This is a genomic window from Dendrosporobacter quercicolus (assembly GCF_900104455.1).
Taxonomy (GTDB): domain Bacteria; phylum Bacillota; class Negativicutes; order DSM-1736; family Dendrosporobacteraceae; genus Dendrosporobacter; species Dendrosporobacter quercicolus.
Window position 1 is genome coordinate 1 of the sequence record NZ_FNHB01000011.1, and the last position, 115343, is coordinate 115343.

At 47.6% G+C, this 115343-nt stretch carries 102 protein-coding genes and 1 riboswitch (1 of these 103 running past the window's edge); of the genes, 27 read left to right on the plus strand and 75 right to left on the minus strand.

Annotated features, from left to right (window positions below):
• Positions 1 to 525, plus strand: a 525-nt coding sequence (locus BLR06_RS19600) for a collagen-like triple helix repeat-containing protein (RefSeq protein WP_175455990.1), incomplete at its 5' end; no start/stop codon positions are given.
• A 713-nt stretch (positions 526 to 1238) separates the two neighbouring features.
• Positions 1239 to 2642, plus strand: a complete 1404-nt coding sequence (locus BLR06_RS15965; protein ID WP_092074598.1) for a phytoene desaturase family protein — start codon at positions 1239 to 1241, stop codon at positions 2640 to 2642.
• A gap of 672 nt (positions 2643 to 3314) precedes the next feature.
• Here the strand turns inward: BLR06_RS15965 and BLR06_RS15975 are convergent.
• The 6 genes from BLR06_RS15975 to tsaD all read right to left on the minus strand — a co-directional run bounded on the left by BLR06_RS15975 (position 3315) and on the right by tsaD (position 10186).
• Positions 3315 to 4325, minus strand: coding sequence for a Bug family tripartite tricarboxylate transporter substrate binding protein (locus BLR06_RS15975; protein WP_245698200.1), 1011 nt, complete (start codon positions 4323 to 4325; stop codon positions 3315 to 3317).
• A gap of 306 nt (positions 4326 to 4631) precedes the next feature.
• Positions 4632 to 6275 (minus strand): chaperonin GroEL, encoded by a 1644-nt coding sequence (gene groL / locus BLR06_RS15980; RefSeq protein WP_092074600.1) that lies wholly within the window; start codon positions 6273 to 6275, stop codon positions 4632 to 4634.
• 38 nt (positions 6276 to 6313) lie between these two features.
• Positions 6314 to 6598: a co-chaperone GroES gene (groES, locus tag BLR06_RS15985; protein ID WP_092074601.1), complete on the minus strand. Its 285-nt coding sequence runs from the start codon at positions 6596 to 6598 to the stop codon at positions 6314 to 6316.
• Between the two features lie 310 nt (positions 6599 to 6908).
• Positions 6909 to 7499: an ANTAR domain-containing response regulator gene (locus tag BLR06_RS15990; RefSeq protein WP_092074602.1), complete on the minus strand. Its 591-nt coding sequence runs from the start codon at positions 7497 to 7499 to the stop codon at positions 6909 to 6911.
• 1 nt (position 7500) lies between these two features.
• Positions 7501 to 8922 carry a histidine kinase N-terminal domain-containing protein gene (locus BLR06_RS15995; protein ID WP_092074603.1) on the minus strand — a complete coding sequence of 474 codons (1422 nt, stop codon included), beginning with the start codon at positions 8920 to 8922 and terminating at the stop codon, positions 7501 to 7503.
• Positions 8923 to 9154: 232 nt separating this feature from the next.
• On the minus strand, positions 9155 to 10186 hold the full coding sequence (tsaD, locus tag BLR06_RS16000; RefSeq protein ID WP_245698189.1) for a tRNA (adenosine(37)-N6)-threonylcarbamoyltransferase complex transferase subunit TsaD: 1032 nt from the start codon (positions 10184 to 10186) through the stop codon (positions 9155 to 9157).
• Between the two features lie 106 nt (positions 10187 to 10292).
• Between tsaD and BLR06_RS16005 the strand changes: the two genes are divergently transcribed.
• Complete coding sequence (locus BLR06_RS16005) at positions 10293 to 10493, plus strand: alpha/beta-type small acid-soluble spore protein (RefSeq protein ID WP_092074605.1); 201 nt, start codon at positions 10293 to 10295, stop codon at positions 10491 to 10493.
• Between the two features lie 184 nt (positions 10494 to 10677).
• On the opposite strand, the gene rimI is transcribed toward BLR06_RS16005, so the two are convergent.
• The 22 genes from rimI to pdxR form a co-directional block, all read right to left on the minus strand.
• The gene (rimI, locus tag BLR06_RS16010) at positions 10678 to 11160 is read right to left on the minus strand and encodes a ribosomal protein S18-alanine N-acetyltransferase (protein WP_217636916.1); all 483 of its coding nucleotides are present in this window, start codon (positions 11158 to 11160) and stop codon (positions 10678 to 10680) included.
• On the minus strand, positions 11157 to 11864 hold the full coding sequence (gene tsaB / locus BLR06_RS16015) for a tRNA (adenosine(37)-N6)-threonylcarbamoyltransferase complex dimerization subunit type 1 TsaB (RefSeq protein WP_092074607.1): 708 nt from the start codon (positions 11862 to 11864) through the stop codon (positions 11157 to 11159). Before tsaB ends, rimI begins: the two co-directional genes overlap by 4 nt.
• A complete protein-coding gene (gene tsaE, locus BLR06_RS16020) occupies positions 11824 to 12321 on the minus strand; it encodes a tRNA (adenosine(37)-N6)-threonylcarbamoyltransferase complex ATPase subunit type 1 TsaE (RefSeq protein WP_092074608.1) in 498 nt (165 codons plus the stop codon). Before tsaE ends, tsaB begins: the two co-directional genes overlap by 41 nt.
• A 14-nt stretch (positions 12322 to 12335) precedes the next feature.
• Positions 12336 to 13328, minus strand: coding sequence for a thiamine-phosphate kinase (gene thiL, locus BLR06_RS16025; RefSeq protein WP_092074609.1), 993 nt, complete (start codon positions 13326 to 13328; stop codon positions 12336 to 12338).
• A gap of 281 nt (positions 13329 to 13609) precedes the next feature.
• Positions 13610 to 14188, minus strand: coding sequence for a GerMN domain-containing protein (locus BLR06_RS16030; RefSeq protein WP_092074610.1), 579 nt, complete (start codon positions 14186 to 14188; stop codon positions 13610 to 13612).
• Entirely contained in the window at positions 14188 to 15666 is a 1479-nt protein-coding gene (locus BLR06_RS16035) for an N-acetylmuramoyl-L-alanine amidase family protein (protein ID WP_245698190.1), read from the minus strand. The genes BLR06_RS16030 and BLR06_RS16035 overlap by 1 nt, the downstream gene beginning before the upstream one ends.
• 150 nt (positions 15667 to 15816) lie before the next feature.
• A complete protein-coding gene (locus tag BLR06_RS16040) occupies positions 15817 to 16038 on the minus strand; it encodes a DUF3006 domain-containing protein (protein WP_092074611.1) in 222 nt (73 codons plus the stop codon).
• Between the two features lie 4 nt (positions 16039 to 16042).
• Positions 16043 to 16924 (minus strand): ComEC/Rec2 family competence protein, encoded by an 882-nt coding sequence (locus BLR06_RS16045; protein ID WP_092074612.1) that lies wholly within the window; start codon positions 16922 to 16924, stop codon positions 16043 to 16045.
• Positions 16925 to 16986: 62 nt separating this feature from the next.
• Positions 16987 to 17337 (minus strand): type II toxin-antitoxin system PemK/MazF family toxin, encoded by a 351-nt coding sequence (locus BLR06_RS16050; protein WP_092074613.1) that lies wholly within the window; start codon positions 17335 to 17337, stop codon positions 16987 to 16989.
• A 3-nt stretch (positions 17338 to 17340) separates the two neighbouring features.
• Entirely contained in the window at positions 17341 to 17613 is a 273-nt protein-coding gene (locus BLR06_RS16055) for a CopG family ribbon-helix-helix protein (protein WP_245698191.1), read from the minus strand.
• Positions 17614 to 17712: 99 nt separating this feature from the next.
• Complete coding sequence (locus BLR06_RS16060; protein WP_092074614.1) at positions 17713 to 19263, minus strand: NAD(P)H-hydrate dehydratase; 1551 nt, start codon at positions 19261 to 19263, stop codon at positions 17713 to 17715.
• Entirely contained in the window at positions 19260 to 19640 is a 381-nt protein-coding gene (gene acpS, locus BLR06_RS16065; protein ID WP_092074615.1) for a holo-ACP synthase, read from the minus strand. The genes BLR06_RS16060 and acpS overlap by 4 nt, the downstream gene beginning before the upstream one ends.
• A 131-nt stretch (positions 19641 to 19771) precedes the next feature.
• Entirely contained in the window at positions 19772 to 21835 is a 2064-nt protein-coding gene (locus BLR06_RS16070) for a PAS domain S-box protein (protein ID WP_217636917.1), read from the minus strand.
• A 163-nt stretch (positions 21836 to 21998) separates the two neighbouring features.
• Positions 21999 to 22874, minus strand: coding sequence for a CheR family methyltransferase (locus tag BLR06_RS16075; protein WP_092074616.1), 876 nt, complete (start codon positions 22872 to 22874; stop codon positions 21999 to 22001).
• Positions 22871 to 25576, minus strand: a complete 2706-nt coding sequence (locus BLR06_RS16080) for a response regulator (protein ID WP_092074617.1) — start codon at positions 25574 to 25576, stop codon at positions 22871 to 22873. Before BLR06_RS16080 ends, BLR06_RS16075 begins: the two co-directional genes overlap by 4 nt.
• A gap of 141 nt (positions 25577 to 25717) precedes the next feature.
• Positions 25718 to 26461, minus strand: coding sequence for a flagellar motor protein MotB (locus tag BLR06_RS16085; protein ID WP_092074618.1), 744 nt, complete (start codon positions 26459 to 26461; stop codon positions 25718 to 25720).
• A 3-nt stretch (positions 26462 to 26464) separates the two neighbouring features.
• On the minus strand, positions 26465 to 27250 hold the full coding sequence (motA, locus tag BLR06_RS16090) for a flagellar motor stator protein MotA (protein ID WP_092074619.1): 786 nt from the start codon (positions 27248 to 27250) through the stop codon (positions 26465 to 26467).
• Between the two features lie 238 nt (positions 27251 to 27488).
• On the minus strand, positions 27489 to 28514 hold the full coding sequence (gene splB / locus BLR06_RS16095; RefSeq protein WP_092074620.1) for a spore photoproduct lyase: 1026 nt from the start codon (positions 28512 to 28514) through the stop codon (positions 27489 to 27491).
• A 57-nt stretch (positions 28515 to 28571) separates the two neighbouring features.
• A complete protein-coding gene (gene hydE, locus BLR06_RS16100) occupies positions 28572 to 29627 on the minus strand; it encodes a [FeFe] hydrogenase H-cluster radical SAM maturase HydE (protein WP_092074621.1) in 1056 nt (351 codons plus the stop codon).
• A gap of 321 nt (positions 29628 to 29948) precedes the next feature.
• Positions 29949 to 31322 (minus strand): FAD-dependent oxidoreductase, encoded by a 1374-nt coding sequence (locus tag BLR06_RS16105; protein WP_092074622.1) that lies wholly within the window; start codon positions 31320 to 31322, stop codon positions 29949 to 29951.
• A gap of 255 nt (positions 31323 to 31577) precedes the next feature.
• Positions 31578 to 32552 carry a D-2-hydroxyacid dehydrogenase gene (locus BLR06_RS16110; RefSeq protein ID WP_092074623.1) on the minus strand — a complete coding sequence of 325 codons (975 nt, stop codon included), beginning with the start codon at positions 32550 to 32552 and terminating at the stop codon, positions 31578 to 31580.
• Positions 32553 to 32732: 180 nt separating this feature from the next.
• Positions 32733 to 34133: a MocR-like pyridoxine biosynthesis transcription factor PdxR gene (gene pdxR, locus BLR06_RS16115; RefSeq protein WP_092074624.1), complete on the minus strand. Its 1401-nt coding sequence runs from the start codon at positions 34131 to 34133 to the stop codon at positions 32733 to 32735.
• A 163-nt stretch (positions 34134 to 34296) separates the two neighbouring features.
• Here pdxR and pdxK point away from each other — a divergent pair, with 163 nt between their 5' ends.
• On the plus strand, positions 34297 to 35103 hold the full coding sequence (pdxK, locus tag BLR06_RS16120) for a pyridoxine/pyridoxal/pyridoxamine kinase (protein ID WP_092074625.1): 807 nt from the start codon (positions 34297 to 34299) through the stop codon (positions 35101 to 35103).
• Positions 35104 to 35174: 71 nt separating this feature from the next.
• Here the strand turns inward: pdxK and nifU are convergent, their stop codons facing one another.
• The 5 genes from nifU to BLR06_RS16145 all read right to left on the minus strand — a co-directional run bounded on the left by nifU (position 35175) and on the right by BLR06_RS16145 (position 43236).
• Positions 35175 to 35603 carry a Fe-S cluster assembly scaffold protein NifU gene (nifU, locus tag BLR06_RS16125; RefSeq protein ID WP_092074626.1) on the minus strand — a complete coding sequence of 143 codons (429 nt, stop codon included), beginning with the start codon at positions 35601 to 35603 and terminating at the stop codon, positions 35175 to 35177.
• Positions 35593 to 36801, minus strand: coding sequence for a cysteine desulfurase NifS (nifS, locus tag BLR06_RS16130; RefSeq protein WP_422699819.1), 1209 nt, complete (start codon positions 36799 to 36801; stop codon positions 35593 to 35595). Before nifS ends, nifU begins: the two co-directional genes overlap by 11 nt.
• Positions 36791 to 37231 carry an RrF2 family transcriptional regulator gene (locus BLR06_RS16135; RefSeq protein WP_092074627.1) on the minus strand — a complete coding sequence of 147 codons (441 nt, stop codon included), beginning with the start codon at positions 37229 to 37231 and terminating at the stop codon, positions 36791 to 36793. The genes nifS and BLR06_RS16135 overlap by 11 nt, the downstream gene beginning before the upstream one ends.
• Before the next feature lie 186 nt (positions 37232 to 37417).
• Positions 37418 to 40720: a UvrD-helicase domain-containing protein gene (locus BLR06_RS16140; RefSeq protein ID WP_245698192.1), complete on the minus strand. Its 3303-nt coding sequence runs from the start codon at positions 40718 to 40720 to the stop codon at positions 37418 to 37420.
• Between the two features lie 305 nt (positions 40721 to 41025).
• Entirely contained in the window at positions 41026 to 43236 is a 2211-nt protein-coding gene (locus tag BLR06_RS16145; RefSeq protein WP_092074629.1) for a TonB-dependent receptor, read from the minus strand.
• Between the two features lie 250 nt (positions 43237 to 43486).
• Here BLR06_RS16145 and BLR06_RS16150 point away from each other — a divergent pair, with 250 nt between their 5' ends.
• Positions 43487 to 44311 carry a helix-turn-helix domain-containing protein gene (locus BLR06_RS16150; protein ID WP_217636918.1) on the plus strand — a complete coding sequence of 275 codons (825 nt, stop codon included), beginning with the start codon at positions 43487 to 43489 and terminating at the stop codon, positions 44309 to 44311.
• A 226-nt stretch (positions 44312 to 44537) separates the two neighbouring features.
• Positions 44538 to 46250: an ABC transporter ATP-binding protein gene (locus BLR06_RS16155; RefSeq protein ID WP_092074631.1), complete on the plus strand. Its 1713-nt coding sequence runs from the start codon at positions 44538 to 44540 to the stop codon at positions 46248 to 46250.
• Positions 46251 to 46338: 88 nt separating this feature from the next.
• Here the strand turns inward: BLR06_RS16155 and BLR06_RS16160 are convergent, their stop codons facing one another.
• The 7 genes from BLR06_RS16160 to phnC form a co-directional block, all read right to left on the minus strand.
• Positions 46339 to 46533 carry a hypothetical protein gene (locus BLR06_RS16160; RefSeq protein ID WP_092074632.1) on the minus strand — a complete coding sequence of 65 codons (195 nt, stop codon included), beginning with the start codon at positions 46531 to 46533 and terminating at the stop codon, positions 46339 to 46341.
• A 134-nt stretch (positions 46534 to 46667) separates the two neighbouring features.
• Positions 46668 to 47159: a ferritin gene (locus BLR06_RS16165; protein ID WP_092074633.1), complete on the minus strand. Its 492-nt coding sequence runs from the start codon at positions 47157 to 47159 to the stop codon at positions 46668 to 46670.
• Positions 47160 to 47326: 167 nt separating this feature from the next.
• Positions 47327 to 48139, minus strand: coding sequence for an amidohydrolase family protein (locus tag BLR06_RS16170; protein WP_092074634.1), 813 nt, complete (start codon positions 48137 to 48139; stop codon positions 47327 to 47329).
• A 300-nt stretch (positions 48140 to 48439) separates the two neighbouring features.
• A complete protein-coding gene (locus BLR06_RS16175; RefSeq protein ID WP_092074635.1) occupies positions 48440 to 49444 on the minus strand; it encodes a 2-hydroxyacid dehydrogenase in 1005 nt (334 codons plus the stop codon).
• Positions 49441 to 50238 (minus strand): phosphonate ABC transporter, permease protein PhnE, encoded by a 798-nt coding sequence (gene phnE / locus BLR06_RS16180; protein ID WP_092074636.1) that lies wholly within the window; start codon positions 50236 to 50238, stop codon positions 49441 to 49443. The genes BLR06_RS16175 and phnE overlap by 4 nt, the downstream gene beginning before the upstream one ends.
• Positions 50239 to 50240: 2 nt before the next feature.
• Positions 50241 to 51125, minus strand: a complete 885-nt coding sequence (phnD, locus tag BLR06_RS16185) for a phosphate/phosphite/phosphonate ABC transporter substrate-binding protein (protein ID WP_217636919.1) — start codon at positions 51123 to 51125, stop codon at positions 50241 to 50243.
• A 27-nt stretch (positions 51126 to 51152) separates the two neighbouring features.
• A complete protein-coding gene (gene phnC, locus BLR06_RS16190) occupies positions 51153 to 51917 on the minus strand; it encodes a phosphonate ABC transporter ATP-binding protein (protein WP_092074637.1) in 765 nt (254 codons plus the stop codon).
• Positions 51918 to 52245: 328 nt separating this feature from the next.
• Here phnC and BLR06_RS16195 point away from each other — a divergent pair, with 328 nt between their 5' ends.
• Positions 52246 to 53166: a LysR family transcriptional regulator gene (locus tag BLR06_RS16195; protein WP_092074638.1), complete on the plus strand. Its 921-nt coding sequence runs from the start codon at positions 52246 to 52248 to the stop codon at positions 53164 to 53166.
• Entirely contained in the window at positions 53153 to 54160 is a 1008-nt protein-coding gene (locus BLR06_RS16200; protein WP_173812684.1) for an NAD(P)-dependent oxidoreductase, read from the plus strand. The genes BLR06_RS16195 and BLR06_RS16200 overlap by 14 nt, the downstream gene beginning before the upstream one ends.
• A gap of 147 nt (positions 54161 to 54307) precedes the next feature.
• On the opposite strand, the gene BLR06_RS20400 is transcribed toward BLR06_RS16200, so the two are convergent.
• The 8 genes from BLR06_RS20400 to BLR06_RS16240 all read right to left on the minus strand — a co-directional run bounded on the left by BLR06_RS20400 (position 54308) and on the right by BLR06_RS16240 (position 63142).
• On the minus strand, positions 54308 to 54418 hold the full coding sequence (locus tag BLR06_RS20400) for an SDR family oxidoreductase (protein WP_217636920.1): 111 nt from the start codon (positions 54416 to 54418) through the stop codon (positions 54308 to 54310).
• A 163-nt stretch (positions 54419 to 54581) separates the two neighbouring features.
• Entirely contained in the window at positions 54582 to 55013 is a 432-nt protein-coding gene (locus BLR06_RS16210) for an EamA family transporter (protein WP_092074640.1), read from the minus strand.
• Positions 55014 to 55173: 160 nt separating this feature from the next.
• A complete protein-coding gene (locus BLR06_RS16215) occupies positions 55174 to 56127 on the minus strand; it encodes a siderophore ABC transporter substrate-binding protein (RefSeq protein ID WP_092074641.1) in 954 nt (317 codons plus the stop codon).
• A gap of 53 nt (positions 56128 to 56180) precedes the next feature.
• On the minus strand, positions 56181 to 56939 hold the full coding sequence (locus BLR06_RS16220) for an iron ABC transporter ATP-binding protein (RefSeq protein ID WP_092074642.1): 759 nt from the start codon (positions 56937 to 56939) through the stop codon (positions 56181 to 56183).
• The gene (locus tag BLR06_RS16225) at positions 56936 to 57940 is read right to left on the minus strand and encodes an iron chelate uptake ABC transporter family permease subunit (RefSeq protein WP_092074643.1); all 1005 of its coding nucleotides are present in this window, start codon (positions 57938 to 57940) and stop codon (positions 56936 to 56938) included. The genes BLR06_RS16220 and BLR06_RS16225 overlap by 4 nt, the downstream gene beginning before the upstream one ends.
• Positions 57930 to 58892: an ABC transporter permease gene (locus BLR06_RS16230; protein ID WP_245698193.1), complete on the minus strand. Its 963-nt coding sequence runs from the start codon at positions 58890 to 58892 to the stop codon at positions 57930 to 57932. The genes BLR06_RS16225 and BLR06_RS16230 overlap by 11 nt, the downstream gene beginning before the upstream one ends.
• A gap of 441 nt (positions 58893 to 59333) precedes the next feature.
• Positions 59334 to 60680, minus strand: a complete 1347-nt coding sequence (locus tag BLR06_RS16235; RefSeq protein ID WP_245698194.1) for a PepSY-associated TM helix domain-containing protein — start codon at positions 60678 to 60680, stop codon at positions 59334 to 59336.
• 368 nt (positions 60681 to 61048) lie between these two features.
• Positions 61049 to 63142 (minus strand): TonB-dependent receptor domain-containing protein, encoded by a 2094-nt coding sequence (locus BLR06_RS16240; protein ID WP_217636921.1) that lies wholly within the window; start codon positions 63140 to 63142, stop codon positions 61049 to 61051.
• Between the two features lie 434 nt (positions 63143 to 63576).
• On the opposite strand from BLR06_RS16240, the gene BLR06_RS16245 reads away from it, so the two are divergent.
• Together BLR06_RS16245 and BLR06_RS16250 are read left to right on the plus strand one after the other, a co-directional pair.
• Positions 63577 to 64488 (plus strand): LysR family transcriptional regulator, encoded by a 912-nt coding sequence (locus BLR06_RS16245; RefSeq protein WP_092074644.1) that lies wholly within the window; start codon positions 63577 to 63579, stop codon positions 64486 to 64488.
• A 117-nt stretch (positions 64489 to 64605) separates the two neighbouring features.
• Positions 64606 to 67308, plus strand: coding sequence for a cation-translocating P-type ATPase (locus BLR06_RS16250; RefSeq protein WP_092074645.1), 2703 nt, complete (start codon positions 64606 to 64608; stop codon positions 67306 to 67308).
• 93 nt (positions 67309 to 67401) lie between these two features.
• Here the strand turns inward: BLR06_RS16250 and BLR06_RS16255 are convergent, their stop codons facing one another.
• The 7 genes from BLR06_RS16255 to BLR06_RS20280 all read right to left on the minus strand — a co-directional run bounded on the left by BLR06_RS16255 (position 67402) and on the right by BLR06_RS20280 (position 72310).
• Positions 67402 to 68874, minus strand: coding sequence for a protein adenylyltransferase SelO (locus BLR06_RS16255; protein WP_092074646.1), 1473 nt, complete (start codon positions 68872 to 68874; stop codon positions 67402 to 67404).
• Between the two features lie 114 nt (positions 68875 to 68988).
• A complete protein-coding gene (locus BLR06_RS16260; protein ID WP_092074647.1) occupies positions 68989 to 69402 on the minus strand; it encodes a YybH family protein in 414 nt (137 codons plus the stop codon).
• 218 nt (positions 69403 to 69620) lie between these two features.
• Positions 69621 to 70118 carry a hypothetical protein gene (locus tag BLR06_RS16265; RefSeq protein ID WP_092074648.1) on the minus strand — a complete coding sequence of 166 codons (498 nt, stop codon included), beginning with the start codon at positions 70116 to 70118 and terminating at the stop codon, positions 69621 to 69623.
• A gap of 235 nt (positions 70119 to 70353) precedes the next feature.
• The gene (locus BLR06_RS16270) at positions 70354 to 70920 is read right to left on the minus strand and encodes a TetR/AcrR family transcriptional regulator (protein WP_092074649.1); all 567 of its coding nucleotides are present in this window, start codon (positions 70918 to 70920) and stop codon (positions 70354 to 70356) included.
• A 301-nt stretch (positions 70921 to 71221) separates the two neighbouring features.
• On the minus strand, positions 71222 to 71644 hold the full coding sequence (locus tag BLR06_RS16275; RefSeq protein ID WP_092074650.1) for a C-GCAxxG-C-C family protein: 423 nt from the start codon (positions 71642 to 71644) through the stop codon (positions 71222 to 71224).
• Between the two features lie 319 nt (positions 71645 to 71963).
• Positions 71964 to 72086 (minus strand): hypothetical protein, encoded by a 123-nt coding sequence (locus BLR06_RS20405; RefSeq protein ID WP_173812686.1) that lies wholly within the window; start codon positions 72084 to 72086, stop codon positions 71964 to 71966.
• 2 nt (positions 72087 to 72088) lie between these two features.
• On the minus strand, positions 72089 to 72310 hold the full coding sequence (locus BLR06_RS20280; RefSeq protein ID WP_281242293.1) for a hypothetical protein: 222 nt from the start codon (positions 72308 to 72310) through the stop codon (positions 72089 to 72091).
• A gap of 326 nt (positions 72311 to 72636) precedes the next feature.
• Between BLR06_RS20280 and BLR06_RS16295 the strand changes: the two genes are divergently transcribed.
• The 4 genes from BLR06_RS16295 (at position 72637) to BLR06_RS20105 (ending at position 78142) form a co-directional block, all read left to right on the plus strand.
• Complete coding sequence (locus tag BLR06_RS16295) at positions 72637 to 74301, plus strand: ATP-binding protein (protein WP_092074653.1); 1665 nt, start codon at positions 72637 to 72639, stop codon at positions 74299 to 74301.
• A gap of 220 nt (positions 74302 to 74521) precedes the next feature.
• The gene (locus BLR06_RS16300) at positions 74522 to 75658 is read left to right on the plus strand and encodes a GNAT family N-acyltransferase (protein ID WP_092074654.1); all 1137 of its coding nucleotides are present in this window, start codon (positions 74522 to 74524) and stop codon (positions 75656 to 75658) included.
• 244 nt (positions 75659 to 75902) lie between these two features.
• Complete coding sequence (locus tag BLR06_RS16305; RefSeq protein ID WP_422699820.1) at positions 75903 to 77600, plus strand: PAS domain-containing sensor histidine kinase; 1698 nt, start codon at positions 75903 to 75905, stop codon at positions 77598 to 77600.
• Between the two features lie 257 nt (positions 77601 to 77857).
• Positions 77858 to 78142 (plus strand): ATP-binding protein, encoded by a 285-nt coding sequence (locus tag BLR06_RS20105; RefSeq protein ID WP_245698196.1) that lies wholly within the window; start codon positions 77858 to 77860, stop codon positions 78140 to 78142.
• 132 nt (positions 78143 to 78274) lie between these two features.
• On the opposite strand, the gene BLR06_RS16315 is transcribed toward BLR06_RS20105, so the two are convergent.
• The gene (locus tag BLR06_RS16315; protein ID WP_092074655.1) at positions 78275 to 81937 is read right to left on the minus strand and encodes a dynamin family protein; all 3663 of its coding nucleotides are present in this window, start codon (positions 81935 to 81937) and stop codon (positions 78275 to 78277) included.
• Between the two features lie 218 nt (positions 81938 to 82155).
• A complete protein-coding gene (locus BLR06_RS16325; RefSeq protein WP_092074657.1) occupies positions 82156 to 83358 on the minus strand; it encodes an acyltransferase in 1203 nt (400 codons plus the stop codon).
• A 234-nt stretch (positions 83359 to 83592) separates the two neighbouring features.
• Here BLR06_RS16325 and BLR06_RS16330 point away from each other — a divergent pair, with 234 nt between their 5' ends.
• Positions 83593 to 84264: a response regulator transcription factor gene (locus tag BLR06_RS16330; RefSeq protein WP_092074658.1), complete on the plus strand. Its 672-nt coding sequence runs from the start codon at positions 83593 to 83595 to the stop codon at positions 84262 to 84264.
• Positions 84261 to 85760 carry a sensor histidine kinase gene (locus BLR06_RS16335; RefSeq protein ID WP_173812690.1) on the plus strand — a complete coding sequence of 500 codons (1500 nt, stop codon included), beginning with the start codon at positions 84261 to 84263 and terminating at the stop codon, positions 85758 to 85760. The genes BLR06_RS16330 and BLR06_RS16335 overlap by 4 nt, the downstream gene beginning before the upstream one ends.
• Before the next feature lie 711 nt (positions 85761 to 86471).
• Here the strand turns inward: BLR06_RS16335 and BLR06_RS16340 are convergent.
• Positions 86472 to 86996, minus strand: a complete 525-nt coding sequence (locus BLR06_RS16340) for a hypothetical protein (protein ID WP_092074660.1) — start codon at positions 86994 to 86996, stop codon at positions 86472 to 86474.
• A gap of 242 nt (positions 86997 to 87238) precedes the next feature.
• On the minus strand, positions 87239 to 88429 hold the full coding sequence (locus BLR06_RS20110; protein ID WP_245698197.1) for a hypothetical protein: 1191 nt from the start codon (positions 88427 to 88429) through the stop codon (positions 87239 to 87241).
• Positions 88430 to 89413: 984 nt separating this feature from the next.
• Between BLR06_RS20110 and BLR06_RS16355 the strand changes: the two genes are divergently transcribed.
• A complete protein-coding gene (locus BLR06_RS16355; RefSeq protein WP_092074661.1) occupies positions 89414 to 89977 on the plus strand; it encodes an acyloxyacyl hydrolase in 564 nt (187 codons plus the stop codon).
• 62 nt (positions 89978 to 90039) lie between these two features.
• On the opposite strand, the gene BLR06_RS16360 is transcribed toward BLR06_RS16355, so the two are convergent.
• Complete coding sequence (locus BLR06_RS16360; protein WP_092074662.1) at positions 90040 to 90681, minus strand: hypothetical protein; 642 nt, start codon at positions 90679 to 90681, stop codon at positions 90040 to 90042.
• Positions 90682 to 91068: 387 nt separating this feature from the next.
• Here BLR06_RS16360 and BLR06_RS19815 point away from each other — a divergent pair, with 387 nt between their 5' ends.
• Positions 91069 to 91299 carry a PAS domain-containing protein gene (locus BLR06_RS19815; protein ID WP_217636922.1) on the plus strand — a complete coding sequence of 77 codons (231 nt, stop codon included), beginning with the start codon at positions 91069 to 91071 and terminating at the stop codon, positions 91297 to 91299.
• A 114-nt stretch (positions 91300 to 91413) separates the two neighbouring features.
• On the plus strand, positions 91414 to 91521 hold the full coding sequence (locus tag BLR06_RS19825) for a helix-turn-helix domain-containing protein (RefSeq protein WP_217636925.1): 108 nt from the start codon (positions 91414 to 91416) through the stop codon (positions 91519 to 91521).
• 32 nt (positions 91522 to 91553) lie between these two features.
• Here the strand turns inward: BLR06_RS19825 and BLR06_RS16370 are convergent, their stop codons facing one another.
• The 3 genes from BLR06_RS16370 to BLR06_RS16380 all read right to left on the minus strand — a co-directional run bounded on the left by BLR06_RS16370 (position 91554) and on the right by BLR06_RS16380 (position 94213).
• Positions 91554 to 92207 (minus strand): helix-turn-helix transcriptional regulator, encoded by a 654-nt coding sequence (locus BLR06_RS16370; RefSeq protein ID WP_217636923.1) that lies wholly within the window; start codon positions 92205 to 92207, stop codon positions 91554 to 91556.
• A 79-nt stretch (positions 92208 to 92286) separates the two neighbouring features.
• Positions 92287 to 93594 carry an amidohydrolase family protein gene (locus BLR06_RS16375; RefSeq protein WP_092074701.1) on the minus strand — a complete coding sequence of 436 codons (1308 nt, stop codon included), beginning with the start codon at positions 93592 to 93594 and terminating at the stop codon, positions 92287 to 92289.
• A gap of 235 nt (positions 93595 to 93829) precedes the next feature.
• Positions 93830 to 94213: a RidA family protein gene (locus tag BLR06_RS16380; RefSeq protein ID WP_092074663.1), complete on the minus strand. Its 384-nt coding sequence runs from the start codon at positions 94211 to 94213 to the stop codon at positions 93830 to 93832.
• A 522-nt stretch (positions 94214 to 94735) separates the two neighbouring features.
• Here BLR06_RS16380 and BLR06_RS16385 point away from each other — a divergent pair.
• The 3 genes from BLR06_RS16385 to BLR06_RS16390 all read left to right on the plus strand — a co-directional run bounded on the left by BLR06_RS16385 (position 94736) and on the right by BLR06_RS16390 (position 96956).
• Complete coding sequence (locus BLR06_RS16385; protein ID WP_092074664.1) at positions 94736 to 95371, plus strand: nucleotidyltransferase family protein; 636 nt, start codon at positions 94736 to 94738, stop codon at positions 95369 to 95371.
• A 33-nt stretch (positions 95372 to 95404) separates the two neighbouring features.
• On the plus strand, positions 95405 to 95572 hold the full coding sequence (locus tag BLR06_RS19605) for a hypothetical protein (protein WP_173812692.1): 168 nt from the start codon (positions 95405 to 95407) through the stop codon (positions 95570 to 95572).
• 202 nt (positions 95573 to 95774) lie between these two features.
• Positions 95775 to 96956 carry a pyridoxal phosphate-dependent aminotransferase gene (locus BLR06_RS16390; RefSeq protein WP_092074665.1) on the plus strand — a complete coding sequence of 394 codons (1182 nt, stop codon included), beginning with the start codon at positions 95775 to 95777 and terminating at the stop codon, positions 96954 to 96956.
• A gap of 241 nt (positions 96957 to 97197) precedes the next feature.
• Here the strand turns inward: BLR06_RS16390 and BLR06_RS16395 are convergent, their stop codons facing one another.
• Positions 97198 to 97788: a nitroreductase family protein gene (locus BLR06_RS16395; RefSeq protein WP_092074666.1), complete on the minus strand. Its 591-nt coding sequence runs from the start codon at positions 97786 to 97788 to the stop codon at positions 97198 to 97200.
• A 122-nt stretch (positions 97789 to 97910) separates the two neighbouring features.
• Here BLR06_RS16395 and BLR06_RS16400 point away from each other — a divergent pair, with 122 nt between their 5' ends.
• Positions 97911 to 98243 (plus strand): winged helix-turn-helix transcriptional regulator, encoded by a 333-nt coding sequence (locus BLR06_RS16400; protein ID WP_092074667.1) that lies wholly within the window; start codon positions 97911 to 97913, stop codon positions 98241 to 98243.
• A 112-nt stretch (positions 98244 to 98355) separates the two neighbouring features.
• Here the strand turns inward: BLR06_RS16400 and BLR06_RS16405 are convergent, their stop codons facing one another.
• Together BLR06_RS16405 and BLR06_RS16410 are read right to left on the minus strand one after the other, a co-directional pair.
• On the minus strand, positions 98356 to 99945 hold the full coding sequence (locus BLR06_RS16405; RefSeq protein ID WP_092074668.1) for a nitrite/sulfite reductase: 1590 nt from the start codon (positions 99943 to 99945) through the stop codon (positions 98356 to 98358).
• Positions 99946 to 100197: 252 nt separating this feature from the next.
• Positions 100198 to 101010, minus strand: a complete 813-nt coding sequence (locus tag BLR06_RS16410) for an alpha/beta fold hydrolase (protein WP_092074669.1) — start codon at positions 101008 to 101010, stop codon at positions 100198 to 100200.
• A gap of 278 nt (positions 101011 to 101288) precedes the next feature.
• Here BLR06_RS16410 and BLR06_RS16415 point away from each other — a divergent pair, with 278 nt between their 5' ends.
• Complete coding sequence (locus BLR06_RS16415; protein ID WP_092074670.1) at positions 101289 to 101780, plus strand: GNAT family N-acetyltransferase; 492 nt, start codon at positions 101289 to 101291, stop codon at positions 101778 to 101780.
• Positions 101781 to 102006: 226 nt separating this feature from the next.
• Here BLR06_RS16415 and BLR06_RS16420 read toward each other — a convergent pair whose 3' ends face one another.
• The 3 genes from BLR06_RS16420 to BLR06_RS16430 form a co-directional block, all read right to left on the minus strand.
• Positions 102007 to 102519 (minus strand): flavin reductase family protein, encoded by a 513-nt coding sequence (locus BLR06_RS16420; RefSeq protein ID WP_092074671.1) that lies wholly within the window; start codon positions 102517 to 102519, stop codon positions 102007 to 102009.
• Between the two features lie 156 nt (positions 102520 to 102675).
• Entirely contained in the window at positions 102676 to 104103 is a 1428-nt protein-coding gene (locus tag BLR06_RS16425) for an amino acid permease (RefSeq protein ID WP_245698198.1), read from the minus strand.
• Positions 104104 to 104208: 105 nt separating this feature from the next.
• Positions 104209 to 104386, minus strand: a riboswitch (Lysine riboswitch).
• Positions 104387 to 104489: 103 nt separating this feature from the next.
• The gene (locus BLR06_RS16430; RefSeq protein WP_092074673.1) at positions 104490 to 104894 is read right to left on the minus strand and encodes a TIGR02328 family protein; all 405 of its coding nucleotides are present in this window, start codon (positions 104892 to 104894) and stop codon (positions 104490 to 104492) included.
• A 234-nt stretch (positions 104895 to 105128) separates the two neighbouring features.
• Between BLR06_RS16430 and BLR06_RS19315 the strand changes: the two genes are divergently transcribed.
• The gene (locus tag BLR06_RS19315; protein ID WP_139164522.1) at positions 105129 to 107777 is read left to right on the plus strand and encodes an ATP-binding protein; all 2649 of its coding nucleotides are present in this window, start codon (positions 105129 to 105131) and stop codon (positions 107775 to 107777) included.
• A 193-nt stretch (positions 107778 to 107970) separates the two neighbouring features.
• On the opposite strand, the gene BLR06_RS16440 is transcribed toward BLR06_RS19315, so the two are convergent.
• The 4 genes from BLR06_RS16440 to BLR06_RS16455 form a co-directional block, all read right to left on the minus strand.
• Complete coding sequence (locus BLR06_RS16440; RefSeq protein WP_092074674.1) at positions 107971 to 109119, minus strand: 5-methyltetrahydropteroyltriglutamate--homocysteine S-methyltransferase; 1149 nt, start codon at positions 109117 to 109119, stop codon at positions 107971 to 107973.
• Positions 109120 to 109262: 143 nt separating this feature from the next.
• Positions 109263 to 110381: a 5-methyltetrahydropteroyltriglutamate--homocysteine S-methyltransferase gene (locus BLR06_RS16445; protein WP_092074675.1), complete on the minus strand. Its 1119-nt coding sequence runs from the start codon at positions 110379 to 110381 to the stop codon at positions 109263 to 109265.
• 15 nt (positions 110382 to 110396) lie between these two features.
• Positions 110397 to 111329, minus strand: coding sequence for a LysR family transcriptional regulator (locus BLR06_RS16450; protein ID WP_092074676.1), 933 nt, complete (start codon positions 111327 to 111329; stop codon positions 110397 to 110399).
• A 183-nt stretch (positions 111330 to 111512) separates the two neighbouring features.
• A complete protein-coding gene (locus BLR06_RS16455) occupies positions 111513 to 112013 on the minus strand; it encodes a ferritin-like domain-containing protein (protein ID WP_092074677.1) in 501 nt (166 codons plus the stop codon).
• Between the two features lie 239 nt (positions 112014 to 112252).
• On the opposite strand from BLR06_RS16455, the gene BLR06_RS16460 reads away from it, so the two are divergent.
• Positions 112253 to 113353 carry an aldo/keto reductase gene (locus BLR06_RS16460; RefSeq protein ID WP_173812761.1) on the plus strand — a complete coding sequence of 367 codons (1101 nt, stop codon included), beginning with the start codon at positions 112253 to 112255 and terminating at the stop codon, positions 113351 to 113353.
• A 136-nt stretch (positions 113354 to 113489) separates the two neighbouring features.
• Here the strand turns inward: BLR06_RS16460 and BLR06_RS16465 are convergent, their stop codons facing one another.
• Both BLR06_RS16465 and BLR06_RS16470 read right to left on the minus strand, forming a co-directional pair.
• Positions 113490 to 113843 carry a winged helix-turn-helix transcriptional regulator gene (locus BLR06_RS16465; protein ID WP_092074679.1) on the minus strand — a complete coding sequence of 118 codons (354 nt, stop codon included), beginning with the start codon at positions 113841 to 113843 and terminating at the stop codon, positions 113490 to 113492.
• A gap of 191 nt (positions 113844 to 114034) precedes the next feature.
• On the minus strand, positions 114035 to 114754 hold the full coding sequence (locus BLR06_RS16470; RefSeq protein WP_092074680.1) for an AAA family ATPase: 720 nt from the start codon (positions 114752 to 114754) through the stop codon (positions 114035 to 114037).
• 277 nt (positions 114755 to 115031) lie between these two features.
• On the opposite strand from BLR06_RS16470, the gene BLR06_RS16475 reads away from it, so the two are divergent.
• Positions 115032 to 115343: the 5' portion of a CDP-glycerol glycerophosphotransferase family protein gene (locus BLR06_RS16475; protein ID WP_092074681.1), read on the plus strand. The gene runs 969 nt beyond the window's last position; 312 of the gene's 1281 nt are visible here — the first part of the coding sequence; its start codon is at positions 115032 to 115034; the stop codon falls past the right edge of the window.

The following is a 115343-nucleotide window of genomic DNA, read 5'->3' on the forward strand; positions in this document are numbered from 1 at the left end:
ACCGGCTCCACTGGCGCTCAGGGCGATATTGGGCCTACTGGGCCTCAGGGCGACACCGGCTCCACTGGCGCTCAGGGCGATATTGGGCCTACTGGAGCCAGCGGAATTGCCCCCATTGCAGTATACAATACCAATTTATCTGCATCCGGAAGTTCTTTCGATGTACCTGTCGGAAATATTAGCTATCAACTGCAATATAGTACTTCGTCATCACTAAGTCTGTCGGTAAGCGCTCTTGTCAGCTCAATTACGGTTGATATCAAACGTTCAAGCCAATATGACTCAGCGGTTGAAGGAACCAGCTTGAATGGCGTTACCCTTACGCCAACAAGCGTACAATTAGACAGTCTTATCTATAGCAACTCAAATGAAATGCACCGAACCTGGATTCGCCAGCAGGACCCCGACACCAGTTTATGGTCCCTGTATGAAATAGATCTTTTCGCTTCCGTTGCAGGAGCAAGAACCAGCATCTGGGTTTACCTCATTTACGAAAATGCTGATTTCACCGTGCCAGGAGTCTGATGCTTTTAAGTTCAAACCGAACCGGCAGGACAATTGGGGACGCCAGGCTGTGCGAAAACCCTCATCATTATCCCTAAATTAGATCGAATTGAACAATAAATAAAATAGCGGTACTTCTCGCAACAGGAAGTACTGCTATCCTTTTAATCGCCTCTATTAATTTTTCTGTTCCCAGTAAGTTGAGCACCCGTTTTAGGTTATACATTAAACAATACATACTCGCTCGCCTCGCCTGTTGCTTTTTCAATTCTCCCTCAACCAAAAGTATGTATAGCCAAAAGTACGCTTAATTGTACCAAAGGGGGTGGAATCTAATATGATACTTCCCGGCTTAACAATTGAACAAGCTGCTCCATCAAAAGTACTGGTTTGCCGGTCAAATGAAGCATCTCCAAACAATGTATCGCACCCCAATCAACAGGTCGCGATTACTAGATATTAACTGAATATGTTGAATTATTGGATGAATAATAATATTGTAATCGATTGGAAAGGAAGGAGTACTCTTGACGCAATTAAGTCAAGACTGAGCTTCAGCATTTACAGCACCCTGATTGCGGCTAAGAGAAATGGTCACTAACAGAACATAGTTAGTCATACCGCACATAGGTGTATCCGCCGTCACTAGTTTATCTTGACCTTCCTGGAAAAATTACATGCCCAGGATATCGTTGAAATGTAGAAACGGACTTCAAAATAATGGAGGTATATAAATGTACACACATGATGAATTCGATGTTGCGGTAATCGGGGCAGGCCCCGGCGGTTCTATCGCAGCAGCGTACTTGGCCAAAGCGGGATTACGTACTGTTATTTTTGAAAAGGGAGAAGAAGGCGGCACCAGATACGACGTCCCAATCGTACGGGATGGGTTTAAACTTGATAAGCATCTGCATGTAATTCTTTGGTGCACAACCCTGAATGAGGGTCAGGGCAATTGGGTACAAGCCGCGCGGGAAACCGGAACAAATCTTCGTTGGGAAGTTTTACCTCAAAACGCGATCTACGCCGATAAAGAGGTATTCCTGCCTTTCTGTTCCAATGGCGAAGGGGTCATAGAGTTCCTGCACGATATAGGTATGGATTTGCCGGAACACAGCAAATATGAAATGATCAAGGTCATAGATGCAGGACTCGCCTGTACGCTGGAAGAACTGTGGTCCCAAGAGTTCGACGAAAAACCGGCGTTAGGCTGGCTGAAGCAGATCACCGATGATCCGCATGTCGAGGCAGTGCTTCGAAGTTTCGTAGCGGCAAACAGTGTTTTGGCCGACGCCGTGGCTTTGGAGCAGGGTTCCATAAACACTCTGGTTACCTTGCTCATAAACGGCAACTTTGGCGGCCGTCATGCGATCGTCAAAATGACCGGAGAGCCGGCGCATGCTCTTCCAGTGGCCTTTTTGACTACTGTAAAAAAGAACGGCGGCACGGTTCTTGTTCATCATACGGTTAAGAATGTGATTGTCGAAAACGGCAAGTCAAAAGGAGTCACCGTCATCAACCCGGATGGGGCTGAAGAAATATATAGAACCAAGTATGTTGTCAACACCGCCACCTATCCGGACCTTCGGAAACTACTGGGAACTAACATTCCAAAACACATTGATGAAATCGTCACAGATCTTTATAAATCCAACACTGTGGCGCTTGATGTTCATCTGGCATTAAAAAAGAAAGTGCTGCATCATCTATCAGCTCAGCTGATGCTGCTGACACCGGACGGGAAATACGATGGTGTCATTGCGACATTTTCAAACCTGGATCCTTCGTGGGCGCCGCCCGGCAAGCAGGCCATCAACGTAGAACTGTTTCTCAGTCCCGCAGACTTTCAAAAGAAAACCAAAGAGGAGTGGTTCGCTCACATGGCCGAGGGAGTATACAGCCGCTGGCCTGAAGTAAGAGAAAATGTTGAATGGACGGAGGAATGCATTGTTCTATCCGCACCGGTGCATCACGGCTGCAACGCCGTAAGAAAATTACCTCTCGAATCCGGGATTGAAGGATTATATTTCGCAGGTGACTGCACCGTTGGCGTGGGCTATTTCACGGAGCGGGCCGCCGACTCGGGAACAAAGGCAGCTAAAATAATCATTGACCGACATGCGAAAAACTTATAGGCTGCGGTTTTTTAAATGGTATAAAACAGCCAGGGACATTCCTTATTGTCAGCTTTATGTTAAAAAAGAAACGTCTCCAACTGTCACCACTAGTCAGGTTTGTTGTTAATAACGAGCCTTACCGCTTGCCTAATATCTCCAAGGAATCCCCATAATAATGTGATATGAAATCAAGGTTAAGTTTTATTAGCAGAAAATGAGAAAATCATACAGCGGTTTAGGACATAGGTGACACATTAGGAAACTGCATTTGTATGTAACCGGAAGACACGAAATAGAGGCTGCCCGCAAGTTTGATTAACGCATGGACAACCTCCAACTTCTAGCTTATTACGGTACTAATTTATTGCCTGTCTGTTCGTACTTTTTTATTGGATCTTGCGTTTTCTGTGCCCAGGTAGATCCACCAGATGAGTAAGGCGGGTCTGTTATTACGGCATCGGCAACGTTACTCGGTATTTTGTGTAAGCCCCTTATGACATATTGTGGTATGGTTTTGTAAATAGGAAAATTTCGGCTGACTATGCTGGATTTAGGCAACGAAATTTATTATAATGTAAAAAAACTCCCTACTTCCGTTTTTATTGGCTCTGTTCAGTACGGAAGTAGGAAGTTTTATGCTTAAAGACAGACTACATTGCCAGCCCGTATTCACACCATGCTAAATTCATCTTATTTTTTCTGCTCTGCTATTTTTTCAGCAATACCGGATTCTTTTATTATTTTCGTAAGTATTCTTGTTTCTTTAAGCCACTTTTGAAAAAATTCTTCATGCCCTAAGTAGTTAACTTCCATGCCTAGCTTTCTCATGTTTTCTATGTACTCAGGATCATTCACTGTTTTTTCAAGTCCAGCTAACAGCTTAGCTTTTATTTCCGGCGGCATACCTTTATGAGCGCCAATTCCCCAAAAGATACTTAATACCACATCTACTCCTTGTTCCTGTAAAGTAGGAACATTGCTGAATACCGGATCATTCATCCTTTTCATTGACGTAACTCCAAGTGCCTTAATCGTGCCACTTTTTATGTGTTCCTGTAGCATAGGTGGAGAGGAAAACTGTACCTGAATATGCCCTCCCAATAAAGCTGCTAATGCTTCCGAATCCCCTTTAAATGGCACCTGGCTTAAGTTAACCCCGACTTTTTTAGCTGTCATTTCTCCCACAACATGAGTTACACCACCTAACCCACCATGTCCATATTTTACAGCACCGGGATGCTGCCTGGCGTAATTAATTAAATCATTAATATTGTTCCAGTCTGAATCGGAGCGAACAACTATAACTGATGGTAATTCCATAATCTGCACTAAGGGATCTATCGCAGAAGGATAGTGGTAGCCGGTTGTCCCATACGCCGACTGCAATAATGCACTTGTAGTCACTGTTCCCAATGTATAGCCGTCCTCCCCTGATTCAACCAACTCATTCCAGCCTAAAATCCCGCCCGCGCCAGGCACATTTTTTATGATGATATTCTGTCCCAGATGCTGATATGCAACTTTACCCATCGCTCTCGCCATCATGTCATTGGCGCCACCCGCCGTATAAGGCACAATCAACGTGATCGCCTTATCCGGATACTTTTCGGCAACGGCGGCCGGCGTTTCTTTCGTTCCGCAACCAGCAACCATCCCCATCGAACATAACAGCATTAAGGACAACGCAACCGATTTTCTCATTTTCACAGCATATCTCCCCTTAATTCGTTTTAATTCGATTTTATACCTGATTACATAAAAAACATTGTCATATTTTGTCATGAAAAAAAATAAAACCGGTCAGCAGTGGAGCGGCTTGGCCACAGCGATGATAAAACCACCAAAAAATCTATCTGCACATTACAAAAAGATATGAAAAAAGAGGCTACCCAAAAGTTTAGTAAACTAATGAGTAACCTCTAATTTGAAATTTACGTGGTATGAATGCGGTAAAATAATGTTATGTTAACCAACGCATCAAACCACATAAGGGGCTAGGGGCTCTGATTACATCATGCCGCCCATGCCGCCCATTCCACCCATGCCGCCCATTGCAGCAGCGGCGGCAGCGCCGTTATCTTTTTCCGGTTTATCGGCAACCAGGGTTTCAGTTGTTAATACCATTGCAGCGATGCTTGCTGCATTCTGCAGCGCGGAACGGGTAACCTTGGCAGGATCCACAATACCGGCGGCAATCATGTCGATATATTCTTCTGTAAGTGCATTGAAGCCAATGCCCTTACCGGCTTTTTTCACATTCTCAACAACTACTGATCCTTCCAGACCGGCATTGTCGGCAATTTGACGAACTGGCTCTTCAATTGCACGTTTTACAATTTGAACGCCGGTTTTTTCGTCGCCTGATGCAGATACGGAATCAAGAACAGGCAGAATATCAATGAATGTAGTACCGCCCCCGGCGACAATACCTTCCTCAACAGCAGCGCGGGTAGCATTCAGAGCATCTTCAATGCGCAGTTTCTTTTCTTTCAGTTCAACTTCAGTTGCAGCGCCAACCTGAATAACAGCTACGCCGCCGGATAACTTAGCCAGACGCTCCTGCAGTTTTTCGCGGTCAAAATCCGAAGTTGTTTCTTCGATTTGTGATTTAATTTGAGCAACCCGGCCTTTGATGGCGTCGCCGGCGCCGGCGCCGTCAACAACGGTTGTTTCTTCTTTCGACACCCGGATTTGACGAGCCCGGCCAAGATCGGCCAGTTCCACACTGTCCAGTTTGCGGCCAAGTTCTTCGGTAATTACATTAGCGCCGGTTAAAATTGCAATATCTTCCAGCATGGCCTTGCGGCGATCACCAAATCCAGGAGCTTTAACAGCCACAGCCCGGAAAGTGCCGCGCAGCTTGTTGACAACTAAAGTAGCCAGTGCTTCGCCTTCAACATCTTCAGCAATAATCAGCAGCTCTTTGCCTTGTTGAACCACTTTTTCCAGCACAGGCAGCATATCGGCAATTGCCCCGATTTTACGGTCTGTAATCAGGATATAGGGATCATTTAAGACAGCTTCCATTTTGTCGGTATCGGTTACCATATAAGGGGAAATATAGCCACGGTCAAACTGCATGCCTTCAACGACATCAAGGCTTGTACCCATGCCTTTGGATTCTTCTACAGTGATTACGCCATCTTTACCCACTTTTTCCATTGCTTCAGCAATCAACTGGCCGATTTCATCGTCAGCCGCTGAAATTGAAGCAACCTGGGCAATCGCGTCTTTGGCTTCCACTTTCTTGGAATTTTTCTTAATTTCTTCAACCAGGGCGATGACCGCTTTTTCAATTCCTTTTTTAATGATCATCGGATTAGCGCCGGCGGCTACATTGCGCATACCTTCACGAATCATGGCCTGAGCCAGTAAGGTTGCTGTAGTCGTACCGTCACCGGCTACATCATTCGTTTTGGTCGCTACTTCCTTAACCAGTTGGGCGCCCATGTTTTCAAACGGATCTTCCAGTTCAATATCACGGGCAATGGTTACGCCGTCGTTCGTAATGGTAGGCGCACCGAATTTTTTATCAAGAACGACATTGCGGCCTTTAGGTCCTAAAGTTACTTTAACAGCATTAGCTAAAGCATTTACGCCTTTTTCCAGCGCACGACGTGCTTCTTCATTGAATATCACTTGTTTTGCCATTATATGTATGCCTCCCTAATTAAACTTAACCTTTTTAATTACTGAACAATTGCCAGAATATCTCTTTCACTTACAATCAGATATTCCTGACCATCAACTTTAACCTCTGTTCCGGCGTACTTGGAGAAAATAATTTTGTCGCCTTCCTTAACATCAAGGGCTACGCGTTGACCATTGTCCAGCAGTTTACCGGTACCAACGGCTACGATCTGGCCTTCCTGGGGTTTCTCTTTGGCTGTATCAGGCAATACGATACCACTCTTTGTTTTTAATTCCCCTTCTAACACTTGAATGACTACTCTGTCGCCTAGTGGCTTAATCATTGAAGCAACCTCCTTTTATGATATCTTAATAGAATTAGTGTATTTGTTAGCACTCACTAAAAGCGAGTGCTAATTCCATAAATTATCATATATAATTAATTGCCAAAAAGCAAGAGCTATAAACGAAAATTTAGGCTTATACCAATTTTTTTTTAAAATTTATCCTAAAAAAGCGTTGGTTTTCGCTTGATTTCTTCATTTTACACAATAATGTAATTAAAGCTTGTCAGATAATGTCTGCAACAAAAAAAACAGTTGGCCTGAACTACCGTTTTCTTGCAAAAAAACCCGCAGTTCAGACCAACTTATTTTATTTCCCCTTTTTCTTGGTGATAACGGAATCAACAATGGCCTGAGCAACATCGCGAATCGATTTGCGTTTGCTCATGCTATACTGCTGAATCCTGCGGTAAGCCTCACTTTCATTCAAATTGTAGGCGTCCATAAGAATGCCTTTCGCCCGGTCCAGAACTTTACGGGTTTCCAGTGAATTTTTTACATCTTCCAGTTCTTGTTCCAGCTCGGCGAATTCATGAAAACGCGACAAAGCAATTTCAATCGCCGGGAACAAATTGGTTTCCTTGACCGGTTTGACCAGGTAGGCCAATACGCCTGAGTCTTTCGCCTTATCGACAATCTCTTTCTGGCTGAATGCCGTCAATAAGAGTACCGGAGCAATTTTTTCATGAGAAATTGTCTTAGCGGCAGTAATACCATCCATTTCAGGCATTTTGATGTCCATAATAACCAGATCAGGACGATGCCTGCGCGTAAGTTCAATGGCTTTCAGCCCATCCGTTGCCTCTCCGACAACCGTATGACCAGCTTCTTCCAGTATTTCTTTCAAATCCATTCTGATAATCGATTCATTGTCAGCAATAACTACACGCAATGGTTGCATACTATTTTCCTCCCTCTATGCTCCGGGGAATTGTGATACGGGCATGGGTGCCTTGATCCGCGTATAATTCAAAGGTACCGCCCAGATCGTCTTCAATCAAGGTTCTTACAATCTGCAGTCCCAGGCTTTTTGATACCTGTGAGCTGAAGTTTGCCGGCAAACCAATCCCGTTATCATAAATATCAATCCGGTAAGCTTCGGGATTGGTGGCAATATCCACGCCAATCAGACCTTCCGGCCGGCCGATAAAGCCGTGCTCAATGGAATTCTGAATAAGCTCATTGATGACTAAGGCCAGACTGCTCGCCTGCTCTGACGGCAGGATAACCGTTTCACCGTTAAAAATAGTTTGCAAATTAAAGTCAGGCTCCAGCATATTTTGGATAACCAGATCCAATATATTTTTGGCAACTTCAGCTACGTCAATAAATTCGGCATCCTGCTGCGACAAAAACTCGTGAACAACCGAAATGCTCAATATCCTGTTGACGCTTTCCCGCAACGCTGCTTTTACTTGCAGTGAATCGGTTCGCCGGGACTGCAGCCGGAGCAGGCTGGCGATTGTCTGTAAATTATTTTTTACACGGTGGTGAATTTCCTGAATAACCGCTGACTTAATCAATAACTCTTTTTCTTTTTTCTTTAGTTCGGTAACATCAGCAACGATGATTACCGTCCGGATAACCTGCCCGGCCTGGATAATCGGGATGGTTCGCTGCACCAAAATTAAATTGCCGGCCTCCAGTTCGGTTTCATAGGGCATCTGACTGGTAGTCGTTTTTTTGGTAATCCGCATGTTGATCTGCCGGTCATAAATATGCCGGCCGACAATCCGGCCAATCCCTAAAACTTTATAAATGCTGCCCGCTGCAGCATTAGCAAAAGTTATTTTTCCCCGTTCATCGGTAACAATAATACCATCACTGGCCGATAACGGCCGGTATAGCTTGACATCAAACGGAGACCTGGCGTTAATCAGCAGCATATAGGCAGTTTCCAATAAAATGCTGTACCCTTCCGTCCGTATTTCATCAGGACTTGTTTCAAAGCTGACAACTGCAATAATATTGCCGTCATAATCATGCACCGGATAAGTTTGCATTTCCATCAGCATGCCCAGCGCCCATTCACGCTGACCACAAATAGGCTGGCCCGTCGACATGGTGCGCCATATCAGCGGTTCTTCGGCGGCGTATACTGTCGTTCCCAGCAAATTAGGCTTATATTGGCTGAAACTGGTATTGGGCTTAATCTGTGCGGCAATGACCAGTAAATTTTCATCACTGGCTTTCGTATACACCGTTAACTGCGCATGGGCCAAATCACATACCAATGGGAAAATACCGCTAAGCTTATCCAGCATTTCAATCTGCGCCGGCACCAAGGTTGTTATTTTACGGCACACATCTCCGATGATTCCCATATTATTTTCCCCAACCCTCCAGGCATATTTAAATTAATTTTTATTCAACTCTTTCAATAAAAATTCCTGTTATAAAATGGTTTTTTTTAAAAATTTGTTGAAATACCGGCCAGGAAAAACGTTACCAACAAGTTATCCACAGTTTCCACAACGTTATTAACAATTGATGTGGCTATTTTCAAATGGGTTTCCCCATTTATCCACATTACCCACAAATCAGGTTTGCCACCGCTCAACAACCAATTTTCAACGATGGTACGGCATTTAAATATAAGTCAGAGACTTTACCGCTGCAAAACTGATAATAAGCCCGGCAGGCAATCATGGCGGCATTATCGGTACACAATACCGCTCCCGGATAATACAACCTGATATCTTGTTCAGTACAAGCGCCTGTCAGCTTAGCTTGCAGCATACTGTTGGCGGCAACGCCGCCGGCTAAAACCAGACGGTCGACAGAATAGAACCGGGCAGCCTGCACAGCTTTGGAAACCAATACATCAACCACGGCAGCCTGGAAACTGGCCGCCACATCGGCCTGGCTGACCCGCTGCCCACGCTGTTCGGCCTGGTTTAGATAATTGAGCACAGCCGATTTCAAGCCGCTGAAGCTGAATTCAAAGCTGCTTTTCCCGGTCAAAGCCCGCGGAAAATCGATCGCTGCCGGATTCCCGGCCGCAGCCAGCCGGTCAATCTGCGGTCCGCCCGGATAAGGCAGCCCCATGACCCGCGCTACTTTATCAAAAGCCTCGCCAGCCGCGTCATCACGGGTTTGGCCGATTAATGCAAATTGGTTATAGTCCTGTACGGACACCAGTGAAGTATGTCCGCCGGAAACTACCAGTGCGACAAAAGGCGGCTCAAGTTCAGCGTGGGCCAGAAAGTTGGCGAAAATATGTCCTTCAAGATGATTGACGCCCACCAGGGGAATACCGGTTGCAAAAGCCAGCGCTTTGGCGGCCGCAACGCCAACCAGCAGCGCTCCGACCAAACCAGGTCCGTATGTAACTCCAATGGCCGAAATCTGCGCTAAGGCCACTCCGGCCTGCTGCAGCGCCTCATCTACTACAGGAATGACATTTTCAATATGTTTCCGGGAAGCAATTTCCGGCACTACCCCGCCAAATTTTTGGTGAACCGGCACCTGTGATGATATAATATTTGATAATATCTGCCGGCCGCCGGCGACAACAGCGGCCGAGGTTTCATCACAACTGGTCTCAATTGCTAACGTAAGACAAGCGTTATCTGTTGTTTTTTCCAAGGCAAATGCCTCCATTTTTCTGCTACTAATTGCATGTATGATAAATCTTCGAAAAACGTAAATTAACATTGGGCGAAAACAAGAACGCCCGAAAGGAGGGATATAGATGGCACGCTCGAATAAACCTGTAAATCCTACCAGCGAAAACGCGCTGGACCGTATGAAGTTTGAAGTGGCTTCTGAATTAGGAATTGCTGAGCGCGTTCGTTCCTCAGGTTGGTCTACAATGACTTCGGCCGATTGCGGCCGGGTTGGCGGACAAATGGTTCGCCGGATGATTGAGCAGTATGAATCAACCCTTAAATAGCCTGGAGGGCGGTTTAGCCGCCCTTTTTACTTAACAGGGGCCGGGAGCCTCTCCAAACCGCTTTTATTCACACTGACGCCGCAGGATTTAGTCACTGGTAACACTTTTACATCCGGCTGCATATTGTATAAAACCAATCACCCTTAGCCGCGCAAGCGGCTTTTTTTTATGCAATCAGAAACGCTTACGCCTTTGCCAAAGGATCAGCCCCGTCCGTGTCCAAGCCATCCCGCCACATAATGATGGCGTCTTCCTTGGTGTCACTGTAATATTGACGCCTGATGCCGCGGTTTTCAAACCCCAGTTTGCGATACAGCACTTGTGCAGCCGTGTTGCTGGGCCTGACTTCCAGCGTCATGCTTACCGCTCCCAGCTGTCTGGCCTGCCCGATTAAGGCCAGCAGCAGCCTTTCACCCAGCCCTTGCCGGCGATACCCGGAGATGACGGCAATATTGGTGACATGAGCCTCATCCAGAATCATCCACATGCCCGCATAGCCAATAATCCGGTCACCAGCTTCAAGCACCAGATAGTGCGCCAGATCGTTATCATTGATTTCGTTTTCAAAGGCCACTCTTGACCAGGGAACAGCAAAACAATTTAGTTCAACCTGCAAAACACCATCAATATCGGTTGGCAGCATCGTTCTGATCCGAGCCCCGTTCATCCGCATACTCCGTGGCGGCGGTCCCATAAATCCTCGGCTTCCGACCGCCGGATATAAAGCGGCTCCAGCGTCATCACGTCATGGCTTATACCGTCATTGAGCATTTTACAGCCCAAAAGTCCGACACTGGCTGCACGGGGCATAATCAAATGGGGCGGCGCTAAAATGATATCCGGGCCGGCTTGTTTAAGCTGCTCCTGATGCATAACCGCCGCCTCCCCCATAACCACAGCCGGCGCGCCCAGCGCCCGGAGCTGCCCGAGCAGTTCAGTAAACGGTTTGACGGCAGCCGGCCGGTATTCGCTCATTTTTCCCTGCTGCCAGCAGTACAAAGAAGTATATACATTTCCTTTCTGGGCATCCAATACCGGCGCCAGATACACCTGGGGCAACGGACAGTTATAAGCCAGAGCAGCCAGGGTGGATACCCCGACCAGCGGGATATTAAGCGCATAAGCCAGCGCTTTAGCGCTGGCCAGCCCGATACGCAGGCCGGTAAAAGAACCGGGTCCGATGCTTACCGCCACAGCCCTGAGCTCACTTTTCCGCACTCTGGCCGCAGCCAGTAGCTGTGAAATGTGCGGCATCAGCAATTCGGAATGGGTCAATTTGGTTTGAATGGTCAATTCGGCCACCAACGCGCCTGGTGTAACGATCGCCACACTAGACACAAGGGTAGCCGTATCTAAAGCAAGAACCGGCAATATTTTTCAGCTCCTCACAAACAGATTGATACTTCAAGCCTTCGGCTTTAGCCACGATCAGCCTTTCGGTCGTTGAATCCCCCGGTTTTAATTCCAGCCACAGAAATTCATCAGGCAATTCAGCGGTAAATTTATCCGGCCATTCGATCACTGCAATGCCGCCGGCGTCAATATATTCGTAAAAGCCGATGTCAAATAACTCTTCTGCCTGCTCCAAACGATACAAATCAAAATGATAAACCGGCGGCTCAGCCGGATATACATTTAAAATGGTAAATGTCGGACTTGTCACCGCATCGCCAATGCCGAGACCGGCCGCTATTCCCTGCACCAACAACGTTTTACCGGCGCCGAGATCGCCCTGCAGGCAGACGACAAACCCCGGCTTAAGCCATTGCGCCAGTTGCCGGCCAAAATCAAAGGTTTGTTCCGGTGACGCAGTCTTAAAAATCAACATGAACAGTGCTCCCTTTAACCAAAATGATTATAACCCTTGGGGGCCAGTCCCCTGGCTGCCCCGTCCGCCGCAACAAGCTCCACGCCGGCCGGTCCCCTGACGATTTCACCAATCACCGTCAGCTGCGCCGTTATTTCGTTCGCCGGCAATACCCGGAGCTTTTCCGGTTCAATGGTAAACAACAATTGATAATCCTCACCACCGTACAATGCGTAGTCCAAGGCCGCGTTCCCCAAAACTGCACTTGCTGCCGTAAGCTCGGCTGACAGAGGAATTTGCTGCTCAAACAAGCGGACAGCCACCTGGCTGGCAGCGGCAATTTCATTAGCTTCACTGGCCAGCCCGTCACTGATATCGTTCATGCTGTTGGCAAAAGCGGCAAGCAGCAAACCGGCTTGCACCTGCGGCTGGGGCGTCAGATGACAGGTAACCAATTGCCGGGCAAAAACAAATTCCTGCCAATGCCCCCGGCGGAGCAAATCCAGCCCGGCCGCCGAGTTGCCCAGCTCGCCGGTGACAACCACAAGATCACCGGGTTTGGCTCCCGAGCGGCGCTGCAAACGAGCCGGCTCAACCTCACCGGTCACGGCCACATTGAGCACAAGCCCCTGCGGGCTGGAAACAGTATCGCCGCCAACAATGTTAACGGTAAAACGGCGGCATATTTCCTTCATACCTTGATATAAATCCCGGACGAAGTCTACCTGTACATTGCGGGGCAAAGCCAAAGATACCACGCAATGTTTTGGAACTCCGCCCATAGCGGCTATATCGCTAAGATTGACGGCAATCGCTTTATAGCCAAGCTGCCAGGGCGTCGTCGTTGTCAGGTCAAAATGAACCGATTCAATGAGCATATCTGTTGCCAGCAATTGCAGCTGCCGCGGTGAGGGTAGCAGCGCTGCGGCATCATCGCCAATTCCGACAATTACGCTGGCCGGATCGACGATGGTATTTTCCTTAATAAGATCAATTAAGCCAAACTCACCAAGCTGTTTTAGTTCCATATGACACCACCCCGCTCTTTCAACGTACAGCCAGCCTAGTACCTAATTCAGTGAATACTGACGGTCTATTTTCCGCAATTTATGGCAGTACTATTATCCAGACTGCCATGTTACTATATTTTTCTTGCTTATCCTACTATTTCCTGCCTTGCACCGCGGCGGCAAACCTAAATTTATCAAGTGCGACGCCGATGTACGGATTTAGTATACCACCGAACGGAAAAAATAACAGCAGCCGCCGGCTTATGCGCCAGGGCTGCTTGTCACCTAAATCGGGACAATTATTTTTTAATCAGGTTTTCCGAGCGGCTTAAAGGTTCACTGGTATCAAGATGGCCGGAAATTGTGCTGATTTTTTTCCCTTCAACCAATAACTGCACTTTCTGAACCTCAGGAAACTCGGTAAGCGTATTGACAATTGCGCCCACCAATAATATTTCGCCGGCCGAACCCCCGCTGTTGTTTTTAATCAGTTTATCGTCAAAATCAATATAAGCAATATGATCCTTGATCCAAATGCCGCGTAAATGAGTTCCCGGCGGCATCACAGGCATCAACTCAGGCTTCTTGGTTCCGGCGATCAGCAATTCAGCGGCTACTTTCAGCGGATGAGTGCTGACAGGAACAACATGATCCTCAGGCACCAGGTGCGTTGCCGTTTTATCGGCATGATAGATGACAATTCGCATCGTGCCGGCTTTGGCCGGATCACTGCCCGGCTGTACTGCCGTATTGCCCTGTTGCTCCTGCGCCTGATCTGGCGTAAGCGATTCCGGCGTTTGCTTATTCTGGTCACAACCAGCGATCAACAAAGCCAGCGCAACCAGGATGAGCAATAGGTATTTCCATTTGGCGGTCATTACTGCCCACCTCCTTTTTTCGCTGCCTGGAGAAAGAACTGGTCCAAACCATCGACAATTCCTTGGGCTAATTGTTGCTGAAATTTCGGAGAATTGAGCAGCTTTTCCTCGTCGGGATTGGAAATAAACGCCGTTTCAATCAATGCAGCCGGCATAAGCGTACGCTTGACGACATAGAAATTGGCGGTTTGTGCGCCGCGATCATTCAACCCGACGGCGCTTACCAGGCTGGCTTGTAAGTTTTCGGCCAGCATCCGGTCATAACGGGACTTCAGATAGTAATGCGTAGACGTCCCGCCAACACTCCTGTTGCCAAAGGCATTGGCGTGAATACTTAGGAAAATATCGGCTTTAATGCTATTGGCAACTTTGGTCCGAGCGTCCAGTTCCTCCACTGCGGTAGCTCTCGTACCAAATACATCACGGTCATCCTGCCTGGTCATAATCACCTTAGCGCCGGCTTTTTCCAACGCCGCCTTGACTTTTTGGGAAACAGCCAGCGTTACCGCCTTTTCCTGGGTGCTGCCCGGTCCGATGGCGCCGGGATCGCTGCCGCCGTGGCCGGGATCAATCACAATTACCTTGCCTTTAAGCCCTGGTGTAAAGTTGAACTCTACCGGCGCCAGTTGTTTTGTAATATCAACGACAACCCGGAACGGCCGGTTGGCCTCCCGGTCACTGGGCAGGACAAATACGCGGTAATCACTTTTGTCCAGCATTGCCGGCAAATTGATAAGCATCTGGCTGTTATTGTCGTCAGTTCGCACAAAATTAACTGAATTGGCAATTGTACCATCCAGCTTCATCGCCTGCTGCAAGCGCCCAATCGACGCCCCTTTGACATTGACGATCAGTTGCGGCTCCGGCGATGAAACGAAATTAGCGGCAGTCTCGACTTGCCCGGAAGTCTCAACCACCAGCCTGAGTTTCTGCTCACCGGTGACTGCGTCTGTGTGGACGGCAAAGTTTGCCTGGGTCAGCTCAGCCTTGGCGGCGGACTGCTTGGGCTGTTTCTCCGGCTTCGGGGCGGCCGCTTGGGCTGCCGACGGCTGTTGAATATCAACAACTACCCGGAACGGCCGGTTGGCTTCGGCATCGCTGGGCAGCGTAAACACGCGGTAATTGGAATCCGCCGGCATTACCGGCAATTTAATAGCAATCTGACTGCTGGAAGCGTCAAGCCGTGAAAACTTGGCCACTCGCGCAATTTTACCGTCCAGCGGCAGTGTCCTTAAGCGGCCCGCCGAAGCGCCTTTAACGGTGACAATAAGCTCCGGCCCGGCGGTGCTCACGCTGGCCGAGGTCTGTACTGCTCCGGTAACGTCAATGACCATTCTGAGTTTTTGTTCCCCTGTGTTTTCGTCTTTATGAACAGCAAAATTTGCTTTGGTCATAACCCCGGGCTGAGCAGCCCAAACCAATTGGGGAACAATCATCGCCAACATCAGGAACAGACCAAGGATTTTCTTTCTTATCAAGCTTGCCACCTCCTGCTTGCAGCGTGGAATAGTTATATTACGACTTAATTCTATAAAGTTCGAGTTTAACTAAAAAATTCCTGCAAGCAGACCTGTGAAAAAATTGTCAGTTTTATACCGCTGTACCTTTGCCAATGAAGCTGCCCGTGGCTACCTGTTTTTTTCAGTCAGGCTTTTTAACAATTCCTCGGCTTCGGCTCTGGCCGCTGCGGTAGCCTCGGCGTCAAAGGAGATCGTAAGCTGTAAATAATCGCCTTCTTTGACCTTGGCGGGCAAAAATCCTTTCGGCCAGTTGACAGCCGTCTCCTCCTCACCGACGAGTAAGACCGCCCGGCTCTTTTCAAACCGGTCAATGACTGCCTTAATTTGCATAGCACTATCGCTCCTTTACTATTTGATAACTTTGCCCGTCACTGGTTATCGTTATTGTTCCATCCTGATCGGTCCGGTACACCCGGGCTTTACAATCAGCATATTTTTTTAATGTCGCCTTATGCGGATGTTTATATTCATTGTCGGCGCCAACGGAGATAATCACCGCTTCCGGAGCCACCGCCCGTAGAAATGGCGGAGAGGAAGAGGTTCGGCTGCCATGATGCGGACTTTTCAGCACTGTCGCCGCCAGTTCAGCCGGATAGCTTTGCCGCAACCGCTCTTCCGCCTGTTTTTCGACGTCACCGGTAAATAATAACGAAAAACGTCCATAAACCAGCTTGCCGGCAATACTGTTGTTATTTAAGGCCTCCTCGCTAATAAACGGCTGCCGGGGTCCAAGCACCTTAAATACTGCGCCATTGCCAAAATCCACCTGGTCGCCGGCCGCCAAAATGGTAAAGGGAATATTCTTTTGTTTAATTGTTGCCAGATATCTCCGGTACAAAGCGGTTGTCGTCGGTTGCCCGCTGTCGTAGACCTGCTTTACGGTAAAATTGGCGACAAGCTCGGCCATTCCGCCTAAATGATCCGCATGTGGATGTGATATGATGACTTTATCAATGCTGCCAATCCCCTGCTGTTTTAAAAACCGGATCAGCTTAGCCCTGGCCGCCACATCCCCGGTATCAATCAGGATCACCTGCTCGGCTGTCCTTATCAGGATAGCATCGCCTTGCCCCACATCAATCATCTGAATGGTAATCTGCTTTGGGACCGGGCTGGAAGCTGCCTGAAATTGCTGGTTATTATTGCTGCAACCCGCAAAAAACGCCACTATCAATACAATGAGCAGGCCGAGCCCTATTTTATAATTCTTCATCATTCCTCCTGAATCTTTTCAGCAAACAAAAAGCAGGCAGCTTCCTGCCTACTAAATTCAATCAATTAAATTTGAATCAGGCCCAGACTAATTTTCATCGCATCATCGACTTTGCTCATCACGTCATCATTCAGATGCGTAACTTTTTCTTTAAGTCTGCGCTTATCAATTGTCCGCATCTGTTCCAACAGGATAACCGAATCCTTTTCCAAGTTGCAATCTTTCGCGTTTATTTCTACATGTGTTGGCAGCTTGGCTTTAGAGATTTGCGATGTTATAGCTGCAACAATTACTGTAGGGCTGTATTTATTGCCTACATCATTTTGAACGACCAGCACCGGTCTAAGACCGCCCTGCTCTGATCCAACAACCGGACTTAGGTTGGCATAATAAATGTCCCCGCGTTTTACGACCATCTGCTATTCACGCTCCGCCAGCAAGCTGGGCATTTCAATATAGTCCGCATCGGCATAAAGCCCTTCTTCCGCCAATGCCAGATTGATAATGGCCATCTCCTGATATCCTTTTCTCATGTTATCCCGTATTGCTTTACGTCTGCGATCCTCAATATATAAACGCATCGCATCTCGCACAAATTGGCTGCGGCTAAGTTTTTCCATGGCAATAATACCATCTACTTCCTGCAACAAGCTATTCGGGATACTAATCATGATCCGCTTTAACTCTGCCACGCCTTCACCCCCGCAGTTTGCACACACACACTCTCTCTATTAAAATTATATGTTTTTTATATATTAATGTCAAACTTTTTTGTATATATTCGTATATCACTATAATTTTTGCAAACTCAATAGCGCCGCCGGAACGGAATTCAGCACATCACCGGCGGTCAGCCCGGCTAAACCGGCCTGAGCGGCAATATCGCCGGCCAGGCCGTGAACATAAACCCCGGCAATGGCTGCCGTATGGCTTGATAAGCCTTGGGCAATAAAACTGCCAATCACTCCGGTAAGAACATCCCCCGCTCCCCCGGTTGCCATACCGGCATTGCCGCTGGTATTAATATATACTTCACCATCAGGATAAGCCACTATCGTCCGGGCTCCCTTCAGCACAACCACACTGCCAAACTGTTCCGCAGCCTGACGAGCCACGTAAATCCGGTCCTGATTGACTTCATCCACGGATAACCCAATCAGCCTCGCCATTTCGCCCGGATGAGGCGTCAGAACCGGTAAAGCCAGCGCATTCGCCAATAATTCCCCGGTCTCGGCTACGGCATTCAGCCCGTCTGCATCAATAATCAGCGGTTTATCTACGGCCTGAAGAATTTCCCGGACCAAAAGCCGGGTTTCAGCATGACTGCCCAGGCCAGGCCCGAGAGCAAGAGCATCGCATTTACCGGCCAGCGTCAAAATTGGGCTAAGCGCCGCCTGCCCCAATACCCCCTTGGCAATTTCCGGCAGCGGCGCCGTCATAACCTCAGTCAGTTTGATCTCCATAATATCATGAATTCCCTCAGCCACAGCCAAAGTAACCAATCCGGCGCCCGATTTCAAAGCAGCATTTGACGTCAAAGCGGCAGCGCCCGTCAAGCCCTGAGAACCGGCTACCACCAGCACCTTACCGCACATACCTTTATGCGCATCGCTGCACCGCTTGGGCAAAACATCGCAGATATGACCGGCGGTTAAGACATTTTGCTTTAAATTCTCCCCTGTCAGCAAAGCCTGGGGCAAACCAATATCAGCCACCAGCAATTCACCGGTGAAGGCGGCGCCCGGATATAACAGCACACCAGGTTTGGGCAGTCCTAACGTAACCGTGCGGGTTGCCTGTACGGCAGCAGTAACTACCTGGCCGGTATCTGCGGCGACGCCTGACGGCAGGTCAATGGCAAGCACCGGTTTGTTCGCCCCGTTCATCGCCGCAATCAGTCTTTTCATCTCAAGGCTTAGCTCTCCTTTAAAGCCGGTGCCCACCAGCGCATCTATCAGACAGTCGGTGAAGGCTGTGGCAATATTCACCTTATCCCAGTCGCGCTCACCGCTAATTTCCACAATATCAATTCCCATTTTACCGGCAATATGACAATTGATGGCGGCATCGCCCTGAATCTCAGCCTGATTGCCTAACAAGAAGACTTTAACTTTAGCGCCCTTGTTGCTAAAATGACGGGCAGCCACAAACCCGTCGCCCCCATTATTGCCTTTACCGGCAAAAATTGTTATTTTTTTATTGACAAGTCCTGCCAGCATGCTTTCAGCAGCCTTGACAACTTCAACTCCGGCGTTTTCCATTAAAACAATGCCCGGTATCCCATATTCTTCAATAGCGCAGCGATCAATCGCCCGCATTTCGCTGGCTGTTGCCACTTTCATTTTCGTTCCCCCCATAAAATTGCATTTGCGGCCGAATACTGCCGGGCATGAGTAAGTGAAAGATAAATGCCTGTTACGCCCAGCCGTGCGGCGTAGTCCCGGTAATAACCCTTCAGCACGGCCTCCGGCTTCCCCTGGGCATTGGCAATGATTTCAATATCCAGCAATTCCCCGCCGGATAACCCTGTGCCAAAAGCCTTCAGTATAGCTTCCTTACCGGCAAACCGGGCGGCATAAGAGGCTGCCCGCTGCCGTCCCCTGCTGTTGCAGTAGCTTTGCTCCTTCGCCGTAAAAACCCGTTCGATAAACCGTTCCCGGACAATTGCCCTGGCGATTCGGTCAATTTCAATAATATCAATACCGGTACCGATAATCATGCCGTCATCCCCCTAGGGCCTGTAACCCCTTCACTTGTTATTGAGCGGTCTTTCCGCTCAGCCTCGCCGTCCTCTGTCCTGATGGGCGCAGCCTTGCAGCTGGCAACCCCCTCCGGCCAGGCTAAATGCGGTCAAGGCGCCGGTCTGTGCCCGGGCCCGCCTGACAGCGTTGTTTCCGGATCAGCCTGCTTTTCTTCCGCAGTAAGGCGGAACCGGACAAAAACCGTTGTGCCGGCTGCTGAAGACTCAAATTCGATGGCGGCGTCATGCCGGGTGGCAACACTGTAGCAAACGGCCAGGCCCAAACCGGTTCCCTGTTCCTTGGTGGTAAAAAAAGGTGTGCCGACTTTGTCCAGCAGCTCCGGCCGCATCCCGCAGCCTTGATCGGCCACGGCCAGTACCACCGTATTTTTTTCCCAGTACGTCTTAATTTGCAAGCCGCCGCCCGCCTTCATGGCTTCCAGGCCGTTGAGAGCCAGATTTAAGACCATTTGCCGGATTTCCTTTTCATCCAGGTACAGTTGCGGACAAACGGCGGTTTCAAAAAAGACTGCTTTGTCGGACCGGATGGCTTCCGCCTGAATCAAGGGCAGCAGGTTTTCAATGATCTGATTGAGCGGCTGCAGCCGGCGGTCGGCCGGTTTATCTTTAGCTAAACTCAGATACTCGCTGATAATGGCATTGGCTCTGTCCAGTTCTTCAATCATCAAATCAATATGCTCTGGCGATAAATTGCCGCGCTGTTTCGTCATTTGCAAAAAACCGCGTACTGTGGTCATTGGGTTTCTGATTTCGTGAGCAATGCCGGCAGCCATTTCGCCAATGAGATTCATCCGGTCAAAGCGGGCCATTTTGTTTTCCAGAAAAACCCGTTCCGTAATATCCGTAATCACCTTTAACTGGCAATGCTCTCCGTTGATATCCATACTTTCCAGCGACAATAACGCTTCCCGGACCTGGCCTGTTTTCGTAAAATATCTGATGCGGGCATTACGCAGCGACGCCCCGGCCGCCTGCTCGGCTTCTTCCGTCTGGCCGGACACAAAAGCAATATTGAGCATATCAACGACCTGGTCAATAACTTCCTCCCGGCTGTAACCGGTAAAATTAACCCAGCTTTCATTGACATCAATATACCGCTCATCCCGACAGGAAATAATGGCCATTAAACTGGGACTGGATTCGAATATTTTGCGGAACCGTTCATGGGACAGGCGTAAATTGTCAGCAATAATCTTTCGCTCCTCGATTTCATGCTGCAATTTCGTATTGGCGGATAACAGTTCAAGCGTCCTGGCCTCAACCAGCCTTTCCAGTTGTTCGTAGTGCAAAATACGTCCCATTTCCAATTGCTTGCGTTCACTAACATCGCGAATTGAACACACATAAATGCAATCATTCTCAAAAATAACCTGACGAATTTGAATATCGGCCGGAAAAACCTCGCCAGTTTTGCAGCAGGCGGTAACTTCCGTTATTTTTTCGGTTAATTCCTCCAGCGGATAATTGGCTATGATAATTTCCGGACCACTGGGCGTACGCACTGGTGAAAACAGTTTCTCAATCCGGCAGCCTGACAGTTCCTCGGCCGTATAGCCAAACATTTTGCCGACCGCCGGATTGGCGGTTAAAATATAGCCTTCGGCATTAAACGTTATAATGGTATCAAGGGCCGTGTCGGCGATTACTCTGGCCAAAGCGCGGCTTTTCCTCAAATCCAGCTTAATCCGGTCAAGTCTGGCGCTCGTTTGCTGCAGCTCCATTGCGCAATTGTCGAGCAGCAGGCTGTCCTGACTGACTTCATTGTACTTACGGTAAATTTTAACGAACTGTTCCACTTTGGCCCGCAGGGCATTGGGCTGAAAAGGTTTTACCAGGTAGTCGATAGCCCCGGCCGAATAGCCCTGATTAATGTGGTCTGGCGGCTGCTTAACGGCAGTAATAAAAATAATGGGAATGTGCCGGGACTTCTCCCGGGATTTGATGAGCCTTGCTGTTTCAAAACCATTAAGCCCAGGCATTTGCACATCTAACAAAATGACGGCAAAATCTTCCTGCAATACATATTTTAAGGCCTGTTCCCCGGAATCGGCGCTCATCAGATTGTACTCTTCCGATGCTAAAACAGCTTCTAAAGCCAATATATTCTCTGGGTGGTCATCAACCATTAAAATATTTACCTTTTGCTTAATCACGTACAACATCCCTTTATTATTTATTGCCAGTACTCCCCGTAAAATTACAGGATGAATGGCGCGGGATTTTTCACTCGGCAAGGCGGAGGAGCCGCGCAGATCAGAAATCTGTAAGGCGGCGACAACGCAGCTGAGCAAAAAACTCGCGCAAGCCCTCGGAAAGTTACAAGTTATGAGTACCAGGCCCAGCCAGTTTGACATAGATCTTTTGTTCTTTAGCGACTTCATGATAATAACAGGCAATACCGGAATATTGGAGCCCCTCTTTTTCTCCCAGCCCCAAAAACCCCGGTACGCTCAGGCTATTGTGAAACAAATGGTAAACCCGCTCCTGCAGTACCTTATTAAAATAAATAATAACATTGCGGCAAATGATGATATGAAACTTATTAAACGAATGATCGGTAGCCAAATTATGCTGGGCAAAAATTACGTTATTTTTCAACTCTGAGCTGAAAAACACCGTTTTATTTCTCACCGTATAATACTCGGAAAATGCACAGATTCCTCCAGCCTTATGGTAATTTTTGGTATAAATTTTCATTCGCTCCAGAGGGATAATGCCTTGACGCGCTTTTTGCAAGGCCTGTTCACAGATGTCGGTGGCATAGAGTCTGGTCTTATGGTAGATTCCTGCTTCATACAGCAAAATAGCCATCGAAAATACTTCCTCACCACTGGAACAACCGGCGTGCCAGATCCTGATTTCAGGATAGTCGCGGATTTTAGGAATAATTTTCGTTCTAACAGCCTGAAAAAAATCCGGGTTACGAAACATCTCGGTTACATTAATTGATAAATCCGCTACTAACCTGGCCACAACCCCGGAATCATGAAAGATCTTTTCCTGCAGCCCCGAAATTGTCGACAGCCGTTCTGCACTGATTCGATGCAAAATGCGACGCCGGACAAAGGGATAGGCGTAGTTGCGGAATTCCAATCCATGCACCCGGTAGAGAGCTTCCAGCAGCAACTCGATTTCTATTCTTTCCCCGGGGTTTTCCTCTGTTTCGGGCTCCGGCAGTTTCGAAATTTTCATCTGTCATAAAGCCATACCCGCATGAGCGAGATGAGTTGTTCTAAGTTTACCGGTTTACTGATATAATCGGAGGCGCCGGCCTGCAAACACTGTTCACGGTCTGTTGTCATGGCTTTAGCCGTCAAGGCAATCACCGGCAAATCCTTAAATTCCGGGAACTGCCGTATTTGACGCAGCGCCGTAAAGCCATCCATTTCCGGCATCATAACATCCATTAAAATTAAATCAACATCGGAATGCTGCTGCAAAACGGCAATTCCTTCCTTGCCGTTTTCAGCAATAAGCACTTTCATCTGCTGATTTTCTAGCGCTGAAGTCAGGGCAAATAAATTGCGCATATCATCATCGACAATTAGGATTTTCTTGCCGGCAAGCAGTTCCTGATCACTGTTGCCTTCAACCGTTGCCGGCAGATACCCGGCCGAAAGAGTCGCGGAAGCTTGCTGGACAGCCTCGCCGGCGCTGCTTTTTACATAACTGGGCACATACAGGATGAAGGTACTGCCTTGCCCTAAGACACTGCGAACCTCAATATACCCGCCGAGCAGGTTGGCAATATCCCGGCTGATGGTCAGTCCCAGCCCGGTACCCCCGTATTTCCGGCTGGTTGTGCCGTCAGCCTGGCGAAATGCTTTAAAAATAATATCCTGCTTATCATCGGGAATACCAATACCCGTATCCTGCACTGCAATTGCAACAATATGCTCAACAGCCAAATCATCCCTGGCCGAAACCGTTACACTTGCCGGAGCCTTGCTAAATTCGAGCGTCACGCTGCCTGTTTCGGTAAACTTGAAAGCATTGGACAGTAAATTTTTTAATACCTGACGCAACCGCTGCTCATCAGTATGGATAACTGCCGGCGTATCAGGATTTATTTTCGTAGTAAACTCAATTCCTTTGCGTCCGGCCATTAATTTAAACTGATTGGTAAGATGCAGACATACTTCCTGCGGCTTTACCTCACTTAAATTAACCTCCATCCGGCCTGACTCGATTTTTGATAAATCCAGGATGTCATTAATTAAATTTAACAAATCATGGCCTGAGGAACAGATGGTATTGGCGTATTCCACCTGCCGTTCGGTCAGGTTACCCACTTTATTCTCGGCCAGTATCTGCGCTAAAATAAGCAGGCTGTTAAGCGGCGTACGCAGTTCGTGCGACATATTGGCAAGAAATTCCGATTTATATTTTGAACTTTGCGTCAGCTGCTTGGCATGCTTTTCCAAAGTAGCTTTGGCTTTTTCCAATTCCCGGCTCTTGATTTCCGATTGACTGTATTGCTGTTCCAGCTGTTCATTAATGGCAATCAGTTCTTCCTGCTGCGCGTTTAATTCCTCTTGCTGCGTCTGGAGCTCTTCCGACTGCTCTTGAAGTTCCTGGGCCAAAGCCTGCGATTCTTCCAGCAGATTTTCCACCTGAACCCGGCTGTGGATAATGCTAAGCGTAATACCGACGCTATTGACCGCTTCCAGCAGCAGCTTCTGCTCCAGCCGCCCTAAAGGGCTAAACGAAGCCAGTTCCAATACGCCCCATAACTGATTTTCAAATTCAATAGGCAGCAGAATAATCGAGCGTGGCGGAGCCTGCCCTAAACCGGAGGTTATTTTCATATAATCATCAGGCACTTCGTTTATTACCATTAGTTTACGGCTAACCGCGCACTGTCCTGCCAAACCGTCGCCAAATCTGAAACACCGCTCCCCTGACTCCGCGCCGGCATAAGCACTAAGCTTCAGCAGGTACTGTTCGCCGTTGCGCTGCTGTTTTAAATAAAATATCCCGTAACTTGCGCCTACAATGGTAGCTATTTTAGGCAGAAAAGCCTGCGCCAGGCTTTTAAAATCCACTTTTCCCTGACACATGGTGGCAATGTCGGCAATATTAAGATTAAGCCAGTTCTGTTCCTGCTCCAGCTCGGCATGGGTATCCAGTACGTCAGCCATCTTGTTAAACGCCGCCGCTATTTCTCCCACCTCATCCTTAGTGGAAACGTGCAGACGCGGCAAATAATCCAAATTGCTGTTGACCGCGTTGCTCAGTACAGTGGTCACCTTATTGAGATTGCCGGTAATTCCCTCAATTACCCAGTAGGTGATGCCAACGGCCAGCAAAACGCCGACCACAATATAGCCATAGATGATGTTAACGGCATTGCGGTAAATGGTTTGTAAATGCCCCATCTCCTTTTTGATGGCCGCTTCTTCCTCATTCTGCATATGGTCAAGTTCCCGGATAATATCCGACCTGACCTGGGCGGCTTCAAACAACAGCGGCTGCACCTGCTCCGGACTGCCGCCGGCTGTCGCCGCCCGGACAACAGCTTCACCCAGCTGGTCATAGTTAAATACAATGGATTTGATCTTGACCATCCGCTGCCGGTCTCCTTCATCGGCGGCGCTCTTATCAATGGAGTCAAGCGCCACCAACGCCGTAAGGCGGCTGGCTTCGGCAATATTTAACTGTTCGGTCAGGGCGGCCTGGTCAGCCTGAACCGGCAGGCTGCGCAATTCGCGCGACCAATGGTTTAATTCATAACGAAAGGCGGATATCTGCCGCACCTTTTCGTACCGCTGATTCACCATTTGCATGGTATTTTGGTTCAACCCGTCGAACATCTGCAGCAAAAACAAGGCAACCACTACAATTAACAGGACAATCAGCCCAAATCCACAGTATAACTTAGTCCCGATCCGCAACTTTATTCACATCCCATATTTAGCCAGTTAAATAACCTGAGATAGTTGTTCTACAAAAATCTTCCAATACCCTTTTGTCAAATAAGAAAAGTAAAAAAATCGGCCTGTTCGAATAAACTCGAAAACGGCCGATTTCTCCAATTAATGCCGGTAAGTACGGGAAATAAGAACTTCAACCCGGCGGTTTTTCGCCCGGCCTTCGCCGGTCGCATTACTATCAACAGGGCGGTATTCACCATACCCAATAGCGCTAAAGCGTTCCGGCTGAAGCTTGCTATCCTGGGTCAGTACAAACTTCATAAAATTTAACGAACGCTTAGCGCTCAAATCCCAGTTTGAAGGAAACTCCCGGGTGTTGATAGGCACATTATCGGTATGTCCGGAAATAATGACCTTTTGCTGGAGCGGCAGCAGCATTTGGGCGATAATACCGCCAATCCGCCGTGACTCGGGAAGCAGCTCGGCACTGCCGGAGGTAAACAGCGCCGAATCCTTAATTCTGATCAACAGCCCGTCCTCAGTCAGTGCTGTCTGTAAATCGCCGGTTAAATGATTGCCGGCAATATATTGGTCGATCTGCCGTTTAACTTCCGCTAATTGCGCTGTTTCCTGATTATAGGGATCGGCTTCCAGCGAAGTTGTCGTTGGATTGGTGGTAACACTGGGCCGGCCCATGGCGCTGTCAAAGATGGCCGGACTGCCGGTGGAGAACGCCGCGCCGAAAGCCTCCGCCATTTGTTCGAATTTTTTCTGATCCACCTGCGAGGAGGCAAACAAAACAATGAATAAAGCCAGCAAGAGCGTAAGGATGTCGGCATACGGTATGAGCCAGGATTCATCAATATGTTCTTCATGATGCTGCGCATGATGCTTTTTCCTAGCCATCGATCACGCCTCCGACTTTCCCGGTTTTAACTGCGCCCGCTCATTTTGGGGAATAAACACAATCAGTTTGGCCTCAATTGCCGTGGGCGAATCGCCGGCCTGCAAGGAAAGAATTCCTTCAATCATCATTTTCTTTACTTCAACTTCTTTTTTGGATATCATCTTTAGCTTGGTGGCAAAAGGATGCCATAAAACATAACCGGTAAAAATCCCCAAAAGTGTTGCCACAAATGCCGCCGCGATAGAATGGCCCAATTTCTCAATATCATTCAAATTACCCAGGGCGCCAATCAGACCGACAACTGCGCCCAATACCCCCAGCGTCGGCGCATAGGTGCCGGCCTGTGTAAAGATCAGGGCGCCGTCGCGATGGCGTTCTTCCATTCCCTGAATTTCGGCGTCCAGCACGTCACTGACAAAATCAGGATCAAGGCCGTCAATTACCATACTCAGTCCATTCTTTAAAAAAGGATCGTTAATGTCTCCTACCCGGCTTTCCAATGCCAGTATCCCTTCCCGCCTGGCTGTTTGCGACAATTCAACAAACATTTTCAGCAATTCCGGTTTCGGAAAAAGCTCTGGTTTTTTAAACAAGGTTTTGACAAGCACAGGAAACTTTTTAATGTGCTCTATTGTGAAAGCATTCAGTAAGCAGGCGGCTGTCCCGGCGATAATAATCATAAACGCCGCAGGATTTACCAGCACGGAAAGGCTTGCCCCTTTCAGCACCATTCCCCCTAAAACCGCCACAAATCCTACAATCAGACCAAAAAGTGTAGAGTTCTCCAAATTAATAGCCTCCTATACTCCCATACCATTTGTCGTTCTTTGCCAATTATACACCAAAATTCTACCATTGCCCGTACCGCCTGTCCACAGCAATTGCAGAGGTTTATGTACAGCTAACAAACACTTAACATTTGTAATATAACTGTTTCATTAAATTTACTAAGAGATAATTCGTTTATTTTGCAGAATTCCCCTCTTTTTTTCCAACCTTTCACGACACTTTACGACAAATAATTCACTAGACAAAATAATCAATGGTAGCCCGGGGGAAATATTGCTCAATATTTTGCTGCATAAAATTTTTCAGTTCTGTTACTGCGGCTTTATCATAAATGTATTTACAGTAACCGAACTGGCCAAATTTAATTTTACGGTCACCTTCTTCCAGCGGCAGCAAAGTGTTGGGGAAGACTGAAAGAATATTGGCTTTAGCCCGCTTGGTAAAACGGTGGGTAATCAATTCAAAGGTTAAATCGGTTTGGGCGGCGGCAGGCAGTTTGTCCGCCAGTTCATGAAATAAGCGGCTGTATTCACTCTGCCAATCGGGAAAATAAAAAATTGGCGCAATAATAAAGCCTATCGGATAACCGGCTGAAGCTGCTCTGGCCGCAGCAGCGACCCGCTCGACCATGCCTGGGGTCTGATGCTCATACTTGGCGATTATCCCCGCGGCATTAAGGCTGAACCTGAAGCGGGTATGACCGTTATGCCTGGCGGTCAGCAGGGAGCCAATGTCGGTAAACTTTGTAACAAAACGAAATCTCCCCAGTTTTTGCCGGCCGAAAAATTCAATGGTTGTTTTCAGCAAACCGGTCAAATATTCGGTGGGCACCGGATCAGAAGTTGCAGCCCCTTCAAAGATGGTAACCGCCGGAGCTCGCGCTGCTATGTAATCCTGGGTTTTGGCCAATATCTCATCAATATTTACATAAACCCGCAAATAAGGCTTCTTGCCCAAAGTAGTGGCCAGGTAGCAATACTCGCACATCCCCGGGCAACTGGTATTCAGCGGCAGCTGGTAATGAGCGGACGGCTTGCAGGCAGCAAAATCCAGGCTTTTGCGCACCCCGACCACCAACGTGCTTTTGGCCTCGCGATAGGCTTGCTGTGCAGTCTTGCCCGGTATGCCGGTAATCCGGTTATGCGAAGCAGCGTAAGTCACCGGCACACCCAGTCCTGTTAATTGGTCATATAGCTGACGGCCCAAAGGATAGTCCAGGGCGCTTTGTTCAAATATCGCCCGTTTTGGCATAAATCGCGGCATACAATCACCCTTCTTATATTAAGATGGGTATAGTATGCTTCATGTTCCGACTTATCATTAAACACGTTTAGCCGCCGCTCTTTTCACCCTGAAGCCGAAATCCCCGGCGACAGTGCGGCCAATACTGGTAATCTTGCCGGAAATGCAGCCGCGGCAATGGGCAGGCGTATCATTGATGCATATTTTCCCGGGATATAAGGCATAAAGCTGGCGGTACTCACCCTCAGTAACATTGGGCATGGCCACATTAGCCCCGCTTTGCAGCGCAATGATTCTGCCGTTTTTATTCAGTGTCTCCATCGCCGTTGTCGCCGGAATGTTGGCGTCAGGCAACAACAGCCTGGTGATGGCCATAACCTTCAGACTAGCTGTAAAGCTGCCGCCCTGAGCGGATCTCAACGGGGTATCGGCATTCGGGATAAACGGACCCAGGCCGACCATATCGGCATCAAGCTCCTGAAAAAACAAAATATCATCCGCCAAAGCTTCGAGGGATTGATTAGGCAGACCGACCAAGCAGCCTGTTCCAACCTCATAACCCAGTTCCTTCAAGTCCCAGAGACAGCGCCTGCGGTTTTCCCAGCTCATCCCCGGATGAAGAGCGGCATAAAGCCGCCTGTCGGTAGTCTCAATCCTCAGCAAATACCGGTCGGCGCCGGCTTGCCGGTAAGCTGCATACTCAGCCCGGCTTTTTTCTCCTATACTCAATGTAATGACCAGTCCGAGCGCCTTTATACCGCTGATGATTTGCTGCAGCCTGTCAGTCGTATAAAAATCATCCTCACCGGACTGCAGAACAAGGGTCTTATAACCGTACGCTTTGGCCTTGGCGGCAAATGCAAGAATGGTATCCGGTTCCAGCCGGTAGCGCCTGATCCCGGCATTATCCCGGCGAAGACCGCAATAAAAACAATTTTGCCGGCAAATATTGGAAAATTCAATTAAGCCCCGTAAATGAACGGCTTCACCGACATTCTCAGCCCTCACCTGATCGGCGGCGGCAAATAACCGGTCGTTTATATCATTATCTCCCAGTAAACTGACAATTTCCTGTTTGGTCAAATGTTGTGTCGCCCGGGCCTTGCTTATGATATCCGCTACTTTACAGTTCATATCACTCATCCTCAATCAGCCGTATTTTTCATAAATCTGGTTCCGGCATTACTTCCGGATATGCAACGGGAAGATTACAATTGCCTTTTATTATAACAAAATTCTTGATAATAAAATAGCACATAACCATCCCTGCGAACAGATGAGCGGCAATTGGGAAAGCACCACCTCCGCAGACTAAAACTATCCCTATATTAGTTATAGCATATAGCGGCAGTAAAAAACGATAGGATAAAAGTACCATAATGCTAGGACAATTCAGCCTTTTTTCCCATATTGTCAAAAAAAGACCGTAAAAACGGTCTTTTCATGAACGATCGGTCATTTTAACTTGTTCATAATCATATTGGCGGCTACCGCCACATGGTCGATCGGGCTGCTGTACGGCGGGGCATAAGCCAGATCAATATCAAATAAGTCGTCCACTGTTCCGGCAAAATTCAGAACCGAGGCAATGACATCAATTCTTTTATCCACCTGGCCGTCGCCAAGAATTTGCACGCCAAGCACCTGACGGTTTTGGGCATTTACAACAAGCTTGCTCGTCAGCCGTCCGGGCTGCGGCATATAGTGCGGCTTATCATGCCCCGAAACAGTCGCGGTAACATAGTCGTAACCCAGTTGTTTAGCTTCCCGTTCAGTAAGACCTGTTTTGCCGATATTCAAATCCATCAGCCTCACCACCGCTGTGTTCAGTACGCCCCGGAATTTCACCTTCCGCCCGCAAAGATTGCCGCCAATCACCCGGCCGTGCTTATTAGCGGTTGAGCCCATGGGGGCGAAGACCTTTTGCCCTGATACCAGATTGGTGTTTTCCACACAGTCGCCGCCGGCATAAATCGCCGGATCACTGGTCTGCAGATACTCATTAACGGCAATCGCACCGGTGCCGTCGCCAAGCGCAAGGCCGGCCGCCCGGGCCAGCTCCACATTGGGTCCGGCCCCGACTGCCAGAATGACCAAATCAGCCGGCAGCGTCCGTTGACTGGTCACTACCGCCTGAACTGCGCCGTTGCCGGTGAACCGTTCGACCTTTTCCCCGGTCAGAATGGTTATCCCGTTATAGCTGGCATATTGACTTACGGCGGCAGCGCACTCACTGTCAAGCAAGGCTGGGAAAACCTGTTCTCTCATCTCCACAACAGTGACCTCCAGCTTCTGCCGCTGCAGCGCTTCCGCCATTTCCATGCCAATCAGCCCGGCTCCAATGATCAACGCCCGCTTGAACAGCCCCTGCTCGATTCCCGTCCGTATGGCAACCGCGTCATCCGGATGCCATAACGGATGGATATTGGCAAGTTCTACTCCCGGCCAGGCCGGTTTGAACGGGGTCGCCCCGGTGGCAAGCACCAGCTGATCATAGGGAATCCGGGAATATTCAGCCGTTGCCAGGTTTTTTACCTCCACCGTTTTCTGCACCCGGTCAATGTGGGTAACCATACTTCGGGTCCGCACATCAATATGTTTATCCTGTCTAAAATAAGCCTGGTCCCGCAGCTTGCCCTGGGCAGTCATCATAAGGTTCGTCATCGCCGGAATTTCACCGGCGACATAAAAAGGCATGCCGCAAGCGCCATAAGAAATCAGGCTGCCTTTTTCCAGCACAACCACCTGGGCTGCCGGATTATCTCGTTTAACTTTGGCGGCTGCTGTCAAGCCTGCGGCCACGCCGCCAATTACTACAATTTTCTGCATTCAACCACGCTCCTTAAACTTATAACTTGTCCCGGCGGCACATGAAATACCCGCGATCAGGCAATAGTAGAAAGGTATGTAAATTATCGAGGAGGTCTTATGAGCAGCCAGCACATCTTACTGACAGGCGGATTATTGCTTTTTCTGGGCAGCTTGCTTTATGGCGTAATTTATGACGGTTTTTTCGCCGGCGACAATAGTTAGAATCGCCGCCCTGCCCAACAGTCAAAAATCCTTCCGTCAATACCGGAGCATCTATCGATTTACCACATTTACCGGTCTACCCTCCAGATAGCTTTTCAGATTATTGACTGCGATATCCATTAAGCGTTGTCTGGCTTCTTTTGGAGCCCAGGCAATATGGGGCGTAATCAGGCAATTTTTTGCCGTCAGCAGAGGATTGTCAGCGCCAATAGGCTCGGTCGAAACAACATCCAGCCCAGCCCCGGCCACTCTGCCGCTGTTTAACGCATCAGCCAAATCCTGCTCAACCACCAACGGGCCGCGGGAAGTGTTGACAATCATTACACCGGGCTTCATTTTGGCAATGGTGGAGCTGTTAATAATTCCTTTGGTGCTTTCAAATAACGGGCAGTGCAAACTGATGACATCAGCCTGAGCCAAAAGCTCATCAAGCTCGACGTACTTTAAGGTCTCGCTTTCCAGCTCCTTCACCCGGTAATTGTCAAAAGCCAAAACCTTCATGCCCAAAGCCTGAGCAATGTTGGCAACCGCCTGACCAATCCGGCCAAAACCAATGATACCCATATTTTTTCCCGCCAGCTCAATTAAGGGGTAATTCCAAAAGCACCAGTCGGCGTTTTTGGTCCAGTCTCCATTCTTAACCGCCGCGCTGTGCGCGCCGACATGGTGGCACAGCTCCAGCAGCAGGGCAATTGCCATTTGCGCAACAGCGGCAGTGCCGTAGGTGGGGATATTGGCGACGACAACGCCGCAGGCTTTAGCTGCATCCACATCAACAACATTATAGCCGGTTGCCAGTACACCGATAAATTTCAGCTTAGGCATGGCCTGAATTGCTTCAGCCGGCAGCGGCGTTTTATTGGTAAATACAAATTCGGCATCGCCGACCCGCTCAATGATCAACGCCAGATTGCCGTTGTCATAGGCGGTGCGGTCATAAACCGTAACCTCCGATAATTGTTCCAGAGCAGTCCAGCTTAAATCCCCCGGATTGAGGGTGTAGCCATCCAGTACAACAGTTTTCATTTCATTTCCTCCTTGTACTTGTTATTAGAGCATATCCCAGTCTTTTTGGAGCAATTGCTTAACCTATTCGCAGCGATTGAGCAAACTCCTTCCGTGTGTCGCCCTTTATCCTGCGGCCAGTCCCGTCCCGAAAGCCCGTTATTTTACTGCAAATGTCCTGCCGACAAGGCTGAATCCGGCTCAATCAAACCAGGCCGCTTTTAATAAATGAATCGCTCTCGTAAAGTCGGGAGCGGGTATTTTGGAAAAATACAAAATAAGCTGGGGCAATTTTTCGGGGGATGATTCCAAATAATAATCCCTTACCGGCGCAATGCGGCAGCCTCGGGCCAGCGCCCGGTCAGCCAGCTCCTGCGCCGTCAAATCCGATTTTACCGTCAGCAGGGTGTGCAAACCGGCATCACTTTCATTCACCGCAACCCGGTTCCCTAAAATATTCTTTAATGCTGCAAAAAACAGCTGTTTTTTTTCATGATACAATTTGCGCAGCCGGCGTATTTGCCGTTCCAAATGTCCGTCTTCCATATACCTGGCCAGCGCCAGCTGTTCGACAGTTGACGCCGCCTGATTATAAAAATGGGAATTTTTCCGGTAAACTTCCATTAGCCGTTCAGGCAATACCATATAACTGATCCGGATAGAAGGCGGAATAATTTTCGAGAACGAACCCAGATAAACGACATTGTCCCCGGTGTCCAGGGCTTTTAACGCCGGAATGGGGCGGCCGAAATAGCGAAACTCACTGTCATAGTCATCTTCAATAATCATACCGTTAACCTGCTCTGACCAGGAAAGCAGGCGATTGCGTTTGCCCACCGGCATAATATAGCCGGTGGGAAACTGATGAGACGGGCTTACATATACCAGCCTGGCTCCGCTTTGAGCCAGCTTTTCCATATCAATGCCGTCTTTGTTCATTTTTACCGGCAGGATATGAAAAGAATGGTCGCTAAAGATCTGCCGCCCATGTTTGAAGCCGGGTTCTTCAAACGCAATACTGTGATAATTTAGTTTCAGCAAACTGCATAATGTATGCAGCAGCGTCTGAATACCGGCGCCGACAATAATTTGTCCCTGATCAACATTAACCCCCCGGGAATTGTGGATGTATTTTACAATCTCCTGCCGCAGTTCCGCCTCGCCGCTGCTGCTGCCATAACCGACCAGCCTGCTTTTATTGGCAAAGACTTTGTTGATATAGCGTTTCCACAAAGGAAAATCAAAACCGTCAATATCCATTTCACCACTCGAGAAATCAAATAACACCAGATCGCTCCGCCGTTTGAGGCCGGTCTGCCGGCCGGCCTTATAAACAGGCGCCGCAGGCACAGCTATGCCCTCAAACTTATTGACTATATACCGTGACCGGTTGTTATTTTGGATATACCCTTCACTCATCAATTGCTGATAAGCCTTTTCAACTGTTATTTTACTAACCGATAAGCTGCCTGACAGGCCGCGGATGGAAGGCAGCTTAACGCCTTCCGGCAGCCGGTTCTGTTCGATTTCCTTCCTGAAATGCTGATAAAGCTGCATATATAAAGGATCTTTGCGCTTTGCGTCAAGCATAATTAATTCCATAACAAAAGCCCCTCCCAACTGTACCTATCCATTTTAGTAATTCTGTGTATTTTAAAAGGTTCAAATATATTTTATAATACAAAATATATTTTGCAAGCTTCGGCGGCAATATTTCTTCATCCACCGCTTGAAAGCACTAGATTTTTGTTGGGAGGAAGCATACATGACAATCGTTAAAGCAATTACAGTGGCTGGCTCTGATACCAGCGGCGGCGCCGGACTGCAGGCTGACCTTAAGACTTTTCAGGAATTTGGGATTTACGGCATGACGGCAATTACGGTAATTGTCGCCCAAAACCCTGCCAAGGACTGGGCCCATGATGTATACCCGCTGCCGCTGGCAACAATAGAGGCCCAGTTAGAAACTGTGCTGGCCGGGATTGGCGTTCATGCGCTAAAAACAGGCATGCTGGCCACCAGTGAGGTAATCGCCCTGGTCGCAAAAAAAATTGACCAGTATTCGGTTAAAAATGTAGTCATTGATCCGGTAATGGTCTGCAAAGGGACCGATGAGGTGCTGCATCCGGAAGCCGCCGTCAGCATTCGCCGGGAATTAGCGCCGCGGGCCACGATTATTACACCTAATATTTTTGAGGCCGGCCAGCTCAGCGGCCTTCAGCCGATCCGTTCTGTCGAGGATATGAAAGCGGCGGCAATTGCCATCCATCAATTAGGCCCTAAAAATGTTTTGATCAAGGGCGGCGCCAAATTAGGAACGCCAACCGCAATTGACCTGCTGTTTGACGGTGAGGAATTTGAAATTCTGGAATCGCCTAAAATTGACACCAAATACACGCATGGCGCCGGCTGTACTTATGCTGCCGCCATTACTGCCGGCTTGGCCAAAGGCCTGACCGTACGGGAAGCGGTCAGACAGGCCAAAACCTTTGTTACAACGGCTTTGGCCCATTCTTTTCCGCTAAACAAGCATGTAGGCCCGCTCTGCCATGCGGCCCGCCGTTTAAAATAATACGGGTACAGGTAACACAAAACCATGCACAGACGCTAATACCTGTGCATGGTTTTATTATTCCGCTGTTGTTATTCGCCATGCACCTGGGCATGAATGTCGGCATGTTCCTTGTATTCCCATTGCTTAAGCCCCACAGAGCTCCGGTAATGGTTAATGGCTTTATGTACAGCTTCCTCAGCCAGCACCGAACAATGCATCTTTACCGGAGGCAGGCCGTCCAGCGCTTCTGCGACTGCCTTATTAGAGAGTTCCCAGGCTTCCTCGATCGTCTTTCCCTTAATCATTTCAGTCGCCATGCTGGAAGAAGCAATTGCCGAACCACAGCCAAAGGTATTGAATTTAACATCCTGAATACGGTTATCTTCAACTTTTAAGTAAATTCTCATGATATCGCCGCACACGGCATTTCCCACTTCACCGATTCCATTTGCGTCGGCGATTTCACCAACATTTCTGGGATTCATAAAATGGTCCATTACTTTTTCACTATACTGCATGACTACTCTCCCCCTCTTTTTCCTTTAAGAAATTTTTCCAAAGCGGCGACATATCTCTTAATCGTTGGACAATGCCGGGCAAAACTTCCAAAACATAGTCAACATCCTGCTCCGTCGTAGCGCTGCCCAGCGTAAGCCTGAGAGATCCATGGGCAATTTCGTGAGCCAGCCCAATCGCCAGCAATACATGGGACGGATCAAGCGAGCCCGAGGTGCACGCACTGCCGCTGGAGGCGAAAATCCCTTTGCTGTCCAGCAGTAAAAGCATGGATTCTCCTTCAATAAAAGAAAAGCATACATTTACATTGCCAGGTGTCCGTCGATCTCCAGCCGGACCATTGAGCCTGCTGTAAGGAATACGGCTAAGCCCGGCAATCAGTTTATCCCGCAGGACGGTCAAACGCTCATTTTCAGCCGCTAATTCTTCTGCGGCAAGCGTAAGCGCCTTTCCCAAACCGACAATACCGGCAATATTTTCCGTACCGGCCCGTCGCCCGCTTTCCTGCCCGCCGCCATGAATGAGATTATCAATACGAATTCCCTTGCGGATATAAAGCGCGCCAACCCCCTTGGGACCGTAAAATTTATGGGCAGCCAGAGAAAGCAGATCAATATTCAAATCCTTCACATCAACCGGTATATACCCCACTGCCTGAACAGCGTCGGTATGAAACAATACTTTCCTGGCGCGGCAGATTTTTCCTATTTCTTTTATCGGCTCAATTGTCCCGATTTCATTATTGGCAAACATGACCGAAACCAGAATCGTCTGCTTGGTAATAGCCTGCTCAAGCTCATCAACCTTTACAAAGCCTTCGGAATCAACAGGCAGATACGTTACTTCAAAACCATTTTTCTCCAAAAACCGGCAGGTATGTAAAATTGCGTGATGCTCAATTTGGGTAGTAATGATATGATTGCCCTTATGCCTGTTGGCAAAAGCAACGCCCTTTAGGGCCCAGTTGTCGGCTTCAGAACCGCCGCCGGTAAAAAAAATTTCTTTTTTATCTGCATTGAGCACCTGCGCCACGCTTTCCCGCGCCTGGTCAATTGCCTTTTCCGTCACCCGGGCCATTGCATAAATCGAAGAAGGATTGCCGTAATACAGATTTAGATAAGGAAGCATCTCTTCGAAAACCTGCGGCTTAAGATAAGTTGTCGCCGAATGGTCGAGATAGACTTGTTTGTCAGTCATCATTTACACCGTCCTTCATCCTGTTCATTTTTTGGTAATCATCAACCATGTCCTGGAAGGTGGTTGACTGTAGTACACCATCAATACTGTCCTTAATCCTTACCCATAGCAGCCTTGTCGCACAGCTTTCCACATTTTTGCAGGTAGTATCCACAATGCAGTCGGAAATTTCAATTGAACCTTCGAGAACTTCAATAACGTCATGTACCGTGATCTGACCCGGCGGTCTGGCCAGCGCATATCCCCCGCAAGGACCGCGCAAGCTCTTAATAATGCCGCTTTTCCTGAGTTGGGCAAATAACTGCTCTAAATAATACTCCGATACATTCTGACTTTTAGCAACCGATTTTATCGATACATGCCCGCTTCCATAATGAATGGCCAGCTCCAATACTGCTTTAACGCCATAACGTCCTCTTGTTGATAATTTCATTTTAATCAACACCTAAATCCCAGCGCTCTGTACTCTTCAGCACTAATAATTAACTCTAATTAAATTCTAATAAATCCGATCAGTATTGTCAACATTAAAATAATACGATTTGTTACAAAAAAATGTGAATTACAAAAAGAAATCCCCCGAAGTGCATGATTCGGGGGATTTCCGCCTTAAAAATCATCAGTGAAGCGCCGGTAACGAATCGAATAAACTGTCCTGTTTATAGCGGGGCGCCGGCCGTTGCTTACCTGCATTTTCAACCATAAGCAGCCCGCCAGGCAGCTCGACGATAAAAGGTGACGGGGTACGGGACGTCATTAGGACAAGCTCATCCCTGGCCCTTGTCACTCCCACATAGAAAAGCCGCCTCTCCTCAGCGAAGTCAAAGTTAAGAACGCTGTTCTTTAAAGGCATCAAGCCATCGTTTACACCGCAAATGAATGTTACCGGAAATTCAAGACCTTTGGCCGCATGCACCGTCATTAACGAAACCGCATCGGTCGAATAAACTTTGCCGCTGCTGCGAACAATATCGCTTTCCCGGCCCAGTACAAAGTTCTGGATAAAAGACGACATGTCCTGATGCGTAACCGCTGTATGTAAAAGCAGCTCCATGCTTTTAATACCGGACAGATTGTTGTCGCTGATCCATGAATCGATAATTCCGGCTGGTCTCTCTTTGCGGATAACCGGTTTATACCTGCCCAGCATTTCTATGAAAGCAGGGAAAACGCCGGGCTGATTGATGGGCGATGGCAGCTCGGTCAAAAGCTTTTCCAGCGCCGTGATGCTTTTCCTGCCTGCAGCATAACGCTCAATGATTTTTAGGCTGAGCTCTGCCGCAGCAATACTTTTTGCCTTGAAACATTCCAGCAGGGAAAGAATATCTCCGGGATTAAGCAAAAATTTAAAGAACGCCATCGCCTCCCGAACCGGCTTATCGGAAAGAAAATCATCCCGCCCGGCTACCGAGTACGGAATACCTTCTTTTAACAGGCACTGTTCCAGAACCTCCGCCTGGCGATTGGTGCGATACAATATGGCGATATCGGCAAAGCCTCTGGACTGACCGGCCGGCCTGGCTTTGTGAGCCCGGATTTGCGCATCAAGCATGTCAATACCGCCAACCATACGGTTGATTTCCTTGGCGACAAAGATGGCTTCGGCGAATTCATCATTGCTTGCTATCAAGCGCACTTTAACGCCGCTTTCCCTGGTAGGGTTGAGCAGCCGGGTCTCATCCCCTGCCGCCTTTTTAGCGATCACCGCCTGAGCGGCCGCGATGATCTCAGGCGTAGACCGGTAATTCTGCGTTAGCCGGACCTGCCGGCTGCCGGGAAATTCTTCGGTAAATTTTGCAAAATAACGAAAATCAGAACCCCTGAAACCATAAATTGACTGGTCAGGATCACCGATAATAAAAATACTTTCGCAATTCCTGCCCCATTGCTTGATTAAGCGGTATTGAATCTCATTGATATCCTGAAACTCATCCACCAGGAGATAGGAACAACACTTTTCCCCGCTCCGGTCAGACAAAACCCCGGCGGGACCACCTTCCAGCCGCTGCAGGACTTCCAGCAGAATATCATCATAGTCCATCACGCCGTAGCGCTTAAGCTGCGAGCAGTATGCATCATACAGCAGGGCGGTGGAAACCGCGTTGCTTTCATTTCCCGCAGGCGGTGCGCCATTTTTTAAGAGCGAGATCGCTTTTAGTGCATCGCGAAGCGGAAACTCCAGCTTCATACTCTTTACGATTTCGCCGATCATCGAACGGGCCTGCTGTTCATCAATGATTGTTATTGTTTCCTTGCCTCTCCATTGGGACAGCCTTTGCAGACAGATAGAGTGAAACGTCCCGATGGTCATGGCGCCGGCCGTTCGTTTATTTCCGAAATGCCCTTCCAGCCGGCTGCGCATCTCCTGCGCCGCCTTATTGGTAAACGTAACGGCACTGATTTGCGACGGATGGATGCCGCACTGTTCAATCAGATAGGCAATACGGCAGACCAGTGTCTTTGTTTTTCCTGTTCCCGGTCCGGCGACTACCGCAATTGCCGGAGCACTGGCTGACACGGCTTCCCACTGTTCCTTATTCAAACCGTAAGGCAAGCTTGCCGGGACAGCCTGCGGGGCCTTCTCAGCTCCTTCCGCCAGACCGGCATCGCCGTCCGTCTCCCGCACCTGTTTTGCGGCCTGAACCGCCGCCCCTGTAACAGCGGCAGGTCCTGACGGCTCCTTACCGGCAGTGCCGGAATCAGAAACAAGTTCATCCCTCAAAAAACATAATTGACCTGAAAACAGTTCTATCTCACTTTTGTCCAGTACTTTAACTTTACCATATTCACCGTCAAACCCGGGTTGTATCGCCACTTTACCGCAGCGCAGGCGGCGGATGCCTTCCGTAATACAGGAACCTGCGGCCAGTTCAATATCCGCCAGCTGCGCCTCACGGAGAATAAACAGCTCGGGGCCAAGAATCTGCAGCAACTGCTCATATTTCTGTCTCACTCTCCTGCTGGCGGCAGTCGCACCGATGGAGGAAGCAATGATCTCCACAAGCGGAACTATCCGCTCAAAGGGCTTGGCCGCCGGCGGTATAAAGCCTTCTTCCCTGTCGGCAAGAGCTTCCACCCGGTGCAGCACGCCGACGGTCAGTTTGCCGCCGCACACCGGACACAGACCGCCCGCCGCTCTTGTCATCTCAGGCTTCCAACACACCTTGCAGACCCGGTGGCCGTCATAATGGTATTTGCCTTCCTCAGGAAAAAACTCCAATGTACCGTAAAATTCGGTTGTACTGCGGTTCTTCAACGCCTGCAGCATACCAAAATACGAAAGGCCGGTATTGAAAATATTGGCTTCTCTGGCCAGATTGGCCGGAGAGTGGGCATCAGAGTTGGAAACCAGGGTAAACTTATCCAGCGCCGAAATGCGCCAATTCATGGCCGGATCGGAGGACAGGCCTGTTTCAAGGGCATAAATGTATCCGGTGAGGTCTTCAAAACACTCCTCAATCGCGTCAAATCCGGAATAAGCGCCATACAGGGAGAAATGCGGGGTCCAGATGTGCGCAGGAATAAACATCGCCTCAGGGCAGCTTTCCAGTACGATCTCCAGCAAATCCCTGCTGTCCAGACCCAGTATCGGCCTGCCGTCCGACCGCAGATTACCGACCGCTTCCAGCTTACGTGATATGAATTCGGCCTGCTCCAGGCCGGGCAGGAGAATCAGGTTATGCACCTTGCGCACTCTGCCGTTCTTTTTATAGATGGAACTGATTTCACCGGAAACAATAAATTGGGGAGTAAACGCCGTTCCCGCCACTTTACCCTCCCGACGAAACTCAGCTTTAAGTGCATAAAGTCCTTCCCCCGCCGGAATTAGCTTCTCTTTCAATTCCTCGCGCCAGGCCGGATGCGTAAAATCACCCGTTCCAAGCACCTGAATTCCTTTACGCCGCGCCCAAAAGTCAAGCACCTCCGCAACGCACTCCTTACTGGTAGCTCTAGAATACTTTGAATGTATATGAAAATCTGCGATAAACATGAAGCATTCACCTGTTTTTCTGTTGATTTTGGCAGTTGCTCAACGCGTGAGGCTCGCTCTGTCAGTATTGTCCTTGTTGAAGCAAATTAAAATTACTTTCTGACCCTAAATACAAAATTCCTGCCAAATCAATACAATTTGACAGGAATTTTCCACTCTACCTAAATTTTTCAAAACCCAATTCTAATTAACGAACGCTGTTTGCCGGCATCTTTACAGACGGAATTAGGCCGCAGTTAGAAGTTCATGGTGGCCGAAAGTTTCACGGTGCGTGGCCCGCCCAGGGTAACCAGATTATCGCCAAAGGCGCCTGACCAGTACTGCTTATTGAAGAGATTGTCCACACTGGCCCGGAAGGTGACCGGAACGCTGTTGACCGTAGTTTTGTACCGCGCGCCGAAGTCATAGCGAACCCAGCCTGGCAGCTTTTCACTATTGGAATCGTTGAGATACTGCGTCCCGGAGTATACGGCCCGCAGGGAAAGCGTCAAATCGGGATTCCAGGGAGTATCCCATTCCACGCCGGCGTTCATCTGCCATTTGGGAATCCCGTAAGGCGTGTTGCCTTCGTTGGCGGCAGAGGCGGTTGCAAGGCGAACCAGTTCTCCTCTCAAATAGGTGACCCCGCCCAGCAGACGCAGATTTTTGGCCACCTGCCCGAAAGCACTCCATTCAATGCCGCGGTTTTTCTGTTTACCGTCATAGCCCTGCACATTATTGAACACGGTCAAGCTTGGCTTTGTGATCTGGAAAAAGGCGAGGGTATTGGCAAAGCGGCCTTTGTCCCATTTGACGCCGAACTCGTGTTGTTTGCTTTTATATGGCGCCAGCGTTTGACCATAATTGCTATACGTCAGATCATTAACTGTCCGGCCGGGCGAAAGCATCTCAATGTAGTTGGCGTAAAGCGCCACCGATTCGCCCCACGGTTTGACGACGAGACCGGCTACGGGAGTATTGGCGTGGGCATCATAGGAAGATGTCTGGACGCCGGTGTTGGCGTTAAAATTTTTCGTTTCCACATTTTGCCGCCGTATGCCCAGCGTTAACTGCACTTTTTCCTCGTCAAAAGAAAGGGTATCGGCCAAAAGATAACTGGATAGCTCGGTAGTGGCCGTTTTTGAGCCTTTGCCTTTCCAAGCCAGCTTGTTGAATTCTTCAGCCAGCGAAGGAGGATTGTAAATATTTGTAGGATAGTTTCCGGTTCCCTGATTAAAAACGCTGGAAGAATCGCTGTTCACAAAGTTAGCGCCTAAAACCAGCTGATGTTTTACCGAGCCGGTCTGATAAGCACCGCGCATTCCCACTTCCGAAGAGGTGGTGTCGGTCCAGAAGTATTGCTTATAAACATTCCGGATAAGCGCCGTTCCATCCGATTGAAGACTAAAGATGTGGTTGCCGTTGATCAGGCCGGTTGCGTTAATGGACACTTTGCCAATGCCGGCATAGGCGGTTAAATTGTCATTCAGGTCATATTCGCTCTTAAACAGCAGCCCGTTATTCCGGGCTGCGCCCCATGTGCCTTTATACGCATTGGTCGAGCCGTCAGGCGCCTTCACATAGCCTTTGTCTAAACGATACATGGAGACAAGCCCGTTTTCAAAGTTTTCCTGTGAGCCAAAAGCATCCAGAGACAGGCGTAAGCGCTCCTGGCGATAATCCAGTCCCAGAGAGCCCAGCAGCCGTTCTCGGGACTGGCCGTCGGTTTCGGTATCGCCGTCCGCATACAGTCCGTTGAAGCGAACGCCCCATTCTTTATTCCGGCCGAAGCGGCGTCCGATGTCGATATGGCCGCCGAAATGGGCTTCGGCGGCGTAGCTGGCGGTAAAGTTGGTGATGTCTTCCTCACCGGCCCGCTTAGGCACCAGGTTGACAGCGCCGCCCACCGAGGTGTTCACGCCGCCATAGAGAAAAGAGCTGGGTCCTTTGAGCACTTCCACCCGTTCGAGAAATTCGACCGGCACGCGATACTGCGGCGCCAGGCCCTGCATCCCATGAAAATAAAGACTGCTGTTATTGACTTCCAGGCCGCGGATGATGAAATTTTCATTCACATGTCCGGCAGAGGTGCCGAAACGGATGGAAGAATCGTTGACAAGCACATCATGCAATGTATCGGCCTGCCAGTCTTCGATGGACTGGGCGGTATAACTGGTGATGCTGAAAGGCGTGTCCATAAAGTCCTTGTTGCCCAGTACGCCGATGTTGCCGCCGCGGGCCACCTGGCCGCCGGCATAAACGGGCGGCAGTGCTTCACGGCTGGCGGTAACGTCTATTTTTTCAAGCGTAAACTCAGCCGGCTTTTCTTGCTGCGCGGCTTGCCGGGGTGAAGCCGCCGTTTCCTCCGGAACCGCGGCATAGGCGGTGAACGGCGTGTACCAGACCAGGCTGCCGCCAATTAAGGCGTAAAGCAAACGTTTTCTGGCGGGAGAAAGGTTTTTCTTCATGTTTTGTCGACTCCTTCACTTTTTAAGAAAATGAGTATCAATATCATTTAAAAATATTTATAATAAGAATAGCAAGGAGAACGTACGCCGTAAATAGAGAGACTTCCGGAGGCGCTTGGATTTTTCCCGCAGCGCTAAGAATAGGCGGCTCCCGCGGAATGTACGAATGTCCGATAGAGGAAATTGGCCTTTACCGGCGGAATCATTGTCCAAAAGCCGTGCAGCACACCAAGGAGGTTTCACTGTAAAAATGAACGTCAATCAACTAGTCGATTACTATGCCCAAACGCCGCTGTTTTTTCAGGATATTTTTATGGACGGGGCTTTACCGGGCAATCAAGCCACCGGGGGCAGGACCGGCGAGGGCTGCTGCGGTCTGATTATTCCTTTGGCCGGCAGCGCCTGCTTTGCCTTAAATGGAACAGCCTATGTCCTGGAGCCTGGCATGATTGTTCATGCCGGCTCGGATATGCAGCTGGACAAAGCGGTCCTTGGCAGCAAAACATGGCGCTATGCCGTGATCCATTACCAAATTTTCGAGCAGCACTCAACCGGATCTTCCTGTTACGACCGGCATTTCAACATTCCCACCGGACCCAGTCCCCGCATAACCACCATGGTGCAGCAGCTTCTGGCCTGCAGCGCCAGGCCTGACAGCCTGGCGCTGCTGCGCTCTAAAACGCTATTCACAAATCTGATTGAGGAAACTGTCCTTGCGGCCAAACGTCAGCACAAGGACAATCATGGCGAACTGATTGCCGACGCTGTAGCGTTTATGCATGAAAATTATGCAGAACAAATTTCAATTGCGCAGCTAGCCGCACAATACGGGTTCAACGGCAAACGCTTCGCCGAGATTTTTCAAAAGCATATCGCTATGGCGCCGGTCGTGTATCTAAGTAAATTCCGCATTGACCGGGCGAAGGATTTGTTAAAAAGCTGCGGCTGCACAGTGGCGGAAATTGCAGAATGCGTGGGCTATAAGGACGCTGCTTATTTCAGCAGATTGTTTAAAAAACAGGTTGGTATTTCCCCTACCGCCTTCCGGGAGCAAAGCGGGAAAAGTCTATGCTAGTTTAGAAAAACGTTCATTCACAGCTACTGCCGGCTTTGCTATACTAAAAGCAGGTGCAAAAAAATGAACAGGAGCTTTCCTGTGTCAAGCTGGAGTTTGAGATCATTGTCAATTCTGCTGCCAACAACAAGAATCACTTCGTTCAGTATCAGGCGCAGCCTTAGCTGGGCCTGGCTTTATACTGCCCGAAATGTGAATAAAGCTGTTAAAAGGAGGCTTAATCGGTTTGATCAGACGCTTTATCCAATATTATCGTCCCTATCGGGAGCTGTTCTGCCTGGACTTTTCCTGTGCTGTGGCTGCCGCCATTCTGGAGCTGTGCTTTCCGCTGACCGTCAGTTATATCGTAGACAAGCTCGTGCCTACCGAAAACTGGGTCCTAATTTTGATTGCCTGCACAGCCCTGGTTGGCGTGTATATTGTCAATACGGGGTTGAAGGCTGTAGTAAATTTTTGGGGCGAAAAGCTGGGCATGTACATTGAAACAGATCTGCGCATTGAACTGTATGATCATCTGCAAAAGCTGTCTTTCCGCTTCTTCGACAACCGGAAGACCGGTCATCTGGTGTCCAGAATTTCGAACGATTTGCTGGATGTGGGCAATATGGCGCATTACGGACCGGAGCATTTCTTTATTGCCGTCGCTACATTGCTTGGCGCAATGGTCCTCATGTTCCAGGCCAACTGGGGCCTGGCGCTTGTTATGAGCCTGCTGGTGGCTGTGCTGCTGGGGCTGAACATCTATTTCACGCGCGCCATGACCGCTTCCAGGGGCCGTCTGTTTAAGACAATCGGCGGGTTTGTATCCCGTTTGGAGGACGGAATAGGCGGTATCAGGGTGGTTCAGTCCTTCGCCAACGAGGAGCATCAAAAAAAGTTGTTTATTGCCGACAATCACCGCTTTTGTACCGCAAAGGTGGAGGGCTTTAAACATATCGCCAAAAATGAAGCGGCAACGTATCTGCTGATGAGTCTGCTGCCGGTCGTGGCCCTGCTCGGAGGCAGCTGGTTTTCTATCCAGGGAGAAATGACCAACGGAGATTTGTTTAGTTTCATTCTATTGTCCAATGTTATGCTTGCTCCCATCCGGATGCTGGCCGCTTTTTCGGTGCGTTTTCCCAACGGCCTGGCCGGGTTTAAGAGATTTGTGGAATTAATGGACATTGAGCCTGAAATTAAGGATGCGCCGGATGCGACGGCGGTAACGGTGGTCCGGGGAGATATCTGCTACGAAGATGTGACCTTTGGCTACGACCGAAACCAGCGGGTGCTGAAGCAGATCAATCTTTGTATCCGGGCCGGTGAGACAGTGGCGTTTGTCGGCCCCTCCGGGGCGGGAAAAACCACACTGTGCAGCCTGCTCCCCCGCTTTTACGAGCCGGACGCCGGTCGTATTACCATTGATGGGACGGATATCCGCAGTATGACGCTGCACTCCCTGCGCCGGCAGATCGGTGTGGTGCAGCAGGAAGTGTTCCTGTTTGGCGGCACCATCCGGGAGAACATCCAGTTCGGCAAGCTGGGCGCCACTGAATCGGAAGTCTGGGAAGCAGCTAAACGGGCACAGTTGGATACCTTCATCTGTGCCCAGCCGGACGGGCTGGACACGCTGATCGGTGAACGAGGCGTAAAGCTGTCCGGCGGACAAAAACAGCGGCTGTCTATTGCGCGGATGTTTTTAAAAAATCCGCCTATCCTTATTCTGGACGAGGCCACTTCTTCGCTGGATACCCTGACGGAAGCCGCTATCCAGCAGTCGCTGGCAGAGCTTTCCAAAGACCGCACCACGCTGATTATCGCCCACCGTCTGGCAACGGTCAGAACTGCCGACCGCATCGTAGTGCTGACCGAGCAGGGCATTAGCGAACAGGGCAGCCACGAGGAATTGCTGCTGCGGGATGGGGATTACAGACGTCTGCACCAGGCGCAGGCTGTGTGATGCAAAAGGTGCCTGGCGGAAGCTGGCAAAAGCATTTCAGCAAAAAAATTCCTGGAGCTTGTATTAGCTCCAGGAATTTTTCATTTATTCACATTTTGTAAGCAGCGCCATTGGCTTGCGCTGCTTCCGCCAGCGCTTGTTCTCCCCGTCTTATTGCTTTTCTAACCATTGGGCTAAGTTCATCCAACGAACCGTCATTCCAATCATGGTTTTCAGGCTCCTCACCAAAACCATACTCATCTATTGAGTTATATTTCGTTTCTTCCGGCATATCTTTTTCCATATACAGCCACCTCCAAAGAGACTTATTTAGAAGCTATATAGCTATTATTTGTCGCTATGCCAAAAGCAATTCTGTCAAAAAAAGTTATTCAGAGGTAGCACCATACAAAAAAGGCCTCCAATGAGGCCTTTTTCTTAAACGCGTTTGCCCAGTTCTTTGTCGATGTATAATATACTGCCGGGACTCTTGTCACCAATAATTCTCAGTCTCTCCACCACAGCAGTGGCGCTGGCTTCTTCCTCAACCTGCTCGGTAATGAACCATTGCAGGAAGATTTGCGCCGCATAATCCTTTTCCGCCGCCGCAGTTTCATACAATTGATGAATCAGGCTGGTCACATGCTGTTCATGGGCCAGCGTTTGTTCAAATACTTGCAGCGGGGAGCCGAATTCGGCCGGCGGCGCGTCAATTTTCTTTAATTCCACCGTTCCGCCCCGCTCCTGCAGGTAGCCAATCAGTTTCAGGGCATGCTCTGTTTCCTCCTGGTATTGCAGCTTGAGCCAATGGGCAAAACCAGTGAAATTCTGACTTTCACAGTAAGCGGACATGGAAAGATAAAGATAGGCTGAATAAAATTCCGCCTGAATTTGACTGTTGATTGCATCTTGCAGTTTTGGATTAACCATTGGATTATCCTCCTTCATATTAGATAAGTGTGATCTTAAATTAAGCTTATTTTAGCATACCACAAAAGCATATGCAATATAATTTATTAATTAATAATAATTATCATTTACGTTTTACTAGATTAAACGATGAATCAATAAAAAAGCATAGTCTCCCTGGCCGCCGGTCAAAGGCCAAGCTGATAAATCCTGTTGGCGTTGTCAAAAAACACTTTGTCGTGATGCTTTTCCGGAATAATATGCGCGACAAATTCAATATAGTTGGAGATATTAGCCAGCGGCCAGTCGGTTCCATACAGCAGCCGGTCATACTTGTCCAGATACTCCAGCCAAACTTTTAAGAAGTTGATATAGCCGTGCTTTTCGGCAAAAAAATCCGTCATTCGATCGATCCGGCCTTCCAGAATTCCCGAAAGGTCGGCAGCTACATTTTCATTCTTCTCGATCACCGCAATGGCGTCTACCAGCCAGGGATTGCCTATATGGCACATGACAAACTGAACCTGAGGATAGCGTACCGCGACCTCATCCAAAATCAAAGGATGACTGTATTTCAGCAGCGCATTGCTGGTGGCTGTTAAACCGGTATGAACAGCCACGGGTTTTTTATATTGCATTGCCAGTTGATAAAATGGGTCTACCACCGGATCGTAAAGATAAAAGTGATTGTAACCCGGATAGAGCTTAATGCCCACACAATTCTTTCTTAGTAAATGCTTTTCTACCAAATCAGCCTGCCGCACCGCCTCTTCCACCTTAAAACAGGTGCTGTCCAGCCCAATGCAATAGCTAAGATCGTCAGGATAATGGTGGTCACTCAGCTCCAGGCTCCGGTTGCCCATGACCACGCCATGAACAATGTTATGGGCGGCATATTGTTCTTTCAGATGGGCGCTGGTGTTTTCATGGCCCGCCAGTTCTGCAATCTGATCAAAGTAAAGCTCCTGACAAAAGTGAATGTGAGCATCAATAATTTTCATGAGTAGTTCCTTCCTTACCTGTTTTTAACCGTTGCTTGCTATCTACGGCAGCCTGCTTCAATAGACTGAATGCATATCTTATATCATACCACCGTACTCCACTAACGAGAAGTAGTATCAAATTGTAAAGTAGCCATAACTCACTCAAAAAGTAAGTTATGGCTACTTTCTCCTTTTAATTCAGCAATCCCTCTATTTGTCTTCCAAGCCTGGATAGTTACCCAATATCCTCCTTTTGTATAGCTTCCGGGCCCTCATGATGATGCATTCAGTACTTGCCACTTGGGAAAAATTTATTGGTCATACGCCATAAATTGCGTCATAGTTCACCGCGCCGCTCGGCCTTGCTCCTTTTAACGCGCTGATCAGCTGCCTGGCGGTTGAAACCGACAACCGGTCCCGCGCCTCTACCGTTCCCGTACCCAGATGCGGCGTAAAAACGGTTCTGTCGCTGCACCGCAGCAGCTTGTCATTGATATACGCAGGCCGCACGCCGATTGACTGGTCCTCGAACGCAAACACATCAGCCGCATAGCCCCGTAAACGGTTTGTTAAAAGGGCTTCCGCCACCGCCGCTTCGTCGACGGTGGAGCCTCTTCCAATATTAATCAGATAGCTGCCTTTTTTCAGCAGCGCGATTTCCTTGGCCCCAAGCAGATGGCGGCTGCCGGGATTAAGGCTTACCGCAATCACCACATAGTCGCTTTCAGCTAATAAATCCGGCAGTTCGGCAAACTGCGCGTCAGGGCATTGCGCCCCGGCCTCCTGATTGCTGTCATAATAGCGGATATTGACCTCAAACCCTTTCGCCCGCCGGGCTATGGCTTGACCAATGGCGCCAAAGCCCACCAGCCCGAGCGTTTTGCCATGAACATCCGATCCCAGATAATGCAAGGGATGCCAACCCTGAAAGTGACCGGCCCGGATATGGGTATCAGCGGGCAATACATTGCGGCTGAGCGCCAGCAGGAGCGTCATGGCCAATTCGGCAGTCGACGCGGTCAGGTCGTCCGGATTAACCGTAACCAAAATACCCTGGCGGGTACAGGCCTGCACATCAATATTATCAAACCCCTTCCCAAAGCTGGCGATTACTTTCAGTCCCGGGCAGTTTGCCAGAATGTCCCGGTCAATGTAATCGGTCATAAAAGCCACCAGCGCGTCCACTTCCCTGGCGCGAACCATAAACTCCTCTTTCGACAGCGACGCACCGTCGCAATAGCTGACGTCAAAATACTGCCGAAGCATCGCCAGTCCCCTGTCAGGCATGAACTGGCCTACAAACACCTTTTTACGAGACATCATCCTTCTTCCTTTCCCAGCATCTTTTCGCGGATCAGGTTGCCAAAGCTGTCCACCAGCTGCACAAGCCCAAACACCACGATCAATATGGCCAAAACTTCCTGATACTGCATCAAGCGGAGAGAAGATACCAGTTCAAAGCCAATGCCGCCCGCCCCGACCATCCCCACCACCGTCGACGCCCGAAAGTTGTATTCCCAGCGGTAAAGGGTGAAATCCACAACCTGGGTGATGATTTGGGGAATGACGCCGAAGAGGATGACATGAAACCGCGATCCGCCTACCGCCTCAACCGCTTCGATGGCGCCCAGGTCAACCCGCTCGATCGCTTCGGCATAGAACTTGCCCAGCATCCCTACGGAATGCAGGCCCAAGGCCAAAATCCCGGGCAGAATGCCAAAGCCTACCGCTGCCACAAAGATAATGGCCATAATCAGTTCCGGAATGGTCCGGAGTGCGTTTATTACCGCTTTTACCGCCCAGCGTACCGCCGTACTGCGGCAGGTGGTCTTCGCCCCCAGAAAAGCCAGTGGCAGCGACAGCAGGACCGCCAGTAAGGTTGCCATAACACTCATCGCCAGGGTTTCGCCGATTGGTTTGGGCAGTTTTCCAACAATTGCGGGGTCCGGCGGGAACATTTCACCGACAATGGAAAATAGGTTGGTTAAAATTTTGCCGGAAGTCAGCGCCTCCCAGCTGACGGCCGCGGTAAAAATCGTCGAACCGCCAATGAGCGCGGCCAGCACAGCCATGATCAAACCCCACTGACCCTCACGCCTTCTTTTAGCTTCCTTCATGGTTATTGGGCCTTTTCCAAATCGATTCCCAGGATTTTGACCATGTTCCGGATGACATCGTAGTCTTTATCCTGAATAGATGCAAAGCCATCCGCCTTGAGCGCTTTCAGTATATCCTTGTCTTTTAACCCGTAGAAAGCCTGTCTGATGTTTTCCTGAAGGTTTTTATCCAGGCTGGTTCTCATCACCCAGGGGTAATTGGGGTATTGCGGCGACAACTTAATCACTTTTACCTTATCGGTATCCACAACTTTCTTTTCCACAAGCTGGTCATAGATCGGCTTGCTCAAGCCCCCCGCCTGGGCGTTGCCGTTCTGGACGGCTTTAAGGACGGCATCATGCGCTCCCACAAAAACCTCTTTATAGTCCTGGCCTGCCTTTAGCTTGTTTTCCAGCAGAATTTGCTTCGGAATAAGATGGCTTGATGTCGACGCCTGGTCCCCGTAGGCCATTGTCTTGCCTTTAATGTCGCTCAACTCGCTGATGCCGCTGGCGGCGCTGGCGATAATCACGCCCTGGTACGTAGGCGACCCTTTTTCAAGCTTGGCCGCAAATGGTTCCACATCGGCCATTTTCTGCTTGAGCAGGATGTAAGATAAAGGGCCGAAATAGGCAATATCAATTTGCCCTTTCCGCATTGCTTCAATCATTGAAGAATAGTCGGTCGTTACAATCAGCTCAACATCCTTTTTGAGTACGGAAGCCAGGTATTCTTTAAGTTTTTCGTTGTTTTTAATGACGGTCGAAGGAGACTCGTCAGGCAATAGCGCGATTTTCAGCTTTGCCGGGTTAGTGGCCGAGTCGGTTTTTGCCGGACCGCCGCAGCCCACAGCCAGCATGGTGATTGCTAACAGTGAAACAAGCCAAAACTTCATTGTATTTTTCATATTCTCCACTCCTAATACTAAAATAGGTTAACCATTTGCAGCTGTATTGCTTGATCCCTCAGCCTCACCGCAGGGCTTAGGCGCGGCGTAAATGGCGGCAAGCTGCTTTTCATCCAATTCAGCCGGCTTTCCGTCAAATACTGTCCTGCCGCCGCTGATACCGATGATTCTATGGCCAAATCTGCGGGCATATTCGACATGATGCAGGTTGCAAATAATCGTGGTACCCATGGTTTCATTAATGGTTTGTAAAAGAGACAATATCTCTAAGCCGATAACCGGGTCCAGATTGGATACAGGTTCGTCCGCCAAAATCACTTTGGGCTCCTGAACAAGCGCCCGGGCAATTCCAACCCGCTGTTTTTGCCCCCCGCTCAATTTATCGGCCCGCACAAAGGCTTTATCCGCCAGCCCCACCTGCGCAATCGCTTGCTCGGCGGCCTGCCGGTCCTCCCGGCGGAAGCTAAAATTCCAATAGGATTTGCGGCCCAGTGTCCCAATCAGCACATTATTCATGACATTCAGGTTGCCGACGATGTTATAGTGCTGAAAAATGAAGCCGATATCTTTCCGCAACGTGTGAAGATTGTGCCTTGTCACTTGCATTCCGTTTACATAAACAGTTCCATCAGACGGAGGAACCAAGCCGTTGGCGCATCTGAGGAGCGTCGACTTCCCAGCGCCGCTTGGCCCCAGGATCACCAGGAACTCCCCGGCTTTCACCGCAAAGGTTACACCTTGCAGAACCTTGGCCCGGCCAAATTGTTTTTGGACATTTTCAAAGCGAATCATGCATCTCCCCTCCCAATAATGCTGTTATTGATCTGGTCTGGCTCTACCTAGAGGATAGCAATTGCTTCGTTTATTTACAACAATACAATCTTGATAGTGCTATTCATTTATTCAATAGTTAACAGGCATTGGCTTGACCTGATCGCCCAATTCCTTATTCCCGCCAGCCCCATCCTTTGTCGCGCCCAGTTTTGTTAACATAATTTTAACATAATTTTAAAGAACCGCCGCTAACCTTAACGGTTAATTCATTGAAACAACACCGGCAATTCACTATAATTATAGCCAGGCAGCTTTTTATTGATCTTTTTGATAGTTGGTGATAGAGATGGATTTACTGTACTATTTGAAAACCTTTGTTTGTTTGGCCGAAAGTAAGACAATGAAGGAAGCCATGAACCGCCTCCTTTACTCTCAGCCCACCATTTCCACCCATTTGGCGCATTTGGATAAGTACTATGGCTGCCCCTTGTTGACCTACAGAAACAAACAGTACTTTCTGACTGAGGAAGGCGCCTGCCTGTACCATCATGCGCTGAAGCTGCTCGGACTGGAGGCGGAAACGGCGGAAGCGATGGCCGGATACAACAACCTGAAGCACGGTTCTTTCGCCGTCGGCGCAAGCAGCAATATCGGGGTTTATACGCTGCCCAGGGTGCTGGGCGTCTTTAATCAAAACCATCCCGGCATTAAAGTTGAGGTCACGATCGACAAAAATTATACGATCGAAAAAAAAGTCGCTGAATATCAGCTGGGGATCGGCATTGTTGAAACAGATGTCTCTGATGTTACCTTAAAAACAGAATTATTGAAACGCGAACCCCTGCTGTTGATCGTATCGCCTTCCCACCCCTGGGCCGGTTTGAAGCACATTCAGGTGCAGGAGCTCCTGCAGCAGCCATTTGTCGTTGGCGAACCCGGCTCGGGAACCAACCGGGCCCTGGAACGGCAAATCGGCGCCTTGGCCAGCCAGCTAAAAGTGTCCTTCCGGCTCGGCAGCACTGAAGCCGTGAAAAAAGCCGTTGAAAACTCTCTCGGCATATCCATTGTCGTCGGTTCGTCCGTCACCCGCGAAATCGCGATGAAAACACTGGCCGCAGTACCGATTAAAGGAGTTAACCTGTATAAAGACTATAGAATCATATCCCGTAAAGAGGGCCGTTTAAATGAAAGCATCAAGCGGTTTATTGCTTTATTGCGATCAATTGAAAACATGACGAATGAGCGTGAATATCGTGCATCAAGTTAAGGCGGGCACGCCCAAACCCATGATTTATTACACCCATCAGGTTCCCGCGGAAGGACCGCGCTTATTGCGGCCTTATTTCAAGGTCATCGTCAATTCGTCGCCGCAGCCGCCGGACCTGGCCCAAATACTGGCGGCGGCCCGGGATGCGTATGGACTCTGCATTTCAGTCCGTGATTACATTGATGAATGGCTGCTGGCGCAAATGCCTAAGCTGCGAATCATTGCCAGCTTTGGACGGGGCAGCGATAATGTCGATAGCGAGGCCGCCGCCCGGAAGGGCATTGTTGTCGCTCAAAATGACGGAGCCATCATGAGTGAGCCTGTGGCTGATTTAGCCTGGAGTCTCCTGTTAGGCTTAGCCCGGAAAATCGTCTCCGGCGATCAGGCGGTGCGTTCCGGCCTCTTTTCCGGCTGGAGTCCTTCCCCGCACTACGGCTTGGGAGTATCGGGAAAGAGCTTGGGCATTATTGGCATGGGACAGCTTGGCAAGGCGGTGGCCAGCCGGGCGGCGGGATTTAAGCTGCGTCTTTATTACGCTCAGCCGGACCGGCTGCCCTCCGGCCAAGAGTCGCTCCTTGGTCTGACCCATCTTTCACTGCAAGCCCTGCTGAGAGAAGCGGATTTTATTTGTGTATGCTGTCCCCTGACCAAGGGTACAGTTCATCTCATCGGTTCAAAAGAACTCCGTATGATGAAACCTGCCGCCATCCTCGTAAATCCCAGCCGGGGCTCGGTTGTCGACGAAGAAGCCGTGGTTGCGGCGCTGGCAAACAATCGTATCGGCGGCTATGGCGCGGATGTTTTTGAAATGGAAGATTACTGCCCCGGGAAGCACAGCGCCGCCATATCGCCGCAGTTGTTGAAAATGCAGGACCGGACCCTTTTCGCGCCCCACGCCGGGACGGCAATTGCTGAAACCAGAGTCCTGATGGCCCAAAAGCAGGCGGAGGCTGTTCTAAACGGATACTGCCGGCTAAACCCAGGCTCAAATTAACATTGAATATCCTTTCATCCCGCAGGCAACGCCTTGCTTGCCTTCCCCCTGCCGCCACGGCAAAAAACCATCCCCTAAAGGGGATGGCCAGGATGGGTCCATGTATAGCGCATTGCCTGCTTTCTTTCACATCATTTTTCCTTCTCACTAATAAGCAGTCCAGCCTGCATCTGCTATCACAACTGTACCGTTCACAAAACTGGAATCATCTGAAGCCAGGAATAAAGCAACTTTAGCAATTTCTTCCGGCTCACCCACGCCAGGGCTTTGCCTCTGCCAAATTCATGCGGCTTGCTTATTGTGCTATGAATATTGGTATTTACAGCGCCAGGCGCAATTGCATTACACCGAACGCCCAACGTGGCATATACATTATCAACTGAATAATAAAAAAATCTAAAATCCATGAAAGACGGGCCGGTCAACTGATGGAAACAATGAGCGCGCCAATGGCAATCAGCCCGATGCCTACAGCATTTAGTAAATTTATTTTTTCACCAAGAAAAATAACAGCCAAAACAGCCGCAATCACAACACTGAGCTTATCAATCGGAGCGACCTGGCTTACTTTGCCAAACTTCAGGGCCCAGAAATAAAACAGCCAGGACAGGGCGCCGGCAAGTCCGCTCAAGCCAATGTACAGCAGTACTTTCTTATCGGCAATAATTGCGGGAATTTCTTGTAGATTGCCCTGGACAATGACAACGCCAAACAAAAAGACAGCCATAATAATTGCCCGTACCGCAGTGGCCGCATTGGGATCGGCTGACGTTAAGCCAAGCTTGCCAAAGATCCCGACCAAGGAAGCGCTAAATGCCGATAACAGGCTAAAGATCAACCATAAATGCTCCATAAGTTCCTCCTCACACTGAAATGATAATATCTCCCGGGCAGATTTAGATACAGATCGCGCCTACTGCCAAATAAAGGCAGTAGGCGCGAATAAGTCCATTTCTATTTTGCGTGTCGCCGCCTCAATATCTGCATCTGCTCACATGTTCCTCACAGCTGTTTTACATACCCAGTACCGCAGCAACTTCCTCGATCATCCTTGATGCAGATTCCAATCCATTACCTGTCAAATACCAGGTACCGGGATCAAGAAAAATAATCTTGCCGTTCTTGGCCGCATTTGTTGACCGGACCATTGCATTATCCAGGGTGGCTGCAGCCTTGTTCGAGCCGCCGACAACAACCGTCCTGTCGACAACAAAGATCATGTCCGGATTCTTGGCTTCAAAATACTCGAAGCCGATCTTCGCTCCGTGCATACCGACATTAATGGTGGGATCAACAGGCTTGATGCCCAGCACATTATGGATTAAACCGAAGCGGGAGCCGGGACCGAATGCGCTGAGGTTGCCGTCATTGGTGAGAACAATCAGAGCCTTGCCGTCGTTCTTCTCGGCCACAGCCCTGACCTCATTAATCCTAGCGCTGATTTTATCCAAGGCCGCCTGAGCTTCCGCTTTTTTGCCGAAAATTTCACCGATCATCAAATTATAGCGGGAGAGATCCTCCATATATTTGGTGCTGTCAATGCCGCCCATAACAATAGTGGGCGCAATTTTGCTCATCTCTTCGTAAACCTTCCCCTGGCGGCCGCCAAGAATAATCAGATCAGGCTTGAAATTGTTGACCGTTTCCAGATCCTTGGCGAAAAAATCACCCGCGTCAGCATAGGCGTCGCCTTTGTATTTGGCAAGGTAAGGCGGCACATTGTTTTTCGGCAAAGCAAGAGTAGGGGCCACGCCTAACGCGTCCAGCGTATCCAGCATCCCAAAGTCGTACACAACTACCCGTTGCGGGTTGAGGGGCACTTCCGTCTCGCCAAGATTATGGGTTACTTTAATCGTAGCCGCAGCCTGCGTCTGCGTAGAACCCGTAGTGGCTGTTGAACTTGAACATCCGGTCAGGGTAATTGCCAGCATAGCGGCAGCCAGTAAAGAAGCCAATCGTTTTTTCATAGAAACCTCCTAAGATTGTTTTATATTTTTTCATCCTTGGGATGAGAAAAACATCAGGTATAATAGACACAGATATTGTTGCCCCGGATCTGACAGATGTCGATATGCATATCATAAATTTCAGCAAGCACTTCGGGCTTGATAATCTCGGCGGTTGGCCCACTTTTCAGCAAGCGGCCGGCCTTGAGGGCAACAATATGATCGGCGTAGCATGAAACAAAGTTAATATCGTGAATGACGATGAGAATGGTCTTGCCTTTTTCGTCGACCAGATTGCGTAATATTTTCATAATTTGGACCGAGTGCTTCATATCCAGATTATTGAGCGGTTCATCCAAAAAGATGTATTTGGTGTCCTGGGCAATCACCATGGCGATGTAAGCCATTTGCCGCTGCCCGCCGCTGAGTTCATCCAGAAAGCTGTCCTGAATAGCCGCAATTCCCATATAGTCAATGGCCTGGTCGATTTGGGCCAAGTCCTCAGCGGTAAGCTTTCCCCGGGAATAAGGATAACGGCCGAAGCTTACGAGCTCCCGTATGGTCAGCCGCAAATTTGTGTGATTGGCCTGGCGCAGGATAGAGATTTTCCTGGCAAGCTGCTCGTGATTCCAGCGCTGCAGCTCAGTGCCGTCAATATAGATCTCCCCCCCGTTCATTTTCAGTAAACGGCTTGCCATGGAAATCAAGGTGCTTTTTCCCGCACCGTTACTGCCGATAAAGGCAGTCAGTTTTCCCTCTTCCAGCGTGACCGAAACCCGATCGACCACCGTTTTGCCGCCATACTTTTTAAAAGCGTTTTTAATCTCAATCATCGCTTGCTCTCCCTCAATAACAGAACAATAAAGCATGTCCCTCCGACAAAATTCAAAATGACACCAACGGTAGTTGTGGTCTGCAATATCCGCTCCACCATAAACTGTCCCAGCACCAGTGCAATCACGCCAATCAACACGGCGCCTAAAATCATGTCCCGGTGCCGGAACGTATTCAGAATCTCTCTGGCTAAACTGACTAACAGAATCCCCAGAAAAGTGATGGGGCCGACTAGAGCCGTGGCGACCGATACCAGTACGGCTACCATCAGCAGAGTACGCCGAACCAGGCCGTTATAGCCGACGCCCAGGCTGATCGCCGTGTCCCGGCCAAGCCCCAATACATCAAACCGTGACAGGTCTCGCCAGGAAAACAGCAAGACAAAAATAGTGATGGCAGCTGAAATAAACAGCAAATCCTCATTGATGATTTTAAAGCTCGCAAACATCGCATCCTGTAAAACCAAAAACTCATTGGGATCGATCAGCATTTGCATAAAAGAAGCGATGCCGCTGAAAAAAATCCCCATGACGATGCCAATCAAAACCAGAACATACACATTGCGGTTCTCGCCATCAAAAATAAATTGATAAAGGATGCCGGAAGCCAGCATCATCCCGCCGGCGGACAGCAGAAAATGCAGTGTAGCGTCCATCATCGTAAGCTGCTGCGCGCCAAACAGAAACACCACCAGCGACTGAATGAACAAATATAACGCATCAAGCCCCATCACACTGGGCGTTAAAATCCGGTTCTCGGTAATGGTTTGGAATACCACGGCAGAATAGCCGGTGCATATCGCCACCAATACCATGGCGGTTATTTTCATGGCGCGCCGGGGCAGATTGAAAGCCGCGTTCTCCGGGCTGATCCCCTGAAAAAGGAACAGGCACACCGCCCCAACAGCAAGAAAGGCAAGAAACAGCAGGATTGTCCGGGCGCGTTTGTCCGCTGGCAACCGGAATTTTCCGGGCGCAATACAAAGCACTTTAAACCGCATGCTGACTCCTCCTGAAAATCATCCACAGGAAAATGGCGCTGCCGCTGACGCTCACAATCATACCAATGGGGATCTCATAGGGAAACAGCAACACTCTTCCCAGGATATCGCAGGCCAATACAAAATTTGTACCGATCAGCGCGGTATCCAGCAGGCTGTTTTTTAGATTATCCCCTTTCGCCATGCTGACGATATTCGGTACAATCAGATCAAGAAACGGCAAGGCGCCGACCGTCACCGTTACAACGGCGGTAATCATCGAAACGATCACCAGACCGACGGCAACGACCTGTTCGTACTTAAGGCCGAGATTGCGGGCAAAATCCCCGCCCATGCCGGCAATGGTGAACTTATCGGCAAAGAGATAGCCGATGATCAAAAAAGGAATTCCCAGGTACAACAGCTCGTACCGGCCCTTTGTGATTAAAGAGAAATCACCCTGCAGCCAGGAGGACATATTTTGAACCAGGTCGTAGTGATAGGCAAAATAGGTGGTTATCGCCGAAACCACGCTGCCCAGCATCAGCCCGATCAGCGGGATGAGCACCGCATTTTTCACTTTAATCCGGGACAACAGACCGATAAACAGGAATGAGCCGAACAAAGAGAAGGCAAAAGCGACCGACATCTTGGTAAAGTGGCTTTCACCACCGAAAAACAAAATCGCAACCAGGATTCCCAGGCGGGTCCACTGAACGGTTCCCGCTGTTGTCGGGGAAACGAATTTGTTTTTGGTAATTGTCTGCATAATCAATCCGGTAATGCCGATGCTGCTCCCCGCCACAATGATACTGATCAGCCTTGGCAGCCGGCTGATCAGTATGATATACACATCGCGGCTACCAAGCTGCAGGAAATCAATATCCTTAACCCCGATCAGTACGGACAAGGCGGATAATAGGAGCAACATCAAAATCATCAATGGTCTTGCCATGAAAAATTGCTTATTCATAGGTTTCCAATATCCTGTCCCTTCTCATCTCCAAATGCCTCGGCGAAATACCAATGCAAACTCGGATTCCGCATCGGCATGGCCTTGGCGCTCCATTATTATGATAATCATTATCATCATTAAATTATAAATTAAAAGTTTGATAAATAATAATACATATTTTATAATGATATTATATTAGTTTTACTATTAATCGTAAAAAGCAGTATCCAGGTTCAATCAATTGCCTAAACCCGTCGCCAATATCATAATGGCAAATAGCCAGTGGTTTAGGGTGTAAGTAGCTGCACCGGTGTGCTTTCAATCAGTGTTTTCTGCTGCCTTGCTCAACAACGGGCGTGCCGCTTGGCGTTTTAAAAAACGTTTTGCGACACGCCCCTTGTATTTGCTTCCCAAGCGGCCGTATACGGAAAACGCCGGAGTGTGGTTTATTCCGGAAGATTAGCGGCGCAGCCAGTAATATACCGTCAGGATGAGCGGTGTGGCCAAAGCAAGCGTCGCCGGCGTATTATATTGTCCGCCGGCCAGCGGCGCCAAAATGCCGACCACAGACAGGACGATTATGATAACCGGCTGCAGCCAGATTTGCCGGTTTGACTGCCGTACCGGACGCACTGCCTGGGTCTGCTTTTGTGCCGCCGGTCTGACCGGCCGGAATTTTACGAACCAGGCGTAAATACCGGTAATAATCATAAAGCAAGTCAGCGCATCGGTGACAAACCACAGAATTTTTAACGCTAAGGTGTCATGGTTGCTGAAATGAGCCGGCCTGGCCAGCGAAATTGCCTGCAGATACCAGGGCTGGGCAATTGTGGCTGTAACAGTGCCGGTCGACGCATCAACCCAGACAAACTCCTGAAAATGCGCGGCAAAGCCTTCGCCCTGAGTGCGAACAACATAATGCCAGGGCATTTTTCCGCCTTCCTGCGGCAGCTCAATTGACGTTATCTTCCGCTCAGGCAAGGCTCTTTGGGCGGTTTCCAGCACATCATCAAGAGAAATGCGCGATGTCGAAACAGGCGTTCCCTGATATTGGGCCAACAACGCCTGACGGACATTTTCATTCCAGGCATTGCTCACCGGACCGCCAAAGACCAGAATGAATCCGCTCAAACACAACAATACCGCCCAGACCAGCGTGACAATGCCCGACAGCTTATGCCAGTCCATCCACCAGTTCCGGCGGGGTGCAGTACGGATGGCGCCAAAGGGCATGGTTCTCATAAACGGCGCATACAAATACAAGCCGGTCAGCAGGGAAACAATGCTTAACCCGCACATCCAGCCCAGCAGGCTCCGTCCGAAGGCCCCCAGATACAGGTTCACATGCATGATGTGCATAAAATTAAGAAACTCAGGGATAACCGCGTACTTGATTTGGTTATCGGACTGTCCGCCCCGGCCACCATGGCCGGCACTCCGTTCAGACTGTTCAATCACCCGGCCAGTCTGAAGGTCCGTACTGATCTGCAGCCTTTTTCCTTCCACTTGCAGGGAAAACCGCGCGCTTTGCTGTTCATAATCCAGCGAAACCGTGCGCAGGCTGTAGCCGGGATGACGGTCAAGAAGATTTGTTGCCTGCCTGGCCAAAGAAACGGGTGGTGTCTCCGTCGGTGCAGGTGCTGCCTGCGACGGTGCAGGCCTTGAAACCGCCGGTCTCTGCACCCGGTTAAAGTCGTTAATTTCCTGTTTGAAGATCAGCGGTAAGGCGCTGGCGCACATAATCAGCAGAAAAACAGCACAAACCAAACTGGTCCATTTATGTATTTTATACCAGTATTGCATCATTGCCGCCGGTTACTCCCGTCGGTGACGTCCGGCCTATGGCTCGTATCCGCGTACTGCACTGATAAATTTCGCTCCGGCATTACGTCGCCTCCTTTTCGTTGCATTAATTAAATTGTAGTTATTGTGAATAAGTGCACTCTGACAGCTGAATTTGGATAACCCTATAAAACAGATTCTACGGAGTATTGGGAGAGCAATGCAAGAAAACAACGAAATTTGAGGAAGCCAGAAACTTCGGGAAGCAGTCGGGCAGCCAATATTCCTGTGTTGCATAGCCGCCAACCGTATTGAGTAGAGACCGCGGGCGGCCGAATAAAAGCCATGCAGACGCGGATGTGTCCAGGTCTGCATGGCTCCCAAAATACATTTTAGAAATTGTAATTCACGGATACCCAATAATTCCGTCCCGCCAGATAAGTGCCACTAGGACTTTGTCCGGAGCCGCCGATATATTTATAGTAAGTCGTGCCATTTACTATGGCGGTTTTGCCGAAATCTTTATCAAGCAGATTATTGACAGAGAAATTTAATGTAACATTCTGGGTTAGCTTACGGGATACCCCCAGATCAAGCACTGTATAGGAGCCAATGTCCTTGCCAAGCGCATCAACCACTGCCTGCTCCGTAGCGGTATAATTTTCCGCTTTTTTGTTATACCGGGTCATTTTGCCGCGGTATTCCGCTCTTAGCCAGGCGTTGGTCTTTTCGTCCGCCTGCCAGTTCAGCCGCGCATTTACCGCATGTTTAGGCGTATTGTTGAGCCTAGTACCGTCATTTGCGCCGCCAATCTGTTCGCTTTCAAGGTAGGTGTAATTCAGATTCAACGCCAAGTCCTGGGCCAGCGGAATTTTGGTGCCCAATTCAAGACCGTCGATCTTGGCTTTGTCTACGTTTTCGTAAGATTGCCACAGCTGACCGCTTTCATCCGCCCAGGTAGCGGTGCTACTGATTCGATTTTTAAAATCCGTGTGGAACAGGGTGGCATTGGCGCTGAAACCGGTAGGATGCTGGTAGTAAAAGCCCAGTTCCCTGTTTACGCTTTCCTCGGGCTTGAGGTTGGGGTTGCCTCTAACCAGTATATCACTGCTCGTACCGCCGGTACCGCCGGTATGACCGTCCGTCGTCTGCGTCAGGGTAGGGGCTTTGAAACCGGTGCTGACACCGCCTTTCAGCGTCCACTTGTCACTCGCCTTCCAGACCAGGTAACCTCGCGGGCTGGTATTTCCGCCAAAAAAATTGTGATGGTCATAACGGGCGCCATAAGTAAAGGCCAGATCCTCCCGCAGCCGCCATTCGTCTTCCACAAACAGCGAAGTGGTTTTCGCCTCGGGGTTAGGCAGGCCGTCAGCGGTTATCACACTGCTCTCCAATTTTGCATCCCAGTACCGTCCGCCCGCGGTCAGCGTATGAGCGTCGCCAACCGGCGCAACCAATTTGGTCTCAAAAATCAGGTTTTCGTTCTTCAGCTTGCGGGGCGCGCCGCTAGCTGCGCCATAGCCTTTCAGTTCGGTGGTGTTATAGGTCAGGGTAGTGCTCCAGTCGCCATAGGACACCTTATTATCGCTGCCCAGCGTCACCTTGTCGCGGTCAAAGCGCAGCGGATTGTTCTGTGTAGCCGAACCCGGTGCTTTGGAAAAATCGCTAGTGGCCGTCTCAGCGTCCAACCAGAGGCTGTTGCTGTCATCCAGTTTCCAGGTTACTTTGCCGCCTAGGCTGTAGTTTCTTAAGGCAATGGGATTTGCCCCTCTGGTGGTAACTAGATCACCCTGATCATTGGTAACAGAGGATCCGGCCCGCCGAAGAAAGTTACCGCGCAAGGCCAGTCCCACTTTATCCTCGACAAGTGGGCCGCTCGAAAATAAAGAATAACGGGTTACACTGCCCCATTCCGAATTCTCGTGAAGGGTGTAGTCCAACGTCAGGTTATGATTCCACTCGTCAGTTACCTTTTTGGTAATGATATTCACCACGCCGCCCATAGCCTCGGTTCCGTACAGGGTGGACATCGGACCACGAATGATTTCAACGCGTTCAATTGTCGCCAGCGGCGGCACGAAAGTACCGAGCCCAACACTATAGCCGTTCGGTCCGACACCCCGGTCCCCATTCTGGGGAATGCCGTCCACCAGAACCAGCGTATAGTCGCTACCCATACCGCGGATGCTGACATTCGCCCCACCCAGTCTGCTGGCGGAGCTGCGCACGTCAACGCCTTCCACATCGGACAGGATACCCGCAAGATCCGTATAGCCACGCCGGTTGATATCCTCTTTTGTAATTACCGTAATACTAGCCGGTGCGTCGACAATATCCTGTTCAAAGCCGGAGGCCGTTACCACCACTTCGTCGAACTGGAAAATAGGATCGTTCTCGGCAGCGTAAGCAGGCAAACTCAAGGCAACACTTAGACCGATAGCCAACAGCCCGATCTTTTTCTTATTTTGTTTTATACCAACATTCACTAAATTTCCCCCCACAATAAGTTTAGGCCTTAATCGCCGATAAAGCTCTCCCCCTGGCCTATCGTATATAACAATTCCTGAATATCCTATTCTGTACAGCGCTCCCGCTACCACATTCCGGCCAGCCTTGATGGCGTTCTGCCCTGTGCCGAGGTTTCCATGTTTCCCCCGGTTTAAGGTTTCGGGGCCGGTGCTTAGGCCATATGGGAGCAGCCATATTCAAACGGCTATTTTGTTATGCGCTTTACTCCCCCCCTTCTGACTATAGTAATGTATACCAACGTCCCCCCCCTTTTCTCTAGCAAAACATAAGAACACTCAGATAACGATTATCATTATCGATAATTAATTATAAATTAAACATTTGATAAATAATAGTACATATTTTATAATGGTACCATAATAAATTGTATATTAATTAAGGGGAGCACGTTATGGATTTATTGCAGTTGAAATATTTTCAGACGGTGGCCAAGCTTGAACACATGACAAAGGCGGCTCACGCATTACAAATTGCGCAGCCTGCTCTAAGCGTGACAATTGCCCGGCTGGAAGAAGATGTAGGTGTTCCTTTGTTTAACCGGACCGGCCGGAATATTGTGCTGAATGAATACGGAAAAGCTTTTTTAGAGAGGGTAACCCGCGCCCTGAATGAGCTTGAGGCCGGGCGCCAGGAAGTTTCCGATTTGTCAGGCAGCGAATTCGGCTATGTGTCTATTGCGTCTACCTTTATGAGCAAACGATTTTGCAACCGTTTAGCTTCCTTTGCGCAGCTTTATCCAAAAGTAAATTTCCAGCTTACGCAGACAACGAATGAAAATGCCAAATTGCGGTTACTGGAAAGCGGGGAAGTTGACTTTATTTTTACTATTAAGAAAATTGAACGGCCGGATATCGTGTGCGTTCCCTTGGTGGAAAAAGATATTTTTCTGGCTGTGTCACCCGTTCATCGCCTGGCTAACCGTGGTACTGTTGCTCTGGAAGAATTGGCCGGGGAACCTTTTATCAACCTGAAAGCCGATGAAAGCATTCAGGAATTTTGTCATGCCATGTGCCTAAAAAGAGGATTTGCGCCGAAGGTTGTATGTACATGTGACAGCTCTCAGGGACTGGTTAACTTAGTCTCCGCCGGGTTTGGCGTAACCTTTTTTCCATCGCCGGGCAGGCAAAAACCCAATTCCCCGTTTGTTTTACTGAAAGTCGAGGATTTTGATTATAAAAGCTTTCTCTACCTTGCCTGGAAGGAAAAACGATACTTTTCAAAAGCGGCGCTTTATTTTCGTGAATATGTCATTCACCAAAGCAAGGTCAAAAAGAAGCGGAACCGGTTTTCAACCGTTCGATAGCTATGCTATAATAACTATTAACATTTATTACCGTTATTTGACGCACCTGTGGAGCTTTCGCAAAGTCGAACACATCTGCGCCATTTATTTTTATTTAGCTAAAATAAGGAGGTAAAAATGCGAAAATGGTATCTAAAGAGTATTGAAGAGGTTAAGGAACAATTAGACACGAGTGAAAACGGGCTCGCCTTGGACCAGGCGCAGGAAAGATTGGACAAGTATGGAGAAAATGTATTGCCCAGTGAACCGCCGCCGTCTGTCATAAAGATTTTTATTCAACAGTTTAAAAGCCCTTTAATGTATATTCTGTTGATTGCCGCTGTCGTTTCTTTCTTTCTGAAAGAATACATGGATGCTGCCTTCATTTTCATCGCCTTGCTGCTCAATTCGGTTATTGGTACTTACCAGGAATGGAATGCCGCCAAAAGCGCCGCCTCTTTACAAAAAATCGTGCCGCAAAAAGCACTGGTCATTCGCGATAGCCATAAAAAGGAAATTGATGTGAAAGATGTGGTTCCCGGCGATGTCATTGTTCTGGAGGCGGGGTTAAGAGTGCCTGCCGATTTGCGGTTGATCAGGGCCAATGGACTGGAAATTGACGAATCGCTGCTAACAGGCGAATCTTTACCTGTAACAAAAAACATTCAGATTTTAAATGATGAGCCGATTCCTTTAGGCGATCGTACCAATATTGCTTTTGCCAGCACCGTAGTAACCAGGGGTTCAGGTCTGGGCATTGTGACTGATACGGGCTGGAGCACCGAAATAGGCAAAATTGCAAAAGTTCTTTCCGCCGAGGATACGAAAACACCTTTGGTTCATCGCATGGAGTCGTTTACCAAAAACATTACTGTCGTCATATTACTGGTTGCAGCGATGTTGGGATTTTTCGCTTTTAATAAAGGGTTTGAAATAGATACGGTCTTTTTCATGGCAATAGCTTTAGCGGTGTCCGCTATTCCGGAAGGCCTGCCGATTGGAATAACCGTTGCGTTATCGATCGGCATGCGCAGGATGGCCCAGCGGCATGTTATTGTCCGGAAACTATTGGCTTTAGAGGGTTTGGGAAGTTGTACGGTAATCGCCAGTGATAAGACCGGAACCTTAACGCATAATCAGCTTACCTTAAAAATTATATCTTTCCCGGGCGAAAAACAGTTTGAAGTTACAGGAGAGGGTTATAACCCCCAAGGCGGGCTGAAGGGCGTAAATAATCAGGCCGGGCCGGAGTTTTCCCGGCTCAAGCGTCTGGCGGAAATCGGGGTATTGTGTAATGAAGCAACGTTCTATCAAAAAGATCAGCAATGGCATTATTATGGGGATTCAGTCGATATTGCCTTTTTGGTTCTTGGTGAAAAATTAGGCCTACGGCACAACGAGCTGCTTGAGCAACAGCCAAGCACCGGCATTATTCCCTTTGATGCCCAGCTTCGCTATGCTGCAGCGTTTAATCAACAAGGGGACAAAGTCAGAGTTGCGGTAAAAGGAGCGTATGAAACAATTCTTTCCCGCTGCGACAGTATGCTGGGAACAAACGGCCTAGCGCCTTTGGATAAAGAAATGATAGAGCAGGATGCTTCGCAACTGGCTGAACAGGGCTACCGCGTGTTGGCACTGGCCGATGGCCTTATTGAAAATCAGGACAATTATGATGACAACGACATTGCCGGCTTAACCTTTCTCGGTTTAGTCGGGATGATAGATCCGTTAAGGCAGGAAGCCAAGGCGGCGGTCCGGGAATGCAGGCAAGCCGGCGTTAAGGTTTGTATGGTTACAGGAGATCATCCCCTGACGGCACTTTCCATAGCCCGGGAGCTGGGCATTGCCCACAGCAAAGCGGATGTCATAACAGGTGTAGAGCTGAAAGGCTGCTGCGATAAGGAAAACCGGCAGGAATTTCTTAATATAGTCAATTCAAAAACCGTTTTTTCCCGGGTAGAGCCGTTTCAAAAACAGTTGATTGTCAAAGCCATGATGGATAACGGTCATTTTGTGGCAGTCACCGGCGACGGCGTGAACGATGCTCCGGCGCTAAAAGAGGCCAATATCGGAGTCGCTATGGGGACTGGGACTGATGTTGCCAAGGAAACGGCGGATATTGTTCTGACAGATGACAACTTCGCTTCTCTGGTTGCCGGTATTGAGCAAGGACGGGGCGCTTACAACAATATCAGAAAGATCGTCTATTTATTGATCTCTATGTCGGTGGCGGAAATATTGTTGTTTACATTGTCAATTATTGGGGGTTATCCGCTTCCCCTGCTGGCTGTGCAAATTCTTTGGCTTAATTTAGTCACCAATGGTATTCAGGACATAGCTTTGGCTTTTGAACCTCTGGAAGGGGATGAAATGAAGCGAAAACCCCGGCCGCCGCAAGAAGGAATATTTGAGCGCTTAATGATCGAACAAACGCTTGTTTCAGGAGTTTTCGTAGGAATCATAGGGTTTATCGCCTGGATATTCTTTTTGGATTATCTGAAAATGAGTGAGTTTACCGCCCGGAATAGCCTGTTGCTTCTTTTGGTTTTCTTTGAAAATTATCACGTATTGAATTGCCGGTCAGAACGAAAATCTGTTTTCCGGATACCCTTTTTCAGCAACAAAATATTGATTGGAGCTGTGCTGCTGGCGCAGGGACTACATGTTTTAAGCATGAATCTGCCAATCATGCAGACTGTGCTGAGCGTAGAGCCCGTAAGCTTTAGCCAATGGCTGTATACCTTGGTTCTCAGTGTGGCTATTCTTCTAGTCATGGAGGTATACAAGTTCATAAAGCAAAAGAAGGATTCCAACCGTACAGCGGAGCTGGATCAAATATAAGGCAGGTAAAAAAGAAAAGCAGAGCTACTCTGCTTTTCTTTTTTACCCGTCCCAACCAGCCGGCATCCACGCCGGTTAGGGTTAAGGCTTGGGTCAGGTACCGCAAAAGGTCCGGTAAGGGCGGTCTGTTGGCGCAGGCAGTGCGGCGTAATCCGCTTGCTCGGGAGAATGCTCGTAGGGGTTTGAAAGAACGTCCAGCAGGCGCTCCATCACGCTGAAGTCCTGTTGTTCCGCACTTTCCAGCGCGGCTTCCACCCGGTGGTTGCGGGGAATGATTGCAGGATTGCTGTTTTGCATCAATTGGCGTGAAGAGGCTTTCGCTTCCTGCTGGCGCTCTAATCTCGCCTGCCACATTTCATGCCACTGCTCAAATTCCGGCCGCTCAAACAGTACCGTATCGGCCTCCCTTGCAAAAGTTAATGCCCGGAAGGTATTGGTATAGTCTGCCCGATACTCTTTCATCATATTGAGCAATCCTTCAATTAAGGCTTCATCCTGTGGTTCTGCGTTAAATAGTCCCAGCTTGGCTCTCATTCCCGCAAGCCAGTACCAATGAAACAAATCATCAAAAGAGAAAATAGCATCCTGGGCCAGTTGAACAGCCTGCTCCTGATTTACATGCAGCAGCGGCAAGAGAGTTTCAGCAAACCGGGCGAGATTCCAGCCGGCAAAATACGGCTGATTCCCATAAGCATAGCGGCCCTGAGCATCAATGGAGCTGAATACCGTTGCCGGATCATAGGCATCCATAAAAGCGCAAGGCCCATAATCAATCGTTTCTCCGCTAATCGCCATGTTGTCGGTGTTCATCACTCCGTGGATAAAGCCAACCAGCTGCCATTTGGCGATCAGTGCGGCCTGACGCTTGATGACATCCTTAAGCAGCAGGAGATAGCGGTCCGGCTCGGCCTGAACATCCGGAAAATGCCGTTGTATTGCATAATCCGCCAGTGTCCGCAGTTCGTCAGCTGTACCCCAATTTGCAACGTATTGAAAGGTGCCGACGCGCAGATGACTGGCAGCCACACGGGCCAGGATTGCACCAGGCTGCTCAGTTTGACGGATGATCGTCTCACCGGTTGTCACCACCGCCAGACTGCGGGTCGTAGCAATACCAAGCGCATGCATAGCTTCGCTTATCATGTACTCGCGCAGCATCGGACCAAGCGCCGCCCGTCCATCGCCCTGGCGGGAGTATGGCGTTTTACCTGAACCTTTGAGTTGAATATCAAACCGTTCTCCCCGGGGAGTGATCTGTTCACCAAGCAGCAGCGCCCGTCCATCGCCCAGCAAGGCAAAATGGCCGAATTGATGTCCCGCATAAGCCTGCGCCAGCGGTAACGCCCCTTCGGGAATCCGGTTGCCGGCCAGTACCGCTACCCCTTCACTTTGCAGCGCCTGGGCGTTCAACCCCAGGGACGCCGCCAACGGAAAATTGAGAATAATCAGCTTCGGCGTCCGTACGGGAGTTGGGTTAAGTCTGGTGAAAAATGATTCCGGCAGGCGGGCGTAACTGTTGTCTAAATTCCAGCCTGTTTCCAGTACTGCTTTTTCCTTTGTTACCATATCGCTTTTCTCCTTTCCTGGCTTTTTTTATCCCCTGTGCTTTTACATCAACATTGCAGCACCGCTTTCTCGATATTTTATACTCTATCTTATCTCAATACTTTTGCAGACTTTTCATATTTCCTGCTCCGCTGCGTCTAATAACTCCGCACCGTAGGAATTATCAATTATACAACGCCAGCGGTTATCAGAATCTCTTTTAAATACATACGTTGCTTTTCGCTCGATAGAATGATGGTCCGCATCGGTCTTTTGGCCGACGTCTAATAGCGTTCTGGATAAAACCATAGCCGTATCACCAGCCTCCAGTATACACATATTGCCTTGCTTGACTGTAAGATTATGATTAACAAATTCGGCAATAGCTGCAAATGCCGTCCGGATTTGCGCTTTGCCTTTTGCGATTACGCCCGGCCTAACTACCAGTACCGCATCTGCTGAATAGAACTCCATCAACCCTTCAAAGTCCTCTTTGTTTATCGCATCGTCCGCAGCTTCTATCAATTGCTTGATTTCCTGATTGTGCATACATCTTCTCCTTAAAATTATAGATCAGGCCGTTGGCTGGCTTCGCTTCATCTACCGACACCGCGAGTCGGAACTATATGATATTATAGCCCAAAACAGGCCTCCTCATGAACACAAAAATGGGCGTTTCTAAATATTAAAAATTCAGAAACGCCCATTTTGCCGTTTCAACGCTTTACGATGATTTCTCTAAGCATTCAAGGCAGAACATTTTGTTCTTAATTCAAAAAAACGACAGCGCATTTACTGAGAAAATGACTTGATTGATTGGCTGCAAGAATCTTTTCAGCATCGTCTGTACTTATCATGATATTGTGGTTGTTGTCTCTCAGACCGCTAGCCTTTACCATTATGGGGTGTGTTCCGGCGCGGGATTTACCGTTTTGAGCGTCTTGCACTAAATCCGGAGTTGGGGCATAGTCGACCATGCCTTGTGTTACCGCCAGGCTGGTATCAATTTCTGTAATACCATACACCGGGTTACCGGTTTCGTCATAAATTACGGGGGCGAAAGTAGTTTCCAGGCCTAAGCCTCTGGCATCAACAATCAGGCCTGTAAAGGAATTAGTTTCCGGCTCAGGGGTAACAATTGTACTCGCAGCAATTCCTTCTGCTTTTGGTAGGCCTGGGTCTGGTACAATGGCTGCAGCTTGAACCGCAATGGCCGAAAAAACGAGGAACGCAGCAATGCATGACGTTCTTTTCAGGTACTTCATAGAATCATATCCTCCTTATTCCCCGGCAGCTTGCCCTGCCTGCGGTTAAATCCCGACTCCATCACGCTTAAAGTCAAGGTTACTCCAACAGCAGTGCTGATACGAAATACATTGCAATGTCTCATCTGCCTCAAAATTCAATTTTCATTTCCGCAGTCCTGTTCGCCTTTCCTCATTGCATTTCTTACAAACTGCATTTACCTTAATCTTCTAAACCACTTGCCGCTTACCCAGGCTAATTGTTTTCAGTCTCCCTGGCTACCATTCCATAATAAAGAATATCCATCGCTTTTCCTATAGTATCAAGAAGAGTTAAATTGTTCCTGATTAAAAAGTTCTCATGGAGCAGCTCATTTATTGTGGCGTTATAAATCACTTTTGCAATAGCCAGATCAATAGGGCGGAAGTATCCGGCTGTAATGCCCTGGTCTAAAAGAGCTTCGACCCGCTGCCATGAGTATTCGCGATACGCATCGCATCTTTTCCATACATCCGGCAGATACCGTTTTAGATCAAAAATAAACCGGTTGCTGATCAATCCGCCTAAATTCGGTTCAGTTAACAGTACTGCTTTAAGTTTTTCCTTAATATCCAGATTGCTGTCAATTATTTTTTCCGTCTGTTGGCGCACATTTTCCAGAAGTGAATCGACTACTGTCCCAATCAACTCTTCTTTGGAAGTAAAATGTTCATATAATGTACTTTTGCTCACTGCCAGGCGCTTGGCCAGCTCAGCCATCGTAAATTTGATGCCATTCTCATTGATTTCTTCAATTGTGGCCATCATGATCCGATTACGCAAAAAATCACTCCTTATTCATACTTATAGTACCCGGAAAGTTCATATAGTACTAATAATAGTTGCATTTTCTTTCCATGTCAATATCATGTCAATATATTGTAATTGATTTTTCCGGCGCTTAGTTTACCCGCTGCAATCAATATTCCTATTTTTACCAGGTCTGTTACAGTTGTTCTATTACCAGCTTCGCTGCCAGTGGCGATGAATAAGGAGCATTCAAACTGAACAGACTCTCTCCGGTAATTCCCTGCCCTGCTGCCATTAAAAGTATGACCTTTGTGTTATAGTCAGACAGATGGCATTATCCAATTTTTCTTTCCAAGTATTCAGCAGTAAATTTCACAGCCCGATTGGTCAGTCCTTCACATAAATGCGGCGGATTATCCGGCTTAAAACCCTGGGGACGCAATTGCTTGCATAACAAGCTCCCGAATTCTTCTTCAAATTCCTGCGCAAAACAATAACATAAAGCAATGATTATCTCTGTCGACAGCTTGTTTTCTTTCCCAAAAATACCAAGCAGCATCAAAGAACCTTCAACCAGGCCGCATTGCGCGCCAAAGCCGCCGGCGCCATGCAGGCCTATTGCCGAGTCAATTACCTGCCTGTCCAATTCTATTTCATACAATTCCGCCAACGTTTTTAGCATAGTTGTCGCGCAATTGACATCATCATTCCAATAATACCCGGATACTTTGCTTTTTATATATTCCTCTAGTTCCATGTTATACATCCCCCATTAAAAGAATATGTCCATAGCTTAAGCTATAATTTATTACCTGGCGTTGCCAAAAGTCTCTTGCCGTTAACTTCAATATTCATATTCTATATTATACTCTCTTCACGGCTTCGTACAGACCCAAATTGACATAGCCAAAATCAGTCTGTTCTTACTTTTCCCTCATGAATTCCATGCAAAACTTCTTGCTGAAAGTCCGTTATACCAACACGCTTTACCAGGCTGCCAATCCGCTCGCCGGTTATCCCCTGCCTTTTCGGCACGCACTTCCATAGCTCCGGCATTGCAGCCCCGCATGCAGCATTTACAGCCGGTACAGGGCGGGTTCCGGAATGATAAGCAGTCCAACATCATTGATTTGCGGCTTGGCGCAGGAATCCGGACAGCCACTAACGGCAATTTTAGTTTTACCCCGAAAGCAAGCCAAAATTATGGATCTCTGCCAAAATTGACGCTAACTGGTTCTACCAAGTGCAGTTCTACCGATTGCCTGGTGGCAATATGCACCTGCCCCCGGCCATATTGGTCGGCCAAATCAGCTACCTTACGCAACTGACAACTCGTCATATTGCCTGCAATCGTTCGAATGCGCACCGCAAACAACCCTTGCTGGCGACGCCGGTACCACCTCCGGAGGCTTAGACGCCTCACTTGCCAAGCGGCTGTTTGAGCTTAAATGGCTGGAAAGCTTACCCGACGGCCGGGCAGTACGTGTCACCGCTGCCGGGCATAAAGGCTTATTGGACGAGTTTGGCTTGCGTTTAACGGAGTGAATTGAATAATTTAACAATATCATATTTCTTGATAGCTTGTTGAACTTCAAACAGACATTGACTCTTTATTCAATGTCTGTTTGAATTCGGTCTCCAATATAGATTTCAGCCGTTTGTCAGGTAAGAGATTTATTCATTGCAAAGGAAATAACCACCTTTTGTGGAATAATTCAAATGTAAATAATTGTATTAGTAGGAGAATCTATGGATTATTTTCATATAACAATTATCGGTGCAATATCTGGAACACTCTCAATGATTCTTGTTTATATTTATTTATATTTCTTGTACCGTGAACGCTTTATTGCAATTTGGACAATTGCCTGGTTTATGCTTTTACTTCGTAATATCTGTTTTGATTCTGGAATGCTCAATTGGAAACAAACATTGTTTCCCTTTATTATCTATCAGCTATTATTTATTGGCTGCAGCTTGACCTTTGTATGGGGCACCTATATTTTCATTGAACGCAGCTTCAAAAAGGCCTGGATCTATGGAGCTGTCTTTAGTTCACTCATCAGTATTATGTTTTTTCTATTGCAGTTTCCTCTTGTTTATAAGCTGCTGCCTCCCACCTGGTTTGCAGGCGTAGTATTGGGATGGATCGCTGTAGTCTTTATCCGCTATGTGGACTTAACCGGAATGGGTAGAATAATCACCGGTACCGCCTTCGCCTTATGGAGTATACTTACTATGATTATGCCTTTATTCATTGAAACTTCCCCCCGCTTGATCGCAGTAACCGGCGGTATTTTAAGGCTAATAATTACAATTAGTACGGTAATGGTCTTTTTGGAAAGAAGCAGAGTAAATTTAATTAACAAAGAAACCCAATACCGCTTTATTATGGAAAACGCCATTGATATCATTTATTATTACCGACTGCTGCCTGTTGCTAGAATTGATTACATTAGCCCTGCTGTTTTTTCCATTACAGGTTATAAGCCTGAGGAATATTATGCAGATGATCAATTAGTTTATAAATTAATTTTTCCTGATGACCGTCAAATGTTCGACAATTTTATTAAAAATCTCGCTCAAGGAATTGCGCTGCCTATAACGTTGCGTTTAATTCGAAAAGATAATACTATACTATGGATAGAGCAAAAATGCGTCACAATTCTAGATAAAAACGGAAAATCAGTAGCACTGGAAGGCATTGTTCGCGATATTACCGCAAGAAAAACGTTAGAACAGGTTGCCGCCTCCCTTGATCGTATGAATATGGTTGGAAATATGGCAGTTACGGTGGCTCATGAAATTAGAAATCCGCTGACGACCATTCGCGGTTATCTGCAACTTCTTGAAAAAAAGAAAGACTATCAAGCCGACAAGGGTAAATTTAAGTTAATGATAGAAGAAATTGACAGAGCTAATACTATTATCCGGGAATATCTTGCCCTATCGCGAAATAAAATGGCTCACTTGGAACTGTGCTCCTTAAATCAAATAATTGAGTCATTATTTCCTCTAATAGAAGCAGATGCGGTCGCTTCAAAAGTATATATAGATCTTGATCTTATTACTATCCTGCCAAATTTACTGTTAGATAAAAACGAAATACGTCAAATGTTGCTGAATATGGTACGAAATAGTATTGAAGCAATGCCATCCGGAGGTAATTTAATAATAAAAACATTCCATGAAAACAATTCGGTTATCCTTTCTATCAGTGACCAAGGCTCCGGAATACCCGCACATGTGCTAAGCAAATTGGGAACACCGTTTATCACCAGTAAAGACACTGGCACTGGTTTGGGTATCCCGATATGCTACCAGATCGCCAATAGGCATAATGCTTCAATAAATATTAAAACCAGCGGCCAAGGAACTACTATTTCTGTTTATTTTAAAATTCCCAATAAATAGTTAATAACTAAAAACCTCTTCACCGTGAGTGGATACTCCGACGAAGAGGTTTTTGATATTATTTTTAAAAAATCTCGTTTTCCAACAAATAAATACATTTTTCGCAAGGTTTAATTTCTTGTCTCTCCGTATCCCCCTAAGTTAAGGGGGTGATGGTTATGAATGCGTAATGCCATTTAATAAGCTTACGACAATAACTATTATGGAGGAGAGACAAATTATGACACCCAAACATTTAAACACAGTATCCTATACTGAAAAAGCAACAGCAATAGAAATTGCCGTTGCCACAACTCGGGAAGAAAAACTGAAAATCTATCATCTGCGTTACCGAATCTATGCCGAAGAAATGCGCAAGCGCTTTCCCAACATGGATCACCTGAATAGATTATTATATGATGAACTTGATGAATGGGGTATACTTTTATATGCTAAATCCGGCTCAGACATTATTGGAACATTAAGAATCAATATAGGAGAAGTTAGCGATTTCTCCCCTTTTTGGGTGCAGGCTCTTTCTTTAAGAAGATTCGCACAGTTCAATAATAATCAAAAGTTTGCTTACACTTCAAAATTTATGGTTTTACCAGCTTACCGGAACTCCACAGTACCATATTTGCTTTCTTCAAAAAGTTACGAAATATATTGCAAACAACAAATACTCTTTAGTTTTGGCGTTTGCAATTTTCATTTAATAAGACTTTACGAACAATTTGGCTTTCAGCGGTTTGGAAGGAACTTCGTAGATGAAGGATATGGCTTGCTGACTCCCTATGTACTGTTGGTAGATGATATAGAACATTTACAGACAGTACGCTCACCGTTTTTCCGTCAAGCCCGTAAACGAACACACTTGAATAATCAGGCGAAAAAATGGTTTTACGCTGAATTTGCCGAAACCTCTAGTATTATAAACAGCCAACTAGTCTGCCCGGAATATCTATGGAAGGTTTTATCCTTTCGGCTAAAAGCCTCACCGACCCAAGTAATTGCAATATTGCAAGGATTGTCTGATACGGATGCGATGAAATTCATACACCGCTGCGGTGTAATCGTACAATGCCACTCGGAAGATCGTATTACCTTTCAAGGAGATACAAGCTATGCATTCAATATTTTGATCTCAGGTATACTGGAATCAAAAAAACGATCAATACCAGATTCGCGTACCATCTTACCTGGACAGCCGATTGGGATTAACGGATTGATTGATCATCCCCCACACCAGGATGGTACTATTGCCGTTACAAATGCAGAAGTCCTGGTACTTTCCAGCCTTGCCTTCCCCAAGTTCTGCAACTCATATCCGAATATTGCCGGCCAAATAATGCAAAACAGTATGATCTACCCAACCTAATCCAGAACAAGATGCCGCTATAGCTTGCAAAAGTTGTAGCGGCATTTCTTAGCATTAGCCAGACTTGGGGTCATGATCTGGATTTCTCAGTGTGATCCCTAATTAAAATAGTAGATCTTCACCGCTAAAAAAGTACAGCAACAGATAATTTTACAAATTTATACATTATTTACGCTTCAAGTTACCTTCATAGAAGGATCTCAGTATTTTCCAGAGAATTAATATTTATAAGGCAGGAGACTTATTGGATTTACAGGAGTTATTAGTAATTATGGATTATATCTATTTATCTGTAATGGGTTCACTGGTTGGGACAATTGCTATCGTCCTTGTTTCTCTATACTTGTATATTATGTACCGAAAGCGATATATGGGCTTCTGGGTCTTAGGCTGGCTTGTCTTTATCTTAAGGTATGCTGCTTTGGATTCAGGCGTATTTGTCTGGAAAAGCTCTGCTTTAGGCTTGACAATCTACCAGCTACTTACATATATTTCCGTTTTGACGATTGTTTATAGCACTTACGGCTTTATAAGTAAACCATTTAATAGACATTGGCTGTATGGCGCTGCTATTACTTTACTTGCAAGTACCGTTTTAAACTTTCAGGCAATACCATTCATTTATAAAATTCTACTCCCTATTTATACCTGCTGTTTCGCCGGGATTTGGGTTGGATTAACCTTTATACGCCACCGTAAACTACAGAATTCAGGCCGATTAATTACCGGTTACGCTTACCTCTTTTTGAGCCTTATCAACTTTTCCACGCCTTTTATTATGCATGGCTCATGGCTACTTCCTTGGGGTTACGCCCTGGGAGGAATACTTCGTCTCATTATTGCTATTGGCACTTTAATGCTATATTTTGAAAAAACCCGCACAGAGTTAATGAAAAAGGAAGCTCAATACCGCCAATTACTGGAAAACGCAATTGATATAATTTATTGTTACCAATTATTCCCTGAGAAAAAACTTGATTATGTAAGTCCCTCTGTTTTAACTGTCACAGGCTACGCCCCTGCCGAATTTTACGCCGATAGTTCATTAAGCTGTAAATTAGTACATCCGGACGACTATTCTGTATTTAGAAATTTTATCAATCAAATACCGACTTCCATAGAGCTGCCATTGACAATACGATTAATAAAAAAAGATAAAACCACTCTATGGATTGAGCAAAAATGTGCACCTATTTACGCTGAGAATGGACAGCTTCTCGCACTAGAAGGGGTAATCCGGGATGTCACTTACAGGAAAAAGTTAGAGCAAATGACATTTGACCGGATGAATATGGTAGGAAGTATGGCAGCAGTTGTAGCACATGAAATTAGAAACCCTATGACAACCGTACGCGGTTATTTACAGTTACTTGGCGGCAAAAAAACTTACCAAACCGACAGAGAAAAAATTATATTAATGATTGAAGAACTGGATAGAGCCAATAACATTATCCATGAATACCTTTCTCTATCCCATCAGAAAAGAGTTTCTCTAAAAAAGTGTTCTTTAAATCATATCATTGACGCATTATCGCCCTTAGTTCGAGCAGATGGCAATTCTTCAAAAGTACAAGTCACGCTTGAACTGAATAAAATCCCCGAATTGTTACTGGACGAAAATGAAATTCGTCAATTATTGCTAAATTTAGTACGAAACGGAATTGAAGCTATGCCGTCTGGAGGAAATTTAATTATTCGCACCACATCAGTAGAAAATAAAATCATTCTGGCCATTAGTGATCAAGGCTCTGGAATCCCCTCGCATATCCTTGACCATCTGGGTACACCCTTTTGTACTACTAAAGATACAGGGACAGGATTAGGTTTGCCGATTTGCTATCAAATAGCCCAACGTCATAATGCAGCAATTAAAATTGATACCAGTAAGCAAGGCACAACATTTTTCGTTTATTTTACGCAGCCAGGCCCGCAGTCCGCTTAATCAACTGCGGGTTTCTGAAGGATTAAGCCATTTTGCTTTCCCACTGACTACCATATGCGGCTATCTGCAGTTTTTTGAAAAAAAGCCGGAATATCAAGCCGATAATGACAAATTTAATTTGCTGATAGAAGAAGTTGACAAAACAATACGATTATACGAAGATATCTAATTTGTCCCGGGAAAAGCTGGCTCACTTGGAATTGTGTTCCTTAAACCAGATAATTGAATCAGTATTTCCTTTAATAAACGCGGAGGCGATGGCGGCAAAAGTATGGATAAAGCTTAATCTTAGGCCCCTGCCGAACTTACGATTAGATAAAAACGAGATACGTCAAATGCTGCTTCATATGGTACGTAATAGCATTGAGGCGATGGTATCCGGAGGTAATCTGGAGATACAAACATTGCGGGGAAATGATACTGTCATTTTGTCTATAAGTGATCAGGGTTCCGGTATTGATGATCACATCCTTAATAAGCTCGGAACGCCGTTTATTACGACTAAAGATACCGGCGCAGGGCTTGGAATTCCCATATGCTAAGATTGCATACGAAGAGGCCTTGCGGATGTTAGAATATCAAAACGAAAGATTATGAAATGGAATATACAAGAGGGCTGGAAGCTATCATGGCGCCCCACTGAGCAGCCTTTGTCGAAATACTCATTTGGCGACTTATCCTTTATTTAAGTTGGCTAAGCTTTGCTGGACCTCCATTAACTGACTTGCCGGAACTCCGCCATCTAAGGCTGAGAGCAGGCTTAAATAAAAGTCATTCGTTTGTTCCGCCATTTGCAGGATTAACTGCTCAAACTCAGCCTCCATAACCTGTCCATACAGAGCCTCTATTCGTTTTTGCTCATTCTGTAAATACGTATCTGCTGCGGTGTTAAGCACACGATAAAGCTCATCACTCATTAATTTACTGTCATTTTTTTCAAAAAATGATTTGGGATTCTTAAAATAAGCCATTGCTTTCGAAAACAGCTCGTACTGCATATCTTTAAAAGCTGCATCAAAATCAATTTGCGCTTTCTCCTTACCTTCGAACAGGGAAAAAGATAAATCCTGATTAAACCCATGAAGGGTTTCGACAAGTCCAAGCTGATACTCCGCTGTTATTTTTTCCGCAAAACGATCCAGCCTCACCGTCGTTGCCCTCATTTCCTGGGCAAAGTCAAAGCCAATGTGTTCGATTAATTCGTTAAGGGCATCCTGCAAAGCTTTTTTCAGGTTGCGGCCATCATTGCGCAATACGCTGGGATTGAATGCTTCTTTAAAAAAATCATTAAAACGCAAAAACACCCGCTGTTTTACATAATAAATTAATACTTCTGTTTGCTGATTCAGGCGTTTTTTTAAATCCTGTGCTGTCTGCTGTGTCAGAATTGCGTTTATCCCAGCCTTTTCCGCTTCAATATTTGTCCGTTTTCGCTCCTTAACCGCAGCATCTTCCCTGGTACTGTCAATGAGCTTTGCCACCAAACGGGAAACACGGCTCAGTTCATTTTCGGATGCCGCCACCGCCAGATTCGCCAAGTCATTTGTAATAAAATGATAAAAAGCCTCCTCAAAAGCCGGCATTCCCGAACCTGACACTCCGGTCTGTTCTTGCTTTTCTTTCAGGGCCTGTAAACTTGACAATGGATATAAATGCGGATTTCCGACTCCGTATTTAATCAGCTGGTCATGAACATATTCAATAACGGTTTCCTTTTCTTCCTCGTTATCGGCCAAATCAATGGCATTGATCATAAAAAACATTTTATCTAACTGAAACGAATCCTTTACGCGCCCCAGTTGAATTAAAAACTCCCGATCCGCTTTTGAAAACGCATGATTATAGTAGGTTACAAACAGAATAGCATCCGAGTTTTTGATATAGTCAAACGCGACTCCGGTGTGACGGGCATTAATTGAATCCGCCCCCGGGGTATCGACGAGAGTAACTCCTTTGCGGGTTAACGGACTATCATAATAAAGATCAAGCCCTTCGACAAAGCAGGACTTTTCTTCTGTTGCAACATAATCACTGAATTCAGTGATCGTTTTTTTCAATACTGTACCTAGCTGTCCGCTGAAAGCAGCATACCCGCGGCTGAACGCCTGCAAAAAAGCATAATTTGTCTTCTCAGCTGCCCCCAGGTAACCCAAATGCCCCTTGAGCTTTTCTACCTTTGCCCTTGCACCGGCTAAACTCTCGGCCTGAAAATCAAATAGCTTCAAGGCCTGATTTACATCTTCCAGCATCCCGCGTTCCTCTTTAAGCTTAATGAGAACAGTCCCATGCGGAAAAGCCCTATCGACCGGCTTGATTCTGCATATTGCCGCAGTCATTGGATTTGGTGAAACAGGTAAAACCCGCTCTCCGATCAGCGCATTGGCAAAAGAAGATTTGCCGGCGCTAAATGCTCCGAATAACGCAACCGTAAAGCCTTTATGCTCCAATCTTGCCGCTTTTCCCTCCATTTCCCCGGCAAGCTTCGTAAAGCCCGGCAAACCCTTGACAAGCCGCGCCGTCTTCTTCAGCTTTTCAGCTGTCTGTTTTATCCGGTCTGATGGTGCGGCGGGTACTGGAGCGTTTTCTTTAAGGGGTGGCTTGTTCATCGGGAGACTCGATTTTTTCTGCACCTGCTCAACCTGTCCCGCTTTCCCGTAAACGACCTCAAAATCCTCTTCCTGCAAAGCAAACAACTGCAAGCGGTCCTCCCGCATCACATTGGTCTCGCTAAGCAACGTTTCGAGCTTGGTTTTTCCAAGGCTCCTGACCGCTTCAGATTGTTGCACCTGCGCCAGAGCGGTAATGTACCGTTCCAGGCTTGCCGATTGCTGGCTGAACCTCGCTTGGCCGGCTGCCTGTTTATCAGCTAAAGCATTGAGTATTTCGATCTTAAGCTCAGCCAGACCGCTTTGCGCAATGCGCTTGATTTGATTTGCCACATCATCGGTATAATTTAAAACAGTGTCGCCTGATAAACGCGCGCCCGTTTTTACTGCGGCGGCTAATAATTCGCTTGAGAAATGAACACGAAAGCCCTGGATTTTGGCAAGCAGTTCTTTGTTTTCAAGTCGCTTTGCTTTTAAAAATCTTAACAGAAAATCACGCAGATGCCATTCCACCAGGGATTTTGTTTTTTCAAGTATATCCTGGTAAAAGAGATTTAATCTGTCCTGTCTCTCAGCCAAGGTTTTTTGTCTGGTAAACAGCCATCCAACCTTAAAACCGGGCTGACAAGCTTCAAGATAGACTTCCGCCAGCGCCCTGGTTTGAAAGGGCATTAGATAGGCATTTGTCATGATTTTATTGACCCCGGAATCAAAGTCGCTTTCCGCCTGTTCGCTCCCGGCGCTTAGAGCGTTTTTCTCTTCACTCAGTCTGTTGTAGTTATCCGCTAAAGCTGCCTGCTCCTTAGCGGATAATTCATTTAAGATCGCCTTGCAGGGCTGAAGCTCCAGTTCATTCTTCTTTTCAGTTACAGCCAAATGGTCTTTGATGATTTTTTGCAGGGAATGAAAAATGGATTGAAGGAGTAAGCTGTCTTTCTTCTTCAACCGCTCCGCCAAAAAAGCCTGCAATGCAGGAAATTGATTATATTCATGGTCATCTTTCTTTAAAGAAGTGTAAAAAATATCAGCCGGTTGTACACCCCATGAAGAGAATGCTTCAAGCACACTTGCTTGAAATTCCGAAAAAGCGAGTTCCTGACTGGAATGCTTGTCAATCTGGTTAATCACAAGATAAACCTCTTTGCCGGCCTCGGTTAGCTCTTTGGTAAACATAAAATTCAATTCTGACTGAACATGATTATAATCCATGACATAAAAAATCAAATCAGCAAGGTGAATGGCCGATTCCGTAGCAATGCGATGCGCGTCATCTGCAGAATCAATACCGGGGGTATCCATAATTACGGTTTGAGTTGGCAGCCGGGAATCTGAATGGCTAATTTCAATTGACTGTATTTGATCTCCATCCTTGCAATAGTTCTTTACCATTTGATAATCATACGGAGCGAGATATAAACGAGGTTTTTCATTTTTAAAAAATACCTTTGCATAGGCTTCGCCCGCTTTGACTTTAACAAGATTGGCACTGGTTGGGATCGGGCTTGACGGCAGCAGATTTTCTCCCGCCAAGCGATTAATTATCGTTGATTTTCCTGCAGAAAAATGTCCGCAAAATGCAATGGCAAATTCCTTATTGACTAATTTACCCGCTAATTGCTTGACTTTGCCGGCATTTTCCTGATCATTGTGTTCTATTAAGTATTCATAAGCAGCTAAAAGCTTTGCTTTTAATGCTTGTATGGTCACTGGACGATTCGCAGTTTGGTTCATAAACAAAATCCCCTTATAACAGTAATACGTTTTATTGTATACGATACAACGATTATGGGCAACGTTATGTTTCTGTATCTTACGCAGTATCCTATAGTTAATGAAAAAAGAAAAACCAGGAACCCCGCGAAATCCGCAGGGTTCCTGGTTGTAATTGTCCCGCTTGCTGCACCTTTAGGACTGTCCATCAAACGGGGGGACGGGGCAATCATTGTTGCTCATTGAGCCTGTATACGAGGAACTCTTTCCGCCGCCCCTGTATACTCTTGACGAAACAGATTCGCCGCCGGTAGAGGGCCGAAAAGTATCCAGGCCCCATTTGTCAATTGAAACGCCAGTCCAACGATAATCCACGAGCTAAAAAGTGTCCACAAAAACCCTCCCGTTACAAATAAATGGTAAACAAACGGTGAATCTCCCATCGGGATGCTAAAATAAAAAGCCAACAACCCGGCATGCAGAAGATATACGCCGAAAGAAACTGTACCAAGATGCAAGAGAGTATTAACCCACACGCGGCTTAGCCGGTCAAGCAAAAAGCAGGAGACCTGAAATAGAATCAGAGCGGTTATATAGGCATGGAGATGCCACAGCGCCTCATACACCAGCGCATGCAGGATAATGCCATCGGCCCTTAACTGATACCAGATATAGACATTGGCGATTGCCGCTGAGCCCCAACCCAAATACAAAATCAGCCAAACCCAGATTTGATATGATCGAATGCGTTCCCGGGTAAATAAAATCCACTTTTTAACAGATTCATAATGAATTCCCAAGAAAGCGCCAAGGAAATAATAAGAGATGTATGAAAAACAAAGAGATCCTTTGTCAGCATATTGCCATTCCCAATGATTAACCAGCACAAACGCCCATTGCAGGACAATGCCTGTCCAAATCAAATGTCTGGTAAGATAACGATATCGCTGTAACAACCATAGCAGGGCAGGAAACAGTAAATAAAATTGAATGCTAATAAAAACAAAATAGAGATGGTAAAATGCTTTACCTATAAGCAACATGTAAAAAAACTCCGTAAACGAAGCGTGACTAACAAATCCTTCCCAGCTTTTCCCATACAAGTAGCATTGCACACCATAATAGCCCAGCGAAAAAATCAGGTAAGGAAGCAAAATATACCGAAAACGTCGTTTATAAAATTCCAAAATCAATTTTCCGGTAAAAGGACGATTAAAGTAGCTGTAAAACAATACAAAGGCGCTAAGAAAAATAAACGTAGGCGTTCCGAATTTGTTAAAAATATTAATAAAATTGTAAATGGCAAATGTTTTTGATTCTGGAGTTACCATCCCAACAGGTACTGACGAGACATGAACCAGTATGACTCCAATAATGGTTAAGGCCCTGACGATATAGATCGCATCGATTTTTTCTCTGTGCGGCGTTTGAATTGACTTCATCCTATCCCTCTCAAACTGGTGAATTCATCTTTTCTAAGACACCCGCTTCTCTGGCATATCAGAGCAAAGTCTATTGAGAAAGGTAATTAGCGGGTAATGAATAGATGACTTCATTGTAAACAAACTAGTTTACAACTCTGTGACAAATTTGTTACAATTTTGTCACAATTTAAGAGTAAAATACTAAAAGGGATATTGTATCCGTTTCATTACAATTAATCTGAGAGGTGTGCTATGGTTAAAGAAACCATCTTGATCGTAGATGATGAATTCCGCCTGCGCAAGTTAGTGGGAGACTTTTTACGCAAAGCCGGTTATGATGTACTAGAGGCCGAAAACGGACAAAAAGCGTTAACGTTACTCTCCGATAATATCGCGCTGGTGATATTAGACATCATGATGCCGGGAAGAGACGGTTGGAGCGTATGCCGGGAAATCCGCGCAAAATACAACATACCGGTCATCATTCTGACCGCCCGCAGCCAAGAGGCGGATGAATTGTTTGGGTTTGAAATCGGCGCCGACGAATATATTACCAAACCATTCAGTCCGCAAATTTTAGTGGCCAGAGTAAAAGCGCTGCTGCGCCGGACCGAAATCATAGCGGATATGCCGTTTCAATTTGGCGGCCTGACAATTAATACCGCCGCTCACGAAGTCTATTTGGACGAGCAGCCTTTGAATCTGACCCCGAAAGAATATGACTTGCTGCTGTTTTTAGCGATGAATCGCGGTAAGGCCTTAAGCCGCGAACAGATCCTCGAACGGGTTTGGGACTATAACTATTTCGGCGATTTGCGGACCGTAGACACGCATGTCAACAGACTAAGAATAAAACTCGGGACCCTGAGCAAATGGATTCAAACCGTCAGGGGACTGGGCTACATATTCGAGGAAATAAAATGAGGGTTCCGATTAAAACCAAACTGTATCTTGGTATGATTGGCCTGGTCCTGTTGTATGTCGGCCTGGTATGGCTGTTAAATACGCAATATCTTGAAAAATACTATATGAGCAAAAAACAGGACCTGTTAATCCACAGCAGTCAGATTATTGATGACCTGTATAAGGATGACCTGGGTAAAATCGCGTCCACCCTGGCACAGTTGGAAAGCGACATGAGTGTTTCTATCCGGATTACCGGTGCAGACGGTATAACCAAATACAGTTCCATTTACCGCCTTATCAATGGGAAGCCCTTTTTCCCGGAAGCCACTGCATCGCCGGATCAAGCTTCTAGAGCAAATGTATCCTCCAATTATCTAAAAGTAGACCAATCCATCAATGACCAATTCATTCTGGAAATTCAGAAAGACCCTATTTTAAATAGAGACTACCTCGTTTTGGAGCGCAAGCTGCAAAATGACGATGTTCTGATGCTGCGGATTCGTTTATCGAGCATAACGGAAAGCGTTGCTATCGCCAATCAGTTTATGGGATTTACCGCCATACCAGTCATTTTATTGGGCTGCATCTGGACGGTGATCTTTGCCAGGCGGTTCACCCACCCGATCATTCAGTTGAAAGAGATTGCCCACAGTATGGCCAATCTCGACTTCAGAAAAAAGTGCCAGCCCCAAAGCAATGATGAAATAGCCGATCTTGCTGACAGCATTAATTATCTTTCCGATCAACTGGACTTAGCCATCAAGGAGCTTCATTTGCAAAATCAGCGCCTTACGGAAGACATTCAAAAAAAGCGGCAGATGGAGCACCTGCGCAAAGAGTTTGTCTCCAATGTTTCCCATGAGCTTAAAACCCCCATTTCCTTGATTTCAGGCTATGCCGAAGGGCTCAAGGCCAATGTGATGGAAGATGAGACCAACAAAAATTTCTACTGTGAAGTCATTATGGATGAAGCCCGGAAAATGGATCAAACGGTCAAAGATCTTTTGAATCTGGCGCAGCTCGACTCAGAGTATTTCCGGCTGAATAAAACAGTATTTGACATCGCTGCTTTATTGCAACAAGTACTCTATAAATACACCGCCATATTTGCCGAAAAAAGCATACAATTATCAGTTGCCGCCAGCAATGGACTCCTGGTATATGCAGACCGGGGTAAAATTGAACAGGTCATCGTAAACTTTATTAACAATGCGCTTTCCCATGTCAATCAGGATAAGATTATTTCCCTCGATTTAACGCCCTGCGGGGATAAAATCCGCCTGTCAGTAATGAATTCAGGCAGCCATATCGCCGATGATAGTCTGGATAAAATATGGATCAGTTTTTACCGCGCAGACCAGGCCCGGCCGCGGGAAGACGGCAGAGTAGGTTTAGGCCTGGCCATTGTAAAGGCAATCCAGGAACGTCATCATAACAGCTTTGGTGCAGAGAATCTGGAGCAAGGCGTAAGATTTTGGATTGAGCTTGATCGGGCAAAATTTCATACGCCCTAAGTACAATCTTCTTTATCTAGAATGACTAAGCGCAAAACTATTTACATTACAGACCCCAATTCGGCAATGATCTTGCGGTACAAATTCCAAATCCCCTGCTAAATAAATAAATTTTAGCAGGGGATTTGGAATTATAACGGAAAGCTGATTTTTTAGATAAATTCGTTCCGCCCCGCATAGCGGGTGGTTTATTGTGGAGCGCAAAACTCACGCGCTCCACTGGCTAAAGCCATAAATAAAAATAGATAGGAGTTAACCTACCTATTTTCGCACCATCCCTATAGCATTCGATACACGACAATCTCAAACAACCTATTCCAAACTCAATGAAATTCGATTCACCCGAACAGACTCCAAATGGATCACTACTAGCTGAAAAAACTTGTTTCAAACAGTCCTTACCAATACTTTTGGTGAGAGGATAAATTAATGGTAAACAAAAAACACTATCCTAAAATCCAGAATTTTAAACCACTTGACCACTTCAGAAAACTTTAACTCTGAAATACTTGGATTAATCTCTAGCTCACTATAGGGATGGTGCTTAATAAGATAATAACATAGGCCGAGTGAAATTGCAAGTTCACTCGGCTAAATTTATCATTTTCTTTGTAAATTCATCACGCGCCATGATCCATAGTAATGAACATTGGCATCACTCATTTAAAAACTTTTGCAAGTTCAAAAAAGAGCCTAGAAAAACCTAGCATTTCAAGCCTTTATCAGCTGTTCCATTTGATTTTTTTGTCGTTTCCAAGGTTTTAGTACAGAGATGATTACTAAAAAAATATTTACACCAAATTGAAGACTTCCCCAAATCATATTCATTTTTTCATCATATAAATATTGTCGGTTCATCAATGCCAACGCATACTCGTTAGCGGAAATCTGCGTCATTTCGTTAAGCCATGGCCCTAGAAAAAAAGTTCCAAACAAGATTAGCAATATAGTAGAAATCCATTTTACACCAACCCACCGGAACTTAAAAAATCCCCATGGGGTCACCAGCGAGTAAACTAGCCCTGTTAACAAACAACCAACAGCTCCACCTACTACGACAATATCGTCGATTGCTTTGACAGATGCTAATATTCCGTATTGATGTTCAGGTAAAGCCAAATTATATTTTATATGTTGAATTAGAATAAGTGACATTTGTCCACCAAGCCAGGCACCCACAAATAATAGATGAAATATTTTTAACCAGGCTGTTTCCTTGACAGTTAGCTTTCTCATTGTTTTATATCCCCCTTGTCTCCGTTGTTATGATAGTCATTTAGCAAAAAAAAACGACCAACCTCCTGGCCGCATAAAAACATTTTCTCACAGTTTGCAAATCTAATGTATTTAATATTACTTTAAAGAATATGGCGCCGCTACCACTGCACTCTCATTTCAGTGAAAAAAGGTTGCATCTGAAAGATTTGGACGGCGGAATCGGGCGGGTTTATCTTAATATAGCCTCCCAGTTCCACAGTTTATTTCTTTACACCAATTCCAATTGCTAAATGTCTTTCGAATACATCCTCAACTACTTTTACTTCATCAGGCTTACAATCAACGACAACAAACACCTCGGTAACTTTTCCTTTGATTATATTTCTGCTGTTGCGTATATAGAGAAAATACTTAAATAACAATCCAACTGCCATTCCAAGGAACAGTCCAATTAATCCCCCAATAATAGGCCCCCACTTCCACATGAAGCCCCAAAGCACGCCGAACACCATCAAAATTGTTCCCAGGATAGTAGGAATATCAAACATGCTTTCACCATCAGACCGATGAATATTATCTAATAGTTGCCGTTCTTTTTTCATTGTACTTAGCGGTATCGCACATATCCTATTCTGGGCAATACCTTTTTGCTCCAAATCTGTTACCGCTAATTCTAAATGCAATGAATGTTCAAATGACGCGACCACATGCATCTTATTACCTCCGCGCAATGGCATTTGAAAGGCTGGATCTTGGTATTCTTTCTCCAGCATTTTCGCTTGTTCCTGCTCAAATAAGCGATTATACTCTACCGTGTTTACGTACACGTCATACAAAGCAAAGCCAAATATAGAAGGCAGGTATATCAGCCATTGGGGATCTAAGACTGCCTTCGCCTCGTCAAACAACCCCAGCGCTGTAAACTGAATGGATTGCAATATATTGGAAAAATAACAGCCGGCGATCCACCAGATTAACAAAAAAAAGGCGGTAGGCGTTCGATGAGTGTAAAGATGTCCCAGTCCGGGTGTTAAGAATGTCCACGCCACGCTGACCCAAGGTATGCGTCTGTCAAGAGTATTAATTTCATAGTAAGAAATACTCTCAGGGGCAATTTTGGACTCGCTCCGCTGCGCCAGTATAGTGAGTTTATTTAAATCAACCGTCAGTTGGTAGCCATTCCAGATGCAATAGATAAATACCGGGGCGTATAACAGGAGCCATCTGTTGTTTACGATCTCCTTCGCCATCTCGAATCGTCCGGTAAAGGAATATAGGATAGCCAAATTTAGGTTCGCATTAAGATTCACCGTTATCTCCCAAGTAAAAAGAAGAAACCCCGTTAAATAGCTTCCCAGACTGAGATGGGCAAACCCGGGGAAGGCCGCCGACCACCACGCGATTACATAGGGATTGCGTAAGTGGAGGAAGTTGCTGGAAATGGAATTCATAACCCCTAATGGTCTTCGCTGTTCTCTTGAGGATGAAATTTTCATATCCCCTTCCCAAAAGTTATTTGTACAGTTTGCCTTTATTGCGGTGAAATTAAACTTTTAAACGGGACAAACAGAGGATTTTCTCCTTATTGCTTCTCTATCGTGCGCATACGCTGCTTCAACTATGATTTAATTTTTATTATTGTTTTAATGGTTTCATAACGGCTGAAGTTGAGTGTTGTGTACGGCATACCCAAGTGTACGCGTTGAGTGTTATAAATACTATTGAGTATAGAGCGAATCCCCTAACTGAAGGAGCCTGCAACTACTGTAAGTTTTCCCTATAAATACGTAAAAAATTCATCTATCCATGATGGTTAAAAGACTCGCATCGGCTAATTGCTTTCTATCATTGGGGCTGCGATTATTTCAGCCTCAATAACTGAGGCACTTCCTAAGCCTTCGTCATCGGCCACTTCACCCTGGCCACAGGAACAATTCATGCGCCCCAATCCGGTACCATTTTCTTTCGTTGTAAAAAATGGACTGCCCAATTGCTGCAGTACCTGACTGGAACCCCTTCCCTGGTCCTTTTTCCGACGTAAGGCAGCGCTGTGATATAGATAAAGCCCCTGCCAAAGGCTAAATCAAAACGTCCCGGCCGCCATCATAGCAACTGCGAGGCGGAGGAGCCGAGCAGATCGCCGATAAGCTGACGACACCGCGACAGTGCGGGCAAAGAACTGTAAGATAAGGCGAAGTTGTCAAAAACCATTTTTTTAATATATAATGTTCTGGTAACAAAAAACAAGGATACCCGGATTGTCTCATTACGCCAGGTTGTTTCAGGCAAAGCAGGGTTGCTGCTCCGCTAGGAAGGTGAAATAGAAAACTGACCATGACAAGAATAAGATGCAAATTATTTTTATATAATCTTTGAAGAAGGTTAATCAAATACAATAGCAAGAATAGGTTGCCTAAAAAAAGGAGCATGGTATTGTGCGTAGATTTATTTACTTAATCATTTTCATCAATTTTTTGCTTATCTGCCTGCCGGGAAAGTCATATTGCCATGCGGCCTCCTCTCAGATTAAGCTGGAGTGGGACCACTTGAGGCCAACAATGAGAAGTGACCGCAATCTTGACACAATGTCCCTGCACCTATTTGAGAAATTTATTGAAACCCCAAATAGGTCTATGTATAGAGGTATTACAATCACGCGGCCGAGGGGAGATATCACTTGGAAGAATCAGAATAAAAACAGCTCCGCAGTCGGCATTGGGCCAGCTTATATGCTTCGTTTTGGAAAACACTACTCTGCCAAGCTGTCGGCAGCATTCGATATTAGCGGCGGTCTTATCATATATAACAAGAGATTTCCAGCCGGAGGAGAATATTATAATTTCATGTGGCGGATCGGGCCGAAATTCATTTATAAAATCAACGAGATCTCTTCCTTAAGTATCGGGTACACGCGGATGCATGTTTCCAATGGTTTAAGAACGAACAATCCTTCTTATGAGGCCCACGGAGTTTCACTGGGTTTTATAACAAAATTTTAAAATGCTGATTGGGCCTGAGCTGCCCTGTTGTCATTCCTGAAATCTGAACGGGACATACATCACTACAGCCGGTGCTGCAAAGACGGCGCGGCGATATAGGCAAAGCCCCCGCCAAACCTGGTAGTTTCCAGCCAAAGGCCTAAATCAAAGCGAATTTCCCGGCCGCCGTCATAACAGGTGGCCAGATAACGCTGCCGGCTTTCCTCATAAACCAAAGCTACAAGCACGGTCCAGTGCCAGCTTTCCATAGCGTCGACCTGACCTTTGTGCAAATTCAAAAATGCAACCGGGCAATCGGCTGCCATACCGGCTTCTATGAATTTTACCACTTGGGCCAGTGGCGCCCGTTTGTACCTGACTGCAGCAACACTCATTCGCCTGCAATGCCAGTCCAATCCATAATGCCCGAGCAGCGCCTCCACGCCCGTGCAGAATTTCTTCGTGCTGTTAAGTCCCAGCAGCCAGCCGGGAGTAACAAAACGCCATACGTCCTCCAGGACTTTCGTTATCGATACAATACTACCGCTCTTATAAGGCAGAGCCGCCGCTGTGCGTTGATTAAGATACAAAAGCAGCATCGAAGCGGCTGTCGGGCCGCAGCCTCTGGTCCTTTGAAAAGAAGTCCGATACCACTCTTGATTGTAGCCGTACAAGGTTATATCATCTGTTTCAAGCTGCAGCCATTCAGGATGTTTGATTTCCACGGCCATACCCCCTTTCCCCGGCTTAGCAGAGTGCAAAACGCTAAATTTTCCGGCTTTTATTCTGCAATTCAGAACTGTTCCTACCATAAGTATATACGTATCGGCCACTTTTAGCATTTGCCAAATACAGTTTGTTCATCAATGAAAATCCCCATACAAAAACAGCGATCAATGGATCGCTGTTTTTGTATGGCAATAGCTCCGGCCTGACAGCTGCTTTAACTCAGAAACATATAGCCCGTGCGCGAAGCAGTCCCTTACAGCCAAAACGTATTCTATTGCCCCCAAAACCAGACTTGCCTGTTGCCTGGATCATAGCTACGCTTATAGCTTATCACGGACATTTTAAAAATCAATACATGAAAAAAAGTTCAAAAACATTGACCCATGTTCAAACCGTCAACACTCAATCTATTGGCCCAGCTGGCCCGGGGCATAGCCCGGCAGTTTGGCAACAATTGCGAGATTGTGGTGCACGATTTAAGCAGGCGCTCCATAGACAATTCCATTGTGATCATCGAGAATGGTCATGTTACGTCCCGGAAAGCAGGCGACGGCCCCTCTCATGAAGTGTTGGAAGCACTGAAAGAAAATCCCCCAGACTGGATGACCATTTAAATTACCTGACCCGTACGCAGGATGGCAGAATTTTAAAATCCAGCACAATCTATATCCGGACGGCGCCGGAGAAGTTGCGGGTATTTTCTCTATTAACTACGATATCACCAGCTCCTGAATGATTCCGGCGCTTTTCTGGTCACCAAATCCGGGGATAAAGTAGCCAAATACTTCGGCATCTTCAAATATACGCTATACAGCTACATCGGCGCCGAGCGCTAAGCTGAACAAGGTTCGCCCGCCGCAAACCCGGCCTACTCATTTTTTTTATTTTCAATAGCATTCAGGTACCGGTACATCGATGGTATCGAAACCCTGAGCCACCGCGCGGCATGCCCGACAGCCCCTTTCACCATAAACAGGCCCTGCTCATTGAGCTGTTCCACAATTTCAATTTTTTCCTTCTGATTCATTTTTTCGGCGGCAGTCTCAATAGCAGGGCAAATGCGCTTGATGCTGTTTTCCACCAGTTCCTGCACATTCATGGTGAAATTTTCCAAAACGGCGGTGGTCTGGTTGGGTATGTTCAGCCGGACAATGAGCCGGGCCAGAGTATCCCGCGCGGCCAGCAGTTCCTGATGGTCGCTGTTAATGCACAGCATTCCCACAGGCTCACCCGCTGCGTCTTTAATAAATAAAGTAGCGGATTTGAGCAGATGGCCGTTTTGGGCCACTGACGGATAGTTGACCACATAAGGTATGTTCCGGAAAGCCGCATCTTTCAGCACTTTCAAAGAAAAATCGGTAATTGGCGATCCCACGCTTCGGCCGCTGATGTGTCCATTGCGAATGTAAACCACCGACTGATTCAGGGTAGTAAGGTCGTGCAGGACTACCTCTGTATTTTCGCCCATACTTTCGGCAATAAAGTCGACCAGCGGCAAATACATCGTTAAACTTGCATGCAAAGCATTGCCTCTTTTCTTGTTGTTATTCGGACAGCGTCAGCTTAAGCCTGTGTGGAGCGCGGTTATTTACCCCGCCGCTTCAGCCGTTGTCAGCGCTAAACTTAGGCTGCTCAATTTTTTTGCCGGCCACATACCGGGCGGCAATGCTGGCGTCATCCCCCAGATAAATGAATCTATTCAGCCGTTCTTCCACGGAATATTGCCGGATCCCCGGACGCCCCGGCGGGCTGTCGTCAATAATGAGCGCATCGAACTCATAACCGGGTTCAAAGCTTCCCACCTTGCCAAAAAAGCTTCCGCCGCCCTTGGTCGCCAGATAAAAAGCCTCCGGTATGGTAAAGAAAGGTTCCCGCTTAGCCGTTTCCAGCCACTTCAGCTTCGAAACCTGCACCGCCATGGCGGCAACCCTGGCAATGAATATTTCATGTCCGCCGGCAATATCGGAAGCCAGCCCCACCGGCACTTGCCGGTTAATCAAATTCCGGACGGGAGCTATCCCGCTGGCTAAATTGTTATTGGAATAAGGGCAATGAGCAACATAAACATTGTTTTGAGCCATCAGCCCAATTTCGGAAGCATCGTTATACACACAATGAGCCATAATCGTCGGCTGCTGGCCGAATAAACCGAATGAATCATAGACCCCGGCATAATTCCGGCATTCGGGATGCAACGCTTTCACCAGCGCAACTTCATCCGTATTCTCGGCCAAATGGGACTGAACCGGCGTATTGTACTTGCGGGCCAGCGCGGCAAGGCCGGTCATCAGACCGGGTGTGCAGGACGGCGCGAACCTGGGCGTGATGATTGGCTTTACCAATTCATATCTGCCCTGGGTCTGTTGAATAAACTCCTCGGTATCGGCCAGCGACTGTTCCGTTGTCTCCCGTAAAGAAGCCGGGGCGTTTCTATCCATATTGACTTTGCCGACATAGCCGCCAAGCCCTGCCGCAGCCAGCAGCTCCATTAACCTGGTCGTGGCCTCCTTATGAATGGTGCCAAACAATACCGACCGGGTTGTTCCCCATTTCCACAGCTCTGTCACAAACTGTTGATAAACCTGTTCAGCATAAGCCGGATCGCTGAATTTTGCTTCCTCCGGAAACGTATATTTTTCCAGCCAGGGCAGCAGTTCATCGTCAAGCCCCAGACCCCGGTTGACAAACTGCGGCGCATGAGCGTGCAGATCAACAAAGCCGGGAATAATCAGGGCCTCACCATAATCAGTCACAGTTATACCGTGATATTTTGCCGGCAGTTCACCGGTAAAAGCGCCTTTTACTGTTCTCCCTTCAATGACGATAAAACTGTTTGCCAGAATTTCCAGCTGGCCGAAAACCGGTGTGAAAGCAATATTGCCTTTGAGGATCTTGATTTGATTACGCATCAACAAATAACCGTCCCTTTGCCTAGTTTACAAACACCAGTCAATGCCCCGCCATTATTTCATGACCAGATTGATTTACCGCCTTTCGCCAGCCAGCTTTGAGCAGCATAAATAAAACTATTCAAAAAATCCCGATAATAATTATAATTAATTCTCCGGCAATGCCGGGTAGTTACGGTGTTAATTTCAGCTAGACAGCGAAGCCCCGGAGAATTTAATAATAAATTTTTATCGGTTAGGGCAATTTAACCGCGACAGCTTCAATTTCCACTAAACCGCCCTTGGGCAGTGCGGCAACCTGCACGCAGGAACGCGCCGGAACGCCTTCGGCAAAAAAGCGCGCGTAAATCCCGTTAACCGCCGGGAAATCCCCCATATCAGCTAAAAATACCGTTGTCTTCACCACATTCACAAAATCCAGGCCGGCCTCCGCCAACACGGCATGCAAATTTTCCAACGCCTGCTCCGCCTGCCGTTCTACGCCTTCAGGCAGCTCGCCGGTAACCGGATCAAGACCGAGCTGCCCCGAGGTATACAGGATATCGCCCGCCAGCACCGCATGACAATAGGGTCCCACAGCCGCCGGCGCGTTTTTCGCCTCAACTCTTCTTAAACTCATCTTCTTTGTCCTCCTCTGTTGTGATAATACTGCAGTTTAATTATAGCACGTCTCCCTCTCCTGGTAATATTTTTTTATTATATATGTGATGTTTTTTAAAAAATTCCTTTTTCCCCCTACAGCTGCCCGCCAGCTTGCGCTGCCCTTTCCCCGGCGTTTGTTTCTTAACGAAAGTTTTCCCGGCGCTTAGCATAAATATGACTGATGGCCGGCGATATTAGCGGTGGCAGGGCAAATTGCCGCTTAAGCCTTACCGCAGCGCCCGGTCAGCTGCCGGCTGCCAATGACTTAAAAATTCCCGGCCCAAAAATGATCTTCTGAATTGACAAATATTATTTAGACTGCTATTCTGATGATAGAATTTTCTCATAATTACCCGGACAATTTGTTGCCTGCGAATCAAGGTCAGGCCGGGAGAGAAACAGATGGTGCATGTTCTTGTTAACAAAAAATAGCACGATTGCTGCAGGCCTGTAGGGCATAAACGCAGCCGCCCGTTTTTCATTAGAAAGGAAGTGTCCTGTGGAACAAAAAACACCCTATGCCGGGCTTGTCGTTGCAGCCGGATTGTCAAAACGGATGGGCGAATTCAAACCGTTGCTTCCCATAAACGGTAAAACAATGATCGAGTCCACAGTGGACAGCATGCTGCAGGCCGATGTCCCAACGGTGGTGGTGGTAGCCGGATACCGGGGCGAGGAAATTGAAGCAGTATTTGCCCGGAAAGGCGATCCTCGCATACAAGTCGTCCACAACCCTAATTACCGGCACGGAGATATGATGGAGTCAGTCCGGACAGGAATTGGCCGCCTTGCTGGCGCGGCGGCGGCCTTTATCCTGCCGGGAGATATCCCGCTGGTCGGTAAAAATACCTTTAAACTGCTGCAAGCTGAAATGGAAACAGGCCGCTACAAGGTAGCAGTTCCCACGCTGAACGGCAGGCCTAAGCATCCGCCGCTCGTTCATCAAAGCTGCTTCGACGCGCTCCTCTCCTTCCGGCAGGACGGCGGCTTGCAGGTAGCGCTGCAGCTCTTTCAGGAACAAACGGTTTTTGTGCCGGTGGATGATTTAGGCTGTTCCCTGGACGCCGACACGCCTGCTCAGTATCGCGACCTGCTGTTATTTTCCGCCGGAAAAAAGCAGCCCGGCGGCCACTGACCGCCGGCAAACGATTGAATAGGAGGCAGGCCAATGGAGCCATCAGCAAAACAGCTTGACAACTTCTACTATCAAAAGGTCGGCGCCAGCAATGCCCTGGCCATTGCCAGGATATCCCTCGCCGGTCTGCTCGAGCTGGCGGGCGGATCAAGCTTGCTCGACTGCTTGCGGCTCGATCAGCGATGTTATCTTTGGCCGTGAGGTATCGACGCCCTGCTGACCGGCAGAATACCGGCCGAAGCAACGGCTGTCAAAGAGGAGTATTTGGCAACTTTTAAGTTGATTAAGCCTGCCGTATGCTGTAAACTGATGATATGCCATGCTTTACCCAAAGGATAAACGTCCTCTTTCGTTATATTGCATTTGTTCCAGCTAAATTGAGTTCTTTAACAGGAGGAAAGTCATGCTTTCACAAAATATTTCGGACAAAATAGTAAAATCCTCGTGGATTCGCGCCATGTTTGAGGAGGGAGAACGGCTCCGTAAGCTTCACGGCGCAGACAAAGTATATGACTTTAGCCTGGGAAATCCGGATTACGAGCCTCCCACCGAAGTAAAAACCGCTCTGAGAAAATATGCGACCAGTAATGAAACCGGAATGCATCGCTACATGAGCAATGCCGGTTATCCCGGCGTACGGGAAAACATCGCCCGGCAAGTCAGCACAGAAAGCGGCGTTGGGCTCAAGCAACAGCATATCATCATGACATCCGGCGCCGCCGGCGGCTTGAACGTTGTATTAAAAGCCATTTTAAATCCCGGCGATGAAGTGATTGTTTTAGCGCCGTACTTTGTTGAATATTTATTTTATATTGAAAATCATGGCGGCAAACCCGTCATTGTTCCAACCGATGCCCAAACCTTTGAACCTTCGCTGGAGGCCTTGCAAGCCCGCATATCCCCGAAGTGCAAAGCGATTATACTTAATTCACCCAATAACCCAACCGGCGTCGTTTACAGCGAGGAAGCCTTAACGCAACTGGCATCCTTGTTAGCGGCCAAGGAAAGAGAATTTAACACTGAAATACTGGTTATCTCCGATGAGCCTTACAGTAAAATCGTCTATGACGACGCTCAGGTTCCGCCAATATTAAGCCTGTTCGTCCATTCCGTCATCGTAAATTCCTATAGTAAGTCACTGGCGATTCCCGGCGAACGGATTGGCTATATTGCCGTAAACCCGTTGATCAAGGATGTGGATTTATTTGTCAACGGCCTGATTTTTGCCCATCGCACCCTTGGCTTTGTCAATGCTCCGGCGATGTTCCAAAAAATCATCGGCGATTCCCTGGACGCTGCAGTCGATACTCAGGAATATCAGAGAAGACGGGATTTTCTGTATAACAGCCTGATTGAATCAGGCTATTCGTGCATAAAGCCCCGGGGCGCATTTTATCTCTTCCCCCAATCGCTCATTCCCGATGATGTGGAGTTTACCAAACGGGCGCTGAACTACAACCTCCTGCTCGTACCCGGCACCGGATTTGGCTGCCCCGGCTATTTCAGAGTCGCCTATTGTATTGATTTTCAAACAATTAAAAATTCCATCCCCGCATTCCAGCAGCTGGCAAAAGAATTCAAATAAAACAGCAGCAAGGAACAGCCGCTATTTCTCGTCAACAGAGAAACAGCGGCTGTTTCCTTGGTCACCGGAGCAAGCTAATTTTTAATCTCATCGTCTTGAAGAATTTCCGGGAATTTCTCCTGTAACACGCCTTGCAGTTTTTCGCCGGTAGGATGGCGTAGATCCCCCCCTGAATGGCGCTTGTGCGTCAAATATGTAAATAACGGGTGGACGTCTTTGCCGCGAACAATCTTTTTTTCACTTACTCAAGCCAGCTGACCTTGCGCGTCAAATCCGGGTCCAGGCGCGGCCGGGCCTCGGGAACGGCCAAAGGGTATCCCACAGGGCTAATTGCAACTATTTCCCGGTTGTCAGGAATAGACAATATTTCGCGCAAATAACTTTCGCCGGCTAAAGGGCCGGTCATCCAGCAACCGCCTAACCCCAAGGCCGTTGCAGCCAAAAGCATGTTTTCCATTGCCGCACTGGCGCTTTCTAAAAAAGCTTTTTGATACCGGGGCTCTTTATGGGCCTCAATTAACACAACGACTACAACCGGTGCGCCGCCATAAACGTTGGCAAATTGAATAAACTCCTGCCGTGCCATAAACCCTTTTTTATCTGGCGCTATATCCCAGTCCTTCGTATAATCCTCAGCAATCTTCCCATAGTTACTGCCCAGCATATTTTTCTTAGCCCCGGACACAACCAGAAATTCCCACGGCTGTAAGTTTAAGGCCGACGGAGCCCAGTTGGCGGCATCCAGTATTTTGAGCATCTCCGCTCTGGGAACAGGATCAGACTTAAACCTGCGGATTGATCTCCGGTTGCGAATTACCTCAAAAAAATCCATAACCACACCTCTCTGCTATTTTTTACCTTTGCCAAAATAGTACCCCTATATATCATTTATTGCAAGTACGCACATTTTTAATATATACTATTAAAAATAGTACTATTGAAAGGATACAAACGATGGCAAAATCAGTCTGTCATGAAGGAACCTGCCCTTTGGTGGTTGCTCAAAACATCATCGCCGGCAAATGGAAGCTGCCAATTTTATGGAAACTAAGCCAGGGAACCAAAAGATTTCATGAGCTGCAAAAGCAATTGACCGAAATTTCACAGGGAATACTGACCCGGCAATTGCGGGAACTGGAGCGGGACGGTTTGGTTCATCGCGAAGTATATAAAGAAGTTCCGCCCAAAGTTGAGTATTCCTTAACCGAAACAGGACAAAGCTTCATTCCGGTATTACAGGCTATCAGCATCTGGGGCCGGGACTACCTAAGTCGCCGCCTAGCCTGAAGCCCTCCCTGCGAGGGGTATCTCCACCGCCTGCAAAGCGGACCATGCAATAAACAAAGCCTCCGGATTACCGCTGCATCCGGAGGCTTTGTTTATCTGTCATTTTCCCTATTTAATTGGCGGCGCGATTGACCGAATAATTAAGAACCAGTTCTTTGACTTCCTGCTCCTGCGTTTCGATAAACTGCTCAAAGTCAGTATGGCCTGATTTTATCTTCAGAGCAGCTAAGTCTATCAAAAAACCGGCTATTTTTTCAGCGGCGATTTCCCCGTAAACATCACCGAATCTTGCGCTGCCCGGGCCGACTTTTCCATTAAACGAGACAGCGTAGGTAGGAATAACCCCATTAGGTCCGCGGCTTCTCCGGCCGGTAAAGCCAATCAGCCCTTTTTGATGCTGCCCGCAGGAATTGGGACAGCCCGAAACAAGCACTCTTGGCAGCGCCTCTTTGACCGCCTCAGCCGCGGGCGTAAAGGCGGCAAGAATATCTCTTAGCAGTTCCTGAGAGTCATTGATACCAAAATTGCAAATTGTCGGGCCGACGCAGGCAACCGAATTTCCGATATTATACAGGGACGAAAAGCCGGCGACCAGCGCCAGTAAAGCTTCCACAGCTTCTTCCCTGAGGTCGCGAACAAAAAATCCCTGGGTTAAAGTCAGCCTGATTGTCGGCTCATTGTCCAAACCGCTCAGAAAATTCAGCAGCCGGTCCAGCTCACCGGGATCAATTGCCGCCTGGCGGGGATGGATATATACCGAATAGAAGCCGGCCTGTTTTTGCGGAACCACAATATTTTGATATTTTTCTTCCCAGGGAAAGCTGGATTTGCCCTGAGTATGCGCCAAATCGCTTTTGGACGGCTGGATACTAAGTTTCAGTTCCTGACCGGAATTACGCAATTGGTCAAGCTCTTTACGGAGCACTTTGCTGAACTCTTCTTCGCCTAATCGCTGCACAACATACCTTAATCTGGCCTTATGTCTGTTCGAACGGTCTCCTTCCCTGGCAAAAACCTGCTTCATTGCCTGTACATAGTATAATGCATCCGTATCGGCAATAAAGTCTTCCAGTTTTAAGGCCAGCCTGGCATTACCGCCAAGCCCGCCTCCGCCGTATACTGCAAACCCTCTTTGTCCGTTAACGATTTTAGCGATAAAGCCGATATCTGTTACCGTCGCATTGGCGGTATCCTCCGCATTGTTGGAAAAAGCGATTTTATACTTCCGGGGCAGTTTGAGGCTGTCTGCAGCCTGCATCATATGATTCGTTACTTTCTCCATATAGGGCGTCACATCAAAAGCTTCGTCCCGCGCTACGCCTGACAAGGGTGAACAGGCGACGTTTCGCACGCCGTCTCCACCCGCGCCTCTGGTGGTCAGCCCGCAATGTAACAAATCATCCAGCACATTGCCTAAATCCGCGATGCTCACTGAATGAAACTGGATGTCCTGCCTGGTTGTAAATCTTATCTTAATCCCGTACTTTTGCGCTATCGCACTGATCCCTTTAAGCTGACGTACGGTCGTCACTCCGCCCGCTATTCTGGATCGCACCATATACGTAGGCTTAGGTCCTTCTTTATAGATTCCCATGATAGAGCTGTATGCTTTTAGATTGTCCAGCTTGCCATCCTGATACTGCCGCAGCTTGTCTTTAAAATCCTCAACACTTCGTGAAATCTCTTCCGTAATTGTTATCATAGCGATTACCTCTTTCTTGACGATTTGGCGGCTCATTCCGATTTGTTGATCCGGCGCGTACAGAACTCCGGTCATCTGTTGCGTCACTATTATTATATAACATCCGCACCAATTTGCGAATGGCTGCATAGCATAACCCTTAAACAAATAACTGCCCCGGGACTTACGGCAATCGTTACTGAGCGCACTAAAAAACTGATTCATTGGTCAACCAATGAATCAGTCAACAGCCGCATCAGCTTTGCCGGCAGGTCATCCTTCAATAAACCGCGTCAATTCTTGATTGAATTTATCACGCTGTTCATAAAATAATCCATGACCGCTAAATTTAAACGGCACCAGTCTGGAATTCCGAATGCCTTCATTCTGGGCAACAGCCAACGGAAACAGGCAGATCCGGTCATGAATGCCGTGAAGAATTAAGGTTGGCGCACTAATTGCGCCAAGATCCGAAAACAGCTCTTCTTTCAACCAGGAATTTGAAACTGCAATGGTCGACCAGCCAGCTGCTTCCAACCCCAACTGAAAAAACCAGTCGGAAAAGGCCGGCGTCACGTACTGAAAGAAAAACATGTCGCCAAAGCTTCGCAGCATAGCGGGACGATCGTTGCTGGTTTGCCGGATTATTGTTTTTACCGCTTCTTTTGTTAAACCATGAGGAAAATCAGGACGTTGAATCAGACTGGGAGCCGCAGCCGCAAACAGCGCCAGCTTGGCAACCCGGTACTCCCGGTGGCGGGCCATGTACCGGATGGCAATCGCTCCGCCTGTGGAATGTCCGCAAAGAATAATATTTTCTAACTGAAGCGCCTCAATTACACAGCGGATATCGTCGGCCGACCGGTCATAGTCATAACCGCGCCAGGGTTTGGAGGATTGACCGAAGCCTCTCATGTCAATGCCGATACAACGGTAGCCCAGCCGTGGAAGCTGATTAAACTGATATTCAAACATTTTATGGTTTGCCGGCCAGCCGTGAACAAAGAAAATTGTTTTACCGCCGTCCGGATTAAGATCTTCCACATAAATCTTAACATTGGCTTCGACTTCAACATAATGTCCCATTAAAATCACTCCACTAAAAAAGTCCCCACAGTGGTAATATATTCAACCCGGTAGCAAAAGGCGACCATGGCTGCCTTCATACGCGCCGGATAACCATCCGCCAGACGGATAAAGCAAGATTCAGTTTCGCTTGTCTGCCGGCAAGTCATGGCAAAAAACCGCTGTAAAGGTGTATAATAGAGTAGTAAAATATATGCGTTCTGACAATACCGGCTGCTGCCGGTATTGATAAAGTCTGCTTGGCGTCAGTCATGCTGGAATTAGAGAGGAAAAACATTATGTCCGATATCATCCTTAGAGCTGTCCGCCCTGAAGACTTGGAGCAGGTGGCCAAAATAGAGGCCGCCTGTTTTCCTGTAAACGAAGCAGCTTCACCTGAATCATTCCAAGAGCGGATTCGTGCATTTCCCGACTCCTTTATTGTTGCGGAAACGGACGGAAAGTTAATCGGCTTCATCAATGGCTGCGCAACCAACAGCCCGGTGATCTATGACGAGCTTTTCCACAGTGCCAGGCATCACCTGGCGACAGGGGCCAATTTAACCGTTTTCGGCCTGGCCGTCCTGCCTGAATACCGCAAACGCGGCATTGCTGCGCAGTTAATGAATCATTTTATTCAACTGGCAAAAGCGTCCGGCAGAAAAAGCCTGATTTTGACCTGCAAAAACCGGCTGGTTCATTATTATGAGACTTTCGGCTACATCAACAACGGACTGTCCGGATCTACGCATGGCGGCGCTCAATGGTTTGATATGACCCTCACTTTATAGCCCGCTGCTTTATCACAGCAAAAATCCCCCGCCTCGGTCAACTCGCGAGGCGGGGGATGCGTTTCCAGTACCTTGCCAACTCTAAAACGGTTAGAATAATGGCGAGGATATTTTTCGTCAGGCAAGGCGGAGGAGGGAGGCATACCGGACCGTATGCCGACTGACGACAACGAAGCCTGACGGAAAATAGACCGCTAGTATTCACTGAATTAGAGTTGGTAAGGTACTAGTGCTCTCTAACCAGAATTTTGGTGATTTCGGCAATATACATCGTGTGATGATCAGATTCAGGATACCATTGCCCGTTTAGCTCCTGAGCAATAAAGCATTCCGGTTTATACTCCTGGGCATACAGCTTTTTACAAAAAACAGCGACCTGTGCTTCTTCAAAATAAGGCGTACCGTCGTTATGGCCAACGGTTAGGTTTGATTTGGCAACCTTATCCTCATCCCGGCCGGACTTTGTTCCCAGATAGCTTAAGGTATTTCTGAAGCTTTCATCCAAAAATGACAGTGAGAAGGCCGCGGAATGATCGACAAACTCCTTGGTATAGCGCTGGGGACGAATGACAACAAAAGCAACATTTTTGGCCCACATAACGCCAAAACCGCCCCAGGAAGCAGTCATTGTATTAACTTTCCCCTCTTTTTCAGCCGTAACCAGCATCCAGTCTTTGCCGATCAGCTTAAAGGGGCTTTGCGCAAAATTTTCGGGACTGACTTCTTTGAATCCTGCCATACAGGCATCTCTCCTTTTGTATATATTCTATCACTCGAAATCGTCATGTATACATGATAATATAAATATTGCCTTAAGTATAGCAGGCACTTTTTTGTATCCTACATTCCTGTAGAAAGTACTAGCAGGTTATGCCCGTCCAAACACCGGCCAGGCTCAATACTCTTGTTTAACCGGAACCGCCGGGGACTTAACCGCCTTGTTCTTAAGAAACAGCTCGTAATAAGCATAAATCACCGCCAGCAGCGGAATGCCGGTATAAAGTACAATCCGTTGCGATTCATCAAAATATAAACTGACGATAACCACAAGGTTCAGACCGATTGCCAGCATTGGCACCGCAGGATAAAACGGCGTACGGAAAGCCAGTTGTTTTAAAGAACCGCCGGTCTGAAGAAATTTTCGCCGGAAGTTGATCTGGCACCAGGCGATAATCACCCAAATGAGGCATCCGGTCAAGCCGGTGCTGGACATTAGCCATAAATAAACAGTACCTGCAGCATATTCACTGGTCAGCAAGGATAAACAGGCCAAAACCAGCGTGGCAAGCACACCATTAAAGGGAACGCCATTGCCGTTCAGCTTGCCAAAAAAGCGCGGCGCCATTCCTTCCTGGGACATCGACCACAACAACCGGGAACAGGCATACAAAGCAGAGTTGCCGGCAGACAACGCTGAAGTTAAAACGACAAAGCTCATCATTTCCTGGGCAATAGGAATGCCGATCCGCCCGAACACCTGAGCAAACGGACTTTCCAGCACCCCGGCCTCACGCCAGGGAATGGTGCCTGCCAGCACCATCATCGCCAAAATATAGAATATGACAATCCGCAGCGTAATTCCACGAATGACACGGGGCACATTCTTGCCGGGCTCTTTACATTCTCCGGCGGCGATACCAACGAGTTCGGCTCCCTGAAACGAATAGACGACAGCAATCATTGTCAAAAATACGGCTGAAAAGCCATTGGGGAAAATTCCACTGCCGGTTTCAAAATTGCTCAGTCCGATGGCTCCCTCATGACCGGTAAAGCCAAACAGCAGCCCGGCGCCGGCAATTATGAAGGTGACAATAGCCGCAACCTTTATGCTGGCAAACCAAAACTCGGTTTCGCCATAAGCTTTTACTGAAATCATATTCAGCAAAGCCAGAGCAATCGCAAAAATGCCGCACCATATCCAGGTGTCGACCTGGGGAAACCAATGATGCATAATAATTCCCGCCGCAGTGAAATCAGCTGCAATACAGACGGCCCAATTGATCCAGTACAGCCACCCGGTGGTAAACCCCGCGCCTGGTGAAATAAATTGAGACGCATAGCTTTGAAAAGAACCGGAAACCGGCATTGCCACCGCAAGCTCCGCCAAACATAATAAGACCATATACATAATAAACCCGCCAACCAGATAGGCTAGAATCGCCCCGGCCGGTCCGGCCTGATTCAACGTTTGACCGGAGCCTAAAAACAAACCTGTACCAATTGTTCCGCCGATAGAAATCATCATTAAATGCCTGGACTTCATTTCCCGCCGCAATCCAGGTTTAGCGGGACAAAGATTTTTTAACACATTTACCTGCCGCACGATTTTTCCTCCCATTTACCAACCAAATGCTACGATCCGAACGCATAAAAAATAGCTGTGAGAAATCTCACAACCATACTGCTATATCGCAATAGTAAGATCCCGTCGTGAGATAGCACTTCATTCAAACATGGGTCTTTTGAATGACAGTGTTGTATTTCTTCAATACAACCCCAGCAAAATATCTGGCCAGAATATTCCGCTTCGGCGAATAGCCCTCCTGCTATGACATAAGCCGGCCGGCACGCCATAGTTTCATCCTATCCGCTCCTCTATGCATCACTATATAAATTACTCTATCATTATACTTGATGTCATGTATTTTAGGAAGCGACTTTTCCAAAATTATATTAAATACATAGTACTCGCCCAATCGCTTCTCATTCTCAGTCGTCTAAACTCAGATCAAGTATAATCCCCTTACGCTGTAAATTGGTTATACATTCCGCCAGATACCGCTCATTATGTTCAGGATATATTGGCTCTCCCTTTTCGCCTGCCTGGACGGCGGCTTGCCGCTCACATTGCCGGCGGGTATAAGGACGGCACCGTTTACCCCGGTACTGGCAGTCAGCCCAGCTTTGGTCAAAATGGTAGCCTCGCTCCAGCATTTCATTTCTCACCAGCATATGATATTGAAACAATCTGCAGGGACTATACCGGAATACATAATTGACTGTTGCATGGTTTCTGCCCCAGCCGTTGCCGCGCAGGGCGCAGCACTCCCGATGCTGCCCTAAAAGCTGCTGCCTGGGCAGATAAGGAATCAGCTTGTAATGCCATAGACGCACCAAAATACCTCCGTTAAGACCAGCGCCGCTATATTTTTATCCACGCTGCCAAAAATACTAAAATTTTCCTGAATACAATAGAAAAGCCGCCATGATTCAAAGGATATTAAATAGGCTAAAACGAACAGTAAAAATTATGCGCTTTTTTTACAATTCATCACATAGGCTCTATTTTATTCACACAACTATACTATCTTAACTTTTCAGTAAGCGGTCAAGGAGCGTGGCAAATGAATGGCAAACCAACAGGCAACAACCCTGGAAAACAATGAACTTATTTCCAACGAGTTAGACTTTATGCGAAACTTGCATACAATTAGCTTAAGCGTCATTGGGCAGGAAACGGGAAATATATTTAACGAACTTTTGGCAACAGCGATTGATACCGCCGAAGCCGCTAAAGGCATCTTTCAGTTGTTTGACGACCAGAGCGGCTTGCGGATTGTTGCCCACAAAGATCTTACGGCGGAATTTATCAGCTTATCGGACAGCATTTACGAGAAACAGGCAACCCTCTATCTAAGGCCCGGCGAAGATATGATCATTGAAAATGTTGAACAAAGCGCCGCTTTCCTAAAGTCGCCGATATTAGCCGTCCTGTTGTCAGCCGGCATCAGAGCGGTGTACTGCAAACCGTTGTTTAGCCGTGATGGCAAACTTCTGGGAATGCTGTCAACCTATTATTCCGCTCCGCACCACCCTTCCGGACAGACAGTAAGGTTACTTAATCAACTGAGCGCTTACGCCGTAGCGGTTATTCATTACCTGCACACTGCTGAGGCGGCTCAACAGCAGCAGCAGCAGACCCGCGCCCTTGTAGGTGAATTGCTGAAAGAAATTGAAGGACGCAAACTACTGTCTGAACTGATCGGCCCTCAGGATCTAAAGCAAGCGCTGGCCGGCGCCATCACATCAATTCGTAATATAACCAACTGTCAGTCAATCGCCATGCGGTTAGAAGACCAGGGCGACTATCCTTATTTCGTGTGGGAAGGATTTTCCGATGAATTTATTGTCCAGGAACAAAGTCTGTGTACCAAAGACGAAACCGGCAATGCCGTGTTGGACGAAACAGGTCAGTACCTGTTGGAATGCATGTGCGGCAATGTCATCCGGGGCCGGGTCAACCCTGAGCTGCCATATTTCTCACCCGGCGGGAGCTTTTGGTGTAACAGCACTTCGGCGGTTGTTGTAACCGCCGGTCCAAAACAGTGGCACTGTCAAACACGCGGCCGGTGCCGGCAGTTCGAGTCGGTGGCTCTTGTACCGCTTAAATTAAATGAAACAATTATCGGCTTGATTCAACTCAACGATAAACGCCAAAATTTATTCAGCAAAGAACTGATCAGCTATCTGGAAATACTCGGCGAACGGATTGGCGCTGCAGTCTCCCAATGGTGGGTTCGCAAAAAACTTGAAACCAGCCTCGCTGAGCTGCGCAAAGAAAATCTGGCCAGGCGCGAAGCCCAGCAAAAGGCTTCCCAGGCCTATCAGCAGATCAACCAAATATTAGAACGTATTACTGACGGTTTTTTTGCGCTGGACAATGACTGGCGATACATTTATATTAATGCCGTGGCGCAAAAGTACTGGTCTTTTTTTACGACAGCTGAAATGCTCGGGCAAAAAATCTGGGACTTATTCCCCGACGCCCAGCCTTATTATCATCAATATCTTAAAGCCAAACAGGAAAACATTGCTGTTCATTTTGAAGCCAAAGCCATCAGCTCCGACCGGTGGCTAGAAGTACATGCCTATCCCTCGCCTGATGGCCTTTCTATCTATTTCCGCGATATCACCGACCAAAAAAATATCAAACAGCAAGAGCAGGAATACCGCACCTTGCTGGAAGAACAGATTCAGCTCCTCAATCTTGACCCCGACTACACCTTTATCCACGACGAGGACGGCAAAATCGTATTCTGGGGCAAAGGAGCGCAGCGCGGCTATGGCTGGTTGGAACAGGAAGCTGTTCAGAAAGATTTTAAAAACCTGCTTAAAACCCGCTTCCCGCTCCCCTTTAATGAAATCACTGCCGAAGTTATCGCCAAGGGAAAATGGGTTGGCGAACTCGTTCATACGACCAAAGACAATAAGCAGGTAACCGTAAGGAGCTGCTGGCTCCTCCGCAAGCAGGGCCATGGCCGGCTCAAGGAAATCATTGAAATTGATAAAGATATTACCGAAGAAAAAAAGATGCGTGAGGAACTGGGGCGGCTCGAAACAATGAAACTGGTATCACAGATCGCCGCCGGCATTTCTCACGAAATCCGCAACCCCATGACGACGGTTCGCGGTTATTTGCAACTGCTGGCAAAGAAAAATCAGTATACTGAAGAGCATCCGGTCTTTAAGTTAATGATTGAAGAACTTGACCGCGCCAATCAAATTATTACTGAATTCCTGTCTCTAGCCAGAAACAAACCGTCAGCTTTAACGGAAGGCAGCCTTAACGACATTATTCTCAGCCTTACGCCGCTGCTGGAGGCTGATGCCGCTTCCCAGAGCAAAGGCTTTCAAACCAGCCTGCTGCCCAGTATTCCTAAAATATTGGTAAATACCAATGAAATGAGGCAGTTAATTTTAAATTTTGTACGCAATGGCCTTGAAGCTACTGGGCCTAACGGCAATGTCCGGATATCAACTTATCTTGAGGATCACTGGGTCATATTATCAGTCGAGGATAATGGCTGCGGTATCCCTGACGAAATTCTGCAAAACCTGGGTACGCCGTTTCTCAGTACCAAGCCCGGCGGAACAGGGCTGGGCCTGCCTACCTGTTATAATATCGCCAGACGTCATAACGCTCTTATTGATATCACTACAGGTCCCTCGGGAACGACCTTTTATATTAAGTTTCCGGCTAACCCCAAAGGCCGATAGGAAAAATCTGCAGGACTGCCGCATTCACGCCGAAAACCGCCTGCCGCAGTAGAACGTTTGCCGGCAATCCAAAGACGGCAGCTCGACAATAGCTGACGTATTCAACAACAAGGGACCTGTCCCCCCTGTTGTTGTTAAGACTTAAGTAGCACCGAGGAGCGGGAGCGTGTGGCCTCCCTTTTTGCTCTCTCTGTCAAACAGGCTTAGCCGGCCAGACCTCGCCGGCAACCTCTTTGATCAGGCGCAGTTTGGCCCATTGCTGCTCCTCTGTCAGAATATTGCCTTCTTCCGTTGAAGCAAAACCGCACTGGGGGCTTAAGCACAACTGATCAATCGGTACAAATTCCGCTGCCTCGGCCAGCCGGGCAATGATGTCTTCTTTACGCTCAAGTTCCCCGTTCTTGGAACTAACCAGTCCCAGCACAACCTGCTGATCTTTAATAAAACGCAATGGCGCAAAATCCCCGGCCCGTTCAGTGTCAAACTCCAGATAAAAACCGTCAACGCCGGCAATGTCAAATAGCACCTCAGCAACCGGCTCATAGCCCCCGGAAGCAGCCCAGGTTGAATGATAATTGCCGCGGCAGACATGCAGGGTAATGGCCATATCGGACGGGCGCCCCTGAATTGCCTCACGATTAACCCTGGCATATAGCCTGGCAATTGCGGCGGCATCCACGCCCTGCTGCTGCCGCTCCTCCCAATAGGCCTTATCGCATAACATTCCCCAGGTGCAATCGTCCAGTTGAAGATTACGGCAGCCTGCGGTATAAAAAGCCTGAATTGCGTCCCGGTAAGCGGCGGCAATGTCGGCAATCAGCTCTTCTGCATTGTCATAAACGGCACTGGTAATTGCCTGGTTCCCGCCCCGCTGAAGCTCAGCGAGAAACTGGGCCGGAGCCGGAATGGTCTGTCGTGCAATCACAGCATCACCGGCGGCTGTTCGCAAAAACTGATAATCTTTCAGCATTGAATGGTCGCCAAACCGGATCTTACCGGTAAGGCCGGCTGTTTCAGCCCTGGTTTCCTCCCCTTGAAACTGATAGCCCTTTGCTATGCTGCGTTTTTCTACGCCTTCCAGCCCCCACATAAAATCAAGATGCCACCAGGAACGCCTGAATTCCCCATCGGTAACCGCCTGCAGGCCTATTGCCTGCTGCTTTTCAACCAGCTTGACAATTTCGGCGTCTTCAACTTTGCGCAACTCGCCAGCGGAAATTTCCCGGCGCTCAAACTTACGGCGGGCTTCCTTCAACGCCCGGGGACGTAAAAAACTGCCTACCATATCTGCTCGGAAAGGAGCAGTATTTCTTTGCCCTGCATTTTTAAATGTTATTTCCAACTCTGACGCCTCCTCTTTGGCCTTCTGTGGTTCAACTATATCATCTCGCCGGGGCCAAGCGGTAACTTCAAAAAACTATTGCCGGTTATAATTGGCGACTATAACCGGACAATGATCAGGCACGGTACCAGTACCAGCCGGTACTAGTCCGTCCAGATTTCATTGGCCGTTTCAATGACCAAACGCAGTTTATCCCATTGCTCCTCTTCGGTTAGTATATTGCCTTCCTCTGTCGAAGCAAAGCCGCACTGAGGACTTAGACACAGCTGTTCAAGGTGCAGGTATTGAGATGCCTCCGCCAACCGCGCCTTCAGCATTTCCTTGCTCTCCAGACCGCCATGTTTGGTTGTTACCAGTCCCAAAACCACCAACTGCTTTTTAATAAAACGTAAAGGCTTAAAATCTCCTGAACGTTCGTTATCATATTCCAGGAAAAAACCGTCAACATTGGCATTGCCAAACAGCTCCCCGGCAATAGGCTCATACCCGCCTGCGCCAAACCAGCTTGAATGAAAATTGCCGCGACAAATATGCAGCGTTATCGCCATATCCGCAGGACGCCCGGCAATGCTGGCGTTGATCAGCCTGACGTAATCCCTGGCCAGTTGATCAGGATCTATGCCCCTTTCTGTTAAATGGGCGCGGTGACGGGGGCTGCACAAAGCCCCCCAGGCAGTATCATCCAATTGCAAATACCGGCAGCCGGCATGATAGAATGCCTGTATCGCGGCTTGATAAACTTTGACAATATCGTGCAGCAATTGTTCATTGCTCTTATATACGGTGTTTTCATGATAACCTTGCACAAAATGAAACAAGGCCGGCGACGGAATGGTCAATTTGGGGATAACGCCAACAGCCAGAGTCCGCAAATATTGAAAATGCGCAAGCATCGGATGACATTGAAATTCCAGCTGATCAACAACCCGGAAACTTTCCGCCTTGGTTCTGGCGCCTTGCAGATTCATACCTTGATTTAGACTGATTTTCTCGGTACCCTGAATGCCTAAAAAGAAATCGAGGTGCCACCAGGAACGGCGAAATTCCCCGTCAGTAACAGCCTTGAGGCCCAACGCCTGTTGTTTGGCGACAAGCTTTGCAATCTCCTCATCTTCAATTCGGCAAAGCTGCTCAGCCGTAATCTGACCATTTTCAAAGTTGCGGCGGGCTGCTCTTATTTCAGCGGTACGGAGAAAACTGCCCACAATATCATAACGGAAAGGCGGCGCTGATCTTTTGCCGCCGGTAAGCTGATTACGCATAATTTCCTCCTGTGCTCAAAGCAAGCAGTGATTCAAGTCTAGATAATTTGCTGAAACAACATAATTTAACAAATCAATATAACGGTGGGCGATTTTACTTAACTTAATATCTTTATTGGCAATCCAGCCAACCGTAAAGATCTGGCTGCACTCCACCGGTATCGCTTTCAGCTGTACGCCATTCAAATCATTGACCACAATACCGGTCCCAATGGTATAACCATTGGCGCCGATCAACAAGTTCGCCAGGGTTGCCCGGTCACTTACCTGAATACGCTTCACGGTTGCAGAAACATTCAACATTTCTTCCGCAAAATGCAGGGAGTTATTGTCCCCCTGTGCAAAGGTAATATAGGGGAACGGAGCAAGCTCCTGAATTGTGACCATATTTTTATTGGACAGTGGATGGCTGCCGCCAATAAAAACATGCGGATTACTGTTAAACAGCGGTGTAAATTTAAGATTATTCTCGCTGAAAATTTTGTTCATTACCTTGGCGTTAAGGTCATTGATATACAATATACCGATATCACTGTGCAATGTTTTTACATCTTCAATAATCTCATAAGTCCGGGTCTCCCGCAGACTGAAATGATATTCGGCAATATCCTTTTGCTTAAGCAGCTTAACAAAAGCATCCACAGCAAAAGCATAGTGCTGCGTTGAAATTGAAAATTGCAGCGGCTTTAACTTCACTCCGTGATAACGATTTTCAATCAGCTCCGTTTGTTCCATGATTTGCCGGGCATAGCCCAGAAATTCAGCGCCCTCCGGCGACACGCTGATGCCTCTGTTTGTTCTGTCAAAAATAACAATGCCCAACTCACTCTCAAGCTCTTTTATTGCATTGGACAGACTGGGCTGAGATATAAACAGACGCTTTGCAGCTTCGTTCATAGAACCGCAGGCGGCAATTTCTATTGCATATTTAAGTTGTTGCAAGGTCATGCTTTTCCCTCTTTCACCACATCGGCCAGCCGGCCGGCCTTTGAGCAGCAGATTAATACCATATGACGCCAATGCACAGGCTGCCTCTCAATGCATCATATGCGCAGAACTGCCAGTCATATAATGAAAGACGAACAGCGCCAAACAGCGGCTGATCGTCTTCTTTAAGCTTTCATTCTTATTTTAATATTTTTCTTCTTTCAGGTTGAATTCAGCCGACTCAACCCAGTCATTTACATGATTCAACATTTGAATGATATCCTCAAGCACTTCCACATGCTTTTCTTCTTCCTGCACCAGCTTCCCGCAGATGCTTTTTCCCTCGGCAGTCGCGGCCTTTTCCTGCAGCTCCCTGTAAAGCTTAACGCTTTCATGTTCTTTGGCCAATGCCGCCCGGTAGACGTCCATTTGCTCATGCCGCAGTTTGGCGACAATATCGTCATCCTTCAAAAACGCCGGATTGCCGTTAAACACATTCTGTATTTTAGTTAAAGAAAGGTCAGCATTGATATGGTGCAGCGTTTTATTTTTTGCAGCCAGAATAATGTCGTAATGGCGCTGCTCGTCTTCGGCCAGCCCGATCAGTGCAGCTTTTAAATCGTCATACTGTACTTTGTCAGCCAGTTCACGATAAAATTTTTCACCGTCTAATTCCATTTTTAATGCGAAATCAAAAATATCCATGATTAACCTCCTGTATTTTTTATCATGCTTCCCTGCTTAGTTTAAACACAATGGTGAAAGATTCCTTCATTTGTCCTAAATTAAGCCCACCCTGTAAAAAATTCCTAAATAAATGGTTGACTTAGAGTAAACTCTATGTTGTAGATTAAATATATACTTTATTATAAGGAGTGTTGAATTTGTTATACCGGAAATACGGCAAGACGAATGAACAGGTTTCAGTTTTGGGCTTCGGCTGTATGCGCCTTCCTATTATCGGCGATGATCCCAGCCAAATTGACGAGGAAAAAGCAATCAGCATGATTCGTTATGCCATTGACAATGGCGTAAATTACGTTGACACGGCTTACCCCTATCATGGTACAGGCATGGGCAACGGCGGCGCCAGCGAACCGTTTGTCGCCAAAGCGCTGCAGGACGGCTACCGCAAACGCGTTAAGCTGGCGACTAAACTGCCCAGCTGGCTGATTAAAACCCGGGACGATATGGACATGTATTTAAATAAGCAACTGGAACGGCTTGAGACGGACACTATTGATTTCTATTTGGTACATACACTGAGTTCACATACCTGGCCGCTTCTGACCAAAGCCGGTATTAGCGATTTTCTGGATCAGGCCATCAAAGACGGCCGAATTAAACACGCCGGCTTTTCCTTCCATGACCGCATTGGGTTATTTAAAGAAATCGTTGATTACTATGACTGGTCCTTCTGCCAGATCCAGTACAACTACCTGGACGAGGAATACCAGGCCGGCAAAGAGGGTCTGCTATATGCCGCAGACAAAGGTCTGGGCGTTGCCATTATGGAGCCGCTGAGAGGCGGCAAATTGGCTGCGAACCTGCCTCCTGAAGCCGTCCGGTTGTTTGGTAAGGCCGGCATTAGCCGGACACAGGCCGAATGGGCTTTGCGCTGGGTCTGGAATCATCCCGAAGTGTCGGTTGTATTGAGCGGCATGAGCACGATGGAGCAGGTAATCGAAAATATCAACATTGCCGGACAGGCAAAAGCCCATTCTTTAACAGCCCAGGAACTGGGCATCATCGACCAGGTAAAAAAAATTTATAAAGAAAAAACAAAGGTCAGCTGTACGTCCTGCGCCTATTGTATGCCCTGTCCCAAAGGGGTCGACATCCCTGGCTGCTTCAGCGTCTATAATGATTACTCTATGTTCGGCGAGACTGAAGGACTGCAGCGCTATAAATTTCTCTATAACTTCCGCCTTGGCGCTGATGCCCTCGCCTCAAAATGCGTTGAATGCGGCAAATGCGAAAGCCATTGTCCGCAAACCATTGCCATCCGTCAGGAACTGAAAAAATTACGTGAAGTTTTTGAATAAGGACAAGCACGCGCCGAAAACAGTTTTATAAAAAATGTCAGAAAAGCAAAAACGCGGGACAGGTCCCAGGGTTGCAACCCAGGGACCTGTCCCGCGTTTTGCAGCCGAAGACGGCTTGAGCTGCTACGACTGCAATTTAAACAGGTTTCTTGTCGCTCGACTCCGCCTGGCTGGCAAAATGCTGCCCCCATTCGCACATGGTTGCCAATATAGGCATCAGGCTCTTTCCGGCCTCTGTTAATGAATACTCTACCTTGGGAGGTATCTGCGTATAGACAAAGCGATTCACCAGCCCATGGTCCTCCAGCTCACGCAGCTGCTGTGTCAGCATTTTCTGGGTAACTTGCGGCAATGCCCGCCGCAGCTCGCTAAACCGCATTGTTTTTTCACCTAAATACCATAAGATCAGTGATTTCCATTTCCCGCCGATAAGATTCAGCGTTAATTCCATCGAGCACTGATATTCTATGTTTTTATAAGTAACGCTCATAAACTCCCGCCCCTCAGCCTAAAATGATGCCAGGCAGCTTAGCCTGCGGCCCCTAAACCGATGCTGACGCGACGAAAACTCCCTATACTGAAGCTTCAAGCTTGCCGCTGCATCGGCCTACAAGTTGCCGCAAGCCGCCATGCCCCTCTTGCCTTTCGGCCTAAAACACTGATTGCGCCGGGAAACACAGGTCACTCAACCAGTATCCTTAACATCTTCCGGTAATTGTTCATAAATTCCTTCATGATCATATAATGTTCCGTTTTTTCATATTCCGTCAATGCAATGCCTTGCGCCGTTATTTCCAGAATTGCGGCATTGGGGTAACTCATAATGATGGGCGAATGGGTTGCAATGATAAATTGCGATTTGGCTCTCACCAGATCATGGATTCTTGACAGAATGGCCATTTGACGCATTGGTGACAGAGCTGCTTCCGGTTCATCCAGAATATACAGGCCATTTCCCCTGAATTTATGCATAAAAGCTGCGAAAAAGGCTTCACCATGGGATTGCTGATGCAATGACTTGCCCCCGTAAAAGCAGGCGACCCCAAGATCATCAATTTGCGTGGATACATTATAGAAAGTCTCAGCCCGCAGAAAGAAACCGTCGCTGGGCTTCCGGACGCCGCGAATCAGGCGAAGATATTCGTGTAAATTTGAATGGGAATTACAAGTGGAAAATTGAAAATTACGGGTGCCGCCCTCCGGATTAAAGCCCCAGGCAATAGCGATTGCTTCCAGCAGGGTGGATTTGCCTGTTCCGTTTTCACCTACAATAAACGTAACATGGGGATGAAAATCCAAAGCGCTTAACGCTCTGAATGCCGGCAGAGAAAACGGATACTGTTCCGGACAGTCAATATTGTCAGCCAGAAACCTGGCCCCGCGCAGGTACTGCTCCTTCATGGCGATCCCCCTTTCCAGGCACCGGGCATTCATTTACTGCCAGTGGTTATACCGTTCCAGGCGGCCCCTTCCGGCCTGGCTGGCAACTGCCTTGAACAGTTGCCAGCAATCAATTTTCCTGGTATTTTAGCATATCCCTGCCCGAACTGTCAAACATAATTTGCCACCACAATGATTACTGCAAAAGTCCGACCGGCTTTTTCAGTTTTTTTTCAGTATCAATTGTTATATTGTAATTTGATTGTTGCGCCTGTTACAACCATTTAGGAGGAACGGAATGTCACTCAAAAACTATAAAATATTACTCACCAAATTACTGGAAAAAACGCTTTACTTTATTTTGGGCTGGGGGCTGATTATTCCCTTAGCCTGCATCATCCCCAAAAAGAAAAATCTCCTGCTGTTCAAAGCCTCCGGCAATAATGTTAAATACCTGTATTTTTATGCCTGCCGCCAGCCAGCCGGATTAGAATTTTATTATCTGACCCGGAATAAAAAACTGATTCAGCAATTGAAGACCCGCCACTTGCCAGTCCTTCCTTACCCCAGCTGGCGCACACTATTCAAAATGTTTCAGGCCAGTGCGTAT

Coding starts and splice junctions, on each gene's coding strand:
- BLR06_RS16275 (WP_092074650.1), bottom strand. CDS start 71,644: ATGGAACTAGAGGAATATATAAAAAGCAAAGTATCCGGGTATTATTGG.
- BLR06_RS15995 (WP_092074603.1), bottom strand. CDS start 8,922: ATGGGAATCATCGGAGATGTGTGCCGTAAAATAACAACCTTGGTGCCG.
- BLR06_RS16170 (WP_092074634.1), bottom strand. CDS start 48,139: ATGAAAATTATTGATGCTCACATTCACTTTTGTCAGGAGCTTTACTTT.
- BLR06_RS16295 (WP_092074653.1), top strand. CDS start 72,637: ATGGATTATTTTCATATAACAATTATCGGTGCAATATCTGGAACACTC.
- BLR06_RS16400 (WP_092074667.1), top strand. CDS start 97,911: ATGGCAAAATCAGTCTGTCATGAAGGAACCTGCCCTTTGGTGGTTGCT.
- BLR06_RS16250 (WP_092074645.1), top strand. CDS start 64,606: ATGCGAAAATGGTATCTAAAGAGTATTGAAGAGGTTAAGGAACAATTA.
- BLR06_RS16340 (WP_092074660.1), bottom strand. CDS start 86,996: ATGAGAAAGCTAACTGTCAAGGAAACAGCCTGGTTAAAAATATTTCAT.
- phnD (WP_217636919.1), bottom strand. CDS start 51,125: ATGAAAAATACAATGAAGTTTTGGCTTGTTTCACTGTTAGCAATCACC.
- BLR06_RS16380 (WP_092074663.1), bottom strand. CDS start 94,213: ATGAGTTTAAGAAGAGTTGAGGCGAAAAACGCGCCGGCGGCTGTGGGA.
- pdxK (WP_092074625.1), top strand. CDS start 34,297: ATGACAATCGTTAAAGCAATTACAGTGGCTGGCTCTGATACCAGCGGC.
- rimI (WP_217636916.1), bottom strand. CDS start 11,160: ATGAACGGGGCTCGGATCAGAACGATGCTGCCAACCGATATTGATGGT.
- BLR06_RS15975 (WP_245698200.1), bottom strand. CDS start 4,325: ATGAGAAAATCGGTTGCGTTGTCCTTAATGCTGTTATGTTCGATGGGG.
- BLR06_RS16030 (WP_092074610.1), bottom strand. CDS start 14,188: ATGACCGCCAAATGGAAATACCTATTGCTCATCCTGGTTGCGCTGGCT.
- BLR06_RS16330 (WP_092074658.1), top strand. CDS start 83,593: ATGGTTAAAGAAACCATCTTGATCGTAGATGATGAATTCCGCCTGCGC.
- BLR06_RS15990 (WP_092074602.1), bottom strand. CDS start 7,499: ATGCAACCATTGCGTGTAGTTATTGCTGACAATGAATCGATTATCAGA.
- BLR06_RS16230 (WP_245698193.1), bottom strand. CDS start 58,892: ATGAATAAGCAATTTTTCATGGCAAGACCATTGATGATTTTGATGTTG.
- BLR06_RS16220 (WP_092074642.1), bottom strand. CDS start 56,939: ATGATTGAGATTAAAAACGCTTTTAAAAAGTATGGCGGCAAAACGGTG.
- BLR06_RS16175 (WP_092074635.1), bottom strand. CDS start 49,444: ATGATGTCTCGTAAAAAGGTGTTTGTAGGCCAGTTCATGCCTGACAGG.
- BLR06_RS16445 (WP_092074675.1), bottom strand. CDS start 110,381: ATGCGTAATCAGCTTACCGGCGGCAAAAGATCAGCGCCGCCTTTCCGT.
- BLR06_RS16415 (WP_092074670.1), top strand. CDS start 101,289: ATGTCCGATATCATCCTTAGAGCTGTCCGCCCTGAAGACTTGGAGCAG.
- BLR06_RS16235 (WP_245698194.1), bottom strand. CDS start 60,680: ATGATGCAATACTGGTATAAAATACATAAATGGACCAGTTTGGTTTGT.
- BLR06_RS19605 (WP_173812692.1), top strand. CDS start 95,405: ATGGAGCCATCAGCAAAACAGCTTGACAACTTCTACTATCAAAAGGTC.
- nifU (WP_092074626.1), bottom strand. CDS start 35,603: ATGCAGTATAGTGAAAAAGTAATGGACCATTTTATGAATCCCAGAAAT.
- thiL (WP_092074609.1), bottom strand. CDS start 13,328: ATGGAACTAAAACAGCTTGGTGAGTTTGGCTTAATTGATCTTATTAAG.
- BLR06_RS16045 (WP_092074612.1), bottom strand. CDS start 16,924: ATGATGAAGAATTATAAAATAGGGCTCGGCCTGCTCATTGTATTGATA.
- BLR06_RS16335 (WP_173812690.1), top strand. CDS start 84,261: ATGAGGGTTCCGATTAAAACCAAACTGTATCTTGGTATGATTGGCCTG.
- BLR06_RS16470 (WP_092074680.1), bottom strand. CDS start 114,754: ATGAAGGAGCAGTACCTGCGCGGGGCCAGGTTTCTGGCTGACAATATT.
- BLR06_RS19815 (WP_217636922.1), top strand. CDS start 91,069: ATGTTCAAACCGTCAACACTCAATCTATTGGCCCAGCTGGCCCGGGGC.
- BLR06_RS16460 (WP_173812761.1), top strand. CDS start 112,253: ATGCGCCTTCCTATTATCGGCGATGATCCCAGCCAAATTGACGAGGAA.
- BLR06_RS16300 (WP_092074654.1), top strand. CDS start 74,522: ATGACACCCAAACATTTAAACACAGTATCCTATACTGAAAAAGCAACA.
- BLR06_RS16005 (WP_092074605.1), top strand. CDS start 10,293: ATGGCACGCTCGAATAAACCTGTAAATCCTACCAGCGAAAACGCGCTG.
- BLR06_RS16040 (WP_092074611.1), bottom strand. CDS start 16,038: ATGCAAATTAAGGCAGTCATTGACCGGTTTGAAAAGAGCCGGGCGGTC.
- BLR06_RS16325 (WP_092074657.1), bottom strand. CDS start 83,358: ATGAAGTCAATTCAAACGCCGCACAGAGAAAAAATCGATGCGATCTAT.
- BLR06_RS16455 (WP_092074677.1), bottom strand. CDS start 112,013: ATGGATATTTTTGATTTCGCATTAAAAATGGAATTAGACGGTGAAAAA.
- groL (WP_092074600.1), bottom strand. CDS start 6,275: ATGGCAAAACAAGTGATATTCAATGAAGAAGCACGTCGTGCGCTGGAA.
- BLR06_RS16395 (WP_092074666.1), bottom strand. CDS start 97,788: ATGGATTTTTTTGAGGTAATTCGCAACCGGAGATCAATCCGCAGGTTT.
- BLR06_RS16410 (WP_092074669.1), bottom strand. CDS start 101,010: ATGGGACATTATGTTGAAGTCGAAGCCAATGTTAAGATTTATGTGGAA.
- BLR06_RS16265 (WP_092074648.1), bottom strand. CDS start 70,118: ATGAAGTACCTGAAAAGAACGTCATGCATTGCTGCGTTCCTCGTTTTT.
- BLR06_RS16060 (WP_092074614.1), bottom strand. CDS start 19,263: ATGAAAGTGGCAACAGCCAGCGAAATGCGGGCGATTGATCGCTGCGCT.
- BLR06_RS16225 (WP_092074643.1), bottom strand. CDS start 57,940: ATGCGGTTTAAAGTGCTTTGTATTGCGCCCGGAAAATTCCGGTTGCCA.
- BLR06_RS20110 (WP_245698197.1), bottom strand. CDS start 88,429: ATGAATTCCATTTCCAGCAACTTCCTCCACTTACGCAATCCCTATGTA.
- BLR06_RS20105 (WP_245698196.1), top strand. CDS start 77,858: ATGGCGGCAAAAGTATGGATAAAGCTTAATCTTAGGCCCCTGCCGAAC.
- BLR06_RS16105 (WP_092074622.1), bottom strand. CDS start 31,322: ATGCAGAAAATTGTAGTAATTGGCGGCGTGGCCGCAGGCTTGACAGCA.
- hydE (WP_092074621.1), bottom strand. CDS start 29,627: ATGAACTGTAAAGTAGCGGATATCATAAGCAAGGCCCGGGCGACACAA.
- pdxR (WP_092074624.1), bottom strand. CDS start 34,133: ATGGAATTAATTATGCTTGACGCAAAGCGCAAAGATCCTTTATATATG.
- phnC (WP_092074637.1), bottom strand. CDS start 51,917: ATGATTCGCTTTGAAAATGTCCAAAAACAATTTGGCCGGGCCAAGGTT.
- BLR06_RS16135 (WP_092074627.1), bottom strand. CDS start 37,231: ATGAAATTATCAACAAGAGGACGTTATGGCGTTAAAGCAGTATTGGAG.
- BLR06_RS16145 (WP_092074629.1), bottom strand. CDS start 43,236: ATGAAGAAAAACCTTTCTCCCGCCAGAAAACGTTTGCTTTACGCCTTA.
- BLR06_RS19315 (WP_139164522.1), top strand. CDS start 105,129: ATGGCAAACCAACAGGCAACAACCCTGGAAAACAATGAACTTATTTCC.
- BLR06_RS16215 (WP_092074641.1), bottom strand. CDS start 56,127: ATGAAAAAACGATTGGCTTCTTTACTGGCTGCCGCTATGCTGGCAATT.
- BLR06_RS16050 (WP_092074613.1), bottom strand. CDS start 17,337: ATGGTCGTAAAACGCGGGGACATTTATTATGCCAACCTAAGTCCGGTT.
- BLR06_RS16315 (WP_092074655.1), bottom strand. CDS start 81,937: ATGAACCAAACTGCGAATCGTCCAGTGACCATACAAGCATTAAAAGCA.
- BLR06_RS16465 (WP_092074679.1), bottom strand. CDS start 113,843: ATGAGCGTTACTTATAAAAACATAGAATATCAGTGCTCGATGGAATTA.
- BLR06_RS16110 (WP_092074623.1), bottom strand. CDS start 32,552: ATGAAAACTGTTGTACTGGATGGCTACACCCTCAATCCGGGGGATTTA.
- BLR06_RS16405 (WP_092074668.1), bottom strand. CDS start 99,945: ATGATAACAATTACGGAAGAGATTTCACGAAGTGTTGAGGATTTTAAA.
- acpS (WP_092074615.1), bottom strand. CDS start 19,640: ATGATTATCGGTACCGGTATTGATATTATTGAAATTGACCGAATCGCC.
- tsaE (WP_092074608.1), bottom strand. CDS start 12,321: ATGTTGATTTTTAAGACTGCGTCACCGGAACAAACCTTTGATTTTGGC.
- BLR06_RS16375 (WP_092074701.1), bottom strand. CDS start 93,594: ATGCGTAATCAAATCAAGATCCTCAAAGGCAATATTGCTTTCACACCG.
- BLR06_RS16255 (WP_092074646.1), bottom strand. CDS start 68,874: ATGGTAACAAAGGAAAAAGCAGTACTGGAAACAGGCTGGAATTTAGAC.
- BLR06_RS16075 (WP_092074616.1), bottom strand. CDS start 22,874: ATGAAAATTTCGAAACTGCCGGAGCCCGAAACAGAGGAAAACCCCGGG.
- BLR06_RS16390 (WP_092074665.1), top strand. CDS start 95,775: ATGCTTTCACAAAATATTTCGGACAAAATAGTAAAATCCTCGTGGATT.
- BLR06_RS15965 (WP_092074598.1), top strand. CDS start 1,239: ATGTACACACATGATGAATTCGATGTTGCGGTAATCGGGGCAGGCCCC.
- BLR06_RS16160 (WP_092074632.1), bottom strand. CDS start 46,533: ATGGAAAAAGATATGCCGGAAGAAACGAAATATAACTCAATAGATGAG.
- BLR06_RS16165 (WP_092074633.1), bottom strand. CDS start 47,159: ATGGTTAATCCAAAACTGCAAGATGCAATCAACAGTCAAATTCAGGCG.
- phnE (WP_092074636.1), bottom strand. CDS start 50,238: ATGAAGGAAGCTAAAAGAAGGCGTGAGGGTCAGTGGGGTTTGATCATG.
- BLR06_RS16195 (WP_092074638.1), top strand. CDS start 52,246: ATGGATTTACTGTACTATTTGAAAACCTTTGTTTGTTTGGCCGAAAGT.
- BLR06_RS16260 (WP_092074647.1), bottom strand. CDS start 69,402: ATGCACAATCAGGAAATCAAGCAATTGATAGAAGCTGCGGACGATGCG.
- groES (WP_092074601.1), bottom strand. CDS start 6,598: ATGATTAAGCCACTAGGCGACAGAGTAGTCATTCAAGTGTTAGAAGGG.
- nifS (WP_422699819.1), bottom strand. CDS start 36,801: ATGATGACTGACAAACAAGTCTATCTCGACCATTCGGCGACAACTTAT.
- BLR06_RS16420 (WP_092074671.1), bottom strand. CDS start 102,519: ATGGCAGGATTCAAAGAAGTCAGTCCCGAAAATTTTGCGCAAAGCCCC.
- BLR06_RS16210 (WP_092074640.1), bottom strand. CDS start 55,013: ATGGAGCATTTATGGTTGATCTTTAGCCTGTTATCGGCATTTAGCGCT.
- splB (WP_092074620.1), bottom strand. CDS start 28,514: ATGCCGCGATTTATGCCAAAACGGGCGATATTTGAACAAAGCGCCCTG.
- BLR06_RS16450 (WP_092074676.1), bottom strand. CDS start 111,329: ATGACCTTGCAACAACTTAAATATGCAATAGAAATTGCCGCCTGCGGT.
- BLR06_RS16085 (WP_092074618.1), bottom strand. CDS start 26,461: ATGGCTAGGAAAAAGCATCATGCGCAGCATCATGAAGAACATATTGAT.
- BLR06_RS16150 (WP_217636918.1), top strand. CDS start 43,487: ATGAACGTCAATCAACTAGTCGATTACTATGCCCAAACGCCGCTGTTT.
- BLR06_RS16245 (WP_092074644.1), top strand. CDS start 63,577: ATGGATTTATTGCAGTTGAAATATTTTCAGACGGTGGCCAAGCTTGAA.